At 68.8% G+C, this 83,733-nt stretch carries 66 protein-coding genes and 11 pseudogenes (1 of these 77 cut by a window edge); 33 read left to right on the plus strand and 44 right to left on the minus strand.

Going from position 1 to position 83,733, the window contains the following annotated elements; translation table 11 throughout:
• The 4 genes in view from ACFY4A_RS21660 to ACFY4A_RS21675 are tightly spaced (at most 16 nt apart) and all read right to left on the minus strand, a layout consistent with a single transcriptional unit that may run on beyond the window.
• Positions 1-367: the 5' portion of a hypothetical protein gene (locus ACFY4A_RS21660; protein ID WP_390831006.1), read on the minus strand. It extends 59 nt beyond the left edge of the window; 367 of the gene's 426 nt are visible here — the first part of the coding sequence; its start codon is at positions 365-367; the stop codon falls past the left edge of the window.
• A gap of 6 nt (positions 368-373) precedes the next feature.
• Entirely contained in the window at positions 374-2,842 is a 2,469-nt protein-coding gene (locus tag ACFY4A_RS21665) for a site-specific integrase (RefSeq protein WP_390831007.1), read from the minus strand.
• Positions 2,839-3,189, minus strand: coding sequence for a helix-turn-helix domain-containing protein (locus ACFY4A_RS21670; RefSeq protein WP_390831008.1), 351 nt, complete (start codon positions 3,187-3,189; stop codon positions 2,839-2,841). Before ACFY4A_RS21670 ends, ACFY4A_RS21665 begins: the two co-directional genes overlap by 4 nt.
• 16 nt (positions 3,190-3,205) lie before the next feature.
• On the minus strand, positions 3,206-4,309 hold the full coding sequence (locus ACFY4A_RS21675) for a tyrosine-type recombinase/integrase (protein WP_390831009.1): 1,104 nt from the start codon (positions 4,307-4,309) through the stop codon (positions 3,206-3,208).
• A 621-nt stretch (positions 4,310-4,930) separates the two neighbouring features.
• Between ACFY4A_RS21675 and ACFY4A_RS21680 the strand changes: the two genes are divergently transcribed.
• Together ACFY4A_RS21680 and ACFY4A_RS21685 are read left to right on the plus strand one after the other, a co-directional pair.
• Positions 4,931-5,305 carry a hypothetical protein gene (locus ACFY4A_RS21680; RefSeq protein WP_390831010.1) on the plus strand — a complete coding sequence of 125 codons (375 nt, stop codon included), beginning with the start codon at positions 4,931-4,933 and terminating at the stop codon, positions 5,303-5,305.
• A gap of 229 nt (positions 5,306-5,534) precedes the next feature.
• Positions 5,535-7,097 carry a M4 family metallopeptidase gene (locus ACFY4A_RS21685; RefSeq protein ID WP_390831070.1) on the plus strand — a complete coding sequence of 521 codons (1,563 nt, stop codon included), beginning with the start codon at positions 5,535-5,537 and terminating at the stop codon, positions 7,095-7,097.
• Here ACFY4A_RS21685 and ACFY4A_RS21690 read toward each other — a convergent pair.
• Positions 7,084-7,296, minus strand: coding sequence for a M1 family aminopeptidase (locus ACFY4A_RS21690; RefSeq protein WP_390831011.1), 213 nt, complete (start codon positions 7,294-7,296; stop codon positions 7,084-7,086). The two genes, ACFY4A_RS21685 and ACFY4A_RS21690, sit on opposite strands and share 14 nt — an antisense overlap.
• A gap of 130 nt (positions 7,297-7,426) precedes the next feature.
• Between ACFY4A_RS21690 and ACFY4A_RS21695 the strand changes: the two genes are divergently transcribed.
• Both ACFY4A_RS21695 and ACFY4A_RS21700 read left to right on the plus strand, forming a co-directional pair.
• A complete protein-coding gene (locus tag ACFY4A_RS21695; RefSeq protein ID WP_390831012.1) occupies positions 7,427-7,735 on the plus strand; it encodes a DEAD/DEAH box helicase family protein in 309 nt (102 codons plus the stop codon).
• Entirely contained in the window at positions 7,732-8,073 is a 342-nt protein-coding gene (locus ACFY4A_RS21700; protein ID WP_390831013.1) for a hypothetical protein, read from the plus strand. Before ACFY4A_RS21695 ends, ACFY4A_RS21700 begins: the two co-directional genes overlap by 4 nt.
• A gap of 17 nt (positions 8,074-8,090) precedes the next feature.
• Here the strand turns inward: ACFY4A_RS21700 and ACFY4A_RS21705 are convergent.
• The 5 genes and pseudogenes from ACFY4A_RS21705 to ACFY4A_RS21725 form a co-directional block, all read right to left on the minus strand.
• A pseudogene (locus tag ACFY4A_RS21705) lies at positions 8,091-8,436 on the minus strand (ATP-binding cassette domain-containing protein); the annotation flags it as partial.
• Positions 8,437-8,493: 57 nt separating this feature from the next.
• Positions 8,494-10,860 (minus strand): Ig domain-containing protein, encoded by a 2,367-nt coding sequence (locus ACFY4A_RS21710; RefSeq protein WP_390831014.1) that lies wholly within the window; start codon positions 10,858-10,860, stop codon positions 8,494-8,496.
• Positions 10,861-11,003: 143 nt separating this feature from the next.
• Positions 11,004-11,831 (minus strand): carbohydrate ABC transporter permease, encoded by an 828-nt coding sequence (locus ACFY4A_RS21715; RefSeq protein WP_390831015.1) that lies wholly within the window; start codon positions 11,829-11,831, stop codon positions 11,004-11,006.
• Positions 11,828-12,637: a carbohydrate ABC transporter permease gene (locus tag ACFY4A_RS21720; RefSeq protein ID WP_390831071.1), complete on the minus strand. Its 810-nt coding sequence runs from the start codon at positions 12,635-12,637 to the stop codon at positions 11,828-11,830. Before ACFY4A_RS21720 ends, ACFY4A_RS21715 begins: the two co-directional genes overlap by 4 nt.
• Before the next feature lie 185 nt (positions 12,638-12,822).
• The gene (locus ACFY4A_RS21725; RefSeq protein WP_390831016.1) at positions 12,823-14,103 is read right to left on the minus strand and encodes an ABC transporter substrate-binding protein; all 1,281 of its coding nucleotides are present in this window, start codon (positions 14,101-14,103) and stop codon (positions 12,823-12,825) included.
• A gap of 118 nt (positions 14,104-14,221) precedes the next feature.
• On the opposite strand from ACFY4A_RS21725, the gene ACFY4A_RS21730 reads away from it, so the two are divergent.
• The 7 genes from ACFY4A_RS21730 to ACFY4A_RS21760 all read left to right on the plus strand — a co-directional run bounded on the left by ACFY4A_RS21730 (position 14,222) and on the right by ACFY4A_RS21760 (position 22,201).
• Positions 14,222-15,445, plus strand: coding sequence for an ROK family protein (locus ACFY4A_RS21730; protein ID WP_390831017.1), 1,224 nt, complete (start codon positions 14,222-14,224; stop codon positions 15,443-15,445).
• 33 nt (positions 15,446-15,478) lie between these two features.
• Positions 15,479-17,632, plus strand: coding sequence for an alpha-galactosidase (locus ACFY4A_RS21735; RefSeq protein ID WP_390831018.1), 2,154 nt, complete (start codon positions 15,479-15,481; stop codon positions 17,630-17,632).
• 385 nt (positions 17,633-18,017) lie between these two features.
• The gene (locus ACFY4A_RS21740; protein WP_390831019.1) at positions 18,018-19,652 is read left to right on the plus strand and encodes a phosphodiester glycosidase family protein; all 1,635 of its coding nucleotides are present in this window, start codon (positions 18,018-18,020) and stop codon (positions 19,650-19,652) included.
• A 70-nt stretch (positions 19,653-19,722) separates the two neighbouring features.
• Positions 19,723-19,905 carry a hypothetical protein gene (locus tag ACFY4A_RS21745; RefSeq protein WP_390831020.1) on the plus strand — a complete coding sequence of 61 codons (183 nt, stop codon included), beginning with the start codon at positions 19,723-19,725 and terminating at the stop codon, positions 19,903-19,905.
• Between the two features lie 82 nt (positions 19,906-19,987).
• Positions 19,988-20,419 (plus strand): hypothetical protein, encoded by a 432-nt coding sequence (locus ACFY4A_RS21750; protein ID WP_390831021.1) that lies wholly within the window; start codon positions 19,988-19,990, stop codon positions 20,417-20,419.
• A gap of 234 nt (positions 20,420-20,653) precedes the next feature.
• Positions 20,654-20,869, plus strand: coding sequence for a hypothetical protein (locus ACFY4A_RS21755; RefSeq protein WP_390831022.1), 216 nt, complete (start codon positions 20,654-20,656; stop codon positions 20,867-20,869).
• 336 nt (positions 20,870-21,205) lie between these two features.
• Positions 21,206-22,201 (plus strand): zinc metalloprotease, encoded by a 996-nt coding sequence (locus ACFY4A_RS21760; RefSeq protein WP_390831023.1) that lies wholly within the window; start codon positions 21,206-21,208, stop codon positions 22,199-22,201.
• A 59-nt stretch (positions 22,202-22,260) separates the two neighbouring features.
• Here ACFY4A_RS21760 and ACFY4A_RS21765 read toward each other — a convergent pair.
• Both ACFY4A_RS21765 and ACFY4A_RS21770 read right to left on the minus strand, forming a co-directional pair.
• Positions 22,261-22,581: pseudogene (locus ACFY4A_RS21765) on the minus strand (dienelactone hydrolase family protein); the annotation flags it as partial.
• 683 nt (positions 22,582-23,264) lie between these two features.
• Positions 23,265-23,960, minus strand: coding sequence for a hypothetical protein (locus ACFY4A_RS21770; protein WP_390831024.1), 696 nt, complete (start codon positions 23,958-23,960; stop codon positions 23,265-23,267).
• A 418-nt stretch (positions 23,961-24,378) separates the two neighbouring features.
• Between ACFY4A_RS21770 and ACFY4A_RS21775 the strand changes: the two are divergent.
• A pseudogene (locus ACFY4A_RS21775) lies at positions 24,379-24,501 on the plus strand (GntR family transcriptional regulator); the annotation flags it as partial.
• A 470-nt stretch (positions 24,502-24,971) separates the two neighbouring features.
• Here ACFY4A_RS21775 and ACFY4A_RS21780 read toward each other — a convergent pair.
• From ACFY4A_RS21780 to ACFY4A_RS21795, 4 genes are all read right to left on the minus strand, one after another.
• The gene (locus ACFY4A_RS21780) at positions 24,972-25,151 is read right to left on the minus strand and encodes a hypothetical protein (RefSeq protein WP_390831025.1); all 180 of its coding nucleotides are present in this window, start codon (positions 25,149-25,151) and stop codon (positions 24,972-24,974) included.
• A gap of 79 nt (positions 25,152-25,230) precedes the next feature.
• On the minus strand, positions 25,231-29,211 hold the full coding sequence (locus ACFY4A_RS21785) for an SGNH/GDSL hydrolase family protein (protein WP_390831026.1): 3,981 nt from the start codon (positions 29,209-29,211) through the stop codon (positions 25,231-25,233).
• Positions 29,212-30,055: 844 nt separating this feature from the next.
• Entirely contained in the window at positions 30,056-30,550 is a 495-nt protein-coding gene (locus ACFY4A_RS21790; protein WP_390831027.1) for a ricin-type beta-trefoil lectin domain protein, read from the minus strand.
• Between the two features lie 53 nt (positions 30,551-30,603).
• Positions 30,604-30,936, minus strand: a complete 333-nt coding sequence (locus ACFY4A_RS21795; protein ID WP_390831028.1) for an RICIN domain-containing protein — start codon at positions 30,934-30,936, stop codon at positions 30,604-30,606.
• Positions 30,937-32,075: 1,139 nt separating this feature from the next.
• Between ACFY4A_RS21795 and ACFY4A_RS21800 the strand changes: the two genes are divergently transcribed.
• Together ACFY4A_RS21800 and ACFY4A_RS21805 are read left to right on the plus strand one after the other, a co-directional pair.
• The gene (locus ACFY4A_RS21800; RefSeq protein ID WP_390831029.1) at positions 32,076-32,354 is read left to right on the plus strand and encodes a transposase family protein; all 279 of its coding nucleotides are present in this window, start codon (positions 32,076-32,078) and stop codon (positions 32,352-32,354) included.
• A complete protein-coding gene (locus ACFY4A_RS21805; RefSeq protein ID WP_390831030.1) occupies positions 32,339-32,746 on the plus strand; it encodes a hypothetical protein in 408 nt (135 codons plus the stop codon). The genes ACFY4A_RS21800 and ACFY4A_RS21805 overlap by 16 nt, the downstream gene beginning before the upstream one ends.
• A gap of 17 nt (positions 32,747-32,763) precedes the next feature.
• Here the strand turns inward: ACFY4A_RS21805 and ACFY4A_RS21810 are convergent, their stop codons facing one another.
• Both ACFY4A_RS21810 and ACFY4A_RS21815 read right to left on the minus strand, forming a co-directional pair.
• Complete coding sequence (locus ACFY4A_RS21810; protein ID WP_390831031.1) at positions 32,764-33,774, minus strand: LysR substrate-binding domain-containing protein; 1,011 nt, start codon at positions 33,772-33,774, stop codon at positions 32,764-32,766.
• Positions 33,775-34,231: 457 nt separating this feature from the next.
• Positions 34,232-34,717 (minus strand): transposase family protein, encoded by a 486-nt coding sequence (locus ACFY4A_RS21815; protein ID WP_390831032.1) that lies wholly within the window; start codon positions 34,715-34,717, stop codon positions 34,232-34,234.
• 154 nt (positions 34,718-34,871) lie between these two features.
• On the opposite strand from ACFY4A_RS21815, the gene ACFY4A_RS21820 reads away from it, so the two are divergent.
• The 4 genes and pseudogenes from ACFY4A_RS21820 (at position 34,872) to ACFY4A_RS21835 (ending at position 37,678) form a co-directional block, all read left to right on the plus strand.
• Complete coding sequence (locus tag ACFY4A_RS21820; RefSeq protein WP_390831033.1) at positions 34,872-35,108, plus strand: hypothetical protein; 237 nt, start codon at positions 34,872-34,874, stop codon at positions 35,106-35,108.
• A 42-nt stretch (positions 35,109-35,150) separates the two neighbouring features.
• Positions 35,151-35,868 (plus strand): annotated as a pseudogene (locus ACFY4A_RS21825) (DUF2332 family protein); the annotation flags it as partial.
• Positions 35,869-36,013: 145 nt separating this feature from the next.
• Positions 36,014-36,856 (plus strand): hypothetical protein, encoded by an 843-nt coding sequence (locus tag ACFY4A_RS21830; protein WP_390831034.1) that lies wholly within the window; start codon positions 36,014-36,016, stop codon positions 36,854-36,856.
• 438 nt (positions 36,857-37,294) lie between these two features.
• On the plus strand, positions 37,295-37,678 hold the full coding sequence (locus ACFY4A_RS21835; protein WP_390831035.1) for a hypothetical protein: 384 nt from the start codon (positions 37,295-37,297) through the stop codon (positions 37,676-37,678).
• 113 nt (positions 37,679-37,791) lie between these two features.
• Here the strand turns inward: ACFY4A_RS21835 and ACFY4A_RS21840 are convergent.
• From ACFY4A_RS21840 to ACFY4A_RS21865, 6 genes and pseudogenes are all read right to left on the minus strand, one after another.
• Positions 37,792-38,082 (minus strand): annotated as a pseudogene (locus tag ACFY4A_RS21840) (transposase); the annotation flags it as partial.
• Between the two features lie 34 nt (positions 38,083-38,116).
• Positions 38,117-38,218: pseudogene (locus ACFY4A_RS21845) on the minus strand (IS5/IS1182 family transposase); the annotation flags it as partial.
• Positions 38,219-38,470: 252 nt separating this feature from the next.
• A complete protein-coding gene (locus ACFY4A_RS21850) occupies positions 38,471-39,199 on the minus strand; it encodes an SDR family oxidoreductase (RefSeq protein ID WP_390831036.1) in 729 nt (242 codons plus the stop codon).
• 54 nt (positions 39,200-39,253) lie between these two features.
• Positions 39,254-40,273, minus strand: coding sequence for a LacI family DNA-binding transcriptional regulator (locus ACFY4A_RS21855; protein ID WP_390831037.1), 1,020 nt, complete (start codon positions 40,271-40,273; stop codon positions 39,254-39,256).
• Between the two features lie 111 nt (positions 40,274-40,384).
• Positions 40,385-40,936, minus strand: coding sequence for a hypothetical protein (locus tag ACFY4A_RS21860; protein WP_390831038.1), 552 nt, complete (start codon positions 40,934-40,936; stop codon positions 40,385-40,387).
• Between the two features lie 253 nt (positions 40,937-41,189).
• On the minus strand, positions 41,190-41,660 hold the full coding sequence (locus ACFY4A_RS21865; RefSeq protein WP_390831039.1) for a hypothetical protein: 471 nt from the start codon (positions 41,658-41,660) through the stop codon (positions 41,190-41,192).
• Between the two features lie 324 nt (positions 41,661-41,984).
• On the opposite strand from ACFY4A_RS21865, the gene ACFY4A_RS21870 reads away from it, so the two are divergent.
• The 4 genes from ACFY4A_RS21870 to ACFY4A_RS21885 all read left to right on the plus strand — a co-directional run bounded on the left by ACFY4A_RS21870 (position 41,985) and on the right by ACFY4A_RS21885 (position 46,896).
• Positions 41,985-43,187, plus strand: a complete 1,203-nt coding sequence (locus ACFY4A_RS21870) for an FAD/NAD(P)-binding oxidoreductase (RefSeq protein ID WP_390831040.1) — start codon at positions 41,985-41,987, stop codon at positions 43,185-43,187.
• A gap of 243 nt (positions 43,188-43,430) precedes the next feature.
• Positions 43,431-44,858: a rhodanese-like domain-containing protein gene (locus tag ACFY4A_RS21875; protein ID WP_390831041.1), complete on the plus strand. Its 1,428-nt coding sequence runs from the start codon at positions 43,431-43,433 to the stop codon at positions 44,856-44,858.
• Positions 44,855-45,814: a TSUP family transporter gene (locus tag ACFY4A_RS21880; RefSeq protein WP_390831042.1), complete on the plus strand. Its 960-nt coding sequence runs from the start codon at positions 44,855-44,857 to the stop codon at positions 45,812-45,814. The genes ACFY4A_RS21875 and ACFY4A_RS21880 overlap by 4 nt, the downstream gene beginning before the upstream one ends.
• A gap of 299 nt (positions 45,815-46,113) precedes the next feature.
• Positions 46,114-46,896, plus strand: coding sequence for a GntR family transcriptional regulator (locus tag ACFY4A_RS21885; protein WP_390831043.1), 783 nt, complete (start codon positions 46,114-46,116; stop codon positions 46,894-46,896).
• 78 nt (positions 46,897-46,974) lie between these two features.
• On the opposite strand, the gene ACFY4A_RS21890 is transcribed toward ACFY4A_RS21885, so the two are convergent.
• Positions 46,975-47,523: a BON domain-containing protein gene (locus tag ACFY4A_RS21890; RefSeq protein WP_390831044.1), complete on the minus strand. Its 549-nt coding sequence runs from the start codon at positions 47,521-47,523 to the stop codon at positions 46,975-46,977.
• Between the two features lie 197 nt (positions 47,524-47,720).
• Here ACFY4A_RS21890 and ACFY4A_RS21895 point away from each other — a divergent pair, with 197 nt between their 5' ends.
• Together ACFY4A_RS21895 and ACFY4A_RS21900 are read left to right on the plus strand one after the other, a co-directional pair.
• Positions 47,721-53,966 (plus strand): DNRLRE domain-containing protein, encoded by a 6,246-nt coding sequence (locus ACFY4A_RS21895; protein WP_390831073.1) that lies wholly within the window; start codon positions 47,721-47,723, stop codon positions 53,964-53,966.
• Positions 53,967-54,097: 131 nt separating this feature from the next.
• A complete protein-coding gene (locus tag ACFY4A_RS21900; RefSeq protein WP_390831045.1) occupies positions 54,098-54,376 on the plus strand; it encodes a hypothetical protein in 279 nt (92 codons plus the stop codon).
• A gap of 554 nt (positions 54,377-54,930) precedes the next feature.
• Here ACFY4A_RS21900 and ACFY4A_RS21905 read toward each other — a convergent pair.
• Positions 54,931-55,851: a LysR family transcriptional regulator gene (locus ACFY4A_RS21905; RefSeq protein WP_390831046.1), complete on the minus strand. Its 921-nt coding sequence runs from the start codon at positions 55,849-55,851 to the stop codon at positions 54,931-54,933.
• A gap of 193 nt (positions 55,852-56,044) precedes the next feature.
• Between ACFY4A_RS21905 and ACFY4A_RS21910 the strand changes: the two genes are divergently transcribed.
• From ACFY4A_RS21910 to ACFY4A_RS21920, 3 genes are read left to right on the plus strand one after another with little or no spacing between them, the layout of a single operon-like run.
• Positions 56,045-56,842: an enoyl-CoA hydratase/isomerase family protein gene (locus ACFY4A_RS21910; RefSeq protein ID WP_390831047.1), complete on the plus strand. Its 798-nt coding sequence runs from the start codon at positions 56,045-56,047 to the stop codon at positions 56,840-56,842.
• Positions 56,843-56,877: 35 nt separating this feature from the next.
• Positions 56,878-58,518 carry an acyl-CoA synthetase gene (locus ACFY4A_RS21915; protein ID WP_390831048.1) on the plus strand — a complete coding sequence of 547 codons (1,641 nt, stop codon included), beginning with the start codon at positions 56,878-56,880 and terminating at the stop codon, positions 58,516-58,518.
• Positions 58,515-59,876: an MFS transporter gene (locus ACFY4A_RS21920; RefSeq protein WP_390831049.1), complete on the plus strand. Its 1,362-nt coding sequence runs from the start codon at positions 58,515-58,517 to the stop codon at positions 59,874-59,876. Before ACFY4A_RS21915 ends, ACFY4A_RS21920 begins: the two co-directional genes overlap by 4 nt.
• Positions 59,877-60,007: 131 nt before the next feature.
• On the opposite strand, the pseudogene ACFY4A_RS21925 reads toward ACFY4A_RS21920, so the two are convergent.
• The 4 genes and pseudogenes from ACFY4A_RS21925 to ACFY4A_RS21940 all read right to left on the minus strand — a co-directional run.
• A pseudogene (locus tag ACFY4A_RS21925) lies at positions 60,008-60,500 on the minus strand (transposase); the annotation flags it as partial.
• A 367-nt stretch (positions 60,501-60,867) separates the two neighbouring features.
• Entirely contained in the window at positions 60,868-61,011 is a 144-nt protein-coding gene (locus tag ACFY4A_RS21930) for a hypothetical protein (RefSeq protein WP_390831050.1), read from the minus strand.
• 174 nt (positions 61,012-61,185) lie between these two features.
• Entirely contained in the window at positions 61,186-61,572 is a 387-nt protein-coding gene (locus ACFY4A_RS21935; RefSeq protein ID WP_390831074.1) for a VOC family protein, read from the minus strand.
• Positions 61,569-61,862 carry an ArsR/SmtB family transcription factor gene (locus ACFY4A_RS21940; protein WP_390831051.1) on the minus strand — a complete coding sequence of 98 codons (294 nt, stop codon included), beginning with the start codon at positions 61,860-61,862 and terminating at the stop codon, positions 61,569-61,571. Before ACFY4A_RS21940 ends, ACFY4A_RS21935 begins: the two co-directional genes overlap by 4 nt.
• Before the next feature lie 163 nt (positions 61,863-62,025).
• Between ACFY4A_RS21940 and ACFY4A_RS21945 the strand changes: the two genes are divergently transcribed.
• The gene (locus ACFY4A_RS21945; protein WP_390831052.1) at positions 62,026-62,526 is read left to right on the plus strand and encodes a hypothetical protein; all 501 of its coding nucleotides are present in this window, start codon (positions 62,026-62,028) and stop codon (positions 62,524-62,526) included.
• On the opposite strand, the gene ACFY4A_RS21950 is transcribed toward ACFY4A_RS21945, so the two are convergent.
• The 5 genes and pseudogenes from ACFY4A_RS21950 to ACFY4A_RS21970 form a co-directional block, all read right to left on the minus strand.
• A complete protein-coding gene (locus ACFY4A_RS21950; protein ID WP_390831053.1) occupies positions 62,441-62,947 on the minus strand; it encodes a transposase in 507 nt (168 codons plus the stop codon). The genes ACFY4A_RS21945 and ACFY4A_RS21950 overlap by 86 nt on opposite strands.
• Positions 62,948-62,988: 41 nt before the next feature.
• Positions 62,989-63,225 (minus strand): annotated as a pseudogene (locus ACFY4A_RS21955) (helix-turn-helix domain-containing protein); the annotation flags it as partial.
• A gap of 36 nt (positions 63,226-63,261) precedes the next feature.
• Positions 63,262-63,426: pseudogene (locus ACFY4A_RS21960) on the minus strand (IS5/IS1182 family transposase); the annotation flags it as partial.
• Between the two features lie 181 nt (positions 63,427-63,607).
• A complete protein-coding gene (locus ACFY4A_RS21965) occupies positions 63,608-63,877 on the minus strand; it encodes a protein kinase (RefSeq protein ID WP_390831075.1) in 270 nt (89 codons plus the stop codon).
• A gap of 58 nt (positions 63,878-63,935) precedes the next feature.
• Positions 63,936-64,109, minus strand: a pseudogene (locus ACFY4A_RS21970) (serine/threonine protein kinase); the annotation flags it as partial.
• Between the two features lie 1,123 nt (positions 64,110-65,232).
• Here ACFY4A_RS21970 and ACFY4A_RS21975 point away from each other — a divergent pair.
• Positions 65,233-66,156 (plus strand): endonuclease/exonuclease/phosphatase family protein, encoded by a 924-nt coding sequence (locus ACFY4A_RS21975; RefSeq protein WP_390831054.1) that lies wholly within the window; start codon positions 65,233-65,235, stop codon positions 66,154-66,156.
• Between the two features lie 685 nt (positions 66,157-66,841).
• On the opposite strand, the gene ACFY4A_RS21980 is transcribed toward ACFY4A_RS21975, so the two are convergent.
• Positions 66,842-68,443 (minus strand): peptide-N4-asparagine amidase, encoded by a 1,602-nt coding sequence (locus tag ACFY4A_RS21980; RefSeq protein WP_390831055.1) that lies wholly within the window; start codon positions 68,441-68,443, stop codon positions 66,842-66,844.
• Positions 68,444-68,608: 165 nt separating this feature from the next.
• Between ACFY4A_RS21980 and ACFY4A_RS21985 the strand changes: the two genes are divergently transcribed.
• Positions 68,609-68,776 (plus strand): hypothetical protein, encoded by a 168-nt coding sequence (locus ACFY4A_RS21985; RefSeq protein ID WP_390831056.1) that lies wholly within the window; start codon positions 68,609-68,611, stop codon positions 68,774-68,776.
• A gap of 395 nt (positions 68,777-69,171) precedes the next feature.
• Here ACFY4A_RS21985 and ACFY4A_RS21990 read toward each other — a convergent pair whose 3' ends face one another.
• From ACFY4A_RS21990 to ACFY4A_RS22000, 3 genes and pseudogenes are all read right to left on the minus strand, one after another.
• Positions 69,172-71,355, minus strand: coding sequence for a family 20 glycosylhydrolase (locus ACFY4A_RS21990; protein ID WP_390831057.1), 2,184 nt, complete (start codon positions 71,353-71,355; stop codon positions 69,172-69,174).
• Positions 71,356-71,420: 65 nt separating this feature from the next.
• Positions 71,421-74,636: a GH92 family glycosyl hydrolase gene (locus ACFY4A_RS21995; RefSeq protein ID WP_390831058.1), complete on the minus strand. Its 3,216-nt coding sequence runs from the start codon at positions 74,634-74,636 to the stop codon at positions 71,421-71,423.
• 379 nt (positions 74,637-75,015) lie between these two features.
• Positions 75,016-75,266: pseudogene (locus ACFY4A_RS22000) on the minus strand (M81 family metallopeptidase); the annotation flags it as partial.
• 76 nt (positions 75,267-75,342) lie between these two features.
• Between ACFY4A_RS22000 and ACFY4A_RS22005 the strand changes: the two are divergent.
• Entirely contained in the window at positions 75,343-75,582 is a 240-nt protein-coding gene (locus tag ACFY4A_RS22005) for a hypothetical protein (RefSeq protein ID WP_390831059.1), read from the plus strand.
• Here the strand turns inward: ACFY4A_RS22005 and ACFY4A_RS22010 are convergent.
• The 5 genes from ACFY4A_RS22010 to ACFY4A_RS22030 all read right to left on the minus strand — a co-directional run bounded on the left by ACFY4A_RS22010 (position 75,537) and on the right by ACFY4A_RS22030 (position 81,406).
• Complete coding sequence (locus tag ACFY4A_RS22010; RefSeq protein ID WP_390831060.1) at positions 75,537-76,823, minus strand: alpha-L-fucosidase; 1,287 nt, start codon at positions 76,821-76,823, stop codon at positions 75,537-75,539. The genes ACFY4A_RS22005 and ACFY4A_RS22010 overlap by 46 nt on opposite strands.
• A gap of 205 nt (positions 76,824-77,028) precedes the next feature.
• A complete protein-coding gene (locus tag ACFY4A_RS22015; protein ID WP_390831061.1) occupies positions 77,029-78,417 on the minus strand; it encodes an alpha-L-fucosidase in 1,389 nt (462 codons plus the stop codon).
• A 45-nt stretch (positions 78,418-78,462) separates the two neighbouring features.
• Positions 78,463-79,305, minus strand: a complete 843-nt coding sequence (locus ACFY4A_RS22020) for a carbohydrate ABC transporter permease (RefSeq protein ID WP_390831062.1) — start codon at positions 79,303-79,305, stop codon at positions 78,463-78,465.
• The gene (locus ACFY4A_RS22025; protein ID WP_390831063.1) at positions 79,295-80,254 is read right to left on the minus strand and encodes a carbohydrate ABC transporter permease; all 960 of its coding nucleotides are present in this window, start codon (positions 80,252-80,254) and stop codon (positions 79,295-79,297) included. The genes ACFY4A_RS22020 and ACFY4A_RS22025 overlap by 11 nt, the downstream gene beginning before the upstream one ends.
• Before the next feature lie 3 nt (positions 80,255-80,257).
• Positions 80,258-81,406 carry an ABC transporter substrate-binding protein gene (locus ACFY4A_RS22030; RefSeq protein WP_390831064.1) on the minus strand — a complete coding sequence of 383 codons (1,149 nt, stop codon included), beginning with the start codon at positions 81,404-81,406 and terminating at the stop codon, positions 80,258-80,260.
• A gap of 286 nt (positions 81,407-81,692) precedes the next feature.
• Between ACFY4A_RS22030 and ACFY4A_RS22035 the strand changes: the two genes are divergently transcribed.
• Positions 81,693-82,850, plus strand: coding sequence for an ROK family protein (locus ACFY4A_RS22035; protein WP_390831065.1), 1,158 nt, complete (start codon positions 81,693-81,695; stop codon positions 82,848-82,850).
• A gap of 508 nt (positions 82,851-83,358) precedes the next feature.
• The gene (locus ACFY4A_RS22040) at positions 83,359-83,496 is read left to right on the plus strand and encodes a hypothetical protein (RefSeq protein WP_390831066.1); all 138 of its coding nucleotides are present in this window, start codon (positions 83,359-83,361) and stop codon (positions 83,494-83,496) included.
• The last annotated feature ends 237 nt before the right edge of the window (positions 83,497-83,733 follow it).

Consider the following 83,733-nt stretch of genomic DNA (forward strand, 5'->3'; position numbering starts at 1 on the left):
GACGGGGTGTCAGATTGAACTTCTCTGCGACCCATCCGGCGATCGCCGGAGCGAGGGCTGCCTCTGCGTAGTCGACCTCGAAGATCTCCAGGGCCCGAACCGAGATCAGGATGTAAGGGCTGGTCTCGATGCGTTCGATGTCGCCGGATACTTTGCCCAGGCCGACCCGCAACCAGGCGACTTCGCGTTCGTTGAGTGCCAGCCGGTTTCCGTAGAGGGCGTTGTTGACTTCGGAAGCGTCCAGCCAGACCCGGTTGCTGACGGGAACGCCCATGGTCGGCGGGTTCGTCAGGCGGGTGGCCTCGGCTGCGATCCCGAGAAACAGCCCGAAGCCACCCTTCTGAAATTTGTAGCGATAGGTCCCCATGGCCCCTCAGTCGTTTCGTGTGCCTGGCCGCCGGTTGGCGGACTCGATTTCATGGTTGTGACGGCTGGCCCTGCGGCTGATCTCGGCGGCATAGGCGCCCCAATCGCCGGCAGCGGCTCGCTGCCATTTGACGGCGACGGTGATGTCGATGCCGAGGGTGCGGGCGAGGACGGCGGCGGGCAGCTCGGTGGCGAGCTGGAACAGCGCGGTCGAGCGGGTCTCGGCGAGGCGGATGCCGAGCTTGCGGAGTCGTTCGCCCATGGCCCAGACACTGATCGGGCGGCCGGGCTGGCCGCCGGGGAAGAGCCAGGGTGACTGCGTCCGGGCGAGAACGGCATGGCTGCGGCGAGCCGCGACCTGCTGAAGGGCCAGTTCAGCGACGGGGCCGGGCAGGTCGACCGGGACGTCGCCGAGGCGGATGCGGACGGCTCCGTCGGTTTCCTCGATGTGGTCGACAGTGAGCCGGGAGATCGCCGCGGGCCACTGGGCATAGAGGAGCAACAGCAGGCCGGCGAGGAGGTCTTCGGTCCGGATGGTGTCGTCGTGCAGCAGGCGGCGGGCGGTGGCCCAGCGGGCCTCGTCGTCCATCGGCTGGGAGGGGCCGTTCCATCTGACGGCCGGGAAGCTGAGATCGCGGGTGATCTTCTGGGCGAGAGCCCAGCGCACGAAGTGGCCTGCCTCCCGGCGGTGGCGGACGTCGTCGCTGGTCATCCAGCGTTCGAGGTCCGTCTGGCGGCAGGTGGCAAGACTCAGATTTTGGTTTTCAAGCCAGTCGAGGAAGTGAACGGCGGCCCGCAGATGCTGGCGGACGACGGTGAGCTGGGTGTGCGTGATGTCCTTGCCGCGGCTGCGTCGGCGGAGCCGTCGCAGGAGGTGCCAGGTCGCGTACCGGTGCAGGATTTTCCGTCCCTCGGCGGTTGCGTGGGAGGTGACGAGATCGTTCACGTGCCGTTCCAGGCGGACCATCTGCTCGTCCCGCTGGGGCAGGGTGCCGGTGGCCACGAGCACGCTGCGGATGTGCTCGACGACCTTGCCTTCCGGGAGTTCGTCCAGGGCCTCGTGCGTCAGGGACCGACGGCCGGAGCCGAGATCGGACAGGACGGTGGAGACGATGCCCCCGGAGAGCCAGCGCATCGCCGTGCCGGACCGTTCTGCGCCGGCCAGGGCGTCGTGGAGGGCCTGCAGCTTCGGGGGTATGGCGCCCGAGTCGTCGGCGAAAAGCTCATGGAGCCGCTGCTTGAGCGTGCAGCGAGGGCACGGGCCGGAGGCTTGCAGTCGTTCCGCTTCCCCGCAGGTGGGACACGGGCGCCAGAGCTCGGCATCCGGTGCGGTGCAGGGGCCGCAGACCGGTGCTTCGGCGGTCCCGGAGTGGATGCCGCGGAGCCGCCCGCAGGCGGTGCAATGGGCCTGGCGTCTGTCGCAGCCGCCGCAGCGAGGCAGGCCGGTCAGACGGGAGTGGGTGCCGGGTGCGGCGCGGCCGCAAATCGAGCAGACGAGGACGGGCAGGGGACAACAGTTGGGACAGAGGGGGCCGTCAGGGGTGCGATTCTGTACTCGTCGACGCTTGCCGCAGCTGATGCAGACCTCGACGTTCGCGGGGTCGGTGACCAGGCAGTTCGGACACAGCGGTCGTCCCTGGACGTCGCGGATGGCCGGTTCGCGCCGGGCTCCGCAGCGTACGCATTCTTCGATGCGGGACTTGGCTATGCAGTTGCGGCAGACCCGTTGTCCCTCGAGCGGCTTGTCGATGCGGACCACGCGGTGGCAGCGGGGGCAGGGCGGGCGGACGATCCCGGTGACGCCGGCCTCGTGCAGCAGCTCGATGAACCTCAGGATGGCGCGATGCGGCGCAAGATATCCCTCCCCGGTCAGCAGGCGGGGGTTGTCCTCCAGGGCCCAGACCACTCGCTGCCGATAGTGGGGACGGTGAGGCGCCGACCGGCGCAGGGCCTCGGCGACCACGTCACGGTCGCTGCCCGGGGCGATCGCGGTAATCACCGCGTGGATGACCGTGACCGGATCACGGTCATCATGGTCGGGACACATCGAACAGCGCGGCAGGCCCTTGCGGTCCCGGAAGGTGACGCGCCGGGTGTTGCCGCAGGCGGCGCACTCGGAGGTCTCCTTGATGCAGACCGAGCAGTACCAGTCCTGGCCCTGCCGCTGGAGGCTTCGCAGGCTCTTTGCGCAGTCGGCGCAGACCGGCGGCGAGATCGCCGAGGCGCTGGCCCTGCGGAGCGCGATGAGGAGGTCGCCGACGGATCTCGGCGCCGGGGACCGGCCGTCGGCCAGGACGCCGGGCCGCGTGGCCAGGGCCTTTGCGAGGCGGCGTGACTTCGCGCGGCCGCCCGCGACTGCAGTGACCACGGCTCGGATGGCCTCGGAGCCGAGTTCCTTTTCGACGTCGGCGACCAGGTCCGTGATCAGGCCGATCGGGTCAACGACGGCGCGGTCGAGGGAGTCAGCGGTGGTCACGTCCGGTCAACACCCCTGATCCGGGCCCGCTTCGGCCTCAGCCCGCCGAGTCCCTCCGCATCGGGCGCCGAGCCGCCGGCAGCCGCCTTCTTCGGCTTCCTCACGGCCCCGGCCGCCGCGATGGGCTCGATGAGGTCGTCCATGGCGCAGTCCAGGATGTCGAGCAGGGCCATGAGGATCTTCAGGCTCAGTCGCTCGGGCCGTTCGACGACCAGCCGGTAGACCTGGCTCGAGGACAGGGTGATGCCGCGTTCGGCGAGTGGAGGGATGAGGTCGGTGGTGGAGAACATCCCGCGGTCGGCCATGACTTTGCGCAGGTGCCAGTGGTAGTCGAGCTTGGCGGCCATCGCCGGTTCCTTCCTGTCAGGCCCCGGCGAACGCCGGGGCCAGTGCCTTGTGCAGGGAAGTGTTCATGAAGTCGTCGCTGACGTGCGTGTAGATGGCCAGGGAGCTGTCGCACTCGTGGCCGACCTGCTGCTGGATGAAGCGCCGGTCCGCCCCGTCCTCGGTCAGATGCGTGACGTACGAATGCCGCAGCGAGTGCGGGACCAGCTCTTTCGGCAGGCCGAGGGCGTCCCGGTATGCCTCGAACCGGTCGTTGATCGAGCCGGGCTGCAGGCGGCCACCGCGTTCGGTGATCCACAGAGCGGGATGGTCGGGGAACCCGAAACGCGGGCGGACGTTCTCGACGTAGTCGGCGACTGCGTCGACGGCCCAGTCCATCACCGACAAGACGTTCCGGCGCCGCGGCGGCTGGCCCTTCTTGGCCTTGCCATAGCGGACGTTGAGCGTGCCGTACCGGCCGAACTGCCGGGCCTGCGTGTTGCGGCCGAAGTCGACCAGGTCGAGCTTGGAGGTCTCGGTCCGGCGCAGGCCCCACCCGTAGATCACCTTGAAGAGGGTGGCGTCGCGGTAGGCCGCCAGGGCGCCCTTGCGTTTCGCCCGTACCGCTCGTTCGACCTGGTCGTCGGCGTAGTCGAGGAAGAGCTGCAGCTTTTCCCGGGTGAACGCTCTCGCCTCCGGGTCGCCCTCGTAGTCGTTGAGGTGAACGATGGTGTTCCACTCGTGGCAGATCGCCACCGGAAAAGTGCCGAAGGCTTCCTCGCAGGCAGGACCCCAGCCGTAGCGGCCGTCGATGAGGAACTCGCTGAACAGCCGCACAGTGCCCTGGTAGCTGCGGACCGTTGACGGCGCCAGATGCTTCTCGCCGGTCAACGAAACCGACCACTCGTCCACGTGGGCCGGTGTCCACTGCCACGGATACTCGTTCGTGAACTCCAGGAACCGGCGGATGAGCCGTTCCCGGTCCTCGACCGTCTCGTCCTTCAGCCCTCGCGACTTCTGCTGAGCCCGCCAGCCCCGCAGCATCGCGTCGAACGTCGCTTCCTCGGGCCGCAGTTGGGCCACCCCAGAGATGAGCTCCAGATGAGCCGACCCGGACAGGGCCACCTTGCGCTGATGCACCACTCCAGACCATCCCTTCTGGAGGGAGGATCATGCATCAGAAGGGATCTGCTCGGCAACATGCCTGGTCAAGCTGCTAGTTCGTCGGAGCCTCGGAGTCCTTCAGGTCCTTGTTGTGACCTGGCGACCTGCGGCTTCTCGCCCGCCTGATGCAATTCCCGAGGGTTGGCGTAAACACGCGTCATGGACAGCGACTTGTGGCCAAGGAGCCAGGCAGATTGGCCTCCAGGGACATGCCCCGGTTGATCGCCTGAGTGGCCAGAGTGGGCCTGTACCGCTTCCAAGGCCATGCCCGCCTCCCGCAGCCGGGTCAGGCAGGTGTACGGCAGCTGATGGCACGTCAACTCCGTAGGGCCCGGGCTGTTTCCGGACGCCGTCGAGGATCTCGTCCAGGCCGTCGGCGGACAGCGGCCGGCCGCCTGCCCCGCCGAAGCACCAAAACCCTCCCGCCCCGGCCCAGGACGGCCATCCGGCCGCAAGGACACCCGGCCCGCCCCACGCCACGACGTGCACACCGTCCGCAAAACAGACACCACGAGACCCGGCAAGAAGAAGTTGACGAACCCACGGCCCCGCCGCACACGTTAAAAATCAAGCCAGTTCCCCGATCCGCACGACATCCGGGTGGAGCAGGTGGCGGCGGAGCCGGCCCGTGAACTGGCCGTGCCCGGCGCCGAGGTGCTGCCGGCGCGCAGCGGCGGGGAGCCGGTCGGGATCGCGATCACGCTGGACCGGCATCCCGATCCCGCCGATCCGGATCCGTGGACCGGATTGCTGATGGTGGATGCACGGGTGCAACGAGCGGATCACAGACGGCAGTTGGCCGGGCTGCTGGAGGACGGTTTCCGCGGGGCGGGGCGTACGGGCCTGAAGCTGGCCGTTCTGGACGGCAATCCGAAGGAGCTCGCCCTCTGGACCGAACTCGGCTATCGGGTCATCGACCGGCCTAAAGACCGTCAACTCGGGCGTTCGTGTGCGTCATGCGTAAAGGGCCGCTAAATGAAGGGCAGTTGACCGGATAGCGAACATTGGCATGCACCTTCCGGACAAGGACTGGTCAAAAAACTTGACCGCCCTCTGTCAATCGGCGCTCAGCTTCTGGCAGTCTCACGGTCACCGCTCACACCTTGCGACCCAAGGAGACCAAGTGACCCCGCAGTCCGCTGCTTCGGGCACCACCCCCCGTAAGACCGTCATCCGCGCCGCCGCCCTCGCCGCCTCCGCGGCGATGGTCGTCCTCGGCTTGCAGGGCGGCTCCGCCAGCGCCGCCGTCGACCGCGAGGCCGGCGCCACCGCCCTGCCGCAGAGCGCCTCGCAGCGCGCCGCCGACATCAAGGCCGCTCAGGCCGGCGCCGCCGCCGCGGCTCAGGAGATCGGCCTCGACAGCAAGGAGAAGCTGGTCGTCCGTGACGTCATCAAGGACGCCGACGGCACCGTCCACACCCGCTACGAGCGCACCTACGAGGGCCTCCCGGTCCTCGGTGGCGACCTCGTCGTCCACAAGGCGGAGAGCGGCAAGCTGAAGGGCGTCACCAAGGCGACCTCCGCGAAGATGGCCGTGCCGTCCACCGCCGCCACGGTCGCCGCGGCCACCGCCAAGAAGGACGCGCTCGCCGCCTCCGCCGCGGCCGACAACTCCAAGACTTCGGCCGCCGCCCCCCGCAAGGTCATCTGGGCCGCGACCGGCAAGCCCACGCTCGCCTACGAGACCGTCGTCCACGGCCTCCAGGCCGACGGCACCCCGAGCGAGCTGCACGTCATAACCGACGCCACCACCGGCAAGAAGCTGTACGAGTTCGAGACCATCGACACCGGCACCGGCACCGGTGTGCACTCCGGCAACGTCACTCTCGGCACCACCCCGAACGGCTCCACCTTCGACCTGAACGACGGCGCCCGCGGCGGCCACAAGACGTACGATCTCAACGGCGGTACGTCCGGCACCGGCACCCTCTTCAACGACGCCGACGACGTCTGGGGCGACGGCTCCCCGTCCAACCGTCAGTCCGCGGCCGTCGACGCCCACTACGGCGCCGCCCTGACCTGGGATTTCTACCAGAGCGAGCTGGGCCGCAACGGCATCGCCAACGACGGCAAGGCCGCCTACTCCCGCGTCCACTACGGCAACGCCTACGTGAACGCCTTCTGGAGCGACACCTGCTTCTGCATGACCTACGGCGACGGCCAGAACAACACCAACCCGCTGACCTCCATCGACGTGGCCGCCCACGAGATGAGCCACGGTCTCACCTCCAAGACCGCGGGCCTGCGCTACAGCGGTGAGTCCGGCGGCCTCAACGAGGCCACCTCCGACATCATGGGCACCGCCGTGGAGTTCTTCGCCAACAACTCCAACGACACCGGCGACTACCTCATCGGCGAAGAGATCAACATCTACGGCAACGGCGCCCCGCTGCGCTACATGGACCAGCCCAGCAAGGACGGCAAGTCCGCCGACTACTGGTCGAAGTCCGTCGGCCGCCTCGACGTCCACTACTCGTCGGGCCCCGCCAACCACTTCTTCTACCTGCTCTCCGAAGGCAGCGGCACCAAGACCGTCAACGGCGTCACCTACAACTCGCCGACCTACGACGGCCAGCCGGTCACCGGCATCGGCCGGACCGCGGCCTACAAGATCTGGTACAAGGCCCTGTCCACCTACATGACCTCGACCACCGGCTACTCGGGCGCGCGCACCGCGACCCTGCAGGCGGCGACCGACCTGTACGGCGCCAACAGCACCCAGTACCAGGCCGTGGCCAAGGCCTGGACCGCGATCAACGTGAAGTAACCGGCTTCCCCTTGCCGTAGAGCCAGGTGTTCCACACCTCTGTGAGGTCCTGGCCGGCCTTCGCCTCCACGCACGACGTGAAGTCGTCCGTGGAGGCGTTGGCATACCGGTGGTCCTTCGTCCAGCCCCGCACGATGTCGTGGAAGACCTGGTCGCCCACTGCCCGGCGGACCTTGTGGACCACCATCGCACCGCGCACGTACACCGGATAGTCGGAGATGGACGCGGCGGACCGGGGGATCGGCCGGCGGGAACGACCACAGCGACGCCTTCTCGTCCTTCTCGTACCGCGCCAGGAAGATCTCCTCCGCGCTGGGACCGCCGTGATCGTGAACCGGACGGAGCTGCTGACCCAGTGGAAGGACCGGCTGGCCGAGTTCCTGGACCTCGCAGACGGCCACGTCGGCACACTTGGCGGGGGCAAGGACCGCCGCGGCCACACCGTCGACCTGATCATGCTGCAGACACTGCCCCACCGCGACGCCCCCGACGGCCTGCTCGACGGATACGGACTGGTCATCGTGGACGAGTGCCACGCCATCGGCGCCCCGGCGCCGAAGCCGCGATCCGCAGAGCCAAGGCACCGCGCTGGGTCGGACTGTCCGCCACGCCCTACCGGGCAGACCAGATGGCCGTGATCACGATCCAGTGCGGCCCGATCCGCCACGAGATCGAAGACGCCAGCGCCTTCGACAAGCACCTCGTCGTGCACCCCACCACCTACACCACCGACGAAACAGGCACCGACGGCGCCTCGATCCAGGCCATCTACAACGAACTCGCCCACCACCACGCCCGCAACCAGCTGATCGCAGCAGACATCGCCGACGCCGCCCGGCGCGGCCGGTGCAGCCGGCGCGCGGGGCGGCGCCGCGCAGAACCGGGCGCCGCGCGCGGTGGTGCCGCGAGGGAACTCAACCACGTCGAGATGCGGCGGGCCGAGCCCGTCCATGGCTGGAAATCGACGCGGGGGTGACCGGATGCGCGCGGTGGTCAGCTCACCACGCTGTCCCGCCACGCCCGGTGCAGATCCGCGAACGGCAGGTCGCCACGATGAGTTCGGACGAGGTGCCGTCCTCGATGACGCGGCCGTGCTCCATCACCAGGACCCGGTCCGCGACTTCCACCGTCGACAGGCGGTGCGCAATGACGACGGCCGTGCGACCCCGCAGCACGGTGTGCATCGCCCGCTGCACCGCGCGCTCGCCCGGAATGTCGAGCGAGCTGGTCGCCTCGTCGAGGATCAGCACGGCGTGGTCGGCGAGCAGCGAGCGGGCGAAGCCCACCAACTGCCGCTGTCCGGCGGAGATAGGGGGCCGCCCCGCTTGCGTACGTCCGACATCGACGGATGCCTTGCCGGCACTGGACTCGCCCTGACGACACCACGCCTACAAGTTCAGTAACTGCCGACCTCGATCACGTAGTCGCGCTGCGCTGTCGGCTGACCGGAGCCCTGGTACGCAGTGATCGTGAACCGCGCCGTTCCCGCAGTGACCGGTGTCCCCACGATTCCGCCGGTATCGGCATTGAGCACGAGCCCCGCGGGCAAGGCCCCCGAGGTCACCGCGTATCGCGTGGTCGCCGGTGTGTTGGTCTTCACGATCGCCTCGTACAGGTCTCCCTTGGCCGCCGCGGGCAGCGGTCCGGCGTCGAGCTCTGGGGTCGGAGCGACGACGGCCTGGGGGTCGCCGACCGGCTCCCCGTCAGCGTCCAGCTCCTGCAGTGACCACCGCTTACCCGGCTCGACCGCGGTCAGGTGCCAGTTCGTCGTCAGGTCGCGGAACCGCGCCCGCTGCTCCGCGGTGAACGCACCCAGGTTGCGTGCCGTCTCCCACTGCTGGATGGCCTCGAGCAGGCGCGTCGTGTTCTCCCCGCCCGACACGAGGCTGGAGACCGAGCTCTGGAAACCTGCCCCGGCGTTCAGACCGGCGCCTCGAGCCAACTTCCACTCCATGGTGAGCAGAGTGTCCGAGCCTTTGAGGCTGATCCAGCCGAGCATTCCGGGGAGGAAGTTCGCCTGGAGGTACTTGTTGTTCTTGAACACCTGCTCCATCGAGGTGCTGCCGACTTCACCCCAGCTGGCCCGGGTCAGCGCGTCCCAGGTGTTCGAGGTCATCCGGCTGGTCTCGGAGATGAATCGGTCCTTGGCATCGATTCGCCGGAAGGTCCCGTTCACGAGGTGAGCCATGCCGTAAGCGCCCCAGCCGGACTCCGATGCCGACTCCAGGCCGTCCCACGACATACCGGTGATGCCGGTTGTGTTCCACGCGGTGGTCAGCCTGTCGCTGATCTCGTCGAGGATGGCATGGCCACCGATAGCGCCGCCGTAGCTGTTGGCCACGGCTCGGGCGGCGCGGTCGCTCGCAGCGTGTGAGACCGCGACCGATCCCCATCGCGCGCGCTGCACGCCGGTCAACTTCCACTCGTTCCCGACCTGCTCGGCCGCTCCGTAGCTGACGAATTCGTCCCCGATGCGCAGGTAGTTGTAGTGCACTCCCGCAGCAAGCAGCGCGCCGGAGTCGAGGTACACGGTGGTGTCGCCGGCCGTCAACGGACGGGTGAGCGAGGCGCTGCCCCCCGTCGCGAGCCGGTCGTCGGCGGGTGGCGTGAGGTAGTCGTCTCGCGGCATCCAGGCCCAGTCGTAGGCCTCGTCGCCGGTGCCGATGAAGTCCGACAGGGTGTGTACGCCGAGCTGTACACCGTTGGCCTTGGCGATGTCCACGGCTGCCGCCGCCCCGGCGTCGCTCCCGCCCAAGCTCGAGTCGAACTTGTAGTGGCCGCTCGACTCCCATGGGCCGTAGTTGCTGGTAAGTGAGTAGATGCGGTTCATGCCGGCCGCCTTGGCGAATCGGGCCGCAGCCGGAATGTTGTCGGTCCGCAGGTCGCCGAGCACCAACCATGACTGGCTGCTCGCCTGGGAGGCCTTCTGCCACTGACCGTTCAGCCTTGGGTAGGGCAGCTTCTCACCCGCCGCGATGTTGGACAGGATCGTCGGCGTCGCCTCAGGCGAGGCTCCGAAGAGTGCCATCTTGGAGCCGGCGATCTTGCCGTCGCGGCCGGGCAGCGGCCCGACTGGGATCGGATAACCGTGTACCTTGCGGTGGCGTTCCTTGGTGTAGTCGAAGGTGAAGGCGCGCAGTACGGAACCCCAGGGGGTCACGCCTGCCGCGCTCCACTCCTCCAGAGAACCCACGCTCACGTGGTCCGGGTCGTGGTCAACCTCGCTCTCCCAGCCCATGTCCTGGTACTCCTGCGGCCAGGCGCCTTCGGTGCGGTCGGTCAGCGGACGGAGCCCGATGGCGAAATCGTCGTTGCGGACCACGCCCACCGATGTGCCGATCGTCTCGGAGATCGACGTGGCCAGTGGGCCCCAGAGCAGGGTCTGCACATCGACGTCCTCCGGCGCGTCGACGGCGACCGCCTCGAACGTGGTGTAGCCGGGCTTGCTAACCAACTTCACCTGAATCGTCCAGTTCGCAGCCTCGTTCCGGAACGAGAGCATCCGGCCACCAGGTCCGGAACGGTCAACCGTGGTCGGCCGTTCCTGCTTGCCGTCGACAACCAGGCTGACCAGGGACGCTGCATGACCGGACGCGATGTAGTCGACCCCGGTCCTGACGTCCTCGAGGCCAACGACCGTCCCTGCTTCGTCCAGCTCAAGATTCAGATAGCCGGCCCGGATCTCGATCGACGGAGCCGGTCTGCCAGGGCGTGCTTGCGCCGGCTGTGCGCCGACCGCAGCCAGGGTGCCGGCGGGCAGCATCGCAGCTGCCAACGCACCGGCTGTTCGGCGAAGTATGGCTCTCCTCGGGGTGTGCTGGGAACTGGGTGTGGGCTCCGAGAACCGCATGATGCTTCTCCCGTGATCTCTCGATGGACATTGCACGGACCGGCCGGTCGTGCCGGTCATCCCTTCGTGGCACCCCCGGTCAGGCCGCGGACGAAGTGCTTCTGAAAGGCGAGGTAGAAGGCCAGGACGGGCAGTGTGGCCAGCAGCATGAAGGCGAACACCGCCCCGAAGTCCTGCTGGTAGGGGCCGATGGAGCGGAAGATCCCGACCGTCACGGTGTTCCCGGCTCCCGGGCCCAGGATGAGCAGCGGGGTCAGGAAGTCGTTCCAGACCCAGACCCCGAGGAAGATCAGCACGCTGGCCGAGGCCGGCCGCAGGAGTGGGAAGACCACCTGCCAGAAGGTCCGGAACCGGCCGGCACCGTCGACCGCCGCGGCCTCTTCGAGCTCGCGGGGGACCGAGCGGACGAAGCCCATGAAGACGAACACCGCGAACGGCAGGTAGTACCCGACGTCGACCAGCACCGCGCCCGGCATCGTGTGCATCAACCCGATGGCGTCGAGGATCCGCGTGATCGGAAGCATGATCACCGCGGGCGGGATCATCAGACCGGCCAGCATGACGCCGAGGACGGCACGGCTCCACCAGCGGCCCGCCCGGACGAGATGGTAGGCCGACATCGCGGCCAGCACGGTGGTGATGAGGATCGACAGGGTGGTCAGTGTGACGGAGTTGACGAGGCCGTACCAGAACAGCCCGTCCGGCCGCCTCAGCACGCGCTCGACATTGTCGAGGGTCGGCGGAACCGGGAGCGCCAGCGGCGATGCGACGACCTTGGCACTGGGTTTGAAGACGTTGACCAGCGCCACGTAGAGCGGCAGACAGAAGACGGCCGCCACGCCGGTGGCCAGCAGCGGCCGCGCCCACGGCGTTCGGGAGTTCACAGGTTCACCTCTCGTCGTTGCAGGAGCTTCAGCGTGGTCACGCTCGCGACCGAAACCACGACGAGCATGATCCCGGCCATCGCGGACGCCACTCCCGGGCGTTGCTCGGAGAAGGCGGTGCGGATCACCTCGAAGGCGACGGTGGCCGTGCCGTCGGTGCCGGGGCCGCCGTTGGTGAGCACGGCGATCTGGTCGTAGACCTTGAAAGTGCTGATCATCAGCATCACGGTGTTGATCGTCAACGCGGGCGCGAGCATCGGCCAGGTGATCGCGCGGAACTGCTGCCAGGGGCCGGCGCCGTCGAGGCTCGCCGCCTCCTCGAGCTCGGCGGGGATCCCCGCGAGTCCGGCGAGGTAGACCACGACGGCGAAGCCGAGCATCTGCCAGACCATGATCCCGGAGACGGAGTAGATCGCGTACGACGGATCCGTGAGCCAGCCCGGCGGGCTCTTGACCCCCAGCGACACGAGCGTGCTGTTCAGCAGGCCGTCGTCCGCCAGGATCGAGCGCCCGATCACCGACACCACCACCGCGGAGAGGATCACCGGTGTGAAGTAGACGCCGCGCAGCAGGCTGTAGAGCCGGCCCTGCCGGCGCAGCAGCAGGGCGATGGCCAGACCGAGCAGGTTCGTCAGCAGTACCACGATCACCGTGATCACCACGGTGTTCCACAGGGAGCGCCGGAACTCCTCGTTCCCGAGGAGGAAACCGTAGTTGTGCAGGCCAACGAACGAGGTACTCGGGCGCGTGGCGCGCTCATCGGTCATCCCGATGTAGAGGGTCCAGAGGATGGGTGCCAGGACCATCGCGGTGAAGACCGTGAGGGTCGGCAGGACGAAGACGGCGAAGGCTCCCGCCGACGGCCATGTCCAGGTGCCGCGCCTGTGCGGCCCACTCGTGCGCCCGGACGAGGCCGCAGTGGGCTCCGGTCGGCCGGGCCGCGGGATTCCTCCCGCGGCAACGGTCCCCGTCCGGGAGCGCAAGGGGTGCGTCACTGCGAGAGCTCCTTGAACTTCGCGTTCAGCGTCGCGACGAACTTGCCCACGTCCGCACGGCCGTTGAGGAGATCGTTCAGCGCCGCGTCGACCTTGGCCATGAAGCCCGACGGCAGGGCCGGGACGCCGCCTTCGTTACCGAAGCTCGGCGTCACGGTTCCGCTGGACTGTGCCCTGTTGTAGAGGTCGAGGGTCGTGTTGTACAGCGGCGGCAGGCCGGCCGGGGGTTTGTAGCCCTTGAGGGCGACGAACAAGCCGTCGTACCGCGCCCCGCCGTCGGCGTTCAGCTTGGAGAATTCGATGGCCCACTTCTTGGCCTTGGTGACATCGGGGGCCTTGGCGCTCACCGACAGCCCGCCGCCGGTGTACACGGGCAAGACGAGCGAGCCGTCCTGCGTGGGCATGGGGAAGACCCCGATCTGCTTCTGCTGCGCCTTGTTCGGGGCCGCCGGGAACCACGAGCCCATCGGGTACATGGCGCCCTTGCCGGCGAGGAACGCCTCCTGCGCCTGTGCGTAGGTGGCCGACAGGTTGTCGACGTTCTCCTTGCCCGCCACTGCCTTCATCTTGGTCGCCGCGTTGACGAACAGCGGGTCGCTGAAGTCGGTCTTCCCCGCGACCAGCTTGTCGAGCCACTTCGGGTCCTTGGCGTAGACCTCGTCGGCCACCAGCTGGGCGAAGGTCCATCGCGGGCCGAGGCCGTCCGGCGCACCGCCGCCGATGACGAACGGCTTGATCCCCGCCGCCTTCAGCTTGCCGACCGCGGCGAGCAGGTCGTCCCATTTCTTCGGAGGAGTGGTGATGCCCGCCTTCTCGAAGGCCGCCTTCCGGTAGTAGATCTGCCAGGTCTGGGAGTTGGTGGGCAGCTGGTAGATCTTGCCGTTGAAACTGTTCGCGGTCGGGGTGCCCCAGTCCGCCAGCTCCTCCTTGCTGAACTGAGCGAGCTTGCCCGCCTCCGCCATTCCGGCAGGGTCGATCGCGACCATGATGTCGGGCAGTGCGCCGGTCGAGTCGAGTTGGCGCGCGTACTCGTTGCGCTGCTCGGCACTCGGCGCGACGAGCTTCTTGATCTTCACCCCCGGCACCTTGGCACTGGTCTTGGCGATGATGTCGTCCCAGTACGCGGCGGTGAGGTTGGGGGTCTCGAAGGTGAGCAGGCTCAGCGTCACGTCACCGTCCGATCCGTTCCCACCCCCGCCGCCGCCGACGGCACAGCCTGTCAGTGCGACGAGGCCCAGCGCCGTGGCCATCGCGACACAGTTGGTCCGCTTGCCCATCGAGACCCTCCTTCCTTGCTGGTCGAACCCACCGGAGGATGTCGCTCGGCCAGGATTTAGATAAGTAAGTTACTTGGCAATATTGCTGTCGGGGCGTCAATGTAGATAGCGTGACGCTGTGAGTCAAGACACACGTGAAACCCAGCGCAGCGCGACTCCCGCCGGCCGTGCAGGCGATCCCGGCCTGCTGCGCAAGCTCAACCTCGCCGCCACGGTGCGGGCCTTCCTCAATGCCACGTCGCTGACGGTCAGCGACGTGCGTTCGACCGTCGGAGTCTCCCGCCCCACCGCCGAGGAACTGCTGGCGACGCTGCTGGACCAGGGCTTCGTCCGTGAGGCGCTCGGGCGTCCGGACGGCGAGCGCTCCGCGGGACGGCCGGCCCGGCGCTACGAGGTCGTGGCCGAGAACTTCGCCGTCGTCGGAGTCGACATCGGCGCCCACAAGGTGGCCGTGGTCATCTGCGAACTGCGCGGGAACGTCGTGGCAGTGCGCAGACGCAGCGTCGGCTCCGGCCTCGGGCCGGCCGGGCGCATCGGGGCCGCGGCGCGTCTGGTCGAGGCGACCGTCCGGCAGACCGGGACGAGGTGGGAACACATCCGCTCAGTGGCCTGCGGCATCACCGGCGTGGCGGCCAACGGTTCGGAGGTCAAGGACATCCGCACAGTTCCTGCGGGCCAGGACCTCGACGTCTACTCGCTCCCGGGCTTCGACAAGATCGATGTGGTCTCGGAGGTGTCGGAGCGCTTCAAGCGCGACGTGCTGGTCTCCAACGACATCCACCTCGCGGCGGTGGCCGAGCAATGGCAGGGCGCCGCCACCGAGGCACGCGACCTCGTCTACATGCACGCCGGCCGCCGCCTCGGGGCCGCGATCGTCATCAACGGGCAGATCCACAACGGACGGCACGGCCTCGCGGCGTCCGTCGGCTCCATGAAGATCCTGGGGTGGGCCGACGCGATGGCGCAGCTCGACCACGAGAGCCGCAAGCTCGCGGGCTCGACCGCCGAGGAGTCCACCAGCGACGACGTCCGGGCGCTCTTCGAAGCGGCCGCGAACGGCGACCGCACTGCGGTGCGGACGGTCGACCGCGTGGCCGAGGCCCTCGCCCTGGGCGCCTCCACCCTGGTCCACGCCGTCGACCCCGACCTCGTCGTGCTCGGCGGCGGTCTGTCCCGCACGGGAGACGTGCTCGCCCGTCCGTTCGAGCGGCACTTGGCCGCGACCTCCCTCAACTCGCCGGAGTTCCGCGTGTCCCTGCTCGGTGACGAGTCCGTCGCCCTCGGCGCCGCCCGGCTGGCCCTCGACGATCTCAAAGCGCGCCTGCTCGCCGTGCAGGCCTGATCCGCCCCTGTCACCGCACCAAGGAGTCACCGAATGATCGAGCCCGGACGCGTCGCCGTGCCCGTGCCCACCGCCCCCGTGTCCCTCTCCGGTCTCGGCGGGAACGAGACCACGACGATGGTCCTGCTGCCGCGGGCGGACGGCCTGCCCGACATCGGGTGGGTGGGGCTTCCCCTGGCGGCGACGGACGTCCGATCCCTGACGATCCCGGCCTCGGTGGAGACCACGGCCTGGAACTCCTGGCTGATCGGCTCACCGGTCAGCGTGTTCCCGGAACACGCGCGCGGCTACCTCGGACGGCCTGCGCTGCTCGGCCACCGGGTCGGCCCCGAAGGCCCCGGGAGCGACTGGTCCACCGCGTTCGGTCCCGGCTCGGTGCGGTCTGACGACTGCTCACTCGTGGTCCAGGCCACCGACGAGGCAGCGGGACTCGAACTGCGCTTCGAGGCCGAAGCTGTCCCGGGGGGAGGCCTCCGCCTCCGGCACCTGCTGACCAACGCCGGCAGCGGTCCCTACGTGGTCGATGCGCTCGACGTGGTCATCCCCGTTCCGACCGGCGCGGGCGAGATCCTCGACTTCACCGGGCGATGGGCCCGCGAGCGGCAGCCCCAGCGCCGTGCCCTCGCGGACGGGCAGTGGGTTCGGGAGCACCGCCGCGGCATGCGCATCCTCGACGGCACCAGTCTGATCGTGGTCGGTACCCCTGGCTTCGGCTACGGCGACGGTGAGGTGCTCGGCGTCCACCTCGCCTGGAGCGGCAACCACCGGTATGCCGTCGAGCAGCTCAGCTCCGGCGTCGCCGTCGTCAGGGCCGGCGAGTTGCTGCACCCGGGCGAGTTGGTCCTCGCCGAGGGCGAGACATACGCGATGCCCTGGGTGCACGTGACCGCGTCCGCGCGCGGGCTCGACGGCCTGGCGGACGCGACCCATCAGTACGTCCGGTCGCTCGCGGCCCATCCGTCCCCGCCCGCACCCGTCATGTTCAACCCGTGGGAGGCGGTCTACCTCGACCACGACCTCGACACGCTGACCGCGCTGGTCGACATCTCGGCCAGGCTGGGCGCCGAGCGTTTCGTGCTCGACGACGGGTGGTTCGCGGGCCGCACCTCCCTCGACGACGGCCTGGGCGACTGGACCCCGGACCCGACGGTGTGGCCGGACGGGCTGGCCCCGCTTGTGGACCGGGTGCACGAGAAGGGGATGGAGTTCGGGCTCTGGTGGGAGCCGGAGGCCGTCAACCCGAACTCCGCGGTCTATCGCGACCACCCCGACTGGATCCTGCGCGCGGGCGACCGGTCGCCCGTGCTGGAACGCAACTGCTACCTGCTCGATCTCAGCCGGGAGGATGTGCGGGCACACCTGGTCGACGCGTTCGACCGCCTGGTGGCGGCGCACCGGATCGACTTCGTCAAGTGGGACCACAACCGCGACCAGATCGACTGCGGTGACTCGCGAGGCTCCGGCCGGCCCGCGTCACGGCGGCAGACCCTTGCCTTCCGCGAGCTCCTCGACGAGCTGGCCCGCCGCCATCCCGGCATCTCGTGGGAGAGCTGTGCCTCGGGAGGCGGCAGGATCGACCTGGACGTGCTCGAGCGGGTCCAGAGCACCTGGACCTCCGACATCACCGATCCGCTGTCCCGCCAGCCGATCCAGCACTGGACCGCCCAGCTCACCCCGCTGGAGTACCTGGGCGCTCACGTCGCCGCGCCGGTCTCCCACCAGACCGGCCGGACCAGCACCCTGGACCTCCGCGCGGCCACGGCCTTCTTCGGCCAGTTCGGCATCCAGTGGGACCTCACGAAGGTGCCGGCCCACGAGCTGGACCGCCTCGCCTGCTGGATCGACCTCTACAAGCGGCACCGCGCGCTCCTGCACACGGGCCGGTTGACGCGCGTCGAGCTGCCCGACGGTCTGCTCGCGCATGGAGTGGTCGCTCACGACCGGTCGGAGGCGCTCTTCTCCTACGCCCAGCTCGACGAGCTCGTGCCCGTGCCACCGCGGCTCCGCATCCCGGGACTCGACCCGGACCAGACCTACCGCGCCTCGCTCGTCGCTCCGACCGGCCCATCGGTGACCTGGGAGGTCACGGGCATTCAGGTGTCCGGTGCAGCGCTGGGAGCACTCGGGCTACCGGGTCCTGCGCGGGCACCCCAGAGCGCAGCGCTGGTCCACCTGCGCGCCGTCTGATCCGGCGGAGCACACGGCGCCGCCGACCGCCACGCGCTGTAGCGCGCCGACACCACTGATGACAAGAGAGCGGCCGGCGTGGTTTCCGGTCCCGGTGACACCGGTGGTGGGGCGGCGGCACTGGTGCGGTGCTGATTCTTCCCCGGGCTGGCCGACGACGGCCGCGACGCGGTGTTCCACGGCCGGACATATCCCGAAACCGCGATCGTCCCCAAGGAGTCACTCAACCGGACAACGCCGTTCGGCCACCCGATCGTTCACCCGTCCGTGCGAGTGCCCTCTCTCCTACGTACCCCGCCGGTCGCCGGGCTCGGCTGGACTTCGCCCCGCAGACGACGGCCGAGGCGAGCAGCGGCCGTCCCGGACTTCGAACGAGTGAGGGTTCATGGACAACGCAGTCCGTACCCGTCCGAGCCGCAGCGTGCGTACCCGGGCGGTGCTGGCCGCCGCCGTCGCGTTGGCCGCCGTCACCCCCTGGACGGCCTCCGGTGTGGCACAGGCCGTGTCCCCCGCGGCGGCCGCTTCGGTCGTAGCGGGGGACACGGAGCAGTGGACGACGCAGACCGTCGCGCCGGGCGTCCAGGTGCGCAGCGGCCTCCTCCAGCACACGGACGCAGCGCCGACCTGGACCATCACGGTCCAGGCGCCCGCCGTCAACCGGCTGACCGGCGCCGCGACCTGGGCCCCGGTGGGCGACCGGTCCTGGGCCGACACCATGGTGCGGCAGTTGCACGCCGCCGGCTTCACGCCGATCGAGGACCGTGTGGAGTGGGCGGCGTACGCGGACACTCCGCGCGGCACGATGGGCTGGCGGGTGCGGGTGGGCTCGTACGCGACCCAGGCCGCGGCCACGAGCACGCGCACGGAGCTCACCGCGGCCGGGTTCCGGACCACGGTGGACTGGACCGGCTACGACGCCGAGCAGCCGGCGGACCGGGAGAACGTCCACGTCGCGGTCATCGACCCGCACCGCTTCACCGGTACGGTCGAGGCCACCCACCACGGCAACGTGGCACAGCGGGAGAAGACGTCCTCGGTGGCCGCCGCTCTCGGCTCCGTGCTCGCCGTCAACGGCGGGTTCTTCATCACCTCCGACTCCGACGGAGTGCAGGGCACCTCGGCCGGTGTCGCCGCGTACGGCGGCGAGTTGCAGTCGATGGCGGCCGGAACCCGTGCCGCGCTGATCCTGAAGGACGGCGGCCGGCACGCCCGCATCGCCGACCTGGACACCACGGTCACCGCGCGGGCGGGCTCCGCCACCTACGCGGTGCAGGGGATCAACCGGGTGCCGGGCAAAATCCGGAACTGTGGCCGCCCAGGGGCGACCCCCACCGAACTGCCCCGTCAGGACCTCACCTGCACGGTCACCGACGATCTGGTGAAGTTCACCGCGCAGTTCGGAGCCGGGCTGCCCACCGGCGGCGGCACCCAGGTGGTGCTGGACGCCTCCGACCGGGTGGTCTCGGTCGGCACCCGCGGCGGCGCGGTGCCGACCGACGGCTCGGTGCTCCAAGGCATCGGGGGGGCCGCCGACTGGCTGTCGGCCCACGCCGAGCCCGGCAAGAAGATCAAGATGCAGGAGATCATCCGGGACACCGACGGGCGCAAGGTCGAACTCGGCGCCGACGACACCATCGTCAGCGCCGCCCCGACCCTGGTGAAGGACGGGCAAATTCACGTCGACGCGGCCGCTGAGGGCACCCTGGACCCGCTGGACCTCTCCTTCGGCTACGCCTGGTCCAACGCGCGCCAGCCCCGCACCATGGCCGGCATCGACAAGCAGGGCCGGCTGATCCTGGCCACCGTGGACGGTCGGCAGCCCGGCGTCAGCGAGGGCTTCACACTGACCGAGGCCGCGGCGTTCATGCGCTCCCTCGGCGCGGTGCAGGCGCTCAACCTGGACGGCGGCGGCTCCTCCGCGATGGCGGTGGACGGAAAGCTCGTCAACGTCCCCTCGGACGCTACGGGCGAGCGCGCGGTCGGCGACACCCTGCAGGTGCTGCCGGCTCACCACCCCTGACACCGGCGGTACCACGTCGCATCGGCAGGCCCCTCCCCCGCAGGACGCTGTTGGAAAATCCGGGGCCTGCGTGACGACGGCCTGTGCGACCCCGCTGGGGTTGTGCAGGCCGTCGTCGCCCGAGACCGGGAAGATCGAGGGCACGAGGTCGAAGCCGAAGCGGCTGGTGGAGCGGGGCTGGGTGGACGAGGACACCCCGGGCATGTTCACGGTGGCCCGCCGCCGGAAGGCCGTTTCGCCCAACTCCCGTTAAGAGCAGGGATCTTCCGCGCCCTACACTCGAAGGTGCGACACATTCCGGATGCTGGACGGGAAGAGCCCCCGTTCTTCCCCGCGTGCGCAGCACCCATCAGGCCCTGGACGAGGCACGCGCCTCACTGACCGGCCTCAAGGCTCCCTCCGCCACCCGGCAGGGCTCCACTCCACCACCGCCCGACACAGGGGCTCGCGCGGGATTCACTGCCCGCGAGCACCAGGGCCGAACCCTCTACCTCCTTCCGCCCGAGACCGCCGCAGACGCGCACGAACGCGCCGGTGTCGCCGCCTACGGGCTCATGGCCCACACCCTGGACCTCGTCGACCTCGCCTGGACCACGCGCCAGCACGGCACAAGCGCAACCGAGCGGCCAGGGGTGACCGTCTGCTTGACCGACCACTCGGTCACCGCGACCGCCGCCACGGACCAGGCCGCCGCCGTCCTCGCTCAGCACGGCTTCACACCAGCGGGTGGCGAAGCAGCAGTACGCGCTGCCACCGGGGCTCGGTGAACGCGACGCACTCAGCGCCGTTGTCCGTGCCGAGGCCCACCTCTACACCGACGGCGTCAGCGTGCGGCCTCGGCATCGCGACCACGCAGGACATCCCACCGGCACCGTCCCGGCGACGTGCCCCTCTCCCCCACCACGGCGACGCAGTCGTGGTCGCGTCGGTCAACTCGGACGACCTGGACGACCTGGCCGACCGGGCGACCCGCTGCACGTCGCTCCGGACAGGTCCCGCTCGTGTCCCGGCGCGTTCAGGACCGCGAACCGCCGTGGAAGCGGCTCGGCATGGACGCGCACGGCTACGGCGTTCCTGCTGTCACCGCCGAGCGTTCCCCGATGGTCCACCAGGTGCTGTCCGACCGCACCGGCCCCAACACGCCAAAAGTCTGGACGCGTTCGCACCCCACACAGCGGCACGTGGAAGGCGGAGCGCGTCAACGCGCGGTGCGCTGAGCCCGCTTCCCTCCCCGGCGGCGCCCTGGCCGGAGCGGAGAGCAGGACGCCGAAGGGATCCGGCCAACGTCGCACGGATTAAGAGGAAGTGACATCACTACAGCGGGTGGCGCGAGCCGTGGCCCGAATGCGGACACACCACCCGCCCCTGGGCCCCGGTGGTTACGCGTGCATATCGCGCCCCCGGAAGCCCCGGCGTTTTCCTCCGCGTTGACCCGATTCCGCTGACGATCGATTGGGCCAGATCGACGCTCCAAGGATTCTGGCATGGGCACGTAATGTCCCGGCGACGGCGAGGAAGACCTCCTCGCCCATATCCGCGAGGAGTCGTTCACCATGCGTGCTTCCACCCCCCTGTCCCCGCGTCTGCGCAGGCGCCTCATCGGTACGGCGGTCATGGCCGGAGCGCTGGCCCTGGCACCGCTGTCCACGGCCACCGGCACCCCAGCCGCCGCCAAGTCCTCCGCCGCCGCGGAGAAGTGCGCCGACGGAACGAGCGCGACCGCCCGCAAGGCGCGGCCGACCGGTTCCGAGAAGGTCGCCGAGCCCAACGAGATCAGCGAGGCCAAGGCCAAGGCCATGGACGCGGACCTGCGGAAGAGACTCGAGAAGCTGCGCGCGGGCGGCAGGGGGACCTCCGCCGCGGCCGTCACCTCGGTCCCGGTCTACTTCCACGTCATCCACGACGGCACCACGGGCAAGCTGACCTCGACCGACATCCAGAAGCAGATCGACGTGCTGAACGCGGCGTACGGCGGACAGGGCACCGGAAACACCGACTCGAGCTTCCAGTTCACCCTCGCCGGCACCGACTACACCGACAACGCCTCCTGGTACAACGGCCTCACGCCCAACTCCTCGGCCGAGTCGGCGATGAAGTCCGCGCTCCGCAAGGGCAGCGCCAACGCGCTCAACTTCTACACGGCCAACCTCGGCCAGAGCCTGCTGGGCTGGGCCACCTTCCCGTCCTCGTACAAGTCGAATCCGACGGACGACGGGGTGGTCGTGCTCGACACCTCGCTCCCCGGTGGCTCGGCCACCAACTACAACGAGGGCGACACCGGCACCCACGAGGTCGGCCACTGGCTGGGCCTGTACCACACCTTCCAGGGCGGCTGCAACGGAAACGGCGACTACGTCTCCGACACGCCGGCCGAGAAGAGCGCCGCGTACGCCTGCCCGACCGGTCGCGACTCCTGCCTCTCCAAGCCGGGCGCCGACCCGATCCACAACTTCATGGACTACACCTACGACTCCTGCATGTACCAGTTCACCGCGGGCCAGGTGCAGCGGATGCAGGACAGCTGGGTGGCTTACCGCGCGGCCGGATGACACACGGGCGGGCGGCGCCGGGCCGCGGACCCCGTGACCGCGTGACTACGGCAGCGCGATCACAGGGTCTCCAGGAACCCGAGCGCCGTCCGCCAGGTCGCCTCCGCGGCCTCGGCGTCGTAGTCGGGCAGATCGGGATCGGTGTAGAGGTGGCCGGCCCCCGGGTACCGGTAGACCTCCACGTCGGCGCCTGCCCGGCGCATCCGCAGGTACCAGGCACTCAGCCAGCCGTCCGTCTCGAACGGATCGGGCTCCGCGACGTGCAACCGGACCGGGAGCTCGTCCACGGAGGCGTTCTCGGCGATGTACAGACGTGCCGTGCAGGAGCAGCAGTCGTCGCCGAGCGCCAGCGTCTGCACGACGGAGGCGCCGAGCGAGAACAGCCGGCGGCTCGATCGGCGCCCCCATTCGGCAATGGAAACAAGGGAGTTGAGCCCATGCACGTCATCGCGCACACCCCCACCGCGAGCAGCGTGGCCAACTGGAAGCGCACTCCGCGCCGGTCCCGCGGAGCGGGCACACGCGCCAGGGCGTCGAGCAGCCCGGACCCCGCCTCGCGCAGTCTGCGCAGGTGAGGGCACTGCGCGAAGCGCCAAGGGCGTGGGGGAGGATGGAGCAACGGGCACGGCAACCTTGCGGACCTTGAAGCGTGGGAAACTCCTGATCCACAAGTGCCGTGCTCGCCTCGTATGTGGCCTTCGCCGGAGCGCGCTACATGATCAAAACGGGCGAACATGACTCTCCCCAGGGACCTGGCTGGAAAAGAGCCTGCTCACATGCTGGCGGCCTACCGTACGTCAAGTAGGGGTCTGCGGGAGCCCGGGGGTGACATCTCCTCGGGCTACCCGACCCTATCCGGTACTCGGGGGCTGTTGCTCTTGGCCCGGCGGGAGGGCCTTCACGCGGTTCAGACGGGCGGACTTCGAGACAACGGTGTAGTTGCGGTTTGGAAGGTAGGGGAATTCCTGCGCATCCGATGCCCGGCGCGGGCTTGGGCGCTACGTAACTTGTTTGTCCCGTTGTTCGGGCCGTCATTTGTGGCCTGCCAAGCGCCACCGACAGCTCAACCCCTCGTGGAAATGGGGATGTGCAGGGAGCCTGTGAGCTGCTGGTAGAGCTGCTTCACGCCCTTCTCGTCCGCGGCAGGGCCACTGGCCACGAGTCCGACGAGGTGGTCGGCGGCGGCGACGTAACGGACAAGGACCACGCTCGGGACACCGTTGCTGTCGAACGTGATCCGGCCCTCGCGGGCGGGATGGCCGGCGACTTCAAGGGGCTGGTTCCTGCTGACGGTCCCACTGATCGAGGCGGCAACACCGCGGATGGCCGGGTCCAGGGCGGCCTTGGAATCCGCTCCGTGCATGTCCGTGACCTGGAAGGCAGCCTTGTTTTTCCCGGCACTGGCCTTGTACATCCGTAGCTGGTAGGTTTTACCGCTCAAGGTGATCGAGTCGTGCTCGACTTTGGTACTGCCGGGCAGCTTGACGGTGATACCGCTCGGTGCGTCGGTGGTGTTGACCCACTGTGCGGCGATGCCGCGAGGCGGGCTGGTGACCGGGCCCCCGGCGGTGGCGGCGAGGCGCAGGCTGCCGGTGCGCGCGAAGTCCTGGGGGGTGCTGACGGCGGTGGCCCCGCCTATCGCCGCGCCAGTCAGAACGGCGGTCAAGCTGGCGGTGGTGGCGGTGCGAACAAAGCGGCGTGTAGTTCCCATGGACCCTCCCGGTGGCTTGAGCTCCCCGTTGACGAGGATGACGTCCACATTCCAGTTGACCGCGGCTCGTCCCTCCTGTCATCTCCAGCATCAGCAGCATCACGGTCAGCTGTCCCGAGCGAGAGGGACGCCCCTTCCACCTGGTCGTTTCCGGTTCCGCATGCCGTACGGCCCGCCAGATGGACACGATGGGCGGCTCCGAGAGGCGACCATCCGGAATTCACCGGTCTGCCCGCCCCACTGCTCCCATCCGGTCGTACTCTGGCGCGCGCTCTGCCAGGGCACCTCAGCGAGATCCTGTTACGAGCTCGTAGGGGCTTATGTCCACGCGGTCGGCAAGCTGCTTTGAAGCCACATCCGGACTTCCCGGGCCACCGAACAACTTACGGAGCTGCTTTGGCGCGAGTGATCACGGCCCGTAAGCTCCCGCGCGTCGGGCACCTGCCCGGTAACGCACCACGCTGGGGCGGAGTTGGTCGACCGCTACGGCGTGTCGGGTGGCACGATCCGTAAGGCCACGGTGGAGGTGCGGGCAAGCGGGCTCGTCGAAATCCGGCACGGCAAGGGCTCGATCGTGAGGGACCGGCCTCGATCTGTTGCGAGCCTCGCGCGGCCGTGCGAGCCTGGAGTTGATCGTGTTCGGCGCCTATGTGCATGGTGCTCGGGCACTGACCCGGGGTCGGCCGCATCTGCCGGGCCCACGTGGACCCGCACGAGGCTGCCGCTGCCGTTCGGCCGGGCGCGGTCACCAGGGAGTCCAGGGGCGAGGAGCCGACGGACTGGGCCATGCTCTCGCGCTTGGCAGTCAGGAAGGCTGGACCTCGTCGAAGAGGGCGAGGGCTCCGGCAGGAGCGGACGGCCCTGGTGGTGCGCCGGGTCCTGCATCGGGCCGGTGTCGAATGCACTCCGACGTCCGGCCCGCAACCTGCGGATCTCCGCGGACACGGTCCGCAAGTGCGCGTGAAATCTGTCGGCAGAAGTGGGCGAGGGTTCTACTCCAAGGCAACTGCGGCCAGTTGTCGCACGGGTCAGGCTCCGGCCCCCTGCGGCACCCCATGATCACGCCAGCACGATCCGCGCCCGTACCGCGAGCGCCTGGGCGGAGCCGTGGCAGCGGCGGTTCCTCGCTGAGCGGCTGGACGGCCTGGCCCGGGCCGGCCACCCCCAGTAGCAGACGACGGCCGCCAGGCAGGACACCGCGGTGCCCTTCAGCCAGTGCAACGTCCTGGTCTTCGTCATGCTCTCACCGTTTCGCAGATGCGGGAAAAGGGCCTGAGTACGGCTACTCAGGCCCTTTTCAGTCAGTGCGGGAAGTGGATCAGCTGCCCGCGAGGGTGTGTTCCAGGGCGACGGCGTACAGTCCGGCGCCCGCAACTTTCGGGTGGAAGGACTTCATGGAATGCGGGCTGTCGTCCGCCTTCGAGTGATTGGACAGGACGAGGCCGTGAACCGACTCGGGGTCACCGCAGACGGCCTTGCCGGCGAACTCGTCGCGCGGGTCGGAGAAGACCGCGTTCGCGTTGTACAGGCGGTTGGCGTCGTCGACGGCGCCCTTCATCTCGGTGGCCACGACATCCGCCATCTCGTTCAGCCACGATGCTTCCTCGGTGTCGATGCCGATGGCCGCCATGCACTGGCCGTTGTTTTCCAGGAGCCTCGGGTAGCCCATGAGTACGATCCTCGCGTTCGGCGCGTGCTTGTGGATCTCGTTGAGTGTGGTGGCCAGGCGCGGCCGGACCGTGTCGTGCGCCCACCTCGGTGCCCACTCGTAGAGTGGCCCGGTGGTGCCGGGGGCGTCGCCGCCTGTGTCCGGGTCCTTGTTAAAGAGCGCGCTGTAGTTGCACGGGGTCTCGGCCAAGATGCACTGCTGGATGATTTCGGCGAACCGCATGTCGTTGCCGCCGATCGACAACGTGACCAGGGTGGTGTTCTGGTCCAGGTATCCCTGGGCGATCTGCCCCAGTTCACCGTTTTGGCCACCGCGCAGGATGTTGTAGTGGAGGGCACCGGAGCATGCGACGAACTGGTAGTCCACGCTGGGGCTCATGCTGTCCGCCATCGTCCCGATGGAGGACGAGTAGCCGGGCAGCACCGCCTGGCGCGACCAGGCGTACTTCGAGCGGTGGCACGTGTTCTTGGTGCCCGGCTGCGAGGAGTCGTAGTAGTCGGATTCGGGGTAGTAGTCGTCGCCGCCGTTCTCCGAGGCGCCCTCACCCGAGGAGTACGAGTCGCCCATGGCCACGATTTGGTTCGCCGGCTTGCCGCCCAGCGGCTCGAAGCCCACCGCGTCCCAGGCGACGTCCTCCATGCCGCTGCCGTCCTGTGTCACGTTCGACAGGGACACGGTGGGCGTTCCGGTGAAGTTGAACGCGCCCAGTGACACCCACTTGTTCGACAGAACTCGTTGCGGCTTCGCCCGCTTGGGGCTGGTGGAGTCCGTTCCACCCACTGTGTACAGGGCCTGGCGGGTGTGCGCGCCGTGGTCGGGCAGGTGTACCCAGACGCGCATCCAGCCGCGGTCCGCCGTGCCCAGCGTCCAGGTGCCGGTGGTCTGCAGGCGGCCGGCGTCGGTCGTGCCGTTCTTGTTGGTGTGCGAGAACCAGAAGTGGTTTCCGTACGCCGCACCGATCTGGTGCAGGTCAATGCGGGCTGAGGCGGTACCAAAATCGAAGTTGAACGTGCCTGCGGACGAGACCGCACCGCACGAGCGGGCCGAGGATCCGGCCGGGGTCACCCCGTTCGCGACATCGTCGACGATCTTCGTGCCGGAGGGCAGGCCGGCCGAGCAGCGCGGCGGGTACGAGTTCGCGTCCGGCTGTTCGGGATAGGTCGTGTCGAAGCGGTGGATCGGGTTGCCGCACTGGGCGACGGAGGTGCAGTTCTTCCAGGTGGCGGGCTTGTGGAACCAGCACTTCAGGTACAGCGGATCCGACTCGTTCGGGTCGCCCGGCAGCAGGCAAGGGCCGCCGCCGGTGTCGTTGGTCGCGTCCGTGCCGATCTTCGATGCGTCACAGTCGTTGCTGCTGTCGCAGAACAGGCCGATTGGGGGCTTGGCCGTCGTCCGGTTCGTGTCGGTTGTCCACCACGCGGCACGGTAGCCGGGTTGGAAGTCACCGGGCGCGAACATCGCCGAGATCGGCCGCGCTGCCCAGCCGATGACCTTCTCCTCGTACGGCCAGTCCTGCGGGTGCGCGGCGTGGCTGTAGTCGTCACCGCCGTCCGAGCCCTCCAGGAATGGTTTACGGTTCTCCTTCCACAGCGGGTTCGCGGGGTTGTTGGTCCAGCCCACGCCCCACTTGCCGGAGGTGGTGCCCGCCGAAGACTGCGGGTAGTAGCCGCTGTTGTAGGCCCACAGCGCGTAGAACCAGTTCTCGATGTACCTCGGGTGACCGTCGTTGATGATCAGTCCGTCGGCGCGGGTCTGGTTCCACTTCTCGGTCAGAATGTTCACGCCCGCCGCGATGTTCGCGGCGTAATCGAGCGCGACGGCCTCCTGCTGGGTCACCGTCATCGTCGGCTGTCCCTTGCCGGGCAACCGCATGCCGTCGGTGACCTGGGTGACGCCGTAGCCGCAGTCGGACTTGGACCAATCGATGGCCCACGGGTCGGACTGCTTGCCGTCGGAGGAGTAGTGGATGCCGTAGAAGTTGCCGATCAGCGAGTTGGCCGTGACGCCCGGTACCGCGAACCGGGTCGCCTGCCACATGTTCGACTCCTGGGCGGTGATGCCGAGCATCACCTGCGCCGGGATGTGCCAGTCCGCGCCGCTGCCGCCGCTCACGCTGCGCAGCGGGAACAGGCTCTGCGGCGCGTAGGCGGCCATGCCGGTGTTCTTCCAGTTCGCCGGCCTGCTCGCGGACGCGTTGAGGTTGCCGACGATGGCCTGGTCCACGGCCCACTCGATCTGCCGCGGCGTCGGCTGGAAGGCCTGCTTCTTGGGGTCGTTGCGGGGCACGGAGCAGGTGCGGTCGTCATCGACGGGCGAGGCCATCGTCGTCACCTTGTCCGAGGACGCGGGCCGGGTCAGGGCCGGGCTCAGCGCGGTCGCGGTGCGCTGGGCTGCGGCGTCGCCGATCCGGTCACCCGGCATGGCGTCCAGCACGGTCGTCCGGCCAGTGTCCAGGGCCTTGAGGGTGATGCGCGCCGCGCGGGGTGAGAAGGAGTCGCGCGGGGAGATCCGCGAGTCCTTGCCGTCCGCCCAGGTCGTGGTCACCGCGGCGCCGCCGCGGCTGGAGATGCGGGCATCCTTGTCGATGCCGCCCGGGTTGCGGACCGTGCGGGGCAGGGTGCGGGTGTTGTCGGCCTTGCCGGTGACGTAGACGGTTCCGCTGGGGGTGCGGGCGAGGTCGAATCCGGTGAGCGAGCCGCGGGCCAGTTCGGCGGCCTTCGCCTTGGCGTTCGGGGAGCGCAGGGCAGGGGCGGCGACGCGGGACACGGCGGCCCGGTCGTCGGCGGCGGGCCGCTGACTGCCGCCGGGAAGGCGGTCGATGAACGTGACGCCGCCGTCGGCGTCCGGCTTCAGCTGGAACGGTACGGCGTGGGTGCGGGCGACCGTTTGTACCGTGGTGCCGTCGATCCGCACGATCTGCTTGCCGCGGGCGGCGACGATCCGGCCGTCCACCGGGACCGCGGAGGTGACCTGCCCGGGGACGGTCGCCTTCTCGGCCCGGCCGGTGCGGGCGTCGGTGGTGATCAGCCGGGTCTCGTTCTTCCTGGCGGTGAGTTCGTCGGTGAACTGGGAGAAGACGACGTCCTCGCCGGTGCCGCAGCCCGGCGAGAAGTAGCCGAGCGTGGCCTGGAACGGCAGCTTGCGCACCCGCCCGTCGGTCAGGTCCACGACAGCCGTGAAGGCGCCGCGACTCATCAGCGCGGGCTTATTGGTGAAGGTGCGCGGCGCGTAGGCAACCGCCGCGTACCTGCCGGACTCGGTGACACAAGCGTTGCCGATCCAGGCGTCCGTCTCGAATCCCGGCTCGGACAGCGAGGCCGCGGTCTTCCAACGGTAGCCATCCTTCTCGGCGGCCACCATCACATGAAAACCGGTCCCGTCGCCCGAGGTGGTGAACGCCTGGTCCGACGACGCCCGGTAGGTCTCGCCCAGTAGCTCGGCGCGCTTCTTCTGGGGAATCGCGCGGGGCTTGGCGCCCTGAGCGGGGGGCTCGGCCGAGCGCGCCGGCGAGGACCAGCCGTTCGCTGCCCTAGGGGGCAGGGCGTCCGCGTATGCCTGCGTGGTGCCGACACCGCAGGCCGCCGCGACGGCGACGGCCGTGGCCACCGGAATGCGCGCATGCCTCGACATGGTGCGTCTGGGTCTGGGTCTCAACGTCCTGTCCTTCTTCCGAAGATCACGCCCGGGTCAGGGCGTGCCACCGGTCCGGGTCCGGCTCCTGTGGGCAGGTGAGCGCAGGCCAGCCCGGTGCGGAGACCTTGGGGCGGGAGATCGGGGAGACCTCTACCGCGGGTGGTCTGGTGTCCTCACAGGCCCCGGGCGGCTCAGTGCACGGCGGGCGAGTTCTCGCACTGCGGTGGTGGGACCCCGGCGGCATATTGGTAGTCACGCACAATCGTGGAGCCGACTGACAACAGCCAGCCGCGTCCGCCCTCGTCTGAGAGGCCCGGCCCCGCCGATTGTCCAACTTGCGTCCCCGCACCGTCGCGGGCAACAGCAGCCGAATGAACTCCCACTAGGCATCCGACAGCTCATGGCGACGACCCCAGGCCCCGACCTCCCGCAGGTACTCCGGAGCTCACCCCATACAAAGCGGAAAGGCCGTGTTCAACCTCGTGCAGCAGTTGAAGGGACAGCCGCCCCGCGCTGACCACCTGACCGCGGCCCACGTGGGCGCCCACATCTGCTTCGAGGACACGCAGGCCAGAGGCTGAGGGCCGCCGAAGGGACGTACCTGGGCGCCGCGTTGGGCCCATCCGATGGTGCGAATCCCTGGCCGTAATCGGGGACGGGTCGCCGGCGTGGTCCGCTATCGCACCGGACACCGCTCCCGATTTTGCACAGAGTAGAGTGAGGGGAATTTGGCAGCGACTGATTGAAGCTCGCTTCGTCAGATGCTGAAGAGGTCTCGCCGGACCGCTCCGGCGGGGCGACAGTCCTCTCCAATGAGGATCTAAATCCGCTTCGGGCTGGATCAATACCACCAGCTTTGGAATTTCGTCGCATTGCAGGGAAAAGTGCGCAGCCCGTAAGCTTCGCTGTCGTCCAGGCAACGACCGGTCGCCTGGTTTTTCAGCTCAATGGTGCCGTCGTTCCATGTCTTGATGTACCAGCTCTGGAACGGGGTGGCGTTACATGGGAACAAACGCAGCCCGTACGCGTCGCTGTCGTCTATGCATGTACCTTTCAATACACTCTTCAACTCGTTCGTTTTGTCTGCCCATGGATGAATGTTCCACTTCTGATCATTGGTATTGTTAGTGCAGTAGCTGTAGTGAGCGGCGTGGAGACCTCCGTAGGCGTCCAGACAAGACCAGGTCTCCTGGTTCTGGAACATGGTGACCCAATCTTGTGTCGATGCCTGAGCTGTAGGAGCCATCGCAACGTTCAACGAGATTGCTCCTGCGATCAGCGCTGCAGCGACACCGACCGCGCGGCGCGACGTGGCACTGCGTAGGGCCAGCTTCATTTCTCTCTCCCCATAAATGTGTCAGATGGCGTCAAGTGCCGGGCGAGCGTTCATTACCAGCTCTGGAACGGAGTGGCGTTGCAGGGGTACGCGCGAAGCCCGTAAGCATCGCTGTCGTCCACGCACCGTCCGGTGGCCTGGCTCTTCAGCTCCCGGGTGCCATCGTTCCAGCGACGGATCTTCCAGCTCTGGAATGTGGACGCGTTACAGAAGTACGAGCGCAGCCCGTAAGCATCGCTGTCGTCCAGGCACCTCCCGGTCGCCTGGTTCTTCAGCGTCCACACCTCGTCCTGGCCTGCCGGCCAGCGCCGCAGGCCCGACACCCAACGAGAACACCCCCGAGATCGGCACTGCGGCGATACCGACCGCGCGGCGCGACGTGGCACCGCGTAGGGCCAGCTTCATTTCTCTCTCCCTATGAACGTGTGAAAGGGCGTCAAATGCCAAGTGAACGTTGATTACCCGCTAGGCGCCCTGCGCTGCGGCCTGCGCCGCAGGCGCAACACCCAACGAGAACGCTCCCGCGATCAGCGCTGCGGCGATACCAACCACGCGGCGAAGACACACCGGACGGTGGCCCGGATCGTCGCCCCTGCCCCGTGGTCGACAAGCCTCATTCTTCTCTCCCCCTGGCGTCGTTGAGACGAGCACTTTGATTCTGCACCGGCAACTCGCATCAGACACATGGGAATTGATTCGATTGCTTGCCGGATTGATAGCGTTTTCCTTATCACGCGAGGTGAGAGGCGAAGGGGACCCTTGGCCTCGATTCGTCAGCACAACTTGCTCACTGACCGGCCTGGCGGTTCGCCCGTAATGTCCTTGGCCAGTGGAGGACGTGTCATTGCGCGACGCCGCGGCTACGCCGGGTTCCACAGGCCCGGAGGACGCGGGTTGCCTTGCTTCCTGGTTTTCGCCATGGCAGCAGCCCGGCCGTCAGGGGACGGCGGGAAGCTCGGTGAGTCTGCTCCAGTTGGTGGTGAGGGGCAGCCTGCGGTTCGCAGGCAACGGCGACGTCGCCGATAGGGGAAGGACACGTGGTCGGCCACCAGCAACTGGAAACTGGCAGTCGTGGGGTCATCGGGGGCGAAGACGGTGCGCTGGCGGCCGGAGGCGGCAAGGAATTCGGGGGGCCGCTGGTGGGGCAGCCCTCGGTGATACTCATCGTCGCGCACGTCCTGCAACGGTTGGCGGACGCGGGCGAGCTGTTCGCGGTGGCGGCGGTCGCGTCTCTACTCCAGCCGTCCCGGGAGTTCTGCGGGCAGACCCCTTGCAGGACGAGGGCGGTGGCGCCGAGCAAAGAGGCGACCATCAGGGCCACAGGTAGCGCCAGCGAAGGCGATCACGACGGGCGGAACGGAAGTGGCAGCGCCGCCCTCGACCCAGGGCGATTTCATAGTGGGGGCGATCTTGTAGGTGTGCAGGTCACGGCGGTGTGACGATGTCCGGTGAGCGCACGACGTGCGCAACGAAGCTCCGTTGTGCAGGTGACCTTGCCAAGTCATCTTCGCCCAAGGGAGCTTCGATGTGTCGCCAGTCTGCCATCGTCTGCCTGATCAAGTCGCCCACCCGTCGGCATCGTGCGATCGGCCCGCTGGCAGATCGGCTTCAGGCGCTGGCCGATCCGCGGTGCCGGCGCGGGAAGCGTCACCCGTTCGTGGCCGTCATGCTGGTGGCCTGCTCGGCAGTAGTCGCCGGAACGAGCACCTTCGCTGCCATCGGGCAGTGGGCCAAGGAGGCACCGCAGGACACCCTCCCCCGGCTCGGGGCCCGCACTGGGAGACCCGGGTGGTACAGGCCCTGACCGTCACCGGCCTCGGCATCGACTTCCCGCATGCCGCGCAGGTCGCGAAGATCGTCCGCCACCGGACCGGCATGAAGACCGGCAAGCGCACCCGCGAGACGGGCTACGTGCTGACCGACCTCACCAGCCGCGAGGCCTCCCCTGAATGTCTCGTGGTGATCGTGCGTTCGCAGTGGACCATCGAGAACCGGCTCCACTTCGTCCGTGACACCACCTTCGCCGAGTATGCATCCAAGATCCGCACCGGCCACGGCCCGGAGAACATGGCCACCCTGCGCAGCTTCGCGATCAACCAGCTCCGGGCAGCGGGCCATACGAACAGTGCAGCCGGCCTCCGCGAGATGTCCTACGAACCCTTCCTCCGCCCGCTGAGCCTCCTCACCCTCACCTGATCAGCAACGCCCCAAGATCACGGGACTTTGCGACAGCTCTGGCTCTGGCTCTGGCTCTGGCTCTGGCTCTGGCTCTGGCTCTGGCTCTGCAGGATAGCCCGGGCGATCTGCCGGACCTCACTGATATCGGGGCGATCGCGGTTTTCGACGAACCAGGTGAGCGCCATGGTGCAGGGCGGCATATCGACCACGTCGCGATAGACGATTCCCGGACGTGGATAGAATTCCCGAGCGGAGGCGGGCAGGAAACCGATCGCCTTCCTGAGGGCGATGGCGTGTAGGACGCCCTCAACGTCAACCGCCAACGGGCCGAAACGTATGGGGACGTCGCCGGGCCGTGGATTGATGCTCCAGAAGTCGCGCCACGCCTGGGGGGACTCCGGCGGCATGGTAACCATGGTGCGACCAGACAGATGTGCAAGGGTGAGGGGCTCTTCGGCAGCCAGTGGATCACCGGCCGGAAGGCAGACGATACGAGGTTCCTCGGCTAAGTGCTGGATCTGTATATGAGAAGGCGCGGGCGGGCGTAGAAAAGCTATGTCGACTTCGCCGCAGGCGAGTGCCTCGTACTGATTGATGAAATTGAGGTTGCGCGTCTCGATGGTGAGCTTGGGGTGGCGCTTGTGCAGTTCGTCGAGGATGGCATGTGTATGAGGCATGGCGGGCTCGGCGGCGAGTGTACCGATGACGATCCGCCCGGAGACCTCGCGTGACCGGGCCTGGGCAGCCTGCCGGAGGTTGGCCATGGCATCCGTAACGGCGCGGGCCTCAGGAAGCAGAGCGTGCCCGGCAGGAGTCAGTTCCACGACGCGACTGGTGCGCTCGACCAGTTGAAGCCCCAACCGCTGTTCCAACGCGCGGATCTGCTGACTGAATGCCGGTTGTGTCATGAAGAGCCTGGCGGCGGCGCGCCGGAAGTGTAACTCCTCTGCCAGCACCACGAACAGTCGAAGCTGATGAACGCTCGGGTCGGAGACCTCACTTGACTCACGCCGTGAGTGAAACTCTCTGTTGCTGCGTGCAGTCATACAGAAAGGCTATCCGCTTACAACTCGGTACGCGATAGCGCGGGTCGGCCGTGACACGACGACGGCCGCGCGTGTTGAGTGGATTGTGACGTTCTTCTCGGCCCGCGCGGCCTTGTCCATCCTGCTTTCTGCAGCCTTGATCGTGCACATCTCGACGATTTGATCGAGGAGTTGGCCGACCCGTGGACGGCGCAGTGCGCGTCCGCCCTACGGGAACGCCGGGGCGGCGACCGGCTGCCGGGCCCGATCACCCGCTGGGCTTCGTCGACCGCGTGCTGGTCACCCTGATCTACCCGCAGGTGCAGCTGCCGTGCGCGGCGCTGGTCGAACTGTATGGGGTGACCCGGCCTACCGTCACCCGCGCGATCCATGGGATCCGTCCGCTGCTGACCCGGTGTGGCTTCGCCGTCCCGCAGCGGCCCGGCGTGCGGCTGCGTACCCTGGCCGGCGTCTTCGCCTACGCCGAGGCCGAGGGGGTGGACCTGCGCGCCGACGGCACCGAGGTGCAGTGCAGCGTGCGCCAGCGTTGCTTGAGTTCGGCTGCGGCACGTTCGCCGAGGGCTCGGATGCCTCTGATCAGGCTGTTCGTGGTCCGCGTGTCGGTGTCCAGGGCCCGCTCGGACCGGCCCTTCGGGCGGCGGACCGGGACGAGGATGCCGATCCCGGCACCGATGTAGCCCTTGTCGGCCAGCGTGGGCAGCCCGTCGGCCGCGGCCTTGTACAGCGCGGGCAGGGCGTGAGCGCGTGCGGCCGTGATGTCGGGCGTGGAACCGGGCTCCACATCGGAGACCCACAGCGGGGTGCCGTCGGGAGCGGACAGGAACTGCACGTTGCCGCCGAACGCCCTGTGCTTCTGGCTGAACCACAGGTCGTTGCCGTTGTCGCGGACGCCGGCGAGGCGGTCCGTCTCAATCAGGGTGCCGTCCAGGATCACGTGGGTCATGCCCTCGCGTCGGCAGTGCTCCAGGGTGACGCGGGCGATGCTGCGGCTCCTGTCGGAGTGGGCGAGTGGCCGCTGGCAGCCGCAGGGGGTGGGCGGCTAGTGACGCAGGGCGCGTACAGCAACGCCGCGCAGGTCGCTGCCGCCCTGCAGGGGCGTGCCGCGAGGCGCGGTCAACGTCCCGGTCGACATCGAGGGCGTCTGCATCACCCCGGGGGATGTCCTGGTGGGCGACGAGGACGGGGCCGTGGTCGTTCCCCGCTCTCAGGTGGAGGACATCATCACCACGACGCAGGCCGCGATGGAGGAAGAGGTGGACAAGTGGTGGGACCGCCGAGGCCAGTCCCTCGGCGCTGTGCAGAAGCTCGCCGACGCCGGTTACCGGATCTTCTAAAGAGGCTTCCGTGACCGACAGACATGTGCCTCGCGCCAGGAACTGGCGGACGGCTTCCGGCGGTTCGCCCAGCAGCAGTGCGCGGGCAGGTCCCCGCTCTACTTCACCCTGTCTCACACGGTGCCCGACAGCCCCGAGCTGCTTGACCTCGCCGCTGGCACCAGGCCGGGCCAGCCGGCCCCGAACATGCTGCTCGGGGCTGTCCACCACATCCTCCGACGCGGTGCCTCCCACCCCGCTGCGCCCCTACTTCAGCAGACTCGAGCCACCGGGCCAGGAGGCGGCAGAGCTGCTGGTGGACTTCTGCCGCCGCTTTGCCGGACAGGTCGAGCAGATCATCTCGACCCGTTCCGTGCAGACCAACGAGGTCAACAGGTGCGCGGTGCTGCTTCCCGCGTTCGCCGCGCTCCAGAACTCGCTGGACGACCGCCCGGTGAGGATCGTGGATGTGGGCGCGAGCGCCGGACTGAACCTGCTGTGGGACCGGTACACGTACCGCTACGACGACCAGGTGCTGCGGCTGCCCGGCAGCGATCCGAGCACGGTCCTCACCTGCGAGGTGACAGGCGGCATTCCGCCCCTGGCCGTGGACGTCAGTCGCTTCGTCCGGCCAGTCGGGATCGAGGTCGCTCCGGTGGACCTCACCGACAGGGAGGCCACCGAGTGGCTGGTCAGCCTCACCTGGCCGGAGCAGACCGAGCGGCAGCGCACGTTACGCACGGCCCTGGCCCTCGCCGCGCAGGCGCCTCCGACGGTGGTCGCGGGCCGAGCCCCACGGCGGTGCCAACGGCTCCGGCTGGGACGGCAAGTCCCGCAAGGACTCCATCCGCTCGCGGAACTTCCCCGTCGGCTTCATCGGCCCGAACTTCAGCGGAGCCTCCACCGACGGCGACAGCGACCACGCGGTGACCGGCGACAACCTGTTCCAGTCCAAGTCGCGCTGCGACTTCGCCGACATCGGCCTGCCGCCCGGCTGCGTGTTCCAGGAGTACGCACCCGGCTATACCATCAAGTCCAACGAGTTCCCGGCCGCCGCCGCGCACATCTACCTGATCCGCGCAAAGATGGGCCTGAAGAACGGCGACGGCAACACCGGGCCGGGCACCAACCCGTTCCACCCTCTGCACTACCTGCCCATGTCCGACAAGGCGGAACACAAGGACAACCAGCGCAACGCCTGGGACCGGGGAGCCAACCAGAACCCCAACAAGATCTGTGGCCGCTCCGGCCAGTACGGCTTCCAACCGCACGGGCTGACCAAGGGTGCGATCAAGCAGTACGCCCACCCCAAGAGGGACGTCGCCTCGTGTGACGAGTACTCCTTCAACACGACCTACGAATCCGCCGGGATGCCCGCGTCCATGATGCCGTCGGGGGTGACCTCCAACGAGGTGGCCAACGGGGCTGCTTGCGTGCAGACCTACGAGGGCAAGGCCGCCGACGGGAAGATCTACCTGCGAGACGACGGCCGCTGCCCCGAGCCGGACTGGCAGAACGTCTCCTGCGGGCGCTCGTCGATGGCCCTGTCGGTGAACTCCGGCGCAATGCGGCCGTTCTCCGCTTTCGCTAAGGCCTACCGCATGCTCGACCAGGACCCGTTCTACGTGTACGCGCCCCTGGCCGATATCGGCTGCGACGAGGCAGTCCTCCAGCACGTCGTGGAGTGCGAGATCACTGACCTGGACCCGGACCTCATCCCCTCGTCGGCGCCCGACGCTCGACACAGCCGCGTGGCGCCCCGTCTGTGACATCGGGGCGCCACACGGGCATCAAAGGCCCCCTGCCGTCCTTGACCGCCTCCACCACCGCCGCCAGCAGGCTCCGGGGCATAAAAATGCAAGCCGGTCGGCTCGCTCCTACCCTTGAAGGACGCCATCACCGATCCTCATCACACCGAAGGAGCTGATGGTGATGAACATACGAAGAGCGACCGCAGCCTCCGCCGCCTTCGGGATAGCCCTGGCAATCGCGACGCTCGGACTCATCGGCCCTGCCAGTGCCGCACCACCTCAACCCGGTGAGCCGTGCCCGAAGCTGCACGCCACAACAACCGACAGCACTGGCCGCACCATGTCTTGCGAGCGGCTCATGACGGGCACCCATGGGCTTTACTGGCAATATCCCTAGCTAGATACTCATCTCCGGGCTCAAAGGGGCTGTCCGTGCCGGTCCGTAGGCTGATCGGCATGGAGGATCAGCTGCATCAGGTGCGGATCACCGCCGATCAGGCCGCCGGCACGGTGGCTCTCGAGGGCCGCGACATCTCCAAGATGGTGTCCGGCTACTCGCTTAGCCAGCAGCCCGGGCGGCCGGCGGAGCTGCTGCTGTTTCTGTCCCCGTTCGTCAAGCCCGACTTCGAGGGCCTGGCACGCGTCGTCGTCGGCGTGCCACCGGACCCGGGCCCTGCCGCCGCGGCTTTCCTCTCGGCGATCGACGCAGGCGAGTTGGAGAAGAGCGCGCTGTCCCGGCACGACCTGATGGACGGCGGCCCCCACGAGCTGACGCGGGCGATGCTGCGGCTCCTGCAGGAGTGGGCGAGTGGCCGCTGGCAGCCGCAGGGGGGCGGCTAGGGCCTGTTCTGAGTTGAGATCAGAGGGCTGGCAGGCTGCGTAACCAGAGGATGGATCCGCGCAGGTGAAGCCCGGCGGCGTAGCTCTCGGGTGTCTTGATGCCCCTATGGATGTCAACCGGCTGACGCTGGTGTCACCGTGATCTGCCTGGGCGGGATGAGCGTCTGGTAGACCTCTCGTGCCACGTAGCGCTTGAGACAGCGGATGGCTTCACGGCGGGTCTTGCCCTCGCCGATGCGCCGCTCCACGTAGCCGCGGGTGCGGGCATCCCAGCGCAGGCGGGCCAGGACGATGGTGTAGAGCACGGAGTTGGCCTGCCGGTCCCCACCACGGTTCAGCCTGCGGCGCTGGGTCTTTCCGGACGACGCCTCCACCGGGCTGGCGCCGCAGAGGCACATCCCGCCAGGGGCTGCCGGTACGGAACCGCCACATCACCGCGTCGAAGTAGCTGCGCAGGTCAGGGATCGGCCCGAACGCCCCCAGCGGCAGGTGCGGCTCGACCAACTCCCACTCACCATCGGTCAGGTCACCACGAGTCACGTGACCGGTCTACCGCAGCCAGCACCCTCATGAAGTGGGAATGACCGATCCTGTGATCTCAACTCAGAACAGGCCCTAGTACCCCAGCTGTAGATCGTGATCTTCATGCCTGGGCGGCTTGTCGCTGGTAGTGGCTCGTCCGGGAACGGGCGGAGTCGGGTATGGGAACTGCCTGAATGCCTGTGGTCCTGAGCGGCGGTGGCTTGCCGGACCTGGCATCAGCCGTCGTGTGTCGACGTACGAGGTCATTGGTTAGACCTGTTCGAAGTGGAACGCTTTGATGAAGCAGTCGCGGGGCTGGGCGACGGCGAAGAGGATGCACTCCACAAGCGAGTGCGCGGTGAGGGCGCCCTTGGCCTCGCGCGGGGTGGTCTCCCACTCCTCGGAGAGCGGGTCGGCGTTGTCGAAGTCGGGCGGGTAGAGCGAGATCACCCGGACCCCTTGAGGACGCAGCCGCTTGGAGAGGATCTCGACGAACCCTGCCTGGGCGCTCTTGGCCGCGTAGAAGGCCGCGTGCGCGTCCGACCGGTGGTGGCCCGGTGTTCCGCAGGCGGAGACCATCGTCACGACGTCTGGTATCTCCGAGTTGAGCAGGAGAGGGAGGAAGCTCTTCGTGGTCAGGACCGTGCCGGTGGCGCCAGAGGCGATGGTGTCGACAACGTCGGCGTCGGTTGCGGACAGCAGGTCCGGCCCTGCGAGGTAGCGAGAGCCGTTGTTGATGAGTACGTCGACGCGGTCCGTGTGTTCCGCGACGCTGGAAGCGAAGTCGCGGATCGAGGCGGGGTTTGTCAGGTCGCAGGCGAAGGCGTGCACCCGCTGATGGCCGCGGTTGCGAATCTCGTCGCGGACTCGTTGAGCGGCGGTGAGTTCGCGCGCCGAGAGGAAGATCTCGGCGCCGAGCTCCGCGAGGCGGATGGCCAGAGTTCGCCCGAAGTCGCGGCCGGCGGCCGTGATGACGACGCGGTGATTGTCCCATCCCATGGTGTCGCTCCTGTTTCGTGGATCGGTTGGTGCGGTGCATTGCGGCGGCTGACATCAGCGGCGTAGGCGGCCCAGTTCCCGGCTGATGCTTTCTGCCACTGGACGGCGACCTTGATGTGGATGCCGAGCATCCGGGCGAGGATCGCGGCGGGGAGTTCGGTGGCGAGAGTGAACAGTGCTGTCGACCGATCCTGCTTGGGTCTGATTCCGATCGTGTGGAGTCGCTCGCCGATACGGTCGTCGCCGAGGGGCTGTCCGGGGCGCCCGCCAGGGAAGAGCCATGCGTCGTCGTCGGGAGTGCCGATCTTGGCCTTGCCGCAGCGAGTCGCGATGAGCTCGCGGACCAGACTGGCCAGTGGTGCAGGGAGGAAGACGGGTGAGCTGCCGAATGTGATCGTGACGGTGTCGCCGTCGATGTGGACGTCGTGCGACAGGGAAGCCGGCGGTGCGGTCGGCGCCGGTGCTCGCGAAGGGTTCTCCGGCGATGACCGCGACGTCCCGATGGCCGAGGGCCAACAGGTGTTCGGCCACCAGGCGCCCGCCCAGGTGGTCGTCACAGGTCACGGCGGTCAGGTCGGCGGCGTCCAGGGCATCCGTGGCTCGCCGGTTGACCAAGACGAAGGGGACTCCACGCAGGGCCGGGTCGCTCAGCGCGGCACCGTCAAGGTGGGCGTCGCCGATGATCACCCCGTTCACCCGTCGGCCCAGAGCCATGGCGAGGCGTTCGCGCTGCACCTCGGGGTCGTCGTGGGTGTTGGTGACGAAGGTGGACAGCCGGTGCCGGGCTGCCTCCTCCTTCACCCCCTCGTAGATGGTCGCGACGACGATCTCCGAGAGTCGCGGGAACAGCACGCCGATCAGGTTGCTGCGGCGGGTTCGCAGGCTGGTGGCGTGCGGGTTGGGCCGGTAGCCGAGTTCCCGGGCGAGCTTGCGGATGCGCTCGGCGGTCTCCCCGGAGGCGGCGCGGCCGCGCTCGCCGGTCGGCCCGTTGAGTACACGCGACACCGTCGAAACGTGCAGCCCCAACTGCTCGGCGATGCCCTGCAGTGTCGCCGTACGGCCTTCGCTCGCCATGCCTGTTCCCCACTTCCTCCCGCCCGAATGCCCCTTCCCCCATTCTCGCGGACGCAGAGAGCGGGAGGCTCCGGCCGCTGCGTAAGCTTCCGAGCCGGTGCCCGCCATCAGTCAGGGCAGGGACACGACGGCGACGATGGCCGTGATCAGGACGATGATGCCGAAGGTGAGCAGGCCCGCGAACAGGTACGGCCGGGCGACGGAGAACGGCAGCCGCAGGCCCGGGTAGGCCGTGCGCAGGGCCCGTGGCGTGCTGTCGTGCTCCGACGCCACAGCGATGGTGAACCCCGCGGGCTGGAACACCTTGTCCTGCAGGTACCGCCAGTCCCAGTGCTCCGCGGGCAACAGCACCGGGGTCTGCCCCGCCGTGCCGGACACCACGAGGAGCACGGACTCGCCCTTGGATCCGCGCACCGGGTGGGCGGTGGCGGCGGTCGGTTCGACGGAGCCTGTCCGGCCCAGGCGGTCGATGACGGTCAGTCGGCCGTTCGCGTAGCTGACCCGCTGGCGGCGTGACCGCTGCCAGCCGTACAGGCCCAGCCAGGCCACGGCGGACACGGCCAGCAGCACGACGATGAGCACACCTCCTGCGGGGCCGATGCCGGCTCGGGCGGACCGCGCCACCACTCTGACCACGGCGCCCAGCAGGATCAGGCCGGCCATCGGACCAGCGATGACCAACCGTCGGTAGGCGGGCAGTTGCCGTAACGGCACAGGCCGCAAAACCAGCTCTGGAATGGCTTCTTGAGTCATCGACACTCCCTTCGCGAGAAATCGCGATGCCGGGCCCAAACGTTTGGGTCAACGGGAAGGCCAAAGGTTTGGGTTGACCCTCGCCGCGCCCATGCTGGAGCGTCTCGCAAAGATCGGTGACCCGCGCGCGCCCCGCGCAGGGCGCACTGCGCCTCGCTGCAACTCAACGGTTGGATGAGGCCACATGAGAGAGCCCTCGGCCTGGATGCACCTCGTCGCCGTTGATCCGGAAGGCACCTGCGCCGGGACCGCCGCCCTGGGCGAAGTCTCCGATGCCTGCGGCCGGACCAGGCGTACCGGACAGGCGTATCGGCGTGTTCCCGGACGGCATGCCGGCCTGCCCGCCAGCCCCGCCGTTCGCGGTACACGGGCCTCCGAAGGAGGGGTTGCCGCCCGAGCCGCCTTCCGGCGTGCGCTGCCCTGAGCGGGCATGGCATCGATGCGGGCGGCCATGCAGCGGTGCGGCCTGCGCCACCAGTGCCTTCTTGTCATGGGCGATCATGCCCGTCGTGCAACCGGCGGCAGCAGCCACCGACCGCAGAGTCAGCCCTTCCGCGCCACTCGCGCAGACCACCCGGCACACAGCCTGGAAGATCGCCGAGCGCCGCTGTTCGTGATCGACATGTCCGGGCACAGGGCCCGCCTCCTGCCGCAATGACAGATGTCACGCCGTACTGCCACTCCGATCGGGCCGGGGGCCGACGGAACCCTCGCCGGCGCCGACGCTGCCGCCGTCGAGTCCGCGCCCGCCCTCAGCCAGGCCCGTATACCGGGGCTCGAGCCGTCCGGGAGGTGTGCAGGCGTTCCCGCCTTCCCCTCCGGCCGCGCGCGAGGCGGACAGGTACTCAGCCGCAGGGACGAAATGTCCGTACAACTGAATGAGATTTCCCCAGGTTGCTTGCGTATCGGAGTCGCGCCGCCTAGCGTTAAATGTACGTACATTTGAGGGGAGGTTCCCTTGGTGACCAATCAGCACCACCGGACTGTGATCATCGGCGGTGGGACCGCAGGTATCTCGGTCGCGGCTCGGCTCCGCCGAACCGGTGAAAAGGGCGTCGCAGTGCTCGATCCGAGCCTCGACCACTACTACCAACCGCTGTGGACGCTGGTCGGCGGCGGACGAGCGCCGCTGAAGGAGAGCATCCGCCCGCAGAAGACCGTTATGCCCAAGGGCGTGCGGTGGATCCGCCACGCCGCCGTCGCCGTCGACCCCGAAGCCCAGGAGGTGACGCTGGACGACGGCGGCACCGTCTCCTACGACCATCTGGTGGTCTGCCCCGGCATCCAGCTGGACTGGGACCGGGTGCCGGGCCTGGAGGCCGGGCTGGGCAAGGACGGTCTGTCGAGCAACTATCTGCCGCACACCGCTCCCGCGACCTGGCGCTTCATCAGCGGGATGCGCTCGGGCAGCGCGGTGTTCAGCATGCCGACGGGCGCCATCAAGTGCGGCGGCGCCCCCCAGAAGATCGCATACCTCGCCGCCGACTACTGGCGCGAGCACGGCCTTCTCGGAAAGATCGACGTCCACCTCGTGATACCCGGTGCCGCCATCTTCGGCGTTCCGGAGTTCGCGCGCGTGCTTGACGACGTGGTCCGCCGGTACGGCATCAACGTCCACTACAGCAGCGAGGTCACCGAGGTGCGCCCCGAGGGCCGCGAGGTGGTCGTCACCGACCTGGGCACCGGGGGCAGGATGACCCTGCCGTACGACATGGCCCACCTCGTGCCGCCGCAGAGCGCCCCGGACTGGATCAAGCACAGCCCGCTCGCCGGAGCCGACGACCCGGCCGGCTACGTCGAGATCGACAAGCACACCATGGGACATGTCAGGTACCCCAACGTCTGGGCCCTCGGAGACGCCGGATCGTCCCCGAACTCCAAGACCGGCGCCGCCGTGCGCAAGCAGGCGCCCGTGGTCGTCGAGAACCTCCTAGCCACGATGAACGGCCGGGAACCCACGGCCGCGTACCACGGCTACTCCTCGTGCCCGCTGACCACGGCCCGCAACAAGATGCTGCTCGCCGAGTTCGACTACAGCGGCCGACCCACCCCGTCGATCCCGGTGATCGACACCATCCGCGAGCGCACCGACATGTGGTACCTCAAGCGGCGCGGCCTGCCGTTCCTCTACTGGAACCTCATGCTCCGCGGGCTCGCCTGACCCGACGCCCGCGTCGGACGCCCGACGTCCGACGCCCGAGGGCCGGAACGGCCCGACCGCCGCACCGGCCGGTGGGCCCGGCGCGCCGCACCTGCGGTCCGGGCCCCGGGCGTACCATCGCCGCCCCTGGCCACCTCGCCGTCGCCGCGTCGCATCCATGACGCGCGCCCCCACCGGCCCGCCACCCGCGCCCGGGCCCGACGCCCCGGCGCACCGTCACCGCTCATCCTTCAGGAGCCCGTCATGACGAACCACACCAAGCCGCTGATCTTCGTGCAGTTCTACCTCGAGTGCCTCTCCCACGCCTCGTACCTCGTCGGCGACCGCACCACCGGCCGGGCCGTCGTGGTCGACCCCCAGCGCGACGTCAACGACTACATCTCCACCGCCGAGCGTCACGGCCTGACCATAGAGAGGGTCCTCGAGACCCACATCCACGCCGACTTCCTCTCCGGTCACCTGGAGCTGGCCGAGCGCACCGGCGCCCGCATCTCCTATGGCTCCGCCGGCTCGCTCGACTTCGACACCGACCCCCTGGACGACGGCGAGCACCTCAACCTCGGCGAGGTCGACCTGGAGATCCTGCACACCCCCGGCCACACCCCCGAGTCGATCTGCGTCGTCGTACGCGAGCACGCCGACGACGCCGTCCCCTACGGCGTCCTCACCGGCGACACGCTGTTCATCGGCGACGTCGGCCGTCCCGACCTGCTCAGCGCCCGCGGCCGGTCCGCCGAGGACATGGCCCGCGCCCTGTACCACTCCACCCGTGAGCGCCTGCTCACCCTCCCCGACGACACACGCGTCTACCCGGCGCACGGGGCCGGCTCGGCCTGCGGCAAGAACCTCTCGACCGAGCTGAGCTGCACGATCGGGAACCAGCGCCGAGGCAACTACGCCCTGGCCGACATGACCGAGGACGAGTTCGTCTCCGTCGTGACCGAAGGCCAGCCCGCCGCGCCCGCCTACTTCGCGTTCACGTCCCTGCGCAACCGCCAGGCCCGTCCGGTCCTGGACGAGGACGCTCCCGTTCCTTCCCTCGCCCCCGACGCCTTCCTCCACGCACGGGCGGGCGGCGCCGTCGTCCTGGACACGCGGGACCCGGAGTCGTTCGCCTCCGCCCACCTGCCCGGCGCCGTCAACGTCCCCCTCGGCGGACGCTTCGCCGAGCTCGTCGGCGAGGTGCTCGACGCCCGGGACAGCATCATCCTGTGCGGCGATGCGGCCACGGCGCGCGAGGCCCGCAACCGTCTCGCCCGCATCGGCTTCGACCGTGTCCTCGGAGCCCTGGCGACTCCGGTCGACGCCGTCGGCGCCGGATACCTGACCGTCGCCGAGCGCGTGGAGGCCGCCGATCTCGACGACCGGCTCGCCGAGGACGAGGACGGCTTCGAGCTGGTGGACGTGCGCGGCCTGGGGGAGGTGCGTGAGAACGGCACCATCCCCGGCGCTCGCCTCATCCCGCTGCCCGAACTGGTCGACCGCCTGAGCGAGCTGCCGACCGACCAGCCGCTGACCGTGTTCTGTGCGAGCGGCAACCGCTCGTCGGTGGCCGCGTCCGTACTGCGGGCCCGCGGCTTCGAGACCACCGACCTGCGCGGCGGCTTCTCCGCATGGCGAGGTGCGGTCGCGCACCCCGCCGACACGACACCGGGCGGCGTCCCGGCGTGAGCGTGCTGATCCTCGCCCTGCTCTGCGGAGCCGTGGTCGGCCTGGCGCTCGGTGCGCTCGGCGGTGGCGGTGGTGTGCTCGCGGTCCCGGCCCTGGTGTACCTCCTGGGCGTCGCACCCGCCGACGCCGGGACCACGAGTCTGGTCGTCGTCACCGTCACCTCCGTCACCGCGCTCGCCCGCCACGCCGGCACCGGCAACATCCGCTGGCGGACCGGCGCGCTGTTCGCCGCGGCCGGCGTGGCACCCGCCATCGGAGCGTCCGTACTCGCCCACCGCATACCGCAGGCCGTCCTGACCACCGCGTTCGCTGTCCTGGCCGCTTTCGCCGCCGTGGTGATGCTGCGCGGTCTCCACGCGGCGCAAGGGGCCCGTCGGCCCGCCGCGTCCGCCTCGCAGGCCGCGGCACCCGAGCCGGCCGTGGGGGCCGTAGCGTCCCACTCCGGCCGGGCCGGGCGCGCGCAGACGCCCGCCGTCCGGGCGGCACTCCAAACGGCCGGCGGGACGAGCGCGGCGGCGAAGGGCGCGGGCGGCCCCGCGCCGCAGGACACGAGCGGCGCCGACGTCCCCGGCAGGTCCGCCGGCCGGGGCGGTTGCCTGCACACCGCCGCGGCCGGGGCCGGCCTGGGTGCGGTGACCGGGTTGCTGGGAGTCGGCGGCGGCTTCCTCGCCGTGCCCGCCCTGGTGTCGGTGCTCCGCCTGCCGATGCGGAAGGCCGTCGGCACCAGCCTCGTGGTCATCCTCATCAACTCGGTGGCGTCCCTCGCCACCCGCCTGGCGGCCGGAGGAACGTCCCTCGACCTCGCGATCTTCGGTCCGTTCGTGGGCGCCGCCGTCCTCGGCGCCTGGGACGGCAAGCGGCTGGCAGCCAAGCTCTCCGGGGCCGCCCTGCAGCGAACTTTCGCCGCCTTGCTCCTCGCGATGGCCTTGTTCATGCTCATCGACGTGCTCATCTGAGGTTTCCCGCACGGCCGCGGGCTGGTGCACCCCGCGGCCGGTGACGGTCACTGCTGGCCGGCTGCCGCCTGAGCGGCGGGCGTCCGGACCCGTCGCGGGGCCTTCGGCTTTTGCCGCCCGCCCAGCGGTACGGGTACGGGTACGGGTCGGGTACCGGTCACCGCCACCCGCGGGCCGGGCCCACTCGCTCGTTGCCCGAGGAGCCGATGAGTGCGGGTTTGCACCGTACCTGCGAATGTACGAACATTCACCTTGTGTCAGCAGCATCCGCCCGACCCCCGAGCCCCAGGAAGGCGCCGGTGACATCCCGACCCGGTCCCCGTCCCCTCATCCGATCCGCGGGCAGGCCGCTGTGGGCCCAGCTGCGCGCCGACCTGCTGCGCCGTCTTGAAGACGGAGAGTTCCGCGACGTCTTCCCCGGCGAGCACGACCTGGTGGCCGAGTACCAGGTGAGCCGGCACACGGTCCGCGAGGCCCTCCGCCAGCTTCGTGCGGAGGGCCTCGTCACCGCCCGGCGCGGCAAGGTCTCCCGGTTCACCGCCGGCCGCCCGCTGGAGCAGAAGATCGGTGAGCGATACAGCCTTTTCCGTTCCGTCGAGGAGGTCGGCGCCGTCCAGCGCAGCGTCATACGAGTGCTCGACGAGCGCGCCGACGGTGTCATCGCTGCCCGCCTGGGACTTGAGGAGTCCACACCGCTCGTCTACCTCGAACGCCTCCGTCTCGCCGACGAGGAGCCTCTCGCCGTCGATCGCGTGTGGCTTCCTGCGGCCGTGGCCCGCCCGCTCCTGGACGTCGACTTCACCCGCACCTCGCTCTACGACGAGCTCGAACGCCACTGCGGCACCCGCATCAGCGGCGGCTGGGAGCGCATCCGGGCCGTCCTGCCCGGCCGCGGAGAGCGCATCCTGCTCGACTGCCCGGCGTCGACCGCGCTGTTCGCGATCGACAGACTCGCTCACGACACCGGCCGACGCCAGGTCGAGTGGCGGCAGACGCTCGTCCGAGCGGATCGCTTCGCCGTCGCCGCCGCGTTCTCCGTGGACGACGGCTACCGGCTGGGCGCTCCGGTCCGTACGCCCTGACCCGGGATCGCTCCCTCGGGGCCCCACAGAGCGGGCCGAACCAGGTGGACCCCGCTGCGGCAGGCGCCCGCGCGGTGGTCAGCCCTTGGCGGTCCTGTCGTCCATGGCGTAGTCGATCAGCGGCCTGACGGTGACCGCCCCGTCCACGCCCTCGGCCAGCCGTTCGGCGATCTGCGCAGTGCTGCGTTCGTCGACGTCGCCGCGCAGGGTGACGACGCCGTCGTGAACCTGGACCTGCAGCTCCTGCCCGCTCAGCCGCAGGATCGCTGTCAGGACTTCGTCGCGTATCTCCTGGCGTATCTCCTGGCGTATCTCCTCGTCGGAGCGCAGAAAAACGTGCAGCAGGTCCGGGCGAAGAAGACGACCACGGGGGCCACCGACCCGGCCAGCTTGAACCCGGAGCGGCCAGGCTCCTTCGTCTTCCGGTGTGTTGGCCGCAGTTGAGGAGGAGGGGAGGCGAGTGGTCTGTGCCCGTGCCGGACCGTGGAGGAGTGAGTGATGGGGCTGGGTGTGTGTCAGTGCTCCGTCGTCGAGTGCCTCCGCACTCTCTGAACCCTCCTGCATGCCGGAGAAATATCGGTTTCCGAGTAAAGTGATAAAGGTCACGGTCTTGATGTGCCGGTTCAAGATCCTTTTACCTCTCGCTTGCCGCCTTTGGTCTCTTTTTGCTTCCGCTAGCTTCACAACTGCGCCATATCTGTGGCGCGTTCGAGAAGTGAAGAGACCGGAGAATCGGGATGATTCGCAATCATGCGTCTTGCCGGCGCAGACGTTCCTGGTCTGGGGGGAGCACTCGCTGGATAGCGGGAAGCCTGTCCCTGGCCCTGGCCGTCACGCTCCTTGACGGGGCGTACACCTCGGCCCTCGCCACGCCACAGATTCCCAAGGAGACGAAGAGCGCGGCCGCCACGCAGGCGGCGGACATCCCGTCGGCGCGCGTCGCCGCCCGGCTGTCGGGCAAGCGCGTGGAGGCGCTCTCGGAGCGCACCGAGACCTCCACGACCTGGGTGAACAAGGACGGCTCGCTCACCACCGAACTCACCGCCGGACCCGTCCGGTTCACCGACGAGGCCACCGGAGAGTGGCGCGAGGTCGACCTGGACCTCGTCCAGGGCGCCGACGGGACCGTCGCGCCCAAGGCCCACCCGCGCGGGCTGCGGCTGGCCGGCAAGTCCGGGACCCCGGCGAAGTCACTGAACGCCGCTCAGCAGGCCGAAGCCACCGACCTGGTGACCCTGGGCGAGGGCGATCAGCAGATCACCCTGCAGTGGAAGGGCGGCCTGCCGCAGCCGAAGCTGGACGGCACGCGGGCGGAGTACGTCAACGCCGTCCCCGGCGCGGATGTGGTCGTGGCGGCCACCCGGACCGGCTTCGAACAGTACGTCGAACTCAAGCAGCGCCTCGAAACCGGTGACGCGGACGGCTACTCCTACACGCTGCCGCTGAAGGCCAAGGGCCTGAAGGCGAAGCAACTCGCCGACGGCAGTGTGCTGTTCACCGACAAGAAGAACAAGAAGCGGGCCGTCATGCCCGCGCCGGTGATGTGGGACGCCACCGTCGATGAGCGCTCCGGTGAACACACCCGCAAGGCCAAGGTCGGCCTGAAGGTGGTCCAAAAGGGCGCCTCCGTCGACCTGGTGATCACCCCGGACGCCGAGTTCCTCACCGACCCGGACACCCAGTACCCGGTCACCATCGACCCGTCCACCTCCTCGCTGTCCAACGTCTTCGACACCTACGTGCAGCAGGGCGAGACCGTCGACTGGTCGGCCGACACCGAGCTGGACTTCGGCAACCCCGGCACCAAGAACGCGGACGGCACCCCGCGCACCGCGCAGACCTTCATCTCCTGGAACACCACGCCGGTTCAGGACGCGCTGGTCCTGGACGCGAAGCTGTCGCTGTACAACTTCCACTCGGGCAACACCGACTGCAAAGCGTACCCGTGGGAGGTGTGGTCCTCCGGCGCCGCCTCCACCTCCAGCCGGTGGACCAACCGCCCGACGATGACGGCGAAGAAGGCCACCTCCACCGAGACCCGCGGCAACCCGTCGTGCACCAGCACCCAGCCCAAGGGCTGGATCAACGCCGACATCACCGCATTGGTGCAGGAGTGGGCGTCGGCCAAGGCCACCCGCGGCCACATGGGCATCCGCGCCACGGACGAGTCGGTGGTGGCGCAGTGGAAACGCGTCAACTCCGCCAACGCGGCCACGAACCCGCCGAAGCTGGTCGTCAACTACAACTACCGGCCGCGCACCGGCACCAAGCAGGAGGCCGGACCACCGTACTTCTCCTACAGCGGCACCTACGTCGTCAACACCACCGCCCCGACCCTTCGGGACACCTTCGTCGACGCCGACGGCGACAAGGTCAACGGCACCTTCCAGATCTACGACAACGCCACCAACACCCAGGTCGGCAACGTCCTGGTGTCGAAGTACGTGCCCTCCGGGCAGGTCGCCTCGGTGACCGTGCCCTCCGGCGTGCTCGCGGACGGCAAGACGTACAAGTTCCGCACCAGCCCGTACGACGGCACGCACTACAACACCGGCTGGTCGGCGTGGAAGACCTTCACCGTCGACACCAAGGCCCCGTCCGCCCCGACGAAGATCGCCTCCACGGACTATCCGTCGGACAAGTGGGTCAAGGGCACCGGCCAGGCGGGCACGTTCACCGTCACCCCGCCCGCCGGCGGTGACCACGACTGGCTGGAGTGGTCGCTCGACGGGGTGACCTGGACCAAGGTCCCGACCGGCGGCTCGACCGCTGACAAGGCCATCAGCGTCACCCCGCCCAAGGACGGCACGCACACGCTCCAGGTCCGCTCGGTCGACAAGGCGGACAACAAGTCCGAGCCGGCCGAGTACGTCTTCCACGCTGGTCCCGGCGGCTTCATCCAGCCCGCCGAGGGTGAGCGCACCGCACGCCGCCTGCCGCTGGTCGCCGAGGCCGACGCTGCGAAATATGACAAGGTGTCGTTCTCCTGGCGCCGCTCGGAGGCGGACGACTGGGTGATGATCCCGGCCGGTGATGTGACCTCCGGTGGCAGCCCGCTGACCGCGTGGCCGGTGCCTGTCACCAACGGCAGGAACAGCACCCTGGTCTGGAACACCACCGACACCGTCAACCCGGACGGTTCGATACAGGTCAAGGCCGACTTCACGGGCCCGAACAGCGCCTCCGGCAGCACCCAGCCGCTGTCGGTCGTGGTGGATCGCAACGCCGACGGCGCCGCCGCGGCCGAGGCCGGCCCCGGTTCGCTGAACCTGCTCACCGGCGACTACACCCTGTCGGGCACCGATGTCTCGCTGTTCGACACGACGGTGACCCGCGCTGCGTCCTCGCGTACCCCGCAGGCAGGAGCGGCCCAGGACGGCCAGGCTGCGATCTTCGGCAAGGAGTGGACGAGCGGAACGGCGGCCCAGACCGTCGAGTCCGACTACTCCGAGCTGGTCAAGACCTCCGCGACCTCGCTCGACGTGGTCACCACCGACGGCGAGACGATCTCCTTCACCGCGAACGCGGCCAAGACCGGCTGGATTCCCGAGCCGGGAGCCGAGAACCTCACCCTCAAGGGCAGCTTCTCCAGCGGCGACTTCACCCTGTCGGACACCGAGGGCACCGTGACCACGTTCAGCCGCGTGAACTCCTCGGCCGCAGCGTGGACCGTGTCGCGTTCCTTGATCGACGGCCAGGCACACTCGACCACCGAGGTGGTATCCGAGGCCGTCACGGTGGACGGAAAGGTGCTCGCACGGCCCAAGCATGTCATCGCTGCCACCAGCGCGGTGAGCGTCGGCACCTGCGAGACCGCCCCGGCCACCCGGGGATGCCGCGTCCTGGAGTTCGTCTACGCTACCTCGACTACGGCCACGGCGGGCGCCTTCGGCGATGTCAAGGACCAGGTGGCGGAGATCCGCGCCTGGGCCACCTCGCCGGGAGCCACGGTCTCGACGGCGACGACCGTGGCGAAGTACACCTACGACACCTCCGGCCGCCTGCGCGAGACCTGGGACCCCCGGATCTCTCCGGCGCTGAAGACGACGTACGCCTATGACAGCTTGGGACGGGTCACCCAGATGACGCCGCCCGGCCAGCTGCCGTGGACCTTCGTCTACGGCAAGGTCGGCACCGACCCGGTAGCCGGCGACGGCATGCTGCTCAAGGTCTCCCGCCCCACGCTCAAGGCCGGATCCGCCGACGAGCTCGACGGCAGTACCGCCGAGACCTCCATCGTCTACGGAGTCCCGCTCACCGGCGCCAAGGCGCCCCGCGCCATGGGCTCCGGCGATGTGCAGGCATGGGGTCAGCTGGATGCCCCCACCGACGCCACCGCCATCATCCCCACAGGCTTCACCCCGGCGTCGCACGACGGCGCCAGTCTCACGGCAGACGCCTATGGGCGCGCCATGGTCCACTACCTGAACGCCTCCGGGCGTGAGGTCAACACCCTGGACCCGGCCAAGAACATCACCACCACGGAGTACGACGCTTCCGGCAACGCCGTGCGCGAGCTGTCCGCGGCCAACCGCGCCCTGGCGCTGGGCACTACCGACGCCGACAAGGCCCAGCTGGCCGACCTCGGTATCGCAGCCCTGCCCGCCGGCGAGCGCGCCGAACTGCTCTCCAACCGCAGTGCCTACAACACCGACGGCTCCCGTGAGCTGGAGACTCTCGGGCCGCTGCACCGCGTCGTGCTGGAGAGCGACCTGAAGGACGGCACCACCACGGTGGCAGCCGCCGGCGAGCAGTTGGCCGTCCGTCACCGTACGGTCAACGAGTACGACAGCGGCCGTCCCACCGACGGCACTGCATCCGTCTCCGACAAGGTCACCAAGAGCACCGAGGGCGGACAGCCGCGCAACTGGCCGACGCTCACGGCCGACGCCCGGGTCACGCAGACCGTCTACGACTGGGTGGTCGGCAAGCCCACCAGCACCATCCAGGACCCCGCTGGTCTGGCCATCACCGAGAAGGCGAGCTACGACGCCGCCGGACTCCAGGTCAGCCGGAGCCTGCCCGCGTCCAGCGGATCCGACGCCGGCACCGTGATCACCGACTACTACACGGGTGAGGGCACCGGCGTCTGCGGCGGCCGCCCTGAGTGGGCCGACGAGGTGTGCCGCACCCGCCCGGCGGCGGCAATCACCGGAGGCGGCTCGAACCCGGCGGAGCTGGTGACCACCACGGCCGAGTACGACCGCTGGGGCGAGACCACCAAGCTGACGGAAACCGCGAACGGCAGCACCCGTGTCAAGACGACCGAGTACGACGCCGCCGGCCGTGCGAAGACAGTGACGATCACCGGTGGGCTCGGCACGGCCGTCCCAGCCGTCACCACGACGTACGATTCCGCCAGCGGCAAGGTTGCCACGATCACATCCACCAACGGCGGAACGATCAGGAAGGTCTACGACAAGCTCGGCCGTCTCATCTCCTACACGGACGCCGACGGCGGCGTGACCACCAGCGAGTACGACGCTCAGGACCGCCCGCTCAATGTCACCGACAGCGTGCCGTCCACCACGTCGTACGCCTACGACACCGCGGTCGACCCGCGGGACCTGCCCACCTCGATCACGGACTCGGTGGCCGGCTCCTTCTCAGTCGGTTACGACGCCGACGGTCAGGTGCTGAGTCAGAAGCTGCCCGGCGGCTACACCCTGAGCCAGAGCACCAACCCAGCGGGCATGGCCACGCAGCGCACCTACACCCGGGACAGCGACGGCGAGGTCCTCTTCTCCGAGACCCTGGTGCCCACGGTCCACGGACAGCGGTCGCTCTACACCGGTTCGCTGGGGCAGACCTCCAACCAAAGCTACCGGTATGACAAGGTCGGCCGGCTGGTGCAGGCGGAGGACGACACCGTCGACGCCGTCTGCGTCACCCGCAGCTACGCCTTCGACAAGAACTCCAATCGCAAGACGCTGGCCACCTCGGCCGCACAGCCCGGCCTGGAGTGCACCAGCAGTGGTGCCACGACGGTGAGCCACACCTACGACAGCGCCGACCGGCTGGTCGACTCCGGCTACGCCTACGACGCCTTCGGCCGCACCACGGCGGCCCCGGGCACGACGTTGACGTACTACACCAACGACCTGGTCCGCCAGCAGACCGCCGGCAGCCAGCGTCAGACCTGGACCCTCGACTCCCAGCTCCGCTTCCGCGGCTGGACAGTCGAATCCAACTCCTCGGGCACCTGGACGCAGACCCAGTCCAAGCTCAACCACTACGGCTCCGACGTGGACGTCCCCCGCTGGATCGTGGAGGACACCGCGACAGGGGCGCTCACCCGCAACGTCAACGGATTCGACGGTCAGCTGGTCGCCACCACCGCCAAGACCGGGAACACCGTGCTGCAACTGGTGAACCTGCACGGCGACGTGGTGATGCAGCTGCCGCTGACGGCGGGCCAGGCGCCCACGGTTCTGAGCACCGACGAGTACGGCAACCGCACCGGCACCCAGACCAACGTCCGCTACGGCTGGCACGGCGGCATGCACCGCTCCGCGGAAACCGTCACGGGTCTCACCCTCATGGGCGTGCGCCTGTACAACCCGGCGACCGGCCGCTTCCTGTCCGCTGACCCTGTGCCGGGCGGTAGCTGCAACGCCTACGACTACGCCTGCGCCGACCCCGTCAACAACGATGACGTCACGGGCTGCGCCACCTGCCGCGTCCCCAAACACGCCTGGACCGGCCGGAGCTTCAGCACCGTCCTGCGCACCACCCGGTGGAGCTACAGCAGCTGGCAGAACTACAACTACCACTGGTTCTGGGACGTGGTCAGCGGTGACTACGGTCCCGTGCCGATCACCTCGTGGAAACGCCAGTACCGCTACCGCAAGCAGTACGTCTTCAAATGCAAGGTCGTGGCCTGGTACGGCTGGGGCCGACAGAAGATCCTGGCCACTTACGAGACGCACTACCAGTACTCCTACCGTGACCGCACCACCTACCGGATCGCGTTCACCGGCATCAAGTGGACCCGGACCGGAGGCTGGAGCTGGGCCAGGACGTACATGAGCTACGTGTCCAGCTACCGCATCGTCTACACGAAGGGCTGACCCCCTTCCACACCAGCAACCCATGGTGGTGCCCCGCAGAGACGTTCCACGGGGCACCACCCCTCCCCTGCCGCACGGACCCCACGCTCGAACGGAACGACCCCCTACTCCCTACAGAGACAACTACCCTCATGCTGATCGCAATCGCCGTCGTGGGCATCACGGTCTTCTGCCTCACGCTCTGGTGCTCGCTCACCGTTGCCCGGATGCGGAACCTCCCCGCGTGGCGCCGATACCTCCCCCTGTCCCTCTTCCTGATCGCGCTCGGCGCCAGCCTCCTGCGCGCCTTCGACCTCCCCCAGATAGCCAACGCCATCGCCTTCCCCCTCAACCTCGCGGCCCTCGTCACGTCGCTACACGAGATCCGCACTCGACAGAGCAGAAACCGAGCCGGGCTTCCCACCGGCTGAACCCGCGCACGCGAGCTCAAAGCTGTCGAGAGCCGCATCTGCCTGAATGGTGTGCGGGGTTGTGAGGCAAAGGCCTGGCCCGTCGTCACGGGGAAGGACGACGGGCCAGATCCCCGCCACTGCGCTGACGGTGTAACGACAGCGCCCGCCCCGGGGGGTGTGCCCGGGGCAGACGCCGTCCGCCCCCTGCTCGTCCGCCGTAACCGGTCCACCGGTGGATTCGCCTTCCACCTGTGCTGGTCACCGACCTCGGTGCCGCTCGGCCGCTGTCCCCGCCGAAGCGGCACCAAATCGAACTGCCCCGACAAACCCGCTGGGCGCCGCCCTACGCTCGGCGGGCGTCGGTGGTGCACGGCCGTCCTGATCAATCAACAACTGCGGCAAGGACGGGGCCCGCCGGACCACGCCTGTCAGGGACGCGCGGCACCGGGCCGATGCCTACGGTGCCGGCTGTCAGGGAGAGTTGGGCGTTGAAGCAGGAAGAGCCCCGGGACGGTCAGCTGACCGTGGCAGGAATCCCCGTCCCTTGAGGACCGGGAGCACGTCCAAATCAGTCAGCGGTCTGGGACCTCGTCGATCGGGCGATGTCCCGCCTGGGCGAGTCCTTCACCGACCGCGTCGGTGAAGGCGGCGATGGCCTCATTGTGCCGGGTCGGGACCCAGACCACCGACGTCAGCCAGGCCAGGGGTGCGCCTTCGAGGGGGCGCCAGACCAGGCCGGCGGCCATCGGTGCGGTCGGGGCCTCGTTCAGGTGCACGCCCCGGGCCGCGAGTACCAGCCCGTGCACGAAGTCGGGGTTGCGGGCGTGCCGGATGGCGCCCGGCAGGAAGCCTCCGTCCCGGCATGCCAGCAGCATGTGGTCATACAGGCGTGGCGCCATCACCCGCGGGAAGATCACCAGGGACGTCCCGTCGAGGTCACGCAGCCGGACTGGTGCGTCGTCCTGGGCGCAGGGGTGGTCCTCGCGCAGTACCACTCCCAGCTCGCGCCGGGCCAGCGGGCCGGAGTCCAGTCCGACCGTGTCTGCGGGGTGGCGGACAACTCCGGCGTCCAGTTCGCCCTCGCGCAGCCGCACCAGTTGCTCGTCGGTGGTCAGTTCGTGCAGGTCGATGAGGACGTCGGGGACACGCCGGGAAAAGCTCTCGGTGAGCGTGCGCAGTACGGGGGGTTTGGTGTCCGGCGGTACGCCGACGCGTAGTACGCCTGCTTCGCCGGGCTGCAGCCGGCGCATCGCCTCCCGGGCGGTCTCGACACCGGCTAGGACGGGGCGCACGTGTTCCAGCAGCAGTGCGCCTGCCTCGGTCAGCTGGATCCGTGGCCGTGTCCGGTCGAACAAGCGCATGCCCAGTTCGCGTTCCAGGTCGCGGATGCGCTGGGACAGCGGGGGCTGGGCCATGTGCAGGCGTTCCGCGGCCCGGCCGAAGTGCAGTTCCTCGGCGAGCACGGCGAAGTAGCGCAGGTGGCGAAGCTCCATCGGCACACCATATCGCTGTGATATCGCGGGCAGTCCCGATTGATGTTAGCCAGTTCACATACACGGCTGTTTGCATGGCTGCTCACGGGGATTTCGCTACCGGACTTCTCCCCGTCTCCTCCCCCATCCCGAGGCCGCCCGACGTCACGCGTCGGTGCCCGGCCGCCCACGCCCCAAGGAAAGGAAGGCTGTCATGTCCGGATCCAGTACGGTCGTCGTCGCCCGCCACCCCGTCTGTGTCGGCGACAAGGAGACGTATGTCGCCGAAGTGATGCTCGACCGCCCCGAGAAGCTCAACGCATGGACCGCCGCGATGCGCTTGGAGTTGGTGGCCGCCCTCGAGGCGGCGGGCGCCGACGACCGGTGCCGGGCCGTAGTCCTCACCGGTGCCGGACGGGCGTTCTGCGCGGGGCAGGACCTTGCGGAGACCGCCGCCATCGACCCTGACGACCACGCCGCCGCCGAGGAGTGGATCGACGACTTCGGGCGGCTGTTCCGGGCGGTGCGCGCCTTGGACAAGCCGGTCGTCGCCGCTGTGAACGGTGTCGCGGCCGGCTCCGGATTCCAGTTCGCCCTCCTCGCCGACGTGCGCATCGGACACGCGGGCGTGCAAATGGGCCAGCCCGAAGTGCTCTCCGGCATCCCCAGCATCACCGGTATCTGGGCCATGCTCGGCATCCTCGGCCGGGCCAAGACGGCCGAGTTCGCCCTGACCGGCCGGCTGGTCCACGGCGCGGAGGCGGTGCGGCTCGGGCTGCTGACCCGCCTGGTCGACGAGGACCGGGTCAAGGAGGAAGCGCTGGCCGAGGCTGCCCGGCTGGCGCAGTTGCCGCCCGGTGCCGTGGCGCTGACCAAGGGCAGGCTGCGCGAACTGGACGACGCCGGCCTGGATGAGGCGATCGACGCGGCCAAGAAGGTGCACGCCGCCGCCTACGCCACCGGAGAGCCACAACGCGAGATGGCCCGCTTCCTGTCCGGCCGTCGCCGCTGAACCCGCCCGCCCTGCGTCTTCAAGGAGTTGCCGCCATGTCCACCGGCGTCGCCACCGCCGACCCCGCCCACGACGACGAGGCCGCCTATCGCCGCCTCGTCGAAGACCACCACTGGAGCGTCCCCAAGCGGTACAACATGGCCGCCGACGTCGCCGACCGGCACCCCGGCGACCGGCTGGCGCTGATCTTCGAGGACCACACCGGCCGCCGGGAAAAGGTCTACTGGCAGCGGGTTAAAGACCGCTCCCGGCAGATCGCCGCGCATCTGCACGCCTTGGGCGTGCGCAAGGGAGACCGGGTGGCGGTCCTGCTGCCGCAGCGTCCCGACACCCCGGCCACCTATCTGGGCGTGCTGCGCACCGGCGCGATCCTGGTGACGATGTCGCTGCTGTGGGCCGACGAACCCCTCCGCTACCGGCTCGCCGACTCCGGCGCCACGGTGCTGGTGACGGAGTCCGCGGCGGTGCACCGCGCCGGCGGCTTCGACGGCACCGTCGTCGACGTGGACGATCCGGCGATCGCCGCCCGCGCGCCGCAGTTCACGACCGTGGACACCGCGCCCGACGACCCGGCACTGATCTTCTACACCTCCGGCACGACCGGTGCCGCCAAGGGCATCGTGCACGCCCACCGCACCCTCCTGGGGCACAACGAGTTCCGGTACTGCCACGACCTGCGGCCCGGCGACGTGTTCTACGGTGCGGGCGACTGGGCGTGGTCGATGGCCAAGCTGATGGGCCCGCTGCGGGCCGGTGCCGTGCATCTGGTGTACCGGCCGGCCGCCGGGTTCGACCCGGCCGGCCTGCTGGCCGCCATGGCCCGCAACCGAGTCACCACGGCCCTGGTCAACCCGACTTTCCTGCGCAAGATGCGCCAGGAAGTGCCGGATGCGGGCAGCCGCCACCGGCAGGTGCTGCGGGTGGTGTGCTGCTCCAACGAGCCGCTGACCGGCGACCTCATCGACTGGTTCCGCGAGCAGTTCGGCGTCACCCTGCTCGACTACTACGGTTCCACCGAGTCCTATCCGCTGCTGGGCAACTTCCCCGGCGTCCCCGTCAAGCCCGGCTCCATGGGACGTCCTCTGCCCGGCTGGGACGTTGCCCTGCTGGATGAGAACGGCCGCGAGGTGCCCGTGGGCGAGCCGGGTGAGATCTGCCTGCGGGCCGGCTCCAACCCGCAGTATCCGCTCGGGTACTGGCAGCGTCCCAAGGCGTCGGCCGAGACGTTCGGCGGCACCTGGTACCACACCAAGGACCAGGCGGTGCGGGACGAGGACGGGTACTTCTGGTTCCTCGGCCGCACCGACGACGTGATCAAGACCTCCGGGTACCGTGTCGGTCCATACGAAGTGGAAGCCGTCCTGCGCGACCACCCCGCCGTCGCCGATGCCGGTGTGGTGGGCGTCCCAGACCCGGTGCGCGGCCAGGCGGTCAAGGCATGGATCGAACTCGCACCCGGCCACCAGCCCTGCGATGCGCTGGCCCGCGAGATCTCCGACCACGCCCGCAGGGCCCACTCCCGCTTCGCCTATCCGCGGCTGATCGAGTTCATCGACGAACTGCCCCGCTCGGCCACCGGAAAAATCCAGCGGGCAGCCCTGCGCGCCCGTGAACTCAGCACGCCCGCCGCATCCCTCGCCGCGGGGACACCGAGCCGGAAGGACGGACCAAGATGACGAGCCACAGCCCCAGTAGCGTGCACACCACCGACAATGGCTGCGCCGTCCCCGTGCCCGGCCTGGCCGACGCGCCCGAAGTCCGCCGCAAGGTGGCAGCGGCCACCGCGATCGGCAACTTCGTCGAGTGGTTCGACTCGGGTGCGTACGCCGTCATGTCGGCCACCCTCGCAGGCCTGTTCTTCCCCCAGTACGACACGACCGCGGCCCTGCTCGCGACCTGGGCCATCTTCGCGGGCGGCTTCGTCGCCCGTCCGCTGGGCGCGGTGTTCTTCGGCCGCTACGGCGACCGTATCGGCCGCAACCGGATGCTCGCGCTGAGCGTGCTGTGCATGAGCGGCTCGACGCTGCTGATCGGGCTGCTGCCCAGCTACGCCGTCATCGGCATCACAGCGCCCGTGCTGCTGTTCCTGCTGCGGGCAGTCCAGGGGTTCTCCACCGGCGGCGAGTACACCGGCGCCTCGGCTTTCATCATGGAGTACGCCCCCGAAGGGCGTCGCGCCCGCTACGCCAGCGTCGTCGCGCTCACCGTCGGCCTGGCCGCGGTGGCCGGCTCCCTGACCGGACTGCTCATCACCACCTCACTGGACGAGGCCTCACTGCGCAGCTGGGGCTGGCGCATCCCCTTCCTGCTGGCCGGACCGCTCGGCCTGATCGGCCTGTATCTGCGCAACCGGATCCAGGACACCCCTGTCTTCCGGTCCATGGAACGGCACGAGGCAGTGCGCCACGCACCGATCCGCGACGCGTGGCGCGTGTGCCGCCGCCAGGTGCTGACCCTGTTCGGGTACAGCATCACCAACGCCGTCGGCTACTACCTGATGAGCAGCTACCTGATCGCGTACATGTCGGAGGAGGTCGGCTACAGCAAGTCCCAGGCCATGCTCACGGGATGCGTGGCGATGCTCGCCTACAGTGCCGCCTGCCCGCTGATGGCGGCGGCCAGCGACCGCTACGGACGGCGGCCGATGCTGTTCACGGCGTGCGCGGGCTTCGCGGTGGCCACCCTGCCCGCCTTCTGGCTGATCGGGACATCCCTGCCAGGGGCACTGGTGGGCACGGCGGTCCTGGCGGTGCTCGTCGCGGTGATCGGCACATCGAACGTGCCGGCGATGGCCGAGATGTTCCCCGCCCAGCTACGCGCAAGCGGTTCAGCGCTCGGCTACACCGCCGCCTACGTGCTCTTCGGCGGCACCGCCCCGTTCGTGGCAACAGGGCTGGTCACCCTCGCCGGCACCCCACTCGCCCCCGGCTTCTACCTGACAGGCCTGGCCGTCGTCTCATCCCTGGTAGTCCACCTCTCCTTCCGGGAGACCGTACGGCTGCCGCTGACCCGCACGACAGTCCTGGAAAACTGACAACCACCCGCCCCCAACCAACCGGTGCGCCCGCCCGCATCCCCTCCGCGGGCCGGCACACCACCACCCGACCCCAGCAGCAGCGACTCAGGCCACGGCCACTGAGGTTCACGCGTGATCACCACGATGCAGGACGTGACCGCGGTCGCGTCGTCCGCGGGCGCGAGCCGGGTCGAGTCCAGCAGCGCGGTCCAGGAGGTTCGGCCGGCCTCCAGGGCGGCGACGAAGGAGTACGGCCAGCCGGGGACGAACTGGTCGGCGCTTCGGCCTCGCCCGTAGACGTGGCAGAAGGAGCCGGTCCTCGCTGGTGGAAGCGTCGAGGCGGAGCTAGTTCCTCACGTCGACGGCGAGCACGATCCGCCGCTCGGCCGTCTTCGGCAACGACAGGCCGGCCAGCGTGCGGCGCAGCCGTGTCGGTTCGATCCAGCCCCGGTCCAGCGCGGCGTACAGGGCTCCGTGCCTGCGCCGGTGCTCGACGGCCAGGGACAGCTCGACCAGTGTCTTCACCGGCCCGTCCACGCGCAGCACCGCGTCTGTGAGCTCGAGGAGCGCGTCCACGCGGGCATTGAGGCAGTCGTGGAACTCGCCCCGAAAGCGGGACAATACCCAATACCTCCAATGCATCGCCTGCCGGCCGGGTCGAAGGCCACGTACCGCGCCGCTGTCGATCGTCACCGCGCTGGTCCGGACCCTGATCAAGGTGCCCACTGCCGTGCTACGCAGCCGGGTGGCCAAGGATGCGGAGGTGCTGGCGCTGCGGCACGAGAACGCGGTGCTCACTACAACCAGCACCGCCCCCACCAGTCCCGGCGGCAACTGCCCCCGGACAGCACCAAACCGCCCGCTCCAACACCATCACCGACATCCAGGCCCACCGAATCCGGCGACATCCCCTCCTCGGCGGCCTGATCAACCAGTACCGGAGAGCCGCCTGACCGAACGGCCTCGCCGCAGCTCACAGCACCGAATCATATTGTCGAGCGACACAGGATCAGCGATGACGTCGTTCGGGAAGACCATGCTCCGCCGCCTTGACGATCTCAGCGCGCAGCTGGGCGCAGTCGGCCATCTCGCGCGCGTACAGATCGGGGTTCAGGTCGGCGAGCGGGGCGAGGCTCTCCTCGGAGGCCGCCACCTCGCGCAGTGCCCCTCCCCTCCTACTGTGGAGACCGTGGCCGGAGAAATAGTGCCGAACGCATCGAGCCGACGTCGTGCACGATCACGGATGCCAATGGCTCGACATCACTGTTGGTATAGCTCCGAACTTGACCGCGGACAGTAGATCGCGGCGGGCGCCTGGGCCGACGCCTTACTTGCTGTGCACGATCTGGATCAGATTGCCGCAGGTGTCATCCAAAACCGCAGTGGTGACCGTGCCCATCTCCAGCGGCTCCTGGGTGAAGTGCACCCCGAGCCCGCGCAGCCGGTTGAACTCCGCTTGTACCTCGTCCACGGCGAAAGAGGCGGCCGGGATGCCGTCCTGGACCAGCGCCGTCTTGTACGGCTTCACCGCGGGATGACCGGAGGGCTCAAGCAGCAGTTCGGTCCCGTCGGGATCTTCCGGCGAAACCACGGTCAGCCACCGGTCCTGGCCCAGCGGGACGTCGTGCTTCTTCACGAAGCCCAGCACGTCGGTGTAGAAACGCAGGGCTTTGTCCTGGTCGTCGACGAAGACGCTGGTGAGGTGGATCTTCATGGGGTGCTCTCCGGTGTTTCGGGCTTGAGCCATCGGGTCACGATGCGCTCCAAGGGTTCGGTGTTCACGTCATGGAACTTGTAGCGGCCCTGGCGCCGTGAAACGACCAGACCCGCAGATTCAAGTACGGCCAGATGTTGGCTGATCGCTTGGCGAGACAGCCCCGTACCGTGCTTGGTCACCAGCCGTGCGCAAATCTCGAATAGGGTCTGGCCGTCCCGTTCCACCAACTCATCAAGGATGCGCCGGCGGGTGGGGTCGGCCAATGCCTTGAAGACATCGTCCGCCACAACCACCACCATAGGCAAGTGGCGCCTTGCCTATCAAGTGAGGCCCACTGAGAAGGCTTCTCGAAACCGAGAGTGGTGCTGGGTTCGTGCTGGTCAGGCATGGTGCCGGGGTGGGTGAGGTAGGTCCGGTGCGTCCGTGGTGGTGGCGTGCTGGAGGTGCGTGATGGCGTCGGTGCTGGGGCGGCTGGAGGAGCGGGAGCGTGCGGCCCGGAAGCGGGTGGAGGAGTTGCAGGCCGAACTGGAGGCCGCGCAGTCGGAGTGGGACGAGTGGCTGATCGCCCGCAGGCGGGTCGGCGAGGTGTGGGGCGGGGACGAAGCCGCAGGCCGAGATGGTGAGGCGGGCAGGGCGCCGGGCGGGAACGAGGCCACGGTGCCGTCGGCGGCGAGGTCCGGGTCGGTGGTTCCCATCTGGCGGCAGGGGCTGTCGGCCGAGGTGCCGGCGCCGGAGTATCAGCAGGTCATGGGTCTGCTGGCCGAACGCCGCGTCACCGGCGCAGGGCCACTGAACTGCCGTGAGGCCACTGCATTGTTGGGGCTGGAAGTGGTTCCGGCGAAGGTCGAGGGCGTGCGGGTGAAGCTCAAGCGGCTCGTTTCGCGGGGATGGGCGCACGAGCCGACGCCGGGCCGGTTCGTCTGCGGTGGCGGCACAGACGGCGGGCCATGACCATGGTCATCGACCACAGGATCATCGCCTCCGAACTCGCCGGCAGTCGCTCGTAGTCGCGGGCGAGGCGCCGGGAGCGGGTGAGCCAGGCGAAGGTCCGGTGGTGCCGTGAGGTGGCCTGGGAAAGGAGGTCCTGGGCGGCGTCCCGGCCCCCCGTCGAGGCGGGGGTGACCATGACCGCCAGGATCAGGCCGAGGATGTCGACCACGATGTGCCGCTTGCGGCCTTTGATTTTCTTCTCGCCGTCATAGCCGCTGGTCGCGGCCTCGACCGCCGAGGTGCCCTTGGCGGACTGCGAGTCGATCACCCCGGCCGTCGGCTCCGCATCCCGGCCCTCCGCGTCACGGGTCGCGGCGCGGAGCCGGTCGTGGAACTCATCGATCAGTCCCTGCCTGCGCCAGCGGGTGAAAAACCGGTGCACCGCCTTCCACGGGGGGTAGTCCGTAGGCAGCGCAGGCCACTTCACGAGCGCCCCGCCGAGATCGACCGGTTCCTGCTGGGGCGACTCCGCCCACGCGTGACAAGAGTGTCGTCCGGGGGACATATACGGCATCCATCGAAGGCTCGGGTAGCCGGGCCATATTGCTCCATGACAGGCCACGACTGCTCGAGCGCCCGGTAGACGGTACCGCGGCTGACACCGAATGCCTTGGCGATCGCGGCCACGGTGACGTCGCGGGCCTCGTACCAGGCTCGCGCGAGCGCGACTTGCGGGTCGCGCGGATAGGCGTGCGGTCATGGGCGGCGGTTCGGGCGCTCGTCCCAGCGGTGAGTGGTCCATGCTCGCCGGATCAGGCTGCGCACGGTGATGATCGTGTCGGCGAGGTCGAAGAAGGCGTCGATGACGGTGGCGCGCCGCTCGTAGCAGCGGGCGAGCCGGTGGAAGGCGTTCTGCCAGGCGAGGTCCGTCAGCAACCGGGCCACCGCCGCCGGGACGTCGGGACGTAACGCGGTCACCTGCCGGGGCTCTTCGTTGAGTTTGCGGCGGACCACTGCCAGCGGACTGCCGTCGCCGGACGGCGGCTCCCCGGTGAGCAGAGCGAACAGGACGCTGCCCAGGGCGTAGAGGTCGGAGCGTTCGTCACCCCGCTGGTCCAGGAACTGCTCCGGCGCTCCGTATTGGGCGGTGCCCACCGGTGAGAGCCGGCTGGTCGGCGCGACCGTGAACGTGTGGGGTGTGGGTGAAGCCCGCGATGCCGAAGTCCACGACCTTCAGGGAGCCGTCGGCAGTGAGCATGACGTTGGACGGCTTGATGTCGTAGTGCACGACATTGACGGCGTGCGCGGCCACGAGGGCGGCGCAGATCTCCTCGGCGATCTCCAGGGCGCGCCCCAGGGACAGGGGGCCGATGCTGGGCGAGGCTGGTGCCCTCGACGTGCTCCATCACCAGGAACTGCACGTCCTCATGGGCGCCGCGGTCGTAGAGGGCCACGACGTTCGGGTGGTTGATCTGGCCCGCGGCGACGGCCTCGCGTGCGAAGCGCTGGACCAGCTCGGGCGGTGCGTTCTCGTCGCGGTGCAGGAGCTTGACGGCGACATCGCGGTGCAGGTACCGGTCACGGCCCGCCCACACCTCGCCCATGCCGCCCCGGCCGAGCAGCCGCGTCAGCTCGTACCTGCCCGCGATGAGAGCGCCCCGCTCCACCCGCCACCTCCCGTGATCGGCATGACGGATCACGCCGGGGTGCGGCAGTTGGTTCCCGGGCGTAAGCACTGGACCGGCCAGATGAAGATCCGCATCTTGGCCACATGGTGGATGAGGGAGAACCGAGACTCTTTGTGAATCGGCGGGGGGAGTTGATAGCTGACGATACGCTCGCGGTGGCGCAAGGGCGGCTCTTGTAAGCACGGTCCACCCGCCGGTTGGGTGGCGCGAGGCCAGGACAATGCGCCTGGGGATACTCGCCGAGGTAGCGAGCACCGGCCGCACCAAGCCCTGAATCAAGCGACCCCGCTCCGCCTCCTGCCGGACCGATCACCGAGCCAGGATGAATCAGACGCCTGGAGATCCGCCGACGAGATCGACTCGGCGACCCCCTTCGCGAGTCCCGACATGCGGCCTGAGGGACTGAACGAGCTGCACAGCAGCCTCGGCTACCGCGCTCTCGTCGAGTTCGAGGAACCGTGATGAGCGGCTGGAGGACTGGCCGACCCCTCAGGGAGCCCTGTGCGTACCGGCACTCGTGACGATTTTGACTCTGTGTGCCCGACGGCTGGGCGGCTACGTCTTTCGACGGAGGTTTCGATGAGACCATCGGGCTCCGGGGAGCGTACGACTCGGCTGACCAACCCCGAGCGCGGCGCCCCGTAAGAAATGCGCCACGGGCACTTCCTCCGCCTCTGCGGGCCGCAGGCTGCACATGCGACCAGCTCGCTCGTCCAATCGGACAGCACTCCAAGCACCGGTGCCTGCTTGGCCTACAGGATGCCGCACGGGTCCGAATGACGTGTTTCGTGCTTGTTACGCGTCAATCAAGCCCATATAAAGGTTGCTCTGTGCCGCTCTTGGGGCGTGCGGGACGATGTGCTTCCCATGAGCTGCCAAGTTCTGTTCCGGGCTGCGGACGGCTCGCCTCCGCAGGGTGATGGACCGAGCCCGGACCTCACACCCGAACACACGCCAACGTTTTCAGGGGGAAACAGTGAAAGGCATCCGATCGAAGAGCGTCTTAGCCGGGGGGTGCGCCGCGGCCCTGCTGGTTCTCGTGCCCGCTCAGGCAACCGCCGCGCAGGCCTCTTCACCTCCAGCGTGGCCGAAGGCCGCTGCCGCGACGCCGACCAGCATCCCGCCCCGGCTGGGTGTGCTGACTTGGAACATCTGTGGCGGCCTCACGAGCTGTCCCGGAAGCAACCAAGGCAAGGTCGACGAACTTGCCAACCGCGTGAGAGAAGACAGCTCGATCACCGTCGTCATGATCCAGGAAACCTGCGAGAGCCTGCACTCCCGGCCGCTGGAGAACGCGCTCAACAGTCGGACCTCCGGCAAGTGGGTGGTACACCACCGCACGGCCAAGACCCTTGGGACCAACAACCCGATCCGCTGCCCGCGCAGTGGCAAGCCAGAGGCCGGCGTCGCTATCGCCATGAAGAAGCTCCCGGGCAGTGACATCGTCAACGGCCCGGATGGGAAACCCGGCTGGAACATGACGTTCACCAGCACCAGCGAACACAACGGGACCCACTCCCAGGGAGCAGCGTGCCTGCAGGACCGCGGGAACAAACTGCTGGCCTGCACCAGTCACTTCGCCAACGAGAAAGCGGACCCTTCCAAGGCGCTGCGCGCCGCGTCCGCCCGTGACTTCCGCAACCAGGCCCGTAACTGGCAAAACGGCGACTACCGCACCATCATCGGCGGCGACTTCAACCTCAAACCCGGTGACAACGCCGTAAAGCCGCTCTACGACGGCAACTTCGAAGCTGACTCTGACGAGAAGTGCACCACCACCGGCCCGTGGTACCTCAAAGGCTGCCGTAACCCGGCGGGTTCGAAGTTGGACTACATCTTCTTCAGCGACTACGGATGGGATCTGCAGCAGGGCCGCCCCATCTACGTCGGATCCTGGCGCTACGACCTCGGACGGCTCAGCGACCACTGGATGCTGCGCGCCTACGTCACCCCCAGCGCCTGAGAGGGCCCGCTGCCCCCACAACCCCGCGTACTCCTACGTGAGGACAAACAGGCATGCGCTTTCACACAAAAGCGGCCCTCGCCCTGAGCACCGTCCTGTTGGGCAGCGGACTGGCCTGGGCCCCTGCCGCCTCCGCCGATGAGGTAAAGGCTTCCACCCTGGCGGAGTACACCATCGGCCGGTTCACCATGGACGGCGGCAACACTGAGCATGGCGGCGGGGGGCAACGAGGTACCCGACGCCCTGGTACGCAGCGTCAAAGACCGTCAGCCCGTGTGGGGCCGGCGTCCAGTTCTGACCACCGGTTTCAGGGCCTAGGCAGACACCCTGAGCCAGCGGCGGAGGGGGCCCTCCGCATGAGCCGGTCCCCCTCCGCGGCGGCGCCTCGGCGCCTTGTGGGGCTCGTAAAGTCATCTCCGCGCCCATGAGGGCGGGCCTGTCAATGGGCAGCCCGGCGTTCCCGGAGATGTGAACCGGGTTTCCTCGTGGAGCGCCTGACGGTGTCGGGGCGGTCCTGGATGTTGGGGAACGCGCGTGCAGGGGCGGTGTGTTGGTGTTCACCGGTGCGTGGTGACGTGTCGTGTCACAGGCACCCATCGTATCGCGGTCGAAGCGAACTGACATTCGAAGTCACATGAGTTGGAGACCGCGGGGCCCGGCACGCACAGCCGGGCCCCGCGTGGGCTTAGCAACCCGTACGGTCCTCCGTCAGGATGCCCTGCTCGGTCCGCAGTGTGCGGTCGTAGCAGGCCTCCGCCCCGTCCAGCCGGTAGCGCTCGCTCGACGTGCCGACGGCATGGCGCTGGTCACGCGGGACGTCCAGCGTCCAGGTGGCGTCGCCGGTGTACGTGTCGTCGAGCCGCGACCAGGAGATGCGCTTGCCGGCGCGTACGACCGAGGTGTCCGCGCGGTCCCCGAGCGTGAGGACGGTGCGCAGCCGGTTGTCCGTGCCGATCGTGGTCTCGCCGTCCATGGTGTAGACGCGATGGGTATGGGCGACCCGCGCCGGGCCGCGGCCGTCCACGGTCACCGTCTCGTCGTCGTCCCAGCGTGACGTGAGCCCGTCGGTGTTCTCGTCCTCCGTCCAGTGGTGGGCTGAGGTATTGGCGAGGGTGCGCGAGACGGTGGTCTCGACGCGCCCGTGCGAGGTGTTCACATAGCCGGCGACGGTGAGCCGGTGGCCACCCTTGGTGTCGAGCCGGTTCAGTGAACCGGGTGTGATCGACGTCGAGTTGGAAAGATCACTCTGATCGTGCTTCGTGAGCGCCCCGGTGACGTGCTCGCTGCCCTCATCCTGCCAGACGAGGACGTTCGTGGGCGTGCTCCAGCCGCTCTGCCCATCGGGCAGGCCCGCGACCGACACCTCGACGCGGTGCTCACGCCCGTCGTTGAGGACGCCAGCGAACGGCGTCAAGTCGTACTCGATCGGCTTCACGTCGAAGGCACGCGGCGCCGGAACTACGTACCAGAGGAAGGGATTGGACCAGCCGCCGGTCCACACGTTCGGGAACGGTGCTGCGATTCCCGCGAGTTGGCCGTCGACCTTGACCTGCACCTCGCGGTACGGACCCTTGTCCGCCTTGCACGAGTAGGGCGTGGCGTCCGGCACGGTCAGGTACCAGTACTCCTCGCAGCCGCCGCCGGATCCGGTGGCGTACACCTCGGCGACGATGCGCTCGGAGTTACGCGGCGTGGTCAGCGTGGCGCCCTCCAGCGGGAGCACCTTGTCGGGCGTCTCGGCGGCCTTCGTACTGCCCTTCGCGGCATAGAAGGTCAGCGTGACCTTGACGTCGATGACGCCGGTGTATGTCTCGTTGACGACATTGCCGATGAGCATTTCGACGGGCTGCTCTCGGCGCAGTGTGTCGCTGTAGTGGGTGACGTCCTTCTCCACCGACCAGGTGATCCCGTCGACGGAGGGCTCGGGCGTGGACGTACGGAACACCTCGACGCCGCCCATACGGAGGTAGCCGAGCCGGTCGTACTGACGGCCCTTCACCTTTCCGTCGAGGCGCAGCACCACCTTGCTCCAGCGGTCTCCGCACTCCTTGGGCGGGGCGTAACTTCCCCTGTACGGCGTGAAATCGCGGAACTGCACCTCCGCGATGGTGACTTCGCAGGATCGGGTGTCGGGCTTCTCGATGGCCGGCGCCGCCGTCAGCGGGTCGTGCCAGTCGGTGCCGAACTCCACGGGAACCGGCTCGGCCGCGGCCGCCGGGCTCGCGCCGAGCGCCGATCCGGCGGCCATCACCAGTCCGGCGAGCATGGACGTGATCTGTCGTTTCATGAGTCAGGAGTGAAGCGCGAGACGAACAAGTGCGCCAGGGGCGAATGTTCGATCTTGGCGTGATCTGTGCGCTCGTGCGGAATAATCGATTGCCGCGAACTCCGGCGGAACGCGAACCTTGCACGGTTTCATCACTCGCCACCCCTCAGCGCTCCATGGGACGTCATGCAGATCGGCGACCTTCCGTTTCCGGTCCCGGTGATCGACCTGACGCTGTTCGAGGAGCAGGCGGCCAAGTGGGGCCAGCTCACCGGCCTCAGCCCGTCGCGGCGCGCGAAGCTCAGGACAGACATAGAGGCCCCCGCTCCGGCGACCCCGCCGGAGCCGACGTGACCTGAGGGAATACCAAGTCGCGGACGCCGAGCGCTAGTTCGGGTCCGCATGTGCACCGGGCCCGGCCCGTGCCCGCGCCCGCCGCGCCCGCGGACCGCGGCGGGAGACACGGACTTGATCCCACCCCTTGTCCCGCCGCCCGTCGGCACCGAAGAATGCGCACGGCAACCATCGGCTACAGACGTCACACCCGGCGTCGGCATCAGCGGCACCGCCGCCCTGTGCTGATTCCCCTGCACCTCATTCCCGCCCCGGTCTTGTGACGGTGCTCACCCGCCGCAAGGCCTGACCGCGCCACCGGGCCACAGGCAGCGGCCGGAACCAGCCACCTTGCGCACGGTCGCTCCGCCCTTGCCCGGGGTTCCTCACGAACCGCGGGGAACCCCGGGGACGGGTCACTGCTGCGGAGGGTTCACCTCGAGCGTGCCGACCGGCTGTTGGAAGCCGGGTGCGTGACCGAGCTTGCGCAGGTAGGGATCGAAGGCTGCGAAGTCTCCGACCGGATCGGGCGAGTTCCACACCGACTGGGCGTGAACCCGCAGCCTGGGCAGCAACGTCTGGGTGAGGACGTACTCGGGGGCCCAGCCGTGCGGGTCGTCCCAGATCGGGAAGAACTGCCCGACGCTGTTGCTCCCGGCAGGCACGCTGTAGGGGGCGCCCCAGCCGCCGGAGTACACATACGGGCTGCCGTACGTGGTCCATTGGCCGGCAGGCCACGGCTGGTTGATGGTGTTGTTCTTGTTGTCGGCCGTGAGCGGCGGCCACAGGTCGTGGTACAGGTCGGACGACGAACCGATCAGGGTGAAGCCCGCGTCCAGGTAGGCGCCGGCCGCAGGCGCGTCGTAGATCTCCGCCCAGTAGTCGATCGTGATGTCGCGGCTCAGCCGGACGGCGCCGCCGGCCGGGTCGCTGATCATGTCGTTCCACATCCAGGTTCCGCGACCGTCCTTGGCGAGTTCGCCCGAGAGGTAGTTGAACAGCGCCTTGTAGCCGTCCTCGCCGGTGGCCTTCGGCCCGGCGAAGCCGCGGACCCAGGACAGCAGCCGTGGATTGTCCGCGTCGAAGAACTCATCGCCGCCGAGGTGGACGTACGGGGCGTCGAACGTCGCGCCGATCTCCCGGACCCACCGCGCCAGATGCTCACGCACATCGGCACGGGAGTAGTCGTAGCCCGTCTTCTCCGGCAGTGCGTACTCCGGATACACCTGCGTATCGAGACTGCTGTGCCCGGGTACGTCGATCTCGGGAACGATGGTGACGTGGTACCGGCGGGCGAACGCGACGAGGTCGGCGATCTGCGCCTTGCTCCACGACCCGCCGGCCGGCAGCCGGTCGACCAGCTTCGGCGCCACCGCGCTCTCCACCCGCAGGCCCTGATCATCCTTCACCCGCAGCTGCAGGTAGTTCATCTTGGTGTAGGCCAGATCCTTGATCTGGTTCTTCAGCCAGCCGAGCGAGTAGTAGCGCCGCCCGGAGTCGACCTGCAGCCCGCGGAAGGTCTGGTCCGTCCAGTCCGTCACCACGCCGGCGGGCAGCCGACCCGCCGACCGCAGTGCCTGCAGGATGGTCTGAACGCCGTAGAACGCGCCAGTGCCAGAACCACCGGTGACCACGACGGCGTTCTCGTCGATGTCCAGCCGGTAGGCCTGGGACGCCAGGGCCCGGGCTTTGGCCGGGGCAGCGGACAGGTCCACCGCGCCCGTGGTCAGCAGGATTCCCCGCGCTACGCGGGCGTGGTCATCCACCGTGCGGACCGTTGCCGTCCGCACCAGCTTGGCGTCGACGAACTCCTTGGCGATCCGTTCGGCCTCATCACGCAGCGTGGCGGCTTCCCCGTGGCGCACGGAGATGCTGAGGTCGCCCTGCGGCCGCCAGGACTCTCCATCGTGACGCGTGAAGGACTGCACCGCCGGGATGGTGACCGGGAACCCGTTCGCTCCCAACGCGCGGGTGTCGTCGGGGGGCGCGGGTGCCGGGTTGGCCGCCGGGCCGACCTTGCGCACCGCGAAGTCGTCGCAGTAGCCGGGGCCGGAGCTGCTGCCCAACTCGTTCAGGAAGCAGAACGCGTTCAGCTCCCGGGTGCGCGGCCCGGTGGTTATCGTGCGTGTCACCGTGGTCCAGGTCGGGCTGCTGACGTCGACGTAGTTGGCGGCGCCGCGGTAGAACGCGACATTCTCAGCGTCGAAGACACCGACCCGCACCGATGCGTTCCCCTCGGTGCGGACCTTGGCGGTGAACTCGTAGACGGTGTTGGGCTCCACCTGCCGGACCGGCTTGTTGACCATCCCGCGCGAGACCCCCGTGCCGCGCACCGGAAGATTGCCGCCGCGCGGGTACCGGCTGTCCCCGTCGTAACCGAGCCCGACCTGCGCCGCGTGGCCCGATCCGGACGCGCCCGCGGCGACGAGGGAGGCGTGGTAGTACTGACCGCCGTCGAATGTGCCGGATTCGAATCCCGGGTCGATCATCACCGGGTCGTCGCCGTCGGCGCTCGCCGGGGAGCCGCCCAACGTCGTCAGTGTGGCGGCGCACAGGGTCAGCGCCGCGACGGTCGCCAGCATGCGCCGTGACACGGTCACGAGGTTCCCTTTCTCGTCGACTGGAGGCTTCGCTGTAATCCGGGCAGTGCGTGCCGGTGCGGCCATCACGGGTTCACCTCGACCTCGGCGAGCGACAGGGGCGCGGTGGTGGCGAGCTGGATGCGCACGTAACGTCCGGCGGCATCGAGCGGGACGATTGTCGGAGTGGCGGCGGTGTCCGTACGGTGGACGGCGGTCACACCGGGCTGTGCGAGCGTCGCGGCGAGCGAGTCACTGGTGAACGGGGTGTCGGAGGCGAGTACGTAGTAATCGGTCAGGCGCTCCGAGCAGCAGTCGGTGCGGTTCCACACCGCGACGTCGGAGATGGCCTTTGACGCACCGAGGTCGACCTGCCACCAGGGTTCCGGCGAGCCGTCCTCGGCGGTGTGGGTGACCGAGCCGACGGTGAAGTTGCCGTCGGTGTCGCCGTCGACCGCCCGCGAGGCCACACCGCCCCAGTCGGTGCTCTTCTGCGTGGCCGGCCGGCCGTACGAGAGGGAGGTGACCTTCAGCGCGATGAACGTGCTGCCGAGGGGCTCACCGGTGGACGCGTCCGTCATCTTGACTTCGACGGTGTGGCGGCCGGGTTTGGCGGAGCCGTCCGCGGCCACCGTCACCGGGATGGCGGCCCGGGTGCCGGCGTCGACCGTCAGATTGCCCCAAGCCGGTGACACGGTGATGCCGTCGGAGGGGGCGGCGTTGAACGCTACTTTGGCCGGGGAAGCCGAGAGATTGACCGCTCCCACGCTCGCCTGAAGGCTCTTGCCCGGTTCGAGCAGCGCCGGACTGGCGTCGGGCACCGAGGAGAACGGCCGGACACCGGCCTGCGTCGTGCCGTGGCGCGGCGGCTGACTGCCGCTTCCACGGCCCCAGTCGGTGCTCGCCGGGTCGGAGGTGAGGGCGAACCGGATCGTGCCCGCGCGCAGCAGATCACTGTGTGAGATCCACGACTTGGGCCAGGATTGGTCGCCCACGCGCACCGACGACACGTATTGCAGCTTCGACCGGTCCGCCCCCGGTGCGATGATGTCGACCGGGCGGCCGCCGTCCGGTTGGATCCGGACCCGGTCGAACATCGGCGCCGTGAGCACGTACTCGCCGGAGCCGGGCATCACCTCGTAGATGCCGATCATGGACCAGATCAGCCAGGACGATATGGTGCCGAGGTCGTCGTTGCCGGGCATGCCGTAGGCGTCGTCGGTGAACAGCGGCTGCGCCGCACGCAGCACCGCGGAGGTCTTCCATGGCTGGTCAGTCCACGCGTACATCCAGGGCGCATGCAGATCGGGCTCGTTGTTCGGGTTGAAGGCGAAATTGTTGTGGTAGTCGTACGCCCCGACCACCCACGACTTCTTGGCCACCCCCGTGTGGTCGCGGAGCAGTTCCGGCATGTCGAAGAAGGTGTCGAGTCGCTGCTCGGCCTTGGCCCTGCCGCCCATCAGCGCGAACAGCCCCGGGGCGTCCTGCTGCGCTAGCCACTGGTACTGCCATGGGGTGCCTTCGTGGAAGCCGGTGCTCTGTGTCGGGTCAGCGCTGCCGGCCCAGGTTCCCTCCGGGGTGCGGGCCCGCGGGAACCCGTCGAACCCCTTGGAACTCACCCCGAAATCCCACTCGTTGGCGAAGTTCGCGCACCGTGCCCGCAGCGTTTCAGCCTTGGCCCGCTCACCGAGGCCTTGGGCCATATCGGCCAGACTGCAGTCGGCCAGCGCGTACTCCAGCGTCGCGGAGCCTGCCTGACGGGAGTCGCCCCAGGTGTAGCCGCCCTTGTCCTGGTAGCCGATCCATCCGTTCTGCAGATATGTCGGGTTGCCGTCGCGGCCCCGGAAGACCGACTGATCGGCCGGCACCTCAGTGACGTTCTTCCACAGCGCGTCGAACAGGGACCGTGCGGTGAGCTTGTCGAGCAGCCCGCGGGCGTACAAGGAGGTGATGAACGGCGTCGGGCCCTCCCCGCTCATCACGTTGGTCTCGCTCGGACCGAGCGCCCAACGCGGAAGCCAGCCGCCGTCCTGGTAGACACGCAGGAGCGACTTCGCGATGTCGGTGGCGCGTCGCGGTTCGAGCAGCGCGACGAGCTGGTTCTGCGCACGGTAGGTGTCCCAGAGTGAGAACATCTGGTAGTACGGCCGGTCGCTGCGGTGAACCTGCTTGTCGAAGCCCATGTACCGGCCGTCGACGTCGGAGCCGACCGACGGGTGGAGAGTCGCGCGGTAGAGGGCGGAGTGGAAGGTCCGCAGGTCGGCGTCGCTGCCGCCGGACACCTGCAGCCGCCCGAGCTGGCGCGCCCAGGTCCGGTGCGCGGCGGCGCGGACGGAGTCGAAGGTCTGGCCCGCGCTCTCGGTGCGGCGGTTCAGCCGGGCGCCGTTCACCGAGGTGTAGGAGACGCCGACGGTCGCACCGACCTGGCTGCCGCCGCTGAACCCGACCATCGCGCCGCCGTCGGCCCGGGAGCCGTCCGACGATGTACCGCTGATGTCCGCCGAACGGCGGCCCGAGGTGACGTCGCCGCTGTCCGCCCAGGTGCCGAATTCGTCGAACGGCCGGTCGAACTTGGCGCTGAAGAAGACCTTGTATCGTTCCTTGCCCGTCTCCCAGCAGAAGTTGCCGCCGGTGATCCAGCCCTCGACGGTGTTATCGCCGACGACGTCCACATGGCCGGCGTAGGTGTAGCCGTTGCTCGAGCCGACGTTCACCACCACCGTGCGCTGAGAGGCGTTCGCCGGGAAGGTGTAGCGGTGCCAGCCGGTCCGCTCGGTAGCCGTCAGCTCGGCGGTCACCCCGCTGTCCAGGCCGACCTTGTAATACCCGGGCTCCGCGTGCTCGTCGGCGTGGCGGAAACCGGCCGCCTGCTGGTTCGGCTGTGTCCCGGGGAAGCCACCGGGCACCGGCATCAGCCGGAAGTTGCCTGCGGTCTGGCAGCCGACGCCGGACAGGTGCGTCTGGCTGAATCCGAGGATATTCGAGTCTGCGGAGTCGTACGAGGCGTAGGAGTTGAGCCGGGTGTCCGGGCTGTTCTGCACCATCCCGAAGGGAAGCGCCGCCCCCGGGAACGTCGTACCCGACCCGTTGTTCCCGATCGAGGTGTTCACATATGCCGTCGGATCCTCGGGGAACGGTGGTCCTGCCTTTGGTGACGCGACCGCGGCCGTTGTCAGTGTGCTGCCGATCAAGACAGCCACAGAGACCATGGTAGACAGGATGCGGGCCAGACGGACTGGTCTCGGCAATCGCATGGACCCTCCTAAGAGGTCGGATGACTGCTGGTATGACACCGTTGTCATATTCGGGTGTCCCGTCAAGGCCTCGCGCTGGGCGGATCATTGACGAGATGTGGTGCATCACCGGCCGAGGAGACGATGCGCGCCGATGCGCGCCGACCGGCGGGCGTGCGACATCGCACGAGGAGGTCGGTTGGTGCCGAAATCGGTGAGGGCGTGTCGTTTGTCGGTCCCTGCCGCTGAAGGGACCATCGAGTACTCGGGCGAACCATGCCATCGCCGACCGCCGACAGGGCAGTGAAAGGCGATCCGCTGCGCCTTACTCCTCGGGCCCGCTGAGCGGGCGGTCCGAGGAGGCGACGATCCGGGCGGTGAGGTCCGGGTCGGGCATCCGACCAGACGATCCGGGCGGTGAGGTCCGGGTCGGGCATCCGACCGGCCCCAGCTCCTTGAGGCGGTCGATGAGTTCGCCGGACAGGTCGGCGTACGCGAATGCCGTCACCGTACCGCCGGGCAGGGCCTTGCCGACCAGGGAACCACGCCAGTCTGCCCGTGCGCCAGGAACGGATACCGGGTGAGGACGTCGGCGCCGCGCTGCGCGTGGAAGGCGGGGGCCTCGGTGCGGGCCGGGGAGAACGTGGACGACTCGATGCCGAGACCGGCAACGGCGATCACGGGACAGGGTGCTGGCATGGCTCCTCCGCGAGCTGACAGGGGTGGTTGCCGGGGCCTACGGTGGCCGCCCGTGGCCGGCGTCAGGGGGGGGCACGTGACAACGCCGGAGGCGAAGTCGACTGGGCCGGCCAGGGAGAAGGCCGCCATCCTTCAGCAGAACCCGGCCGTGCTGCTCGGCGAGGCCCTCCAGGGTCTGCGCCAGACCGGGCAGTGCAACCTCGGGTTCCTCTTCTGCCGCGAACGGCACAGTGGACACGCCGCTGAGCCCGTCGCCGGGCAGCACGCGACTCACGACCCATCGGACGCGGCCTGGTCGCGCGTGTGCGTCCGGTAGAGGTCGAGTTCGCCGTCGAGTTCGAGGGCCAGCACGGTGCACAGCGGGTCGAGGTGGTCATCGGTGAGGTGGATGTACTCCCATCCGGGTACCTCGCCGAGGCCGCCGACGCGCTCGTGCCGCACCTCCGTGTCCGCGCCGAGCACCCGTACCGAGGTCACCGCGTTGCGTACACCGCGCAGGACCACGAATTCGTTGGGGCGGTCGAAGACGAAGAGATACAGCGTCCTGCGGTCGGCGGAGAGTGTCGAGGGGCCGTAGAAGTGGCCGTGTGGCATGCCACGGTCCGTCCCGTACACGGCGGCGGAGTGCCGGCCGATCCACTCCCCCAGGGCCTCCAGACGAGCGACCTGCTCCGGGAGGATGGTGCCGTCGGCCTGTGGACCCACGTCGAGGAGCAGGTTGCCACCACCGCCGATGGTCTCCGCGAAGATGCGGACCAGTTGCCGCGGCGACTTGTGGTGGGTGTCCTGGGGTTGATAGCCCCAGGAGTCGTTGATGGTCAGGCACAGCTCCCATGGGCCGGCGGGTGGCTCGATGGGCACGCCCTGTTCGGGCGTTGCGTAATCGCCGTGGCCCGTCAGTCTGCCGTTGACGACGGTGTGCGGGGAGCGCGTACGGATCTCCGCGGCCAGAGCGTCCATGCCCCACTGTTCGGGGGATCGCTCCCACTCGCCGTCGAACCACAGCACGTCGGGCTTAAAGCGTTCCAGGATCTCGCGGACCTGGGTCCGGTGAAAGTCCAGGAAGTTCCCCCATCGGGCCGGGTCCTCTTCGCCGGGAGCGGGCATCGAATACGGGTTGCCGCGTTCCGCCGGGTCCTCGTCGGGCCCGCGTAGTGTGGCGTAGTCCGGGTGGGACCAGTCCAGGTGGGAGTAGTAGAGGCCGGCCTTCACATCCCGTCGGCGCAGCGCCGCGACATACTCGGCGACCAGGTCACGCCCGGCGGGGGTGCGCTTGACCACCGACAGGTCGTTCGCACCGGTGTCCCACAGTGCGACTCCGTCGTGGTGCTTGGCGGTGAGCACGGCGTAACGGGCGCCCGCGCGGACGAAGAGGTCCGCCCATGTGTCCGGGTCGAAGCGGGTGGCGGTGAATCGGTCGAGCTGCGCCATGTAATGGTCGTACGGAATGCGGCCGTCGAAGAACGACCAGGACTCGGCGACGCCGTCGACGCTGTAGATGCCCCAGTGGATGAAGATTCCGAGTTTGGCCTCGGTGAACCAGCGTTGCGAAGTCATCGTGACAGCTCCAACTGTGTCAGGGAACCGCCACTCCTCCGGTGGAGGAGTGCCCCAGGGCTCGTGGGGAAGGCTCAACTGCCCAGATCCTCGGGGCCGGGGGCGTCGTGCGTGTCCCAGCCTTGTGCGTCCCGGGCGGAGCACGTCGCCCCGTGCCTGCCCGAGCACCGCACGACGACCGGCTCGGCTGCCCGGTGCCGCTCCGTCATGCGACGCCGGCTTCGATCGCGAGCACGGCCGCAGGTGCCCCCCGCAGCTCCTCCGGCACGACCACCGTGCCGTCCGGGTCCGTCGCCGCTCTCCGACGGCCGGCTGCGGTGAGCCAGCTCGCGGGGCGGCCGGCGGCGAGCTCGGCAACATCACGGGCCAGCGTCAGCCGCCCGTCGCCCGGCGCCAGGTCCGCCACGAACAGGGTTTCCTCGCGCGCGGTGTAGCGGACGGGATGACCGGCCGCGTCGGTGTGACGGCGCCATGGCCGGCTCCCATAGACCGCTTCGCCGTTGACCCGCAGCCACTCCCCCAGCTGGCGCAGCCGCGACACCTGGTTCTCGGGCAGCGAGCCGTCGGCCCGCGGGCCCACGTTGAGCAGCAGATTGCCGTTCTTGGCCACGGTGTCGACGAGCATCTGGATCAGCTCGGCGCCGCCGATGAGATGCCGGTCGTCCTCGACCACGTTGTGGCCGAAGGACTGCCCGAGCCCCCGGCACGCCTCCCACACCCGCTCGGACGGCTCCTGTTCGCTCAGGTACTCGCGTGTGCGCACGCCGTGGTACGGCACGCCCCAGCGGTCGTTGAGCAGGCCGTCGGGCACCTGCTCGAGATAGCGGGCGAACAGCGCGGCCAGGTCTCGGTCGCCGCGGCCCTTTCCCACGTCCGGCCAGTCGATGTCGTTCCAGAGGTAGTCGGGCCGGAACCGCTCGACCAGTTCGACGAGCTGTGCGAGTGCGTAGTCGGCGAAGGCCCTGTCGTTGCGGCGCAGTTCGAACAGGTCCGTCAGCGAGCGGATCGGCGGGAACGCGCTGACGTGCCAGTCGAGGGCGCCGGAGAAGTACAGTCCCAGGCGCAGATCGTGGCGGCGTGCGGCGCCGCTCAGTTCGGCCAGCAGGTCGCGACGGGGCCCGCGGCGTGCCGCGGTGAACGGGGTGGTGCCCGAGTCCCAGAGGCAGAAGCCGTCGTGGTGCTTGGCGGTGGGCACGACGTAGCGTGCGCCGCATTCGACGAACAGGGACATCCACGCATCGGCGTCGAAGCGTTCGGCCTTCCAGAGGTCGGCCAGGTCCTCGTAAGAGGTGCCCACGCCGTACGTCTCCTCGTGGAATCGGCGGGTGGGCGATCCGGCGATGCGCACGGTGTTGGCGTACCACTCGGCGTACGGGTGGTGGACGAACTCCAGCTCGGCGGGGATGTGGACCTCGGGGTTGCGAGGCGTGCCCCAGGCGGGCACCGAGTAGATGCCCCAGTGAATGAAGATGCCGAACTTGGCGTCGGTGTACCAGCGCGGCACGGAGGCGGACGGGTAAACGGGTGTCTGTGCACCGAGGTCGGGACCGGTGCGTTGGTCGAAGCGCAGCAGGGGATTCTCCTTGGTGGCCACGGCGAGCCGCGCCCAGCAGACGGGGCCGGGTTGCGGCGCGATGTGTCAGCGACCGGCCAGGCCGGTAGCGGCGATGCCTTTCACCAGGTGCTTTTGCAGTGCGATGAGCAGCAGAAGGGTCGGGACGAGGGAGATGACGGAGGCGGCCATCACCAAATGCCACTGGCTGCCGTTCTGTCCGAAGAACAGCTCCAGGCCGAGCGGCACCGTACCGAGCGCGCTGACGTCGTTGACGATGATGAGTGGCCACAGGAAGCTGTTCCAGTAGGCGATGAAGGTGAAGACCGCGAGCACGCTGAGCGCGGGGCGGGCGATCGGCAGCATGATGGAGAGGAAGGTACGCAGGGGCGAGCAGCCGTCGAGGGTGGCGGCCTCCTGCAGCTCGTACGGGATTCCGCGGAAGAACTGGCGCAGCAGGAACGTGCCGAACGCGGTGAAGGCCCAGGGGAAGATGAGCGCCTGGTAGCTGTTCACCCAGCCGAACTCCTGCATGAGGATGAACATCGGGACCACCAGCACCTCCTGCGGCACCATCAGAGTCGCCAGGAACACCAGGAAGAGGCCGTCCCTGCCACGCCACCTCAGCCGGGCGAAGGCGTAGGCGCCCAGTGATGAGGCGGCGAGGACGACGAGCGTGCCGATGGCGGCCACCAGCAGTCCGTTGAGGATGAACCGCTGGAACGGCAGAAAATCGAAGACGTCGGCGAAGTTCTGCCAACGCAGGTGGGAGCCGATGAGCGAGGTCGGGTTGGCGAAGGTCTCCCCCGACGGTTTGAGCGCGGTGGCCACGGCGTAGACGACCGGTGCCAGGAACAGCAGCGTCACCGCTACGAGCAGCACGTGCGACACCACGCTGCGGGGGGTCCAGCGGACCTTGTCAGTGTTCATAGTGCACCCACCGCTTCTGGCCGAGGAACTGCACGGCAGTGATCAGCAGGATGACGGCGAAGAGGAGCCACGCGCCTGCGGCGGCCAGCCCGAGGTCGCGCGAGACGAAGCCGTTCTCGTAGACGTTCTGCACCATCGTCACCGTCGAGTCTCCCGGTCCTCCCCTGGTGAGGATGTAGGTCTGGGTGAATACCTGCATCGACGTGATCATGGTCATGGTGGTGACGAAGAAGACCGCGGGTGACATCAGCGGCAGCTGGACGCGCAAGAACTTCCTCAGGCCCCGGGCCCCGTCGATCTCCGCCGCTTCGAGTACGGAGCGCGGCAGTTCGTCGATGGCGGCCGAGAACACGATGAGGTTGTAGCCGATGCCCTGCCAGACGCTCATGACGACCACGGAGATCATCGCCGTGCCGGAGTCGGCGAGGAAGTTCGGGGCGGTGATGCCGAACCAGCTGCCGAGGTAGTGGGCGATGATGCCCTGGGGCTGGTAGAGCAGCTTCCAGATCACGGCGTTGACCACCATGGGTGTGATCGCGGGAATGAAGAAGAGCACCCGGAACACCTGCTGCCAGCGGCTGTTGGAGATCCAGAACGCCAGGGTCAGGGAGAGCACGACGTTGAGCGGCAGGAACAGTGCGGTGAAGACGAAGGTGTTGCGCACGGAGACGAGGAAGCTGGGGTCCTCCAGCAGCAGGTAGCGGAAGTTGTCGAGCCCGACGAAGGACCGCTGGCCGAAGATGGGCCAGTGGTACAGGCTCATCACGACGGCCATCGCCACCGGGAACAGGGTGAAGACGGTCAGTCCGAGGACCCCCGGGGACAGGAAGCCGTAAGCGTACCTGCGTTCCCGGCGACCGGGGCCGCCGCTCCGGCCCCTGCCCCGGCGCGGACGGGCGGCCGACGGGGGCATGGACCGGGTGCGCTGCTCGATCGGTCGTGTCGCCACGGGTCAGCGTTCCGCTTTCTTCTGGATGGTCGTCAGCGCTTCCTGGGCGGTCTTCGACCCCGTGTAGGCCTCGAGCAGATACTGGCTGAACAGGGTGTTGATCTCGTCCCAGTTCCGGGTTCCGAGGAACGGCACCCCACCGGCGAGGCCGTCGTGGACGGCCTTCATCCCAGTCTTGACGGTCTCGGCCTTCCCGCCGCTCTGCTGGATGAGGAACTTCTCGTACGCGGGCTGCGCAGCGGCCCGCGCGGGGAAGATCCGGCCCTGCCCGGCGAGGTAGTTCTCCGCCTCGGGCCCAGTGAGTACGGAGAGGGCCTTGACCGCCTCCTTCTTGTAGGCACAGCTCTTGGAGATGCCGAAGCCGGAGTTGGCGACGTACGTCTTCGAACCGCCGGGCCCGGCGGGGATCGGCGCCACGCCGACCTTGAACTTCGCCTGGCTGGTGTTGGACCCGAGGTTCCAGGTTCCGTCGACGGCCATCATCGCGTTGCCGTTGACGAACTGGGTCTCAGCCCATGCGCCGTCGCTGGAGCTGGCCGGGACGCTCGCGGCCTTGGCCTTGGTGGCCAGGCCCGCGTACCAGGTCAAGGCCTTGACCATCGCGGGGTCGTCGAGCTGCGCCTTGGCGTCCGCGGTGACGGGGCGGGCGCCGTTGTAGGTCAGCGCCATGGTCAGCGAGTGGAGGTCGGAGAAGGAGAGCGCGAAGCCCGTCTTCCCGTTCTTGGTGAGGGACTTCGCCGCCTTCTCGAAATCGACGACGGTCCAGCCGGATTTCGGCTCGGGGAGGCGGGCCTTCGCGAACGCGTCCTTGTTGTAGTACATGAGCATGCTGGCCAGGTCCATCGGTAGCGCGTACTGCTTGCCGTCCCACTGCAGGGCCTTGAGCGCGGCCGGTTCGAAGCCGTCCGTACCCGTGGCGCCCTCGAGGTCGTCGTCCAGCGGCTCCATGAGGTCTGCGAAGCCGGACAGTCGAAGGCTCTGCATGCTCACGATGCACGGCTGGTCGCCGCCCGCGGCCTGGGTCTGCAGCTTGGTGAAGTAGTCCTTGAACGGGGCGGTCTTCAGGTCCAGCTTGATGTCGGGGTACTCCTGGGTGACGAGCGACGCGAGGTGCTTCAGCTGCTTCTCCTCGTCCGCTCCGCTGGCCCACATCTGCCAGCTCAGGGTGACGGATCCATCCGACCTCTTCGATCCTCCCGACCCTTGGCCGGATGTGCCTCCGCACCCGGCGAGTGCGACGAGTGCTCCCGCCGCCGCGACACTGGCCCACTGCACGGCACGCAAGCGCATCGCTTGACCTCCTCAATTGACACCCGGCAGGGGAAGATTGGTGTGACGGAGTATTTTTTTCGGGCCCGAGCAAAATGGGACGGTAGAGGCGCGCAGATCGGACGTCAAGGGCTCCAACTCGGCGCGCTCACCGGCGAAAGGGGAGGATGTGAAGGCACAACGCCCGGCACCTGGGGATCTGATCCAGACCGAGATCCTGGCGCTGCTCGGGGCGGCCGGGCCGCTCAGCCGGGCGGAGATCGCGCAACTGCTGCGTGTGGGTGCCGCGACCGTCACCGGCCACACCCGGCGGCTCATCGGCGAAGGGTTCATCCGCGAGCTGAAGCCCCACGCCTCCTCCGGCAAGGGCCGTCCCCGCGTTCCGCTCCAACTGGTCCCCACCGCCGCCCACGTCCTGGGCCTGCGCGTCGCCATCGATCATCTGGCCGGCGTCGTGGTCGGGCTCGACGGGCAGATCACCGACGAGTTCCGTCTCCCCCTGCGCGTGGCAGAATCACCCGTTCCGCTGCTCACCCGGGTGCTGCAGGAGGAGATCGAGGCGCGACGGAACACAACGCCCATCCGCGGAGTCGGCATCGCGGTCCCCGGCATGGTCGATCCGATGACGGGCGTCGTGCGGCTCTCCGCGATCATGGACTGGCACGATCTGCCGCTGGCCGCGGAGCTCGGCCGGGCCCTGCCCGTGCCGATTCTCGTCGACAACGACCTTCGTTCCAGCACGACGGCCGAGCTGCTGTTCGGCATGGGCCGTGATCACGACGACTTCCTCGTCCTCGGCATCGGTGACGGTCTCGGTATGGGAGTCGTGCTGGAGCGACGCGTCCAGCGCGGCGCGGACGGATTCTCGGGCGAGTTCGGCCATCTGCCGGTCGATCGGACCGGGCCGCGATGCAACTGCGGCAACCGCGGCTGTCTGCAGTCCCTCGTCGGGCAGACGGCACTCCTGGAACGGGCCCGCCGCGCCGGCGTCGGGCTCGGACCGGGGGACGGGCTCTCCGATCTGGTCGACGCCGCCGAACGTGGGGAGCCGGCGGTTCTCGCAGTCCTGGACGAGGCCGGCGAGCTACTCGGGCGCAGCGTCGCCGGCGTGGTCAACGTCCTCGCGGTCAAGGCGGTCAAGGTGATCGGCGAGAGCCTCGTGCTGTGGCCCCACCTCGGCCCGGCCTTCACCGCCGCGGCCGTCGCCGGGGCGGTCGAGCCGCTGCGGGACCTGGAGATCACCGTGTCACCGTGGCGGGACACGGAGCACGCGCGGGGTGCGGCCTGTCTGCTGCTCGCCCGCAGCGGAGCGATCACCAGAGCCTAGCCCGTGCGACGCCGCGCGCGCCGTACGGGCCTGACACGGCCACATCTCACCGAGCCCGTACGCGGATGACGCCGTCATCCCTCCTTCACACGGCCGTAGACCTGGACCTCGGCCATGTTGAGCTCGACGGGGGTTGTGCAAGGACATCGAGCTGCTCGCGCTCCGCCACGAGAACGCGATACTGCGCCGGCGGCTCGGCGTCCGGCCGCGCCTTGCCTGGCCGGACCGCGCCGTGCTCGCAGCTCTGGCCCGGCACCTGCCAGGCAGACTGCGACGGCACCGCTTGGTCACCCCCGGAACCCCCCCGTCCTGGCACCGCTGCCTGCTGCGATGGCAGTGGAGGCAGAACCCGGGCGCACCGGCCGCCAGCCGATCTCCGAGGAACTCACCGCCCTGATCCTGCACCTGGCCCACGAGAACCCGGCCATGGGGCCACACCAGGATCCAAGGCGGCGAGTCCTCGCCGAGTGCGCCGAGCACTACAACACCGGAAGGCCACCACCGGGCCTTGCACCTTCACTCCCCGGCCGACGACCGCGACGTCATCCCCTTCGCCGCCCAGCGCATCCACCGCCACAACGTCCTCAGCGGACTGATCCATGAATACCGCAACACCGCCCGTCCAAGATCACGACAGGCGGCGTAACCCAGCTCAGCGCATGTATGGGACTTTTGGAACCCCACAGAGTGTGGACCATGACTGCATTCGGAAATCTGCTGGTCAGACGGTCGATGGCTGTCTTTCCCCGGTGAGAGGAGCCGTTGTCGGCGAGGGTCTATCAGGAATTAGGCTCTGGCCCGTAGTCGGTGGTGACGCCGAGTAGCCGCCCTCGATCATGATCTTGTGGTGGATATCAACTCCCTTATCGGGACGGTGTTTTCG

This window comes from Streptomyces sp. NPDC001292 (genome assembly GCF_042896465.1).
GTDB lineage: Bacteria > Actinomycetota > Actinomycetes > Streptomycetales > Streptomycetaceae > Streptomyces.

Excerpts from the sequence above, each read along its gene's own strand:
- ACFY4A_RS21670 (WP_390831008.1), bottom strand. The coding sequence starts at position 3,189 with ATGGCCGCCAAGCTCGACTACCACTGGCACCTGCGCAAAGTCATGGCC.
- ACFY4A_RS21685 (WP_390831070.1), top strand. The coding sequence starts at position 5,535 with ATGGTCGTCCTCGGCTTGCAGGGCGGCTCCGCCAGCGCCGCCGTCGAC.
- ACFY4A_RS21710 (WP_390831014.1), bottom strand. The coding sequence starts at position 10,860 with ATGCTGCCCGCCGGCACCCTGGCTGCGGTCGGCGCACAGCCGGCGCAA.
- ACFY4A_RS21720 (WP_390831071.1), bottom strand. The coding sequence starts at position 12,637 with ATGGTCCTGGCACCCATCCTCTGGACCCTCTACATCGGGATGACCGAT.
- ACFY4A_RS21725 (WP_390831016.1), bottom strand. The coding sequence starts at position 14,103 with ATGGGCAAGCGGACCAACTGTGTCGCGATGGCCACGGCGCTGGGCCTC.
- ACFY4A_RS21735 (WP_390831018.1), top strand. The coding sequence starts at position 15,479 with ATGATCGAGCCCGGACGCGTCGCCGTGCCCGTGCCCACCGCCCCCGTG.
- ACFY4A_RS21740 (WP_390831019.1), top strand. The coding sequence starts at position 18,018 with ATGGACAACGCAGTCCGTACCCGTCCGAGCCGCAGCGTGCGTACCCGG.
- ACFY4A_RS21760 (WP_390831023.1), top strand. The coding sequence starts at position 21,206 with ATGCGTGCTTCCACCCCCCTGTCCCCGCGTCTGCGCAGGCGCCTCATC.
- ACFY4A_RS21780 (WP_390831025.1), bottom strand. The coding sequence starts at position 25,151 with ATGACGAAGACCAGGACGTTGCACTGGCTGAAGGGCACCGCGGTGTCC.
- ACFY4A_RS21785 (WP_390831026.1), bottom strand. The coding sequence starts at position 29,211 with ATGTCGAGGCATGCGCGCATTCCGGTGGCCACGGCCGTCGCCGTCGCG.
- ACFY4A_RS21790 (WP_390831027.1), bottom strand. The coding sequence starts at position 30,550 with ATGAAGCTGGCCCTACGCAGTGCCACGTCGCGCCGCGCGGTCGGTGTC.
- ACFY4A_RS21800 (WP_390831029.1), top strand. The coding sequence starts at position 32,076 with ATGTGTCGCCAGTCTGCCATCGTCTGCCTGATCAAGTCGCCCACCCGT.
- ACFY4A_RS21810 (WP_390831031.1), bottom strand. The coding sequence starts at position 33,774 with ATGACTGCACGCAGCAACAGAGAGTTTCACTCACGGCGTGAGTCAAGT.
- ACFY4A_RS21815 (WP_390831032.1), bottom strand. The coding sequence starts at position 34,717 with ATGACCCACGTGATCCTGGACGGCACCCTGATTGAGACGGACCGCCTC.
- ACFY4A_RS21835 (WP_390831035.1), top strand. The coding sequence starts at position 37,295 with ATGGAGGATCAGCTGCATCAGGTGCGGATCACCGCCGATCAGGCCGCC.
- ACFY4A_RS21850 (WP_390831036.1), bottom strand. The coding sequence starts at position 39,199 with ATGGGATGGGACAATCACCGCGTCGTCATCACGGCCGCCGGCCGCGAC.
- ACFY4A_RS21855 (WP_390831037.1), bottom strand. The coding sequence starts at position 40,273 with ATGGCGAGCGAAGGCCGTACGGCGACACTGCAGGGCATCGCCGAGCAG.
- ACFY4A_RS21860 (WP_390831038.1), bottom strand. The coding sequence starts at position 40,936 with ATGGCCGGCCTGATCCTGCTGGGCGCCGTGGTCAGAGTGGTGGCGCGG.
- ACFY4A_RS21875 (WP_390831041.1), top strand. The coding sequence starts at position 43,431 with ATGACGAACCACACCAAGCCGCTGATCTTCGTGCAGTTCTACCTCGAG.
- ACFY4A_RS21900 (WP_390831045.1), top strand. The coding sequence starts at position 54,098 with ATGCTGATCGCAATCGCCGTCGTGGGCATCACGGTCTTCTGCCTCACG.
- ACFY4A_RS21905 (WP_390831046.1), bottom strand. The coding sequence starts at position 55,851 with ATGGAGCTTCGCCACCTGCGCTACTTCGCCGTGCTCGCCGAGGAACTG.
- ACFY4A_RS21910 (WP_390831047.1), top strand. The coding sequence starts at position 56,045 with ATGTCCGGATCCAGTACGGTCGTCGTCGCCCGCCACCCCGTCTGTGTC.
- ACFY4A_RS21915 (WP_390831048.1), top strand. The coding sequence starts at position 56,878 with ATGTCCACCGGCGTCGCCACCGCCGACCCCGCCCACGACGACGAGGCC.
- ACFY4A_RS21920 (WP_390831049.1), top strand. The coding sequence starts at position 58,515 with ATGACGAGCCACAGCCCCAGTAGCGTGCACACCACCGACAATGGCTGC.
- ACFY4A_RS21935 (WP_390831074.1), bottom strand. The coding sequence starts at position 61,572 with ATGAAGATCCACCTCACCAGCGTCTTCGTCGACGACCAGGACAAAGCC.
- ACFY4A_RS21945 (WP_390831052.1), top strand. The coding sequence starts at position 62,026 with ATGGCGTCGGTGCTGGGGCGGCTGGAGGAGCGGGAGCGTGCGGCCCGG.
- ACFY4A_RS21980 (WP_390831055.1), bottom strand. The coding sequence starts at position 68,443 with ATGAAACGACAGATCACGTCCATGCTCGCCGGACTGGTGATGGCCGCC.
- ACFY4A_RS21985 (WP_390831056.1), top strand. The coding sequence starts at position 68,609 with ATGCAGATCGGCGACCTTCCGTTTCCGGTCCCGGTGATCGACCTGACG.
- ACFY4A_RS21995 (WP_390831058.1), bottom strand. The coding sequence starts at position 74,636 with ATGACAACGGTGTCATACCAGCAGTCATCCGACCTCTTAGGAGGGTCC.
- ACFY4A_RS22010 (WP_390831060.1), bottom strand. The coding sequence starts at position 76,823 with ATGACTTCGCAACGCTGGTTCACCGAGGCCAAACTCGGAATCTTCATC.
- ACFY4A_RS22020 (WP_390831062.1), bottom strand. The coding sequence starts at position 79,305 with ATGAACACTGACAAGGTCCGCTGGACCCCCCGCAGCGTGGTGTCGCAC.
- ACFY4A_RS22030 (WP_390831064.1), bottom strand. The coding sequence starts at position 81,406 with ATGTGGGCCAGCGGAGCGGACGAGGAGAAGCAGCTGAAGCACCTCGCG.